The sequence below is a fragment of the Corynebacterium sp. KPL1986 genome (assembly GCF_000477975.1).
GTDB lineage: Bacteria > Actinomycetota > Actinomycetes > Mycobacteriales > Mycobacteriaceae > Corynebacterium > Corynebacterium accolens.
On the sequence record NZ_KI515719.1, the window covers coordinates 170,159 to 284,673 of the forward strand.

102 protein-coding genes and 1 tRNA gene (1 of these 103 cut by a window edge) are annotated in these 114,515 nt (G+C 59.8%); 59 read left to right on the forward strand and 44 right to left on the reverse strand.

Features of this window, described 5'->3' with window-relative positions:
• The first annotated feature begins 341 nt into the window (after positions 1-341).
• From HMPREF1287_RS00780 to HMPREF1287_RS00790, 3 genes are all read left to right on the forward strand, one after another.
• Entirely contained in the window at positions 342-1,115 is a 774-nt protein-coding gene (locus HMPREF1287_RS00780) for a Bax inhibitor-1/YccA family protein (protein ID WP_023017683.1), read from the forward strand.
• Positions 1,116-1,484: 369 nt separating this feature from the next.
• Positions 1,485-2,198, forward strand: coding sequence for a DUF3558 family protein (locus HMPREF1287_RS12385; protein WP_023017684.1), 714 nt, complete (start codon positions 1,485-1,487; stop codon positions 2,196-2,198).
• A gap of 308 nt (positions 2,199-2,506) precedes the next feature.
• Positions 2,507-4,171: a hypothetical protein gene (locus HMPREF1287_RS00790; protein ID WP_034653869.1), complete on the forward strand. Its 1,665-nt coding sequence runs from the start codon at positions 2,507-2,509 to the stop codon at positions 4,169-4,171.
• A gap of 63 nt (positions 4,172-4,234) precedes the next feature.
• Here the strand turns inward: HMPREF1287_RS00790 and HMPREF1287_RS00795 are convergent, their stop codons facing one another.
• The 3 genes from HMPREF1287_RS00795 to HMPREF1287_RS00805 form a co-directional block, all read right to left on the reverse strand.
• Positions 4,235-4,507 carry a hypothetical protein gene (locus HMPREF1287_RS00795; protein WP_005280024.1) on the reverse strand — a complete coding sequence of 91 codons (273 nt, stop codon included), beginning with the start codon at positions 4,505-4,507 and terminating at the stop codon, positions 4,235-4,237.
• A 56-nt stretch (positions 4,508-4,563) separates the two neighbouring features.
• Positions 4,564-5,085 carry a transcription elongation factor GreA gene (gene greA, locus HMPREF1287_RS00800; RefSeq protein ID WP_005280026.1) on the reverse strand — a complete coding sequence of 174 codons (522 nt, stop codon included), beginning with the start codon at positions 5,083-5,085 and terminating at the stop codon, positions 4,564-4,566.
• A gap of 120 nt (positions 5,086-5,205) precedes the next feature.
• Positions 5,206-5,676, reverse strand: coding sequence for a DUF4307 domain-containing protein (locus HMPREF1287_RS00805; protein WP_005280027.1), 471 nt, complete (start codon positions 5,674-5,676; stop codon positions 5,206-5,208).
• Positions 5,677-5,768: 92 nt separating this feature from the next.
• On the opposite strand from HMPREF1287_RS00805, the gene mca reads away from it, so the two are divergent.
• The 3 genes from mca to HMPREF1287_RS00820 are packed head-to-tail and all read left to right on the forward strand — an operon-like array spanning position 5,769 to position 7,763.
• Positions 5,769-6,659, forward strand: a complete 891-nt coding sequence (gene mca, locus HMPREF1287_RS00810; RefSeq protein ID WP_023017686.1) for a mycothiol conjugate amidase Mca — start codon at positions 5,769-5,771, stop codon at positions 6,657-6,659.
• A 3-nt stretch (positions 6,660-6,662) separates the two neighbouring features.
• On the forward strand, positions 6,663-6,974 hold the full coding sequence (locus HMPREF1287_RS00815) for a hypothetical protein (RefSeq protein WP_023017687.1): 312 nt from the start codon (positions 6,663-6,665) through the stop codon (positions 6,972-6,974).
• Positions 6,975-6,992: 18 nt separating this feature from the next.
• Positions 6,993-7,763: an isoprenyl transferase gene (locus tag HMPREF1287_RS00820; protein WP_005282106.1), complete on the forward strand. Its 771-nt coding sequence runs from the start codon at positions 6,993-6,995 to the stop codon at positions 7,761-7,763.
• A gap of 3 nt (positions 7,764-7,766) precedes the next feature.
• Here the strand turns inward: HMPREF1287_RS00820 and coaA are convergent, their stop codons facing one another.
• On the reverse strand, positions 7,767-8,693 hold the full coding sequence (coaA, locus tag HMPREF1287_RS00825) for a type I pantothenate kinase (protein WP_023017688.1): 927 nt from the start codon (positions 8,691-8,693) through the stop codon (positions 7,767-7,769).
• 119 nt (positions 8,694-8,812) lie between these two features.
• Between coaA and glyA the strand changes: the two genes are divergently transcribed.
• Positions 8,813-10,096, forward strand: a complete 1,284-nt coding sequence (gene glyA, locus HMPREF1287_RS00830) for a serine hydroxymethyltransferase (RefSeq protein WP_023017689.1) — start codon at positions 8,813-8,815, stop codon at positions 10,094-10,096.
• On the opposite strand, the gene HMPREF1287_RS00835 is transcribed toward glyA, so the two are convergent.
• Positions 10,093-10,455: a DUF5997 family protein gene (locus HMPREF1287_RS00835; protein ID WP_023017690.1), complete on the reverse strand. Its 363-nt coding sequence runs from the start codon at positions 10,453-10,455 to the stop codon at positions 10,093-10,095. The two genes, glyA and HMPREF1287_RS00835, sit on opposite strands and share 4 nt — an antisense overlap.
• Positions 10,456-10,532: 77 nt before the next feature.
• Between HMPREF1287_RS00835 and HMPREF1287_RS00840 the strand changes: the two genes are divergently transcribed.
• The 4 genes from HMPREF1287_RS00840 to HMPREF1287_RS00855 all read left to right on the forward strand — a co-directional run bounded on the left by HMPREF1287_RS00840 (position 10,533) and on the right by HMPREF1287_RS00855 (position 14,221).
• A complete protein-coding gene (locus HMPREF1287_RS00840) occupies positions 10,533-11,207 on the forward strand; it encodes a LysR family transcriptional regulator substrate-binding protein (protein WP_023017691.1) in 675 nt (224 codons plus the stop codon).
• A gap of 154 nt (positions 11,208-11,361) precedes the next feature.
• A complete protein-coding gene (locus tag HMPREF1287_RS00845; RefSeq protein WP_311197646.1) occupies positions 11,362-11,961 on the forward strand; it encodes a hypothetical protein in 600 nt (199 codons plus the stop codon).
• A 238-nt stretch (positions 11,962-12,199) separates the two neighbouring features.
• Positions 12,200-13,564: a PhoH family protein gene (locus HMPREF1287_RS00850; RefSeq protein WP_023017693.1), complete on the forward strand. Its 1,365-nt coding sequence runs from the start codon at positions 12,200-12,202 to the stop codon at positions 13,562-13,564.
• A 78-nt stretch (positions 13,565-13,642) separates the two neighbouring features.
• Positions 13,643-14,221 carry a GNAT family N-acetyltransferase gene (locus HMPREF1287_RS00855; RefSeq protein ID WP_005280037.1) on the forward strand — a complete coding sequence of 193 codons (579 nt, stop codon included), beginning with the start codon at positions 13,643-13,645 and terminating at the stop codon, positions 14,219-14,221.
• 176 nt (positions 14,222-14,397) lie between these two features.
• Here HMPREF1287_RS00855 and HMPREF1287_RS00860 read toward each other — a convergent pair whose 3' ends face one another.
• From HMPREF1287_RS00860 to glpX, 4 genes are all read right to left on the reverse strand, one after another.
• Positions 14,398-15,966, reverse strand: a complete 1,569-nt coding sequence (locus HMPREF1287_RS00860; RefSeq protein WP_023017695.1) for an MDR family MFS transporter — start codon at positions 15,964-15,966, stop codon at positions 14,398-14,400.
• On the reverse strand, positions 15,960-16,583 hold the full coding sequence (locus tag HMPREF1287_RS00865; RefSeq protein WP_023017696.1) for a TetR/AcrR family transcriptional regulator: 624 nt from the start codon (positions 16,581-16,583) through the stop codon (positions 15,960-15,962). The genes HMPREF1287_RS00860 and HMPREF1287_RS00865 overlap by 7 nt, the downstream gene beginning before the upstream one ends.
• Positions 16,584-16,802: 219 nt before the next feature.
• Positions 16,803-18,203: a class II fumarate hydratase gene (locus HMPREF1287_RS00870; RefSeq protein WP_023017697.1), complete on the reverse strand. Its 1,401-nt coding sequence runs from the start codon at positions 18,201-18,203 to the stop codon at positions 16,803-16,805.
• Between the two features lie 108 nt (positions 18,204-18,311).
• Positions 18,312-19,325, reverse strand: coding sequence for a class II fructose-bisphosphatase (glpX, locus tag HMPREF1287_RS00875; RefSeq protein ID WP_023017698.1), 1,014 nt, complete (start codon positions 19,323-19,325; stop codon positions 18,312-18,314).
• Between the two features lie 217 nt (positions 19,326-19,542).
• On the opposite strand from glpX, the gene HMPREF1287_RS00880 reads away from it, so the two are divergent.
• Positions 19,543-20,112 carry a DUF4245 domain-containing protein gene (locus HMPREF1287_RS00880; protein WP_034653581.1) on the forward strand — a complete coding sequence of 190 codons (570 nt, stop codon included), beginning with the start codon at positions 19,543-19,545 and terminating at the stop codon, positions 20,110-20,112.
• Here HMPREF1287_RS00880 and HMPREF1287_RS00885 read toward each other — a convergent pair.
• Genes HMPREF1287_RS00885 through xseA form a run of 3 tightly spaced genes read right to left on the reverse strand, consistent with a single transcriptional unit; the run spans position 20,096 to position 22,020 of the window.
• Positions 20,096-20,476, reverse strand: a complete 381-nt coding sequence (locus tag HMPREF1287_RS00885) for a hypothetical protein (RefSeq protein ID WP_005280051.1) — start codon at positions 20,474-20,476, stop codon at positions 20,096-20,098. The two genes, HMPREF1287_RS00880 and HMPREF1287_RS00885, sit on opposite strands and share 17 nt — an antisense overlap.
• Positions 20,476-20,754 (reverse strand): exodeoxyribonuclease VII small subunit, encoded by a 279-nt coding sequence (locus HMPREF1287_RS00890; RefSeq protein ID WP_005280052.1) that lies wholly within the window; start codon positions 20,752-20,754, stop codon positions 20,476-20,478. Before HMPREF1287_RS00890 ends, HMPREF1287_RS00885 begins: the two co-directional genes overlap by 1 nt.
• Before the next feature lie 24 nt (positions 20,755-20,778).
• Positions 20,779-22,020 carry an exodeoxyribonuclease VII large subunit gene (xseA, locus tag HMPREF1287_RS00895; protein WP_023017700.1) on the reverse strand — a complete coding sequence of 414 codons (1,242 nt, stop codon included), beginning with the start codon at positions 22,018-22,020 and terminating at the stop codon, positions 20,779-20,781.
• A gap of 153 nt (positions 22,021-22,173) precedes the next feature.
• Here xseA and HMPREF1287_RS00900 point away from each other — a divergent pair, with 153 nt between their 5' ends.
• Positions 22,174-23,124, forward strand: a complete 951-nt coding sequence (locus HMPREF1287_RS00900; protein WP_023017701.1) for a 4-hydroxy-3-methylbut-2-enyl diphosphate reductase — start codon at positions 22,174-22,176, stop codon at positions 23,122-23,124.
• A 77-nt stretch (positions 23,125-23,201) separates the two neighbouring features.
• On the opposite strand, the gene HMPREF1287_RS00905 is transcribed toward HMPREF1287_RS00900, so the two are convergent.
• The 3 genes from HMPREF1287_RS00905 to HMPREF1287_RS00915 all read right to left on the reverse strand — a co-directional run bounded on the left by HMPREF1287_RS00905 (position 23,202) and on the right by HMPREF1287_RS00915 (position 26,671).
• Positions 23,202-24,011, reverse strand: coding sequence for a DUF6542 domain-containing protein (locus HMPREF1287_RS00905; RefSeq protein ID WP_232218794.1), 810 nt, complete (start codon positions 24,009-24,011; stop codon positions 23,202-23,204).
• A gap of 65 nt (positions 24,012-24,076) precedes the next feature.
• Positions 24,077-25,147: a DNA recombination protein RmuC gene (locus tag HMPREF1287_RS00910; RefSeq protein WP_023017703.1), complete on the reverse strand. Its 1,071-nt coding sequence runs from the start codon at positions 25,145-25,147 to the stop codon at positions 24,077-24,079.
• Positions 25,148-25,183: 36 nt separating this feature from the next.
• A complete protein-coding gene (locus HMPREF1287_RS00915) occupies positions 25,184-26,671 on the reverse strand; it encodes an AI-2E family transporter (RefSeq protein WP_034653586.1) in 1,488 nt (495 codons plus the stop codon).
• A 29-nt stretch (positions 26,672-26,700) separates the two neighbouring features.
• Between HMPREF1287_RS00915 and ychF the strand changes: the two genes are divergently transcribed.
• The 3 genes from ychF to HMPREF1287_RS00930 all read left to right on the forward strand — a co-directional run bounded on the left by ychF (position 26,701) and on the right by HMPREF1287_RS00930 (position 29,637).
• A complete protein-coding gene (gene ychF / locus HMPREF1287_RS00920) occupies positions 26,701-27,786 on the forward strand; it encodes a redox-regulated ATPase YchF (RefSeq protein ID WP_005280062.1) in 1,086 nt (361 codons plus the stop codon).
• A 98-nt stretch (positions 27,787-27,884) separates the two neighbouring features.
• A complete protein-coding gene (locus tag HMPREF1287_RS00925; RefSeq protein WP_005282146.1) occupies positions 27,885-28,418 on the forward strand; it encodes a type 1 glutamine amidotransferase domain-containing protein in 534 nt (177 codons plus the stop codon).
• Positions 28,419-28,764: 346 nt separating this feature from the next.
• Positions 28,765-29,637, forward strand: coding sequence for a cation diffusion facilitator family transporter (locus HMPREF1287_RS00930; RefSeq protein ID WP_023017705.1), 873 nt, complete (start codon positions 28,765-28,767; stop codon positions 29,635-29,637).
• Positions 29,638-29,682: 45 nt separating this feature from the next.
• On the opposite strand, the gene HMPREF1287_RS00935 is transcribed toward HMPREF1287_RS00930, so the two are convergent.
• On the reverse strand, positions 29,683-31,044 hold the full coding sequence (locus HMPREF1287_RS00935) for a dicarboxylate/amino acid:cation symporter (RefSeq protein ID WP_005280065.1): 1,362 nt from the start codon (positions 31,042-31,044) through the stop codon (positions 29,683-29,685).
• Between the two features lie 455 nt (positions 31,045-31,499).
• On the opposite strand from HMPREF1287_RS00935, the gene HMPREF1287_RS00940 reads away from it, so the two are divergent.
• From HMPREF1287_RS00940 to nrfD, 5 genes are all read left to right on the forward strand, one after another.
• On the forward strand, positions 31,500-32,618 hold the full coding sequence (locus HMPREF1287_RS00940; protein ID WP_023017706.1) for a thermonuclease family protein: 1,119 nt from the start codon (positions 31,500-31,502) through the stop codon (positions 32,616-32,618).
• A 262-nt stretch (positions 32,619-32,880) separates the two neighbouring features.
• Positions 32,881-33,522 (forward strand): pyroglutamyl-peptidase I, encoded by a 642-nt coding sequence (pcp, locus tag HMPREF1287_RS00945; protein ID WP_023017707.1) that lies wholly within the window; start codon positions 32,881-32,883, stop codon positions 33,520-33,522.
• Positions 33,523-33,569: 47 nt separating this feature from the next.
• Positions 33,570-36,845, forward strand: a complete 3,276-nt coding sequence (gene fdnG / locus HMPREF1287_RS00955; RefSeq protein ID WP_232218796.1) for a formate dehydrogenase-N subunit alpha — start codon at positions 33,570-33,572, stop codon at positions 36,843-36,845.
• Positions 36,846-37,904: a 4Fe-4S dicluster domain-containing protein gene (locus HMPREF1287_RS00960; RefSeq protein WP_005280072.1), complete on the forward strand. Its 1,059-nt coding sequence runs from the start codon at positions 36,846-36,848 to the stop codon at positions 37,902-37,904.
• Positions 37,901-39,016, forward strand: a complete 1,116-nt coding sequence (gene nrfD, locus HMPREF1287_RS00965) for an NrfD/PsrC family molybdoenzyme membrane anchor subunit (protein ID WP_023017709.1) — start codon at positions 37,901-37,903, stop codon at positions 39,014-39,016. Before HMPREF1287_RS00960 ends, nrfD begins: the two co-directional genes overlap by 4 nt.
• Before the next feature lie 15 nt (positions 39,017-39,031).
• Here the strand turns inward: nrfD and HMPREF1287_RS00970 are convergent, their stop codons facing one another.
• Positions 39,032-39,613, reverse strand: a complete 582-nt coding sequence (locus tag HMPREF1287_RS00970; protein ID WP_023017710.1) for a hypothetical protein — start codon at positions 39,611-39,613, stop codon at positions 39,032-39,034.
• A 1-nt stretch (position 39,614) separates the two neighbouring features.
• Positions 39,615-40,601, reverse strand: coding sequence for a selenide, water dikinase SelD (gene selD, locus HMPREF1287_RS00975; protein WP_034653875.1), 987 nt, complete (start codon positions 40,599-40,601; stop codon positions 39,615-39,617).
• A 78-nt stretch (positions 40,602-40,679) separates the two neighbouring features.
• Between selD and HMPREF1287_RS00980 the strand changes: the two genes are divergently transcribed.
• The 3 genes from HMPREF1287_RS00980 to selB all read left to right on the forward strand — a co-directional run bounded on the left by HMPREF1287_RS00980 (position 40,680) and on the right by selB (position 43,911).
• A tRNA-Sec gene (locus HMPREF1287_RS00980) sits at positions 40,680-40,774 on the forward strand.
• A 23-nt stretch (positions 40,775-40,797) separates the two neighbouring features.
• A complete protein-coding gene (selA, locus tag HMPREF1287_RS00985; RefSeq protein WP_023017712.1) occupies positions 40,798-42,126 on the forward strand; it encodes an L-seryl-tRNA(Sec) selenium transferase in 1,329 nt (442 codons plus the stop codon).
• Positions 42,127-43,911, forward strand: a complete 1,785-nt coding sequence (gene selB, locus HMPREF1287_RS00990; protein WP_023017713.1) for a selenocysteine-specific translation elongation factor — start codon at positions 42,127-42,129, stop codon at positions 43,909-43,911.
• Positions 43,912-43,926: 15 nt separating this feature from the next.
• Here the strand turns inward: selB and HMPREF1287_RS00995 are convergent, their stop codons facing one another.
• Positions 43,927-45,066 carry a hypothetical protein gene (locus tag HMPREF1287_RS00995; RefSeq protein WP_023017714.1) on the reverse strand — a complete coding sequence of 380 codons (1,140 nt, stop codon included), beginning with the start codon at positions 45,064-45,066 and terminating at the stop codon, positions 43,927-43,929.
• 250 nt (positions 45,067-45,316) lie between these two features.
• On the opposite strand from HMPREF1287_RS00995, the gene HMPREF1287_RS01000 reads away from it, so the two are divergent.
• The gene (locus tag HMPREF1287_RS01000; RefSeq protein ID WP_369707510.1) at positions 45,317-47,233 is read left to right on the forward strand and encodes a BCCT family transporter; all 1,917 of its coding nucleotides are present in this window, start codon (positions 45,317-45,319) and stop codon (positions 47,231-47,233) included.
• A 35-nt stretch (positions 47,234-47,268) separates the two neighbouring features.
• On the forward strand, positions 47,269-48,066 hold the full coding sequence (zupT, locus tag HMPREF1287_RS01005; protein WP_023017716.1) for a zinc transporter ZupT: 798 nt from the start codon (positions 47,269-47,271) through the stop codon (positions 48,064-48,066).
• A 1-nt stretch (position 48,067) separates the two neighbouring features.
• Here the strand turns inward: zupT and HMPREF1287_RS01010 are convergent, their stop codons facing one another.
• The 3 genes from HMPREF1287_RS01010 to HMPREF1287_RS01020 are packed head-to-tail and all read right to left on the reverse strand — an operon-like array spanning position 48,068 to position 50,277.
• On the reverse strand, positions 48,068-49,009 hold the full coding sequence (locus tag HMPREF1287_RS01010) for a DUF808 domain-containing protein (RefSeq protein WP_023017717.1): 942 nt from the start codon (positions 49,007-49,009) through the stop codon (positions 48,068-48,070).
• 3 nt (positions 49,010-49,012) lie between these two features.
• Positions 49,013-49,549 (reverse strand): DUF402 domain-containing protein, encoded by a 537-nt coding sequence (locus HMPREF1287_RS01015; RefSeq protein ID WP_023017718.1) that lies wholly within the window; start codon positions 49,547-49,549, stop codon positions 49,013-49,015.
• The gene (locus HMPREF1287_RS01020) at positions 49,549-50,277 is read right to left on the reverse strand and encodes a hypothetical protein (RefSeq protein ID WP_023017719.1); all 729 of its coding nucleotides are present in this window, start codon (positions 50,275-50,277) and stop codon (positions 49,549-49,551) included. Before HMPREF1287_RS01020 ends, HMPREF1287_RS01015 begins: the two co-directional genes overlap by 1 nt.
• A gap of 271 nt (positions 50,278-50,548) precedes the next feature.
• Here HMPREF1287_RS01020 and typA point away from each other — a divergent pair, with 271 nt between their 5' ends.
• Positions 50,549-52,459 carry a translational GTPase TypA gene (gene typA / locus HMPREF1287_RS01025; protein ID WP_023017720.1) on the forward strand — a complete coding sequence of 637 codons (1,911 nt, stop codon included), beginning with the start codon at positions 50,549-50,551 and terminating at the stop codon, positions 52,457-52,459.
• Positions 52,460-52,468: 9 nt separating this feature from the next.
• On the opposite strand, the gene HMPREF1287_RS01030 is transcribed toward typA, so the two are convergent.
• The gene (locus HMPREF1287_RS01030) at positions 52,469-53,125 is read right to left on the reverse strand and encodes a GPP34 family phosphoprotein (protein WP_023017721.1); all 657 of its coding nucleotides are present in this window, start codon (positions 53,123-53,125) and stop codon (positions 52,469-52,471) included.
• An 88-nt stretch (positions 53,126-53,213) separates the two neighbouring features.
• On the opposite strand from HMPREF1287_RS01030, the gene HMPREF1287_RS01035 reads away from it, so the two are divergent.
• Genes HMPREF1287_RS01035 through HMPREF1287_RS01065 form a run of 7 tightly spaced genes read left to right on the forward strand, consistent with a single transcriptional unit; the run spans position 53,214 to position 58,962 of the window.
• Positions 53,214-54,833 (forward strand): ABC transporter family substrate-binding protein, encoded by a 1,620-nt coding sequence (locus HMPREF1287_RS01035; protein ID WP_023017722.1) that lies wholly within the window; start codon positions 53,214-53,216, stop codon positions 54,831-54,833.
• Positions 54,823-55,692: a PIG-L family deacetylase gene (locus HMPREF1287_RS01040; protein ID WP_023017723.1), complete on the forward strand. Its 870-nt coding sequence runs from the start codon at positions 54,823-54,825 to the stop codon at positions 55,690-55,692. Before HMPREF1287_RS01035 ends, HMPREF1287_RS01040 begins: the two co-directional genes overlap by 11 nt.
• Complete coding sequence (locus HMPREF1287_RS01045) at positions 55,692-56,069, forward strand: hypothetical protein (RefSeq protein WP_005280091.1); 378 nt, start codon at positions 55,692-55,694, stop codon at positions 56,067-56,069. The genes HMPREF1287_RS01040 and HMPREF1287_RS01045 overlap by 1 nt, the downstream gene beginning before the upstream one ends.
• Positions 56,070-56,124: 55 nt before the next feature.
• On the forward strand, positions 56,125-56,448 hold the full coding sequence (gene fdxA, locus HMPREF1287_RS01050) for a ferredoxin (RefSeq protein WP_023017724.1): 324 nt from the start codon (positions 56,125-56,127) through the stop codon (positions 56,446-56,448).
• Positions 56,449-56,451: 3 nt separating this feature from the next.
• Positions 56,452-57,540, forward strand: a complete 1,089-nt coding sequence (gene dapC / locus HMPREF1287_RS01055; RefSeq protein ID WP_023017725.1) for a succinyldiaminopimelate transaminase — start codon at positions 56,452-56,454, stop codon at positions 57,538-57,540.
• A gap of 43 nt (positions 57,541-57,583) precedes the next feature.
• Positions 57,584-58,372, forward strand: coding sequence for a pseudouridine synthase (locus tag HMPREF1287_RS01060; RefSeq protein ID WP_023017726.1), 789 nt, complete (start codon positions 57,584-57,586; stop codon positions 58,370-58,372).
• 29 nt (positions 58,373-58,401) lie between these two features.
• Complete coding sequence (locus HMPREF1287_RS01065) at positions 58,402-58,962, forward strand: GtrA family protein (RefSeq protein ID WP_005280100.1); 561 nt, start codon at positions 58,402-58,404, stop codon at positions 58,960-58,962.
• Between the two features lie 419 nt (positions 58,963-59,381).
• On the opposite strand, the gene HMPREF1287_RS01070 is transcribed toward HMPREF1287_RS01065, so the two are convergent.
• The 6 genes from HMPREF1287_RS01070 to HMPREF1287_RS01095 all read right to left on the reverse strand — a co-directional run bounded on the left by HMPREF1287_RS01070 (position 59,382) and on the right by HMPREF1287_RS01095 (position 65,148).
• Positions 59,382-59,843, reverse strand: coding sequence for a hypothetical protein (locus HMPREF1287_RS01070; RefSeq protein WP_023017727.1), 462 nt, complete (start codon positions 59,841-59,843; stop codon positions 59,382-59,384).
• Positions 59,836-60,045, reverse strand: coding sequence for a helix-turn-helix transcriptional regulator (locus tag HMPREF1287_RS01075; protein ID WP_023017728.1), 210 nt, complete (start codon positions 60,043-60,045; stop codon positions 59,836-59,838). Before HMPREF1287_RS01075 ends, HMPREF1287_RS01070 begins: the two co-directional genes overlap by 8 nt.
• Before the next feature lie 65 nt (positions 60,046-60,110).
• Entirely contained in the window at positions 60,111-60,956 is an 846-nt protein-coding gene (locus HMPREF1287_RS01080; protein ID WP_023017729.1) for a type IV toxin-antitoxin system AbiEi family antitoxin domain-containing protein, read from the reverse strand.
• A gap of 411 nt (positions 60,957-61,367) precedes the next feature.
• Positions 61,368-62,699: an amino acid permease gene (locus HMPREF1287_RS01085; protein ID WP_348650170.1), complete on the reverse strand. Its 1,332-nt coding sequence runs from the start codon at positions 62,697-62,699 to the stop codon at positions 61,368-61,370.
• A gap of 101 nt (positions 62,700-62,800) precedes the next feature.
• Positions 62,801-63,772 (reverse strand): 2,3,4,5-tetrahydropyridine-2,6-dicarboxylate N-succinyltransferase, encoded by a 972-nt coding sequence (gene dapD, locus HMPREF1287_RS01090; RefSeq protein ID WP_005280105.1) that lies wholly within the window; start codon positions 63,770-63,772, stop codon positions 62,801-62,803.
• Positions 63,773-63,789: 17 nt separating this feature from the next.
• The gene (locus HMPREF1287_RS01095) at positions 63,790-65,148 is read right to left on the reverse strand and encodes an amino acid permease (RefSeq protein ID WP_023017731.1); all 1,359 of its coding nucleotides are present in this window, start codon (positions 65,146-65,148) and stop codon (positions 63,790-63,792) included.
• 88 nt (positions 65,149-65,236) lie between these two features.
• On the opposite strand from HMPREF1287_RS01095, the gene dapE reads away from it, so the two are divergent.
• From dapE to HMPREF1287_RS01125, 7 genes are read left to right on the forward strand one after another with little or no spacing between them, the layout of a single operon-like run.
• A complete protein-coding gene (gene dapE, locus HMPREF1287_RS01100; RefSeq protein WP_023017732.1) occupies positions 65,237-66,325 on the forward strand; it encodes a succinyl-diaminopimelate desuccinylase in 1,089 nt (362 codons plus the stop codon).
• 2 nt (positions 66,326-66,327) lie between these two features.
• Entirely contained in the window at positions 66,328-67,092 is a 765-nt protein-coding gene (locus HMPREF1287_RS01105) for a TIGR00730 family Rossman fold protein (RefSeq protein WP_023017733.1), read from the forward strand.
• Positions 67,093-67,106: 14 nt separating this feature from the next.
• Positions 67,107-67,919: a dihydropteroate synthase gene (gene folP / locus HMPREF1287_RS01110; protein ID WP_023017734.1), complete on the forward strand. Its 813-nt coding sequence runs from the start codon at positions 67,107-67,109 to the stop codon at positions 67,917-67,919.
• Positions 67,916-68,638 carry a glucosyl-3-phosphoglycerate synthase gene (locus HMPREF1287_RS01115; RefSeq protein ID WP_005280111.1) on the forward strand — a complete coding sequence of 241 codons (723 nt, stop codon included), beginning with the start codon at positions 67,916-67,918 and terminating at the stop codon, positions 68,636-68,638. The genes folP and HMPREF1287_RS01115 overlap by 4 nt, the downstream gene beginning before the upstream one ends.
• Before the next feature lie 3 nt (positions 68,639-68,641).
• Positions 68,642-68,947 carry a DivIVA domain-containing protein gene (locus HMPREF1287_RS01120; protein ID WP_005280112.1) on the forward strand — a complete coding sequence of 102 codons (306 nt, stop codon included), beginning with the start codon at positions 68,642-68,644 and terminating at the stop codon, positions 68,945-68,947.
• An 11-nt stretch (positions 68,948-68,958) separates the two neighbouring features.
• Entirely contained in the window at positions 68,959-69,126 is a 168-nt protein-coding gene (locus tag HMPREF1287_RS11975; RefSeq protein ID WP_005280113.1) for a DUF3117 domain-containing protein, read from the forward strand.
• Between the two features lie 9 nt (positions 69,127-69,135).
• Positions 69,136-70,005 carry a methyltransferase domain-containing protein gene (locus tag HMPREF1287_RS01125; protein WP_023017735.1) on the forward strand — a complete coding sequence of 290 codons (870 nt, stop codon included), beginning with the start codon at positions 69,136-69,138 and terminating at the stop codon, positions 70,003-70,005.
• A gap of 378 nt (positions 70,006-70,383) precedes the next feature.
• Here the strand turns inward: HMPREF1287_RS01125 and HMPREF1287_RS01130 are convergent, their stop codons facing one another.
• Both HMPREF1287_RS01130 and HMPREF1287_RS01135 read right to left on the reverse strand, forming a co-directional pair.
• Positions 70,384-71,826, reverse strand: coding sequence for a GH32 C-terminal domain-containing protein (locus tag HMPREF1287_RS01130; protein ID WP_023017736.1), 1,443 nt, complete (start codon positions 71,824-71,826; stop codon positions 70,384-70,386).
• Positions 71,827-72,016: 190 nt separating this feature from the next.
• Positions 72,017-72,664: an O-methyltransferase gene (locus HMPREF1287_RS01135; RefSeq protein WP_023017737.1), complete on the reverse strand. Its 648-nt coding sequence runs from the start codon at positions 72,662-72,664 to the stop codon at positions 72,017-72,019.
• Between the two features lie 151 nt (positions 72,665-72,815).
• On the opposite strand from HMPREF1287_RS01135, the gene sigE reads away from it, so the two are divergent.
• The 3 genes from sigE to HMPREF1287_RS01150 all read left to right on the forward strand — a co-directional run bounded on the left by sigE (position 72,816) and on the right by HMPREF1287_RS01150 (position 74,533).
• A complete protein-coding gene (sigE, locus tag HMPREF1287_RS01140) occupies positions 72,816-73,445 on the forward strand; it encodes an RNA polymerase sigma factor SigE (protein WP_005280118.1) in 630 nt (209 codons plus the stop codon).
• 65 nt (positions 73,446-73,510) lie between these two features.
• Positions 73,511-73,987, forward strand: a complete 477-nt coding sequence (locus HMPREF1287_RS01145) for an anti-sigma factor (protein WP_042403649.1) — start codon at positions 73,511-73,513, stop codon at positions 73,985-73,987.
• A 21-nt stretch (positions 73,988-74,008) separates the two neighbouring features.
• Positions 74,009-74,533: a twin-arginine translocase TatA/TatE family subunit gene (locus tag HMPREF1287_RS01150; RefSeq protein WP_005280120.1), complete on the forward strand. Its 525-nt coding sequence runs from the start codon at positions 74,009-74,011 to the stop codon at positions 74,531-74,533.
• 12 nt (positions 74,534-74,545) lie between these two features.
• Here HMPREF1287_RS01150 and HMPREF1287_RS01155 read toward each other — a convergent pair whose 3' ends face one another.
• Positions 74,546-75,676: an Mrp/NBP35 family ATP-binding protein gene (locus HMPREF1287_RS01155; protein ID WP_005280121.1), complete on the reverse strand. Its 1,131-nt coding sequence runs from the start codon at positions 75,674-75,676 to the stop codon at positions 74,546-74,548.
• A 102-nt stretch (positions 75,677-75,778) separates the two neighbouring features.
• Here HMPREF1287_RS01155 and HMPREF1287_RS01160 point away from each other — a divergent pair, with 102 nt between their 5' ends.
• On the forward strand, positions 75,779-76,519 hold the full coding sequence (locus HMPREF1287_RS01160) for a hypothetical protein (RefSeq protein ID WP_023017741.1): 741 nt from the start codon (positions 75,779-75,781) through the stop codon (positions 76,517-76,519).
• A gap of 324 nt (positions 76,520-76,843) precedes the next feature.
• Here the strand turns inward: HMPREF1287_RS01160 and HMPREF1287_RS01165 are convergent, their stop codons facing one another.
• Together HMPREF1287_RS01165 and HMPREF1287_RS01170 are read right to left on the reverse strand one after the other, a co-directional pair.
• Positions 76,844-80,617 (reverse strand): multifunctional oxoglutarate decarboxylase/oxoglutarate dehydrogenase thiamine pyrophosphate-binding subunit/dihydrolipoyllysine-residue succinyltransferase subunit, encoded by a 3,774-nt coding sequence (locus HMPREF1287_RS01165; RefSeq protein WP_034653606.1) that lies wholly within the window; start codon positions 80,615-80,617, stop codon positions 76,844-76,846.
• 145 nt (positions 80,618-80,762) lie between these two features.
• Positions 80,763-81,500 carry a hypothetical protein gene (locus HMPREF1287_RS01170; protein ID WP_042403653.1) on the reverse strand — a complete coding sequence of 246 codons (738 nt, stop codon included), beginning with the start codon at positions 81,498-81,500 and terminating at the stop codon, positions 80,763-80,765.
• 146 nt (positions 81,501-81,646) lie between these two features.
• On the opposite strand from HMPREF1287_RS01170, the gene HMPREF1287_RS01175 reads away from it, so the two are divergent.
• The gene (locus HMPREF1287_RS01175) at positions 81,647-83,350 is read left to right on the forward strand and encodes a carboxylesterase/lipase family protein (protein WP_023017744.1); all 1,704 of its coding nucleotides are present in this window, start codon (positions 81,647-81,649) and stop codon (positions 83,348-83,350) included.
• Between the two features lie 81 nt (positions 83,351-83,431).
• A complete protein-coding gene (locus HMPREF1287_RS01185; RefSeq protein WP_005282289.1) occupies positions 83,432-84,277 on the forward strand; it encodes a hypothetical protein in 846 nt (281 codons plus the stop codon).
• 3 nt (positions 84,278-84,280) lie between these two features.
• On the opposite strand, the gene HMPREF1287_RS01190 is transcribed toward HMPREF1287_RS01185, so the two are convergent.
• Positions 84,281-84,793, reverse strand: a complete 513-nt coding sequence (locus HMPREF1287_RS01190; RefSeq protein WP_023017745.1) for a hypothetical protein — start codon at positions 84,791-84,793, stop codon at positions 84,281-84,283.
• A gap of 112 nt (positions 84,794-84,905) precedes the next feature.
• Here HMPREF1287_RS01190 and HMPREF1287_RS01195 point away from each other — a divergent pair, with 112 nt between their 5' ends.
• From HMPREF1287_RS01195 to HMPREF1287_RS01205, 4 genes are all read left to right on the forward strand, one after another.
• The gene (locus HMPREF1287_RS01195) at positions 84,906-86,141 is read left to right on the forward strand and encodes an MFS transporter (protein ID WP_005282292.1); all 1,236 of its coding nucleotides are present in this window, start codon (positions 84,906-84,908) and stop codon (positions 86,139-86,141) included.
• A 706-nt stretch (positions 86,142-86,847) separates the two neighbouring features.
• Entirely contained in the window at positions 86,848-88,197 is a 1,350-nt protein-coding gene (locus HMPREF1287_RS01200) for a TRAP transporter large permease subunit (RefSeq protein ID WP_005282295.1), read from the forward strand.
• 12 nt (positions 88,198-88,209) lie between these two features.
• Positions 88,210-88,443, forward strand: coding sequence for a hypothetical protein (locus HMPREF1287_RS11980; protein ID WP_005282297.1), 234 nt, complete (start codon positions 88,210-88,212; stop codon positions 88,441-88,443).
• A gap of 137 nt (positions 88,444-88,580) precedes the next feature.
• Positions 88,581-91,544 carry an FAD-binding and (Fe-S)-binding domain-containing protein gene (locus HMPREF1287_RS01205; protein WP_005282299.1) on the forward strand — a complete coding sequence of 988 codons (2,964 nt, stop codon included), beginning with the start codon at positions 88,581-88,583 and terminating at the stop codon, positions 91,542-91,544.
• 650 nt (positions 91,545-92,194) lie between these two features.
• Here the strand turns inward: HMPREF1287_RS01205 and HMPREF1287_RS01210 are convergent.
• From HMPREF1287_RS01210 to HMPREF1287_RS01225, 4 genes are all read right to left on the reverse strand, one after another.
• Positions 92,195-93,487, reverse strand: coding sequence for an Nramp family divalent metal transporter (locus HMPREF1287_RS01210; protein ID WP_023017746.1), 1,293 nt, complete (start codon positions 93,485-93,487; stop codon positions 92,195-92,197).
• 372 nt (positions 93,488-93,859) lie between these two features.
• Positions 93,860-94,780, reverse strand: a complete 921-nt coding sequence (locus HMPREF1287_RS01215) for a NaeI family type II restriction endonuclease (RefSeq protein WP_023017747.1) — start codon at positions 94,778-94,780, stop codon at positions 93,860-93,862.
• An 8-nt stretch (positions 94,781-94,788) separates the two neighbouring features.
• On the reverse strand, positions 94,789-95,826 hold the full coding sequence (locus HMPREF1287_RS01220) for a DNA cytosine methyltransferase (RefSeq protein WP_005282306.1): 1,038 nt from the start codon (positions 95,824-95,826) through the stop codon (positions 94,789-94,791).
• A 479-nt stretch (positions 95,827-96,305) separates the two neighbouring features.
• Positions 96,306-96,734: a (deoxy)nucleoside triphosphate pyrophosphohydrolase gene (locus HMPREF1287_RS01225; protein ID WP_023017748.1), complete on the reverse strand. Its 429-nt coding sequence runs from the start codon at positions 96,732-96,734 to the stop codon at positions 96,306-96,308.
• A 127-nt stretch (positions 96,735-96,861) separates the two neighbouring features.
• Between HMPREF1287_RS01225 and HMPREF1287_RS01230 the strand changes: the two genes are divergently transcribed.
• Positions 96,862-98,208, forward strand: a complete 1,347-nt coding sequence (locus HMPREF1287_RS01230; protein ID WP_023017749.1) for a YjiH family protein — start codon at positions 96,862-96,864, stop codon at positions 98,206-98,208.
• Between the two features lie 3 nt (positions 98,209-98,211).
• On the opposite strand, the gene hutG is transcribed toward HMPREF1287_RS01230, so the two are convergent.
• The gene (gene hutG / locus HMPREF1287_RS01235) at positions 98,212-99,150 is read right to left on the reverse strand and encodes a formimidoylglutamase (protein ID WP_023017750.1); all 939 of its coding nucleotides are present in this window, start codon (positions 99,148-99,150) and stop codon (positions 98,212-98,214) included.
• A 62-nt stretch (positions 99,151-99,212) separates the two neighbouring features.
• On the opposite strand from hutG, the gene HMPREF1287_RS01240 reads away from it, so the two are divergent.
• A complete protein-coding gene (locus HMPREF1287_RS01240; protein WP_023017751.1) occupies positions 99,213-99,956 on the forward strand; it encodes an IclR family transcriptional regulator in 744 nt (247 codons plus the stop codon).
• Positions 99,957-100,030: 74 nt separating this feature from the next.
• Positions 100,031-101,581, forward strand: coding sequence for a histidine ammonia-lyase (gene hutH / locus HMPREF1287_RS01245; RefSeq protein WP_005280141.1), 1,551 nt, complete (start codon positions 100,031-100,033; stop codon positions 101,579-101,581).
• On the opposite strand, the gene HMPREF1287_RS01250 is transcribed toward hutH, so the two are convergent.
• On the reverse strand, positions 101,562-102,371 hold the full coding sequence (locus tag HMPREF1287_RS01250) for an SGNH/GDSL hydrolase family protein (RefSeq protein ID WP_232208013.1): 810 nt from the start codon (positions 102,369-102,371) through the stop codon (positions 101,562-101,564). The genes hutH and HMPREF1287_RS01250 overlap by 20 nt on opposite strands.
• A gap of 182 nt (positions 102,372-102,553) precedes the next feature.
• Between HMPREF1287_RS01250 and HMPREF1287_RS01255 the strand changes: the two genes are divergently transcribed.
• The 4 genes from HMPREF1287_RS01255 to HMPREF1287_RS01270 all read left to right on the forward strand — a co-directional run bounded on the left by HMPREF1287_RS01255 (position 102,554) and on the right by HMPREF1287_RS01270 (position 108,704).
• The gene (locus HMPREF1287_RS01255; protein ID WP_034653614.1) at positions 102,554-104,230 is read left to right on the forward strand and encodes a urocanate hydratase; all 1,677 of its coding nucleotides are present in this window, start codon (positions 102,554-102,556) and stop codon (positions 104,228-104,230) included.
• Positions 104,231-105,400 carry an imidazolonepropionase gene (hutI, locus tag HMPREF1287_RS01260; RefSeq protein ID WP_023017754.1) on the forward strand — a complete coding sequence of 390 codons (1,170 nt, stop codon included), beginning with the start codon at positions 104,231-104,233 and terminating at the stop codon, positions 105,398-105,400. It abuts the gene before it with no gap.
• A gap of 46 nt (positions 105,401-105,446) precedes the next feature.
• The gene (locus tag HMPREF1287_RS01265; RefSeq protein ID WP_023017755.1) at positions 105,447-107,318 is read left to right on the forward strand and encodes a DEAD/DEAH box helicase; all 1,872 of its coding nucleotides are present in this window, start codon (positions 105,447-105,449) and stop codon (positions 107,316-107,318) included.
• 147 nt (positions 107,319-107,465) lie between these two features.
• Positions 107,466-108,704 carry an HNH endonuclease signature motif containing protein gene (locus tag HMPREF1287_RS01270; RefSeq protein ID WP_023017756.1) on the forward strand — a complete coding sequence of 413 codons (1,239 nt, stop codon included), beginning with the start codon at positions 107,466-107,468 and terminating at the stop codon, positions 108,702-108,704.
• Between the two features lie 8 nt (positions 108,705-108,712).
• Here HMPREF1287_RS01270 and HMPREF1287_RS01275 read toward each other — a convergent pair whose 3' ends face one another.
• From HMPREF1287_RS01275 to putP, 3 genes are read right to left on the reverse strand one after another with little or no spacing between them, the layout of a single operon-like run.
• Complete coding sequence (locus HMPREF1287_RS01275) at positions 108,713-109,156, reverse strand: hypothetical protein (RefSeq protein WP_005280147.1); 444 nt, start codon at positions 109,154-109,156, stop codon at positions 108,713-108,715.
• 56 nt (positions 109,157-109,212) lie between these two features.
• Positions 109,213-109,779, reverse strand: coding sequence for an HNH endonuclease family protein (locus tag HMPREF1287_RS01280; protein WP_023017757.1), 567 nt, complete (start codon positions 109,777-109,779; stop codon positions 109,213-109,215).
• A gap of 34 nt (positions 109,780-109,813) precedes the next feature.
• Positions 109,814-111,385: a sodium/proline symporter PutP gene (putP, locus tag HMPREF1287_RS01285; protein WP_005282330.1), complete on the reverse strand. Its 1,572-nt coding sequence runs from the start codon at positions 111,383-111,385 to the stop codon at positions 109,814-109,816.
• A gap of 168 nt (positions 111,386-111,553) precedes the next feature.
• Between putP and HMPREF1287_RS01290 the strand changes: the two genes are divergently transcribed.
• A protein-coding gene (locus tag HMPREF1287_RS01290) for a DEAD/DEAH box helicase (RefSeq protein ID WP_023017758.1) crosses the window boundary here: on the forward strand, positions 111,554-114,515 show its 5' portion. Its footprint extends 68 nt past the window's final position; only the first 2,962 of its 3,030 coding nucleotides appear in the window; the start codon lies at positions 111,554-111,556; its stop codon lies off the right edge, out of view.

The window sequence follows — 114,515 nt, forward strand, 5'->3', positions numbered from 1 at the left end:
ACCTGACAGGGTGTGATGGCTAGCGAAATATTGATAGCAGAGCGGCAGGAAATAGGGCCGCTAGAGCCCTGGAGGAGCTGTTCACCATAGTGGACCGCCTTGTAGTCAGAAAATCCTTGGCAATCAGCTGTGGTTCTACGCCGAGAACCTTTCCGGCGGCTCACCCGACACGAGAGCAAGTTCCTAGCAACAAAACTCGGGACAGGTCACAGGAGGGGCCGGTCCAGCAATAAATTTCTTGGAATCTTGAACAAATTATTCTAAATGAGGAACTTTGTGAGGCGTGATGACGTTGATCTACATGAGAAAGATGATTCGTACATCACTGAGAAAGGACAACCGTGCGTTCAAGCAATCCGGTTATGACCTCGCTGACTGAAACTAGCCAGCAGCAGAACCCCGGCTCCGGCTACGCGAGCGAAGCCCCTCGCCCCATGACCGTGGATGACGTCGTCACCAAGACGGGCATCACCCTCGGCATCATTATCGTGGCCGCTGCTATCAACTTCTACCTAGGCACCATGAACCCGGGCACCGCCATGATGCTTATGCTGGTCGGCGGTATCGGCGGATTCATCACCGTACTCGTGGCCTCCTTTGGCCGTAAGTGGGGTTCCCCGGCTGCGACCCTCATCTACGCAGTATTCGAAGGCTTTTTCGTTGGTGGCTTCTCCTTCGTCTTCGCCAACAGCACCATCGGTGGTTCTAATGGCATGGCACTGATTGGCCAGGCAATCGTCGGCACCATCGGCGTGTTCATCGGCATGCTGATCGTCTACAAGACTGGTGCAGTAAAGGTCACTCCAAAGTTCACTAAGATTTTGGTCGGCCTCATTGCAGGTGTCGCGGTGATGGCTCTCGCTAACTTCTTGGGTGCCATCTTCTTCGATTTCAACCCGCTGCGCGATGGTGGCCCCCTCGCCATCATCTTCTCCTTGGTCTGCATTGTCTTGGCCGCTCTGTCCTTCCTGACTGACTTTGACCAAGCAGACCGCCTTATCCGTGCCGGTGCTCCTGCCAAGCAGGCATGGGGCGTAGCCATTGGCTTGGCCGTGACCTTGGTCTGGCTCTACACCGAAATCCTTCGCCTGTTGAGCTACGTTCAGCGCAACTAAGCCTCTCCGCGCTTTCGGCCCGCACTTCGGTGCGGGCCATTTTTGTGTTTTCCTTTGGCTTACGGGCGTGTAATTATTGGGGTAATTCAGGGGGTATTAAGTCGTTCTTTAGGTTTTAAGCGGGTAGGAGCGGGGATTCAGGTTTAAGACAGCTAATGAGCAGCTAATTTCACCATTTGAAAAGATTTAAATGTGGCGAATGAGACTAATGAGATAGTTAAAAATTGACTAATTTGCGCTCTCAACGAGAAATTCTTGCACGATTGATGCATGCTATGTGGCGGGAACGGGAAACCGGAAGGTAGAGAGTTCTCTCCTCTATTTTCTTCTCGTTCCAGCTCGTCTAAAGGGAGTAACCGAAGGATTGTTGTGAAACGTCAGGCAACCGTAGCAGCGCTGGTAGTCAGCTCGGTCGCGCTGAGTGGCTGCGCTGCGGAAGTCGGCTCGAAGAGCGCATCAGAAGATGCCGCGATGACGGCAGAAACTGATGGCACTAGTTCAGTCGATGGCGCAGGTGATGCCAACGGGAGCCAGGGGGATGATGTGGAAGACAATCCGGGGGATTCGGAACACCCCGAAGGCGAGCATTCGAGGGCCGGCGCCGGTCTTCGGGGGGAGACCGGCGCCACGGGAGATGAGGATTCCGGGGCACTACCGCCACCGGGAGAATTTGATCCTGCTGATCCAGATTTCGAGCTATTCGATCCATGTACGGAGATTCCACCGGACAGGCTACAGGCGGCGGGGATCGGGACTCCTATTGGGAAGACTCGGAAAACCTCCGGTTCCGTCATATGCACCTTTGAGTTTCAAGATGACCAACGTCGAGGAGGAGTAGTTGGATTGTCTGGAATGATAAGTTCCACTCCATTTGATGATTCATCGAACTGGGAAGAAAGTTCAAATGAAAATTCTTCAAAGTTTGGAGGCATTGAAGAAAACGAACTTTTTGGAGATATGTTTTGTACCGTAATTCAAAAGACAGTCCGAGGAGTTATACGAGTCAATTACTCAGGATTTAGTTCTGATGAAAATTACGAAGAAAAGTGTTCAATAGCTAGCGGAGTACTAGCGAATCTTTAGGAAAGACAATCGGGGGAATTATGAAGATCAGTAGTGAAAGTCTACTAAACACTGCCATGGAAACAGAGTTTCTAGGAACGGAACTTATGGGGGCGGTTGGGAACGCTCAGTCGCCGTTGGATTCGGCGTTTTCACCTGTCAGTGGAATCGACCACGTGGGGGCGATCCACCAGCGAATCCTTGAAACAGATCCCGGTTCCGCAAGTAATTCTCTAAGAGCTTTCTCAGAGCAATTGAAATGGCTCTACGACAGTCTCGCCCGAGAAGCTCGAGGCTTTGAAGCCCAAGAAACTGCAAATAGTAGGGCGATGGATATCGCTGATGCGGGTGGTGAGATTGGCGTTGAATCGATGCCGATTATGGACCAGCCAGAGCCGGGATATAGCCCCTTCGCCTTTACTCCTCCGGTAGTTAACGTCGGCACTTCGATTACAAAGCTGGCGACGGACTTGATGTCAACGCAGATTTGGAGCGTTTCTGAAGCTAATGCGCGTTGGGCGTCGTTAGGTTCTGAGGTTCGGGAGATCGTGAGCGGGCTTGAAGAAGCCGCGGGGTCCTTGGAAAGTGAGAATGACAGCGAAACCACGTCGCGGGCGGCAGCGAAGATTAGGGAAGTCGCGGCCTCGGGAAAGCACTTTGTGGCCAATGCCGCAGCAATGGGGGAAAAGCTTACTGGTTTCCACTCGCGGTTGATGATGATTCAGCCTTCGGCGATGGCCATGGCGATGGATATTATGAAGATCCCGGACCCAGCGAAGCGAAGAATCGCAGAGAAGGCAGCGTTGGCAAAGCTGCAGCCGGACCTCCAGAGGTTTGCCATTGACGCAATGCCCAATCAACATCCGCTGATGGAACAGTCGCCGGCCTCTGGAGGCGGCGGCGTAGATGCTGGTTTGTCAGGCGTAGAGGGCGATGGCCAGAAATATAACACCGACAATGTCGTCTGGCCGCGTGCAATTCAGGAAGCTATTGCCCGCGGCGATGTGGGCCCGGGAAACTTTGACGTGGCTAATGGTACGGTCCACGATTTGGAATCCGTCGGCATGACTCCAGAGGAAACCGCCGCGTTCCAGGAGCAATTGCATGCAGATGGCAGAAGGGCGCTTTCTGAGCTAGGCGTGGGCGACGGAATAGATATTAATGGTCGCGATGTCGCAACCAGTGGGGCCTCACTTCCTGGGGCGACGGCATCGCATGGCCACTTAGGATCTATGCCAACCGCAGGTGCCGCTCCCGGTACCGCGGGTATTGGTGCTGGATCTGGCAGCGGTAGCGGTGGACTCGGTTCTACCGGGATGGGAGCACCGCTTGGTGCTGGACGTGGAACAGGTTCTGGTACTGGAGCCGGATCCGGGGTAGGCACAGGAACCGGTATTGCCGGTGCAGCGGGTGGTCCTGGACTCGGCGGGCGAACTGGACGCGGAAACGCTGGTGCGCTTCGTGGTGGTGGATTCAATTCGCTGGCCGGGCTCGGCAGCGGGGCCATCGGTACGGGCGGAAAGCCTGGTTCTGGAGCAGGAGGAAATATGGGCGCACTGGTAAATTCCGCCCCTGGATTGGGCGCTGGCGGAACCGCTGCGCGCGGCGGAGCAGGCTTACGCGGTGGTGCCGGTGAGGGGGTCGGCGCCCGCGGCGTGGGAGGCGCGCTTCCTCGGGCCGCAGGAGAAGCCGCTGGCAATAGCAGCGGCGGTAACGGTAGCCGCGGACACCTCGAAAGGGGCGCTGCGCGTGAAGCTGTGGTGCGCGGGGGAGGTGCAGCCAATAGCGCAGGTGCTAAATCCGGTGCCGGGAGACCGGCTGCTGGCATGCGGGCCTTTGCACCAATGATGGGAACCCGGGGTCAGGGAAATGACAAAAACCGGGTGAAGGCGGTAACCACGCAGGTTGAGCGCGATCCGAATAAGCGGGATCTGTTGGGCGAGCCGCCGGCGGTCGTGCCAGGGGTCATCGGCAATTGGGCGCGAGAATCCTAGGTAGTGAATTGGGGAAAGAAAAAGGGCTGAAGGAAAGTATCCTTCAGCCCAATTCTTTTGTTTTTATTGCGGCAGTTGCGTCGCGGTAGCGTTTGGCAGCTGCTCAGGTTCCTCGACCCCGTTCTGCAGGCCCTCCGGATCCACGCCAGGCTCGGTGGTAGCAGCAGAGGAAGACGTCTCAGCATTCTTCTGTGCCGGTGCCTCGCCGGTAAAGGTCGATGCGTTGTCGATCTTGCCGGATTCAGAATCCTGCTCGTTCGGCGGGTGGCAGGCGGCCAAGGAAAGGCCGGCGGTAAATACTAATCCAGCGGTGGCGAAACGGGAGAATTTCTTCATGGGGATGTGCTCTTTCTCCAGAGTAGTGAAGGCGGTAGTGGGGTGGACGGAGGAAATTAGGACTCGCGCGGGGTGGCAGCCTTGGCGGAATCGTATGGGGCAGCCGACTCGATGGTCACCGAGATGGTCTTACCGTTTGGCGCGGAATACTCGCGGGTTTCGCCCTCCTGTGCACCGATGATGGCGGCGCCCAGCGGGGACTGCTCGGAGTAGGTTTCCAGGTCCTTGTTATCGGTCGCAGCGGCGCGGGTACCGATGAGGAAGGTTTCCTTATCGTCCTTGTTGCCGTTGTAGTACACGTGAACGACGCTGCCGGTGTAGGCAACGCCTTCCTGCATGGTGCCACGCTCGGTGGTGGAGTTAGCCAGCAGCTCAGAAATCTGCTTGATGCGGGCCTCTTCCTGGTCCTGCATCTCGCGGGCGGCATCGTAGCCGGCGTTTTCTTTCAGGTCGCCCTCTTCGCGGCGCTCATTGATTTCCGCCGCAACCTCAGGGCGGTGATCGATGAGTTCCTGCAGCTCGGTCTCGAGCTTTGCCTTGGTTTCTGGGGTGATGTACTGCTTTTGCTGCTCAGCCATTCTAAAACCTTCCGTGCTGTGGAATAGTGGTCAAAGTCCCGCGATGATGGCGGGACCGAAGTTAAGTATGCAACCAGGCAAATGCCCAGTTCTAGGCTGTACAAATCCTAGCACATGGGGCTAGCGACTTTCCGCGTAGTCGGGATTGTCCATATCCAGGTAATCCGGGATATTGCCGGAGCAGCCGTAGGCGCCACCGGCGACGGCGCGGGCATTGGTGGGGACATCGACAGCAATGCGGTGGGTTTCATTTCCGCCGGCAGGAACGGCGAATTCGCGGCGGCCCACCTCGGATTTGGAGTAATCGTAGGCCTGCACGATGCAATAGGCGTCTTCATCGGTGTGATTGCGGGTCACATCGACCCAGACGCGCGTGGTGTCATCACTGAGAACCTCCTGGGTGACCATAGAGATCTGCGCATTGACGGATTCTTTTTCCCGAAAATACTGGAAACCGTAGTAAAGAAGGGTGACGAGCATGGCGGCGAAAATCAACACCAGCGCCTTATTGGTCCAGCTACCAGAGTTCTTTTGTGATTTATCGCGCGAGCCGTAGCGCGCGGCGGAGCGAGAATTTCCGGCGGAAGTCATAGCCCTACTTTAACCGAGGAGTACCATTTTCCCATTATCTACTAAGATAGTGATCTGTTCTAAAAGCTAGTTTTAAAGGGGATGGATTTTCAGTGAGCGACTTTCGCCTCCTAGCAATCCACGCACACCCGGACGATGAATCCTCCAAGGGTGCTGCGACTACGGCCCGTTACGCTGCAGAAGGTGCGGATGTAATGGTGCTGACCTGCACCGGTGGTGAACGCGGTGACATTATTAACCCGGCTATGGACCGTCCTGGTGTTAAGGAAAACATGGCTGAGGTACGCCGCGAGGAAATGGCTAAGGCAGCCCGCGCGCTTGGGGTCCAACACCAGTGGTTAGGCCACGTAGATTCCGGCCTGCCAGATCCTGAGGAAGGCAAGAGCATGGAAGACCTCTTGCCGGAAGGCTGCTTTGCCCTGATGGGCGATGATGCAGCGGCTCAGGAAATGGTGCGCGTTATTCGCTCGTTCCGCCCGCAGGTCATCATTACCTATGACGAAAATGGCGGCTATCCGCACCCGGATCACCTTATGGTTCACCGAGCATCCATGATTGCGTGGGACAAATCAGGCGACCCTGACTACCACCCAGAATTGGGAGAGCCCTGGGAGCCGCTGAAGCTGTATTACTCGCATGGCTTTGTGTACCAACGCATGAAGATGTTCCACGATCTCCTCCTTGAGGAGGGAAAGCCCAGCCCGTATGGCCCTATGCTGGCGCGTTGGGATACTGCTTTCGGCGATATTATGGCTCGCGTTACCACGCAGGTGGAGTGCGCCGATTACTTCCAAAACCGCGACGATGCGCTGCGGGCGCACGCGACGCAGATCGATCCGGCCGGTGCATTCTTGGCCACCTCCGTGGAGGTCCAGCAGCGTCTGTGGCCGACGGAGGAGTTTGAGCTAGCTAAGACTCGAGTATCGACCTCGCTGCCGGAAAATGATTTATTTGCGGGCATTGAAAAGAACGAGGAGACTTAAAATATGAGCGTCTATGACTCCCTTTTCCTTGCTGCGCACGATGTCACTGTTCGTGCGCAAGGCACAGAAGGTGCTGAGGGCGGACCAATGGGCCCTGAGTTTGGTAAGGCTTCGCCCATCGGGCTGCTTATCTTGGCCATCTTGGGCGTTGCCGTGCTGGTAGCGGGCTGGAACTTCCACCGCCGCTTTTCGCGCTTTCGCCGGCGTACCATGTTCGCTGAGGACCACGGAATCGATCCATTTGATGAGGAAGCTGTGGATGCTGCGCTCAAGGAAGCTGGCCTTTACGATAACCGCAAGAAGTCGATTTTCTAGCCGGCTGGAGTAAACAACGTGACATTTCTCAAGCGGCTGATGTACCCCTTGTATGAAGCGCGCCTCGTGCGGCTTATCAAGGGCAGGCCACAGCCGAAGCACGTGGCGATCATGGCTGACGGCAACCGCCGCTGGGCGCGGGAAGCCGGGTTTACTGATATTAGCCATGGCCACCGCCAGGGTGCGAAGAAAATCGGAGAGATGATCGCGTGGTGTCGCGATACCGATATTGAGGTAGTCACCATCTACCTCTTATCCACGGAGAACTTGAAGCGCAGCCAGCAGGAAGTGCAGCTGCTTTTTGACATCATCTCAGATGTGGTCACGCACCTGTCCCGGGGAGATTTGGATTGCCAGGTGCGCCTTGTAGGCAACTTGGATTTATTGCCCGCGCCGGTAACCCAGCGTATGGTCGATGCCGCCGAGGAAACCAAGGATAACCAGGGCGTCATCGTCAATGTGGCTGTGGGCTACGGTGGGCGCCAAGAAATCGTTGATGCCGTCCAAAAATTGGTGCGCAGCGAGGCCGAAAAGGGTACCAGCGCGGCCGAGATGGCGGAGCGAGTTACCGCAGACTCGATCACAGAACACCTGTATACCAAGGGCCTGCCGGATCCGGATTTGGTGATCCGCACCTCCGGTGAGCAGCGCCTTTCCGGGTTCCTGCTGTGGCAAGCGGCCTATTCAGAAATCTGGTTCACCGATACCTATTGGCCGGCGTTCCGGAAGGTAGACTTCCTGCGCGCGCTGCGTGATTATTCCCAGCGTTCGCGCCGCTTTGGCAAGTAGCGGCTAAATTTTTCGCATTCGTACCTTTTCAACGAGGTGATGCGAGCCCTTTTTCAATACCAACGAGGCGCGCACGCGGGTGGGCAGGATGTTTTCTACCAGGTTCGGCAGGTTAATGGATTGCCAAATTTCGCGGGCTTGGGCGCGCGCCTGCTCATCATCCATATCCGCATAGGCGGCGAAGTGCGCATTCGGCCGGCGGAATTCGGTATTGCGCAGCGTGAGGAAGCGATCGATGTACCACTGCTCAATATCGTCCGTGCGGGCATCGACGTAGACGGAGAAATCAAAGAGATCCGCAATGGTGAGGGTGGGGCTGGTCTGAAGGACGTTGAGGCCCTCCAAAATCAGAATATCGGGCTGGTTGACCTCTTGGTAGCGATCTTTGACGATGTCATAGGTGATATGCGAATACAGTGGCGCCTTGACCACGGGCTTTCCGGACTTGACGTCGGTGACAAAGCGCATGAGCGCGCGGCGGTCATAGGATTCGGGAAAACCCTTGCGCTTCATTAGACCGCGCTCTTTAAGCGTTTGGGTGGGAAAGAGGAATCCGTCCGTGGTAACCAGATCCACCTTCGGATGCGAGTCCCAGCGCTGCAAGAGCACCTGGAGGAGGCGGGCGGTGGTGGATTTACCCACGGCCACGGAACCGCCCACGCCAATGACGAAGGGCACGTGCGTGGGCGGGTTGCCCAAAAAGGCCTCGGTGGCGGCGGTGAGCTGCTGCCGGGCGGTGACCTGCATGTGGATAAGGCGGGAGAGGGGGAGATAGACGTCTGCGACCTCGTCCAAATCAATGCGGTCACCGATGCCGCGAAGTTCTTCAAGCTCGTTTTCTGTCAGCACCTGCGGCATCGATTTGCGTAGTTCACGCCAGGTTTCACGGTCAAAGTCGAGGTAGGGGCTCGAATCCAGGTTGCGCGCCATGGCTTAATTGTCGCACGCCGTAACAAGGGAATGAAAAATTTGCCCCCTGTAAGGTAGCCGAAAGGTTATGATATGTAATGGCTCATACTGCTTCCTACCGAGAAGAGGACTAGTCTTATATGGCTTCTTTCAATACTGACCTGCGCGATCTTGACCCAGATGTTTTCGGCGCTATCCAGGGAGAAATTTCCCGCCAGCGCGAGACCCTGGAAATGATCGCCTCTGAGAACTTCGTGCCGCGCGCTGTCTTGCAGGCACAGGGTTCTGTCTTGACTAATAAATACGCCGAGGGCTACCCGGGGCGTCGTTACTACGGCGGCTGTGAGCACGTCGACGTCATTGAGGATCTTGCCCGCGACCGTGCGAAGGCGCTCTTCAACGCGGAATTTGCCAACGTGCAGCCACACTCCGGCGCGCAGGCTAATGCCGCGGTCCTGGCCAGCATCGCGGAACCGGGCGATAAGATCCTCGGCCTGTCCTTGGCCCACGGTGGGCACCTGACCCACGGCATGAAGCTGAACTTCTCCGGCAAGCTTTACGATGTCGCAGCCTACGGCGTGGACCCAGAGACCATGCGCGTGGACATGGATAAGCTGCGCGAGCAGGCAATTAAGGAGAAGCCAAAGGTTATCATCGGCGGTTGGTCCGCCTACCCGCGCACCCTGGATTTCGCGGCCTTCCGCGAAATCGCCGATGAGGTGGGCGCTTACCTGTGGGTTGATATGGCTCACTTCGCGGGCTTGGTTGCCGCGGGCCTGCACCCGAACCCTGTCGAGCACGCCGATATCGTTTCCACCACCGTGCACAAGACCTTGGGCGGTCCGCGCTCCGGCATGATCTTGGCCAAGCAGGAATACGCAAAGAAACTGAACTCCAATGTCTTCCCCGGCCAGCAGGGTGGACCGCTGATGCACGCGGTGGCGGCAAAGGCCATTTCCATGAAGATTGCGGCCAGCGAGGAATTCAAGGAGCGCCAGGAGCGCACCCTCGAGGGTGCCCGCATTCTGGCTGATCGCCTCTTGGCGGAAGATACACAGGCAGCTGGCGTCGACGTCGTCTCCGGCGGCACCGATGTCCACCTCGTCCTGGCGGATCTGCGCAATTCGCAGCTCGATGGTCAGCAGGCAGAAGATCTCCTGCACCAGGTAGGAATCACCGTCAACCGCAATGCGGTCCCGAACGATCCTCGCCCGCCGATGGTCACCTCGGGCCTGCGCATCGGCACCTCCGCCTTGGCCACTCGTGGCCTCGATGCGGAAGCCTTCACCGAGGTTGCCGATGTCATCGGTACCGCCTTGGCGCAGGGCAATAATGCCGATGTCGAGGCACTTCGCCGGCGCGTCGATAAGATCGCCGAGGACTACCCGCTGTATGAGGGCCTCGAGGACTGGAAGCTGGTTTAGTCCTTATCTTCTAAAGAATCCTCTGCGGCGTCCTTGTGGACGTCGTGGCCGCGAGCCTGCGCCAGCGTGGCGCGGGCTTGCTGCAGCCACTCCGGCTGCTTTTCCAAAAGCTCGCTGATTTCCGCGGTGGTCAGCGGCTTATCCATGTCATTCTTCTTTAGCGCGGTAACGGAAATGCCCAGTTTGTGGGCAACTTCCTGCCGGGGGTGGGGGCCTTTGCGGCGCAGCGTTTGCAGCCACTGCGGGGGATTGTGCTGCAGCTCGCGCAGTTCCTCGTGGCTTACTGCACTATTTTGAAATTCCTCGGGGGCGGCGGGCAGATAGATATTTAGCTTCTTAGCGGCGGTCTGCGCGCGCATCGCGGTACCGGACGGTTGCTGTTGGTTATGTTGTTCACTCACGGTTTAACCGTAGCACTTTCAGTAGACTGTGCTCCATGCTGCGCTTAGCCTTTGTTACCGGTACGCAACCTGGAAAATGGTTTCAGAGATTTCAGGACAATACTGCCCACGGCGGTTTATCCACCGTCGATGCGGATGACGGCATGGCGGAATTGCTCGCCGGGCACGCGGATGTGGCGCTGACCCGCTTGCCAGATGCGCGCCTGGATGACTCCTTCCACGTGGTCCGCCTCTATGAGGAGGCCCCCGGCGTTGCGGTTCCAAAGGACTCCGTCTATGCGGAGGTGGGCGAGGCGCTGGCGCTTGCCGATGTCTCCGATGAACACCTCAACTACCGCCTCACCGATGCCGGTGAGGTCGATATCGCCGCCGTGCGCGAGGCCCTGCAGGTGGTCGCGGCCAATGTGGGCATCGCCATCGCACCGCTGCCGCTGCTAAAAATCCTCAGCAAGAAACAGGTGGTTCCGCTTGCGCTGAAGGGCAGCGAGGTGCCGGTCACCGAAATTGCCTTGGTCTGGCGAAAGGCGGAGGATAGCGAGGCAATTCAGGACTTTGTGGGCATCGCTAAGGGGCGTACCGCCCGCTCCTCTAGGCAGGAAAAGCCGAAGCGCACGGCCCGTGAAAAAGCTAAAGCCAAACAGTCTCGAAGGATTGTTAACAATCCGTTACAAAAACAAAAGAAACGCCCTAAGCAGCGCAAACGGCGATGAACTGAAGCCTGAACCGCGCAAACCTCGGTGCACAGAGTGGCGGCATAGTGCACTTGGGGTCTACGGTGGGCTGCGCTCGCCTCAACGGCGGCCTAAAACTACAGTGAACTAATTTTCGGCTGAAAATCGAAAGGTAGATCTAGAAATGCGCAAGATGACTCGTCGTATCGCAGGTGGCTTCGCGGCCGCAACCCTCTCCGTTGCTCTCGTTGCATGCTCGGATGCAGAGGACGCCGCCGATGACGCAAAGGATGCCGCTGGCTCCGTAGCCGCAGACGCCTCGGATGCTGCTGGTTCTGCCGCATCCGATGCCACCGATGCCGCTGGTTCCGCTGCCGCAGAGGCAACCGGCTCTAAGGACGATAATGCAGAGGGCGCCAAGGGCGATACCCAGACCATCACCACCGCAAATGGCGAGGAAGAAGTTCCGGCTGACCTCGCCGCCGCCATCGAGGAAAAGCAGGCTGAGTGGGGCGACGTGCAGAGCGTAGAGTCCTCCGATAAGGGCACCCTGGCTACCTTCGAGGGTGGCAAGTACTTGGTCTACTCTGAGGAGACTGGCGCACAGCCGGTCATCGGCAAGATTGCTGAGACCTGGGTCAACGAGGGCGGCCTCGACGCCTCCGTTGGCCTGCCTACCAACCCAGAGGCTGACGCAACCGACGCAAACGGCTGGACCCAAGAGTTTAGCAACGGCACCATCTCCTGGACCGAGGGTGAAGACGGCCAATTCAAGGCTGATATCGAGGCCTAAAGGCTAAAATTCGGCGCCTGCCCAAGCGGCACGCCGAACACTCTCGTCACTTTCCCTGCGGGTTTTCCCGCAGGGATTTGTCGTTTTCTTAAAGTTCATCTTCCACCCATGTGATTTCAACCTTGGGTGCTTAGGTTGGGTGGCAACCCCTAAAGGATCGCGATCATTAGCGGTCCTGGGGGAGATAGACAAGGAAGAACAGCTTTCTACCGTTTCGCAAAGGAAGATTCCTGCCACCATGACTCGCCCCTCTGTACTTTCTACTCCACTAGGCACCACGGAAAATGACGTCGCTACCAAGACCTACGTCCTTGATACCTCGGTCTTATTATCTGACCCGTGGGCGCTGCGAAAATTCGCCGAACACGAGGTCGTCCTTCCCGTCGTGGTTATCTCTGAATTGGAAGGAAAACGTCATCACCCGGAGCTTGGCTGGTTCGCCCGCCAAGCTCTTCGCTTTTTGGAAGAGCTGCGCGCTACCTATGAGGCGCTTGACCAACCCGTTCCGGTCAACGTGGCCGGCGGTACCTTGCGGGTAGAGCTCAACCACCAAGATCAGTCGCTCTTGCCGGCCGCATTCCGCGGTCCGGAAGGAGACCACCGCATCTTGGCCTGCGCCTTGAACCTCGCGCACGAGGGCAAGGACACGGTCCTAGTGACCAAGGACGTACCGCTGCGCGTTAAGGCCGGCGCCGTAGGCGTGCAGGCCGATGAATACCACGCCCAGGATGTCATTTTGACCGGGTACTCCGGTATGGCCACCGCCTATACCACCACGGATGTCATCGATGCCCTCTACAGCGATGGGGAAGTGCTGCTCGATGGGGCCGTCACGGACGATGACACCCCAGTGGAAGACCTGCCGGTGCACTGCGGCATCACCTTGGTTGCCGGAGCGCAATCTGCCCTGGGCCGCATCATGCCGGACGGGGCGATGCGCCTGGTACGCGGCGATCGAAATGCCTTTGGCCTGCAGGGTCGTTCGGCGGAACAGCGCATCGCCCTCGATCTCCTGTTGGACCCGGAGGTTGGCATCGTGTCCATCGGCGGTAGGGCAGGCACCGGCAAATCCGCGCTGGCCTTATGCGCCGGCTTGGAGGCGGTCTTAGAGCGCGGTGAGCACCGCCGCATCGTGGTCTTCCGGCCCATGTACGCCGTCGGCGGGCAATCGCTGGGGTACCTGCCGGGCTCCGAATCAGAGAAGATGAACCCGTGGGCCCAGGCGGTCTATGACACCTTGGAAGGTCTAGTCTCTGACAATGTCCTGGAGGAGATCCACGAGCGTGGGCTCATCGAGGTCCTGCCACTGACCCATATTCGCGGCCGTTCTTTGCACGATGCCTTCGTTATCGTGGACGAGGCGCAGTCGCTGGAGCGCAATGTTTTGCTTACCGTGCTCTCGCGCTTGGGGGAAGGCTCGCGAGTAGTACTCACCCATGACGTTGCCCAGCGCGATAACCTGCGGGTGGGCCGCCACGATGGGGTACAGGCGGTCATCGAAAAGCTCAAGGGCCATGAGCTCTTCTCACACATTACCCTTCAGCGTTCGGAGCGCTCTGCCATTGCGGAGCTGGTAACGGATCTGTTGGAGGGCAATGGCTAAGGGGAGGGATGAAAGCGTGTTCGCAGACAGCGAATTTAATCAAATTTATATGGCAAAAATCACCCAAGACCAGTAATAATGGTGCCTATGAGCGAGAACGCCAAGCAAACGTCTGCGGACGAAAAGAAAAAGGATTTCCGTATCCGGCCCTTCACGTCGGCCGATTACCCGCAGATGCGGGAGATCTACGAGCAGGGCCTGCAAACCGGCCATGCCACCTATGAGACCCGTTCCTTGACCTACGAGGAGTTTACGAATTCCAAGATCATGGCTTCGGTGCACGTAGCCGTTGAGGCGGACGATGATTCCAAGGTATTGGGGTGGGTTTCGGCCGCCCCGATTTCCTCGCGCACCGTCTTCCACGGCGTCGTGGAGGATTCCATCTACTTGGGATCTGATGCCCAAGGCCGTGGCATTGCCGGGGCCTTGCTCGATTGCCTCATTGAGGTGTGCAAGGACCTGCACAAGTGGGCCATTCACTCCTGGATCTTCCCAGAAAATGAAGGCTCTGCGGGCCTTCACAAGTCCCGCGGCTTTGAAAAGGTCGGCACCTACTCCCACATGGCCAAGATGACCTATGGCGAGTTGGCCGGTCAGTGGCGCGATACCGATGTCTACGAACTCCTGCTTCCCAAGCCGGAGGAAAAGAACCGCTAAATACAACCGTGCCTCGTAACCACGAAGGCCGTAGCGCTGCCGAGGGAATTAATAATCTCGGTCGCTACGGCCTTTGGTCGTTTTCTACTTCGCGAGGCCGCCGGTTGGGTAGGCGAGGGCGGACTCGATGGGAGCATCGGCAAGCGGCAGGCTTTCGCGCAGCGCATGCAGCTCCCCTAATCGATCGTCTCCTTCAGGCGCTCTTCGCGCAGGGGAAGCAGGACGAGTAGGGCGACGATGACGAGCGGAACCATCAGCGCGATGACCGGGGTGAGGCCATCGTTATAGGAATTGAGGATCGCTTGCTCGAGGGGCTCTGGCAGGGAAGAGACCATATCCGGGGTGAGGCTATTGGCATTGCCATTGGCGCTATTGAACTTCTCAGCATAGGCCGCGCCCTCGGGGCCCAGCTGCTGGATGGCCTGCGGCAGGCGGTTGGCCATCTCATCCTGCATGTTGTTGATGAACATGGAACCAACCAGGGAAGCGCCCAGGGCAGAACCGATCTGGCGGAAGAAGTTATTCGCCGCGGTAGCCGTGCCCACCTGGGACAGTGGGAAGGAGTTCTGAACAATGAGCACGAGCACCTGCATGACCATGCCCAGGCCAATGCCGAAGGCAAGGAATTCGAAGCCGAGCTGAATGAGGGACGTGTCTACCGATAGGCGGGACATCCAGAACAGGGCGCCTGCGGTAATGGCTAGGCCGACAAGCGGGTAAATCTTGTAGCGGCCGGTGCGGGCGATGATGAAGCCGACGCCGGTAGAGGTGCCGATAAGGCCAATCATCATCGGAATCATCATCAGGCCAGCGCTGGTGGGCGATAGGGTATGGACCATCTGCAAGTAGGTGGGCATATAGCCCAGCACCCCAAACATGGCCAGGCCCAAGATGACGCCGGATAGGGTGGTCAGGGCCATATTGCGATTCTTGAACAGGCGAACCGGGATGAGTGGTTCGGCAGCGCGCAATTCCACGATGATGGTAATGATCGCACCGACGAGGGTGATGGCGCCGAGGGTGAGGATCATGGAGGAATCCCAGTCATACTCGGTGCCGCCCCAGGTGGTCATGAGGATAAGGGAGGCGGTGGTAATGGCGATGAAGGTGGCGCCGAGCCAGTCAAAGCGCTTCATATCGGCCTGACCCACACGCAGGTTGAGTACCAGGATGCAGACCACCATGGCCAGCAGGCCGAGCGGGATATTCATCCACATGCCCCAGCGCCAGCCGGGGCCATCAGTAAACCAGCCGCCCAAGACGGGGCCAAGGACGGAGGACAGGCCGAAGACGCCGCCCATGATGCCCATGAACTTGCCACGCTCACGGGAGGAGGTGACCTCGGCGATGATGGACTGTGAGGAGATCATCATGAACCCAGCGCCAAAGCCTTGCACGGCGCGGGCGATGATGAGCACCGTCATGGAATCGGCGAAACCGCCGATGGCGGAGCCCACGACGAAGACGGCGATGCCGCCAATGTAGAGCCACTTGCGGCCCAGCATGTCACCCAGCTTGCCGGAAATCGGCATGGCGATGGTCATGGTGACAAGGAATGCGGAGATGACCCAGCTCATGTGGTCAACGCCGCCAAGCTCACCAACAATCGTTGGCAAAGCGGAAGAGAAAATCATCTGGCCCAGCGAGCTCATCAACATGGTGAGCACTAGCGCAGAGAAAATGAGCCCCAGGTTATCCGCCCGCGACTGGCCCTGCGCAGGAGCCTTTTCGGCTGTATCTACCATCGGATTCCTTTCATAACATCATTAATCAAAGTCAGTGAATCATTCAGACGCGAACTCAGGGCGTCGCTGCAATCGCTATCGGGGGCGGCGATGGAAAGCCAGAGGGCCTCGCGGACCACTCCGGCGATGACCATGGCCTCCGTTGCCGTGGAATGGTCCTCGAGGACGCGCAGTTCCGGTTCCCAGTCAAGGCGCTCCTCAATGAGCCCAATAAGCTCGATGGATTTCGCCCGCTTGCGGCTAATGGAGGCGGCGGCCGCCTCTGGGTCATTAGCAATGCGCTTGCGTCGCTCCCGAATCGTGGGATTAACGTGATGGCCCTCCATGTGCTGCTCAACCAGGTTAAGGACGAGCTCCATGATGTTGGTGGTGGGCTCGTGGAGGAAATACTCGCGCATTTCCGCGGTGAAGTCAGCGCTTGGCGCCCCAAGCACGGCGGATTCCTTCGAATCGAAATAATTAAAAAACGTGCGCCGAGAAATACCGGCTAGTTCGCAGATCTCTTCAATAGTGACCTCGCCAAAGGAATGCTTATCCACCAATTCGGTGGCGGCATCCTCAATGCGTAGCCGCGTTTCTAGGCGTTTCTGCTCGCGTAGTGATAGTTCTTCTTGCACAAAATGCAACTTTACACTCGGTGCAAACTTGCACCAAGTGCACAATGGGTGATTTTGTAGATGTGTACGCTGAATCTATGTTGTAGTTCACAGACTGCGCTTGCCGATGCCCCTTTCTTTACCCGCGCTTGCCATGCCTGGGAAGCGCGTCGAGGCATGCGAAAACCCCCGCTCAGAAGTGATTTCCGAGCGGGGTTACAGCGCTAAAAGCGGCTGAGATTAGATATTGTCGCGCTCGCGGTTGGTCATGCTCAATACATCCAAGCGCTTGTCCAGCTCTTCCTCGGTGAGGTTCTCGCCGTCAACAAAGCCCAAGTCGATAACGGCCTGGCGGACGGTGATCTTCTCATTGAGTGCGTGCTTTGCGGCCTTGGCGGCGTTCTCGTAGCCGATGGCGGAGTTCAGCGGGGTCACGATGGAGGTGGAGGACTCCGCGAAGTGCTTCATGCGCTCCTCGTTGGCCTCGATGTGGTCGACGCACTTCTCAGCAAAGACGCGGGCGGAGTTGGCCAGCAGGCGAGCGGACTCGAGCACGTTGCGCGCCATCATCGGGATGAAGACGTTGAGCTCGAACTGGCCCTGTGCGCCGCCGAAGGCAACGGCTGCGTCATTGCCCACGACCTGGCCGGCCACCATGGTAACCGCCTCAGGGATAACCGGGTTGACCTTGCCCGGCATGATGGAAGAACCAGGCTGCAGGTCCTTCAGGTGGATTTCTGCCAGGCCGGTCAGCGGGCCGGAGCCCAGCATGCGCAGGTCATTGGCAATCTTGTTGAAGGACACGGCCACCGAGCGCATGGCGCCGGAGAACTCTACGAGGCCATCGCGGTTAGCCTGTGCCTCGAAGTGGTTTTCTGCTTCCTTCAGCTTCTCAACGCCGGTGAGCTTCTTGAGCTCCTCGGTCACCTTGCCGCCGAACTCAGCGGAGGTATTCAGGCCGGTACCGGTTGCGGTACCGCCGATGGCGAGCTCGCCCAAGCGCGGGAGGGTAGCCTCAATGCGCTCGATGCCGAGCTCCACCTGGCGGGCGTAGCCGCTGAACTCCTGGCCCAAGGTGATTGGGGTGGCGTCCATGAGGTGGGTGCGGCCGGCCTTGACGACGTCCGCGAATTCCTTCGCCTTCTTGGTCAGGGACTCGTGCAGGACCTTCAGGCCCGGGATGAGGTCATTGACGGCTGCTTCCGTGGCCGCTACGTGGGTAGCGGTGGGGAAGGTGTCATTGGAGGACTGGCCCATGTTGACGTCATCGTTCGGGTGAACCTCGACGCCCTGCTTATGTGCCAGGGAAGCGATGACCTCGTTGGTGTTCATATTGGACGAGGTGCCGGAACCGGTCTGGAAGACGTCAATGGGGAAGGCATCGTTGTGCTTGCCTTCTGCGATTTCCTTCGCAGCGGCGATAATGGCGTCTGCCTTTTCCGCATCCAGGCTGCCGGAATCCTTATTGACCTGTGCGCATGCAGCCTTGAGCAGGCCGAGCGCGCGGATCTGCGCATCTTCCAGGCCGCGGCCGGAGATGGGGAAGTTGTCTACCGCGCGCTGAGTTTGTGCGCGCCACAGGGCATCGGCGGGAACTTTAACCTCGCCCATAGTGTCATGTTCGGTACGGTATTCGGTCATGAAAATCACCTCGGTTAATTGAATGTGTGCGTCTACCCCCAGTATGGCGAAAAGCTAAAAACTAGAGCGCGAAAAGCCCGAGCCCGCCCCGCCATTTGGGGGTGAGGTTTAGTTCTTGGTGGGGTCCGAGTAGTCCACGACGGAGTATTCCTGCAGCTTAGCCAGCTTGTGGAAGGAATCGACGTAGCGAATGGTGCCGGACTTGGAGCGCATGACCAGCGAACGGGTGGAGGCACCATTATTGCGGTAGGAGACACCGCGCAGCATGTCACCGTTGGTCACGCCGGTGGCGGCGAAGTAGCAGTTCTTGGAGGAGACCAAGTCATTGGTGCCCAAGACCTTATCCAGGTCGTGTCCGGCGGCGCGGGCCTTTTCCGCTTCCTCTTCATCCTTTGGCCACAGCTTGCCTTGGATTTCGCCGCCCATGCACCGCATGGCGCAGGCAGTGATGATGCCCTCAGGGGTGCCGCCAATGCCCATCATCATGTCGATGGAGTTGGAATCCTGGCAGGTAGCGATGGCGCCTGCCACATCGCCGTCCATGATGAGGCGCACCTTGGCGCCAGCCTCGCGGATCTCCTGGATGAGCTTTTCGTGGCGCGGGCGGTCCAAAACCACCACGGTGACATCCGCGGTGCGCAGGCCCTTCGCCTTGGCCACGGACTCGATATTCCACTGCACGGACTGGTTGATATCGATGGAACCGACGGCTTCTGGGCCCACGGCGATCTTTTCCATGTAGAAGACCGCGGACGGGTCATACATGGTGCCGCGCTCAGCGGCGGCGATCACGGAAATGGCATTGGGGCGGCCCTCAGCCATCAACCGCGTGCCGTCCACGGGATCCACGGCGATGTCCATCGCCGCACCCTCACCGGTGCCGACCTCTTCGCCGTTGAAGAGCATCGGGGCCTCATCCTTTTCGCCCTCACCAATGACGACGACACCCTTCATCGCCACGGAGTTAATCAGCTTGCGCATGGCATCGACTGCCGCGCCATCGCCCTCATTCTTCATGCCACGACCAACCCAGCGGCCAGAGGCCAAGGCGGCGGCTTCGGTCACGCGCACCAGCTCCATGGCCAAGTTACGGTCGGGCAAATAAGAAGTATTTTCGGACATGTGTAGTGGTTGCCTTCCATGTGTTCTCACCGTGGGGGTAATTCCCACGCGCTTAGTGTTCTACTTTTCCTATTCTGGCACTTTTTGGCGCCAATAGGTCCGATTTGGGGCCCCTTTTGTGGGGATTTTCCTTGTTATTGGCGGCATTAACGGCGCGAATGTGCGCACGCGGGAGGCATGTGGCACTTTCACGGCGGCTCATGCGATACTAAGGCGCGTGGCAGCAGAACAAAGACCGAAGATTTTCGAAGGCGCTCGCGACATCATTTTGTCCCTTTCCGTAGTGGTCGTCATGATGTTGCTCGTGGTGGGCGCGACCGGGCTCTGCTCGGTCAATCCGGAAACAGCGCAAGGCCCAGTCCAAGAGGTAGACGAGGAGACCTTCCTGGATACGCAGGCCCGCGCCGGTATTGGCGCCATCCGAGATCCCCAGATGCCTGAAGGCTGGCAGGCCAATGCGGCCCGCCGCTCGCAGCTAGGCGGCGAGACAGCCACCGTCGTCAGCTGGCTGACTGCGGACGGAAACTACGTGGAATCCACCCAAACGCAGGTTTCTGCAGAAGACGCGGGCGAAAAATACGATGCGAACTACCGCGGGCTGAACTCTACGCGCGAGGTAGCCGGCCACCAGGTGCGCGTGCTGGCAAGCGATGACGATTCGGTGCGCTGCTTGTGGATTGTTGACCTGGGCGATGCCCGCCTCATCATCTCTGGCGCGGCCCCCGATGAAGAATTCGCCGCCGCCACCGAGGCCTTTATCAAGGCCAAGCCTATAAGCGGAAAGTAACCTCGCTGAGCCCCTCAGAGTCCGCTTCCACCGTGATTCCTTCAGTATTACCGGTGGCTTCTTCTAAGCCAGCGGCATCCAGGCCGCTCAGCCGCGTCTTTTCTAGGTAGACATCCACGCGCTCGCGCTGAGAACGCTGCGGGTAGATGGAGACTTGGACCACGTGGGCATCGGCAAGCAGCAGCACGATGGACCGGGAAAAGTAGCTGAGTTCCTCCTCGGTGCCCGAAACCTGGGTGCTGGTATGCGCCGGCCCGAAGAACTCCTCTACCAGCGCGCGGGAATCGCCGCCCATGATGGAGCCTGCCGATGCCGATTTGGATACGAAATCAATCCGCTTTCCCGGGTAACCATAAATCTGCACTACTCTTCACCCTCCTCGGCCTGCTGCTCGTTGTTTTCTGCCTTCTCTAGGGCATCTTCCACGCGCTTGGAGGCGCCATCCAGGTGGGACTCGCACGTGCGGGCAAGCGCCTCGCCGCGCTCCCAGTACTTCAGGGACTCGTCCAGGCCCATCTGGCCGAGCTCTAAAATCTTGACGGTCTCAATGAGCTCATCGCGCGCCTGCTCGTAGCTCAACTCCTCTACGGGAGTAAAGGCATCCTGGCCCGGCTGGCCGGAACCAATGGTTTCATCTGACATCAGCAATTCTCCTACTATTTCTGGCTAATCGGCGGCCTGGGAGGCCATGGACACGGCGGTGATGGAACCATCGCCCACGCGAATTCGCAATTGCGCGCCGGGCGGTGATTGCTCATAAGAGCTGACGACCTCCGGATCGCTGCCATTTTTGGGCAAGACCTGGACAATAGAATACCCACGGGCAAGCGTGGCGGAAGGCCCCAAAGCAGAAACCCGCGCGCGCAGGGACTCCACGTGCCGGGTCTCGCGATCCAGCAGCACCCGCAGCTCGCGGCGCATACTCGTGCGCATGCGCTCGACCTCCTCGCGGCGGGCGCGGATGGGCGTCATCGGATCGGCCAGCACCGGGCGCGAGCGGATATTATTCAATCCACGGCGCTCACGTTCCACCCAGCCGCGCAAGGCCGCCGCCATGCGGGATCGCGCCTCAGCGATGACCGCGCGTTCCTCTGCTACCGACGGGACCACGCGCTTGGCGGCGTCCGTCGGGGTAGCCGCGCGCAGATCCGCCACGTTATCGAGCACCGGGCTATCCGGCTCGTGGCCAATCGCGGAGACCACCGGGGTACTTGCGGCCACGACGGCGCGTTGCAGGGCTTCTTCAGAAAAGGGCAGGAGGTCTTCGACGGAACCGCCACCGCGGGCGATGATGATGACATCGATCTGCGCATCGGCGTCGAGCTCCTGCAGGGCGGAAATCACCTCGGGGACGGTATTCGCCCCCTGGACCGCAGTATTAATGACGCGGAATTGCACGGCCGGCCACCGGTCGCGGGCAACCGCCATGACATCGCGCTCGGCGGCAGAACCGCGGCCTGTAATCAGGCCGATTTTCTGCGGGAGGTAGGGAAGCGGGCGCTTGCGCGCGGGATCAAAGAGGCCTTCTGCGGCAAGCTGCGCGCGTAGCTTTTCGATGCGCGCCAACAAATCGCCGATGCCTACGTGCCGGATCTCCGTGGTCCACAGGGAAAAGGATCCGCGGCCGGCATAAAAGGCGGGCTTGCCGTGCACGATGACGCGGTCGCCATCTTTTAGCGGCGTGGGCAAGTTGTGCAGCATTGAGGACGAGCAAGTCAATTGCACCGACTTTTCCTGCTGGACATCGCGCAGGGTGAGATAGGACAGCTTCCAGGTGGGCTTGTAATTAATCTGCGTTAACTGGCCTTCCACCCACAGGTATCCTAGGCGCTCGATCCATCCCTTCACCTGGTCATTGACCTGGCCCACGGGCCACGGGGTCTCTGGAGTATTTGCCGGTTGGTTCACGCAGCCACCCTTTCCTTGTACAGCGCCATACAGTGCCTTTTAGTGTAGGTGCTCAGGGCCCGTGGCGCCCCGCTTGGGTGGCCTAGATGGGCGCTTTCCCTGCTGGATAGGCCTTACTATTGTTTTGCTTTACCTTTCGATACTCTGGGAGGCATGACTGATGGTAAAAATGTTCTCCTCGCGGCACCGCGCGGTTACTGCGCTGGAGTGGACCGCGCCGTCGAGACCGTAGAAAAGGCGCTAGAAAAATACGGCGCACCCATTTATGTGCGCAAGCAAATCGTCCACAACCGTTATGTCGTTGAATCTTTGGCCAAGCGCGGAGTCATCTTCGTTGAAGAGGCCGCCGAGGCCCCAGAGGGTGCCCACCTCGTCTTTTCCGCCCACGGCATTTCCCCGGCGGTGCGCAATCAGGCGCAAGAGCGCAAGCAACTGACCCTGGATGCCACCTGCCCCTTGGTGACCAAGGTGCACAAGGAGGCCCAGCGTTTTGAGCGCGATGGCTACCACATCCTCCTCGTGGGCCACGAAGGCCACGAAGAGGTAGAAGGCACCGCGGGCGAGGCCCCCGATGTTACGCACCTGGTCGATGGTATCGACGGCGTGGACAAGCTGCCGGATTACCTGCAGGATGAAAAGCTCATTTGGCTTTCGCAGACCACGCTCTCGGTGGATGAGACCGTAGTCATCGTCAATAAGCTGCGCGAGCGTTTTCCGCACCTGCAAAACCCGCCGTCAGATGATATTTGCTACGCCACCCAAAACCGGCAAGAATCCGTCAAGGCCATCGCGCCGAAGTGCGATCTGATGATCGTGGTGGGTTCTAAGAACTCGTCCAACTCGGTGCGCCTGGTAGAGGTAGCACTCGAGGCGGGTTCGCGCGACTCCCACTTGGTGGATTTTGCCGAAGAAATCGATGAAGCATGGCTTGACGGCGTAGCGACCGTTGGCGTGACCTGTGGCGCCTCCGTGCCAGAGCTTTTGGTGCGCGAGGTGCTCGAGTACTTGGATGATCGCGGCTTTAATGATGTGGAGCAAGTAACCACCTCCACCGAATCCATCACCTTCGCGCTGCCGCGCGACCTGCGCCCCGCGCGCACCTAGCGCGTAACCGCCTAGAGGCAACGAAAAACCGTGAGCCCCGCGGCCTCGTAAAGAGAGCCGGGAGCTCACGGTTTTATTTACTCATAGAGGTTATCGTCCCACCGCTGCTTCTTGGCGGTGTCTTGCGGCGAAGAAGAGGAATCTCGTTCGGGGGCCGGTGGTATCATGTCCCCCGCGCGCCGGTTCGGATCCGGCTGCAAGCGATTTTCGCGTTCTGCCTGTTGCTCGCGGCGGCGCTCTTCTCGGTCGCGTCCGCGGATGCGATCCTGCGGCTTCTGCGGCGGTTGCGTCTGTGCATGCGATCTGCGGCGGGAGGCGCGTGGGGACTGAACCTGTCCGTTTTCGGTTCTATCGCGCGCCATGAGCTCCGCCACGGAGAGCCGCTCAGCGCGGTTTTGGCGGTCCCGCTTCATGTCCGCGCGCCGCGATACCTTTTGCTGGTTGACGGCGCGCTGGGCGGTCTTGCGGAACCGCATCCAACGAATGATGCCGATTGCAGCCGCGCCGAGGACCGCGATAAGCAACCACAGGAAGTTCTGGACCATCGGGTACACGGAGGTCAGCAGCGACGTCTTAGAAAAACTGGTGCCTTCCGGGGCATTGGACTTGGTGATGACGATTCCCGCCGTCACCACGGTTACCGCGTAGAAGATGGGGATGGACGCGATGGACAGGAATAAGCCCCGCTCCTCAACGATGAGCGCTATGAGTAGCGAGCTGATGATGAGGAAGGCAAAGTACATCCAGCCTATGGAGCCGGCAAGAATGGAAATCAATGCGCCGGTGATCAAAAGTGCCGCCAATAGCCCAAGGCCTTTCAGTAGCGAGATGCTCGGCATGCTTAGGCGTTGCGCGGCGGTAGGCTTTCGTTGTTTGGCTAGTGACACGTCGCAAAATCCTACCGCCTGGCGCGGGCCAATGGCTATATCCACGCAGTGAAACCGCCTAGAATTTAGGAATAATTTGTCCCGCGCGGCCACGTATCAATGGGGGAGGGCTCGCGAGGCGCCCGGTTTGTGCGGCCGGGAATCTCCATTTCGTGGAGCTTGCGGGCGGTCACGCCCACCCGCGAATCCAGCGAAGAGAGCGTGGAATTATAGGCCTCCACTGCCTTTTCGAGGCTCTGGCCCACCTTGCCGTAGTGCTCCGAGAGCGTATTGAGCCGCGAATAGAGCTCGCGGCCTAGGCGCTGGACTTCTTTTGCTTTGGCGGAAATATCTTCCTGGTGCCATCCCATGGCCACCGTGCGCAAGAGCGCGAAGAGCGAGCTCGGGGTGGCGATGACGACGTTGCGTTCAAAACCAAACTCGATGAGCTCAGGATCGACCGACAGCGCCGCATCGAGGAAGGGATCCGCGGGCACAAAAAGCACCACGAATTCCGGGGTGGGCTGGAAGGCCTCAATATAGTCCTTGTGGGACAGCGCCTGGATGTGGCTGCGCAGCTGGTGCGCGTGGCGGCGCAGGTAGCCAGCGTGTTCTTCTGGATCCTCGGTTTCTAGCGCGTCGAGGTAGGAAGAAAACGGGACCTTGGCGTCGACGATGATATGCCTGCCGCCGGCCAAGTTGATGAGCATATCCGGGCGCACGATGCGGCCGTTTAGGGGAGCTGAAACTTGGGAATCGAAGTCCACGTGCCTTGTCATGCCGCCGAGTTCGACGACGCGCTCTAGCTGAATCTCGCCCCACCGGCCGCGCACATTGGGCGAGCGCAACGCGGTAACGAGCTGATCCGTGCGCTCCGTGAGCTGGGACGAGGTGCGGGTCACCGCCTGCACTTGGCTGGATAGTGAGGCCAAGTGGGCGGTGCGGTCTTCTTCCAGTTCTTGTAACTGGAATCCCAGCCTATCCATGGCCTTTTCTAGCGGTTGCAGCTCGGCCTGGCGGCGCTGCGATTCCTGCAGCGCCCGGTGCTCCTCGCTCGGCGTGGAGCGAGACGCCGAATGGGAGTGGGCCAACCACCCCAGCACGGCGCCCAATAAGAGACCGATGAACAGCAGCAGCACGGGCAAAGTGGAAGTCATGGGATCCACTATGGCACGCGGCGCGGACACGCCTGACTATTTATTCGAATCTCCGTTCAAAAGATTTTCGAAGGCATCCCGCGCCCGGCGCAGGTTGGAGCGCATGCTCGGATCGTCATAGTCTTCCGGGGTGGAATCGACGTCGACGGAATCATCCAGGGTGTTAGACGCGCCATCGGATGCGGCGTCGGCGCCTGCGATATCGGGGTTGGCGTGTTCTGGGACCTTGCGCCACTGCTCGCGCTTGTATTGTGCCTGCTCTTCGGTATAGCGGCCGATGAGATAGCCCGCGACGGTGGAGTAGTTGAGCTCGGAGGAGTGCTTTTCCCCGGATTGCAGCTTCATCATGTCCTGCACGTAGCGATAAGCCACCGCGATCATGGCGGCGGTCGGCACGGCCAGGAATCCACCGATGAGCCCAAAGAGCGCGGAACCGACGATGACGGAGACCAAAACAATAACCGGGTGCAGGTTCATGGCCTTTGCCTGCAGCCACGGCGAGAGTACATTGCCTTCAAGCTGCTGGACCAAAAGGACAAGGCCCAGGACCAACAGGGCTTGGGTAAAGCCCAAAGACACCAAGGCGATAACGACCGCGAGCGCGCCAGAGACGATGGCGCCGACAAACGGGATGAAGCCGGCGATGAAGGTGATGATTGCCAGGGCCATCGCCAAGGGCACGCCGATGAGAACGAGGCCGAGGCCGATAAAGATGGCATCGATAAGCGAGACCACCGCCTGTGCCCGAATGAATCCGCCCAGGGTATTCCAAGCGCGCGTGAGCAATTCAGTAAGGTGCCAGCCCGCGCGCCGGCCGGTGGCATCGCGCAGCCACGGCAGGAACTTGGCGCCGTCTTTCAGGAAGAAGAAGGTGAGCACCAAGACGATGAATACCGTGATGAAAAATGAGGTGGCATTACCGATGCCCGTAAATACCGACCCTGCAATTACGCCGGCGCGCTCCTGCAGCCAGCCCGCGGCCTCGTCGATATAGGTGCTCATATCGTCGCTATCGAGGTTCAGGGGCGGGCCCTGGGCCCATAGCTGCAGCTGCTGAATGCCGGAGACCGTTTGCAGGTAGAGCGACTGGGATTGCCGCATAAAGTCCGGCGCCACTGAGGCGATGAGCCCGCCGACCGCGGCCGAGGAGATAAGGATCGTCGTAATCGCCGCCAAGCCCGCGGGTAGGCCCTTTGTGCGCATCCACCGCGCGATGGGGTTTAAGACGGTACAGATAATAAGGGCCAAGAGCACCGGGAGGATGCCTTGCCAGAAGCTGCCTAGGACGTGATAGATCGCAAAAAGGAACACGCCGATGATCAACAGGCGTACGGCCCACAGGGAGGTCGACTTCACCATTTCGCCCGCGATGACGGAGCGATCGACCTGATTGCCCGGGGGATGTGGCGATACATCGTCCAATTGGCTGGTGTCGAAGTCACCGTCCAATTTATCGCCCGGGCTTGCCTGCGGCTTTTCGGGTTTTGGTTGCTTATCAGAACTCACCCCACCATCTTGCCTCATAACGTGGTAGGTGCGTTAGGATTAGCCCCGTGAGTCTTACACTAGGAATCGTCGGCTTGCCCAATGTGGGCAAGTCCACTTTGTTTAATGCCCTGACCCGTTCCGAAATCCTGGCGGCCAACTACCCATTCGCCACCATCGAGCCCAATGTCGGCTTGGTGGAGCTGCCGGATCCCCGTTTGGACACCCTCGCCAAGATGTTCAATTCCGAGCGCATCTTGCCGGCGACCGTGTCCTTCGTGGATATCGCCGGCATCGTCGCAGGCGCCTCGCAGGGCGAGGGCATGGGTAACGCCTTCCTAGCTAATATCCGCGAGGCCGACGCCATCTGCCAGGTGGTCCGCGCCTTTTCTGATGACAATGTCATCCACGTCGATGGCCAGGTAGATCCCGGCAACGACATTTCCGTTATTAATACGGAGTTGATTCTGGCGGATCTGCAGACCATCGAGAAGGCCCTGCCGCGCCTGGAAAAGGATGCCCGGAAGAATAAGGACTTGGCACCCGTGGTGGAGGCAACCAAGAAGGCGCAGGAAATCCTGGAGGATGACCGTACCCTCTTCGCCGCCGCCAAGACCGGCGAGATCGATCTCTCCCTCGTGCGCGAGCTGCACCTGATGACGGCTAAGCCCTTCCTCTATGTCTTTAACTCGGATGAGGCTGTGCTTACCGATGCCGCCAAGAAGGACGAACTGCGCCAGCTCGTCGCCCCAGCAGATTGCGTCTTCCTCGATGCACAAACCGAGTCCGAGCTCTTGGAGCTGGATGAGGACGAGGCAAGCGAGCTGCTCGAGGCAGTAGGCCAAGAAGAGCCCGGCTTGGCTACCTTGGCCAAGGCCGGTTTTTCCACCTTGGGCCTGCAGACCTACCTCACCGCCGGTGAAAAGGAAACCCGCGCGTGGACCATTAAGCAAGGCGCCGCCGCACCCCAGGCCGCTGGCGTTATCCACACCGACTTTGAAAAGAAGTTCATCAAGGCTGAAATCGTCTCCTTCGACGATCTCGTTGCCGCCGGCTCCATGGCCGAAGCGCGCGCCAACGGCAAGGTCCGTCAAGAAGGCAAGGACTACATCATGCACGATGGCGACGTGTGTGACTTCAAGATCGGTGGCTAAATCCTAGCTTGTTGCAGGTCGCGGGAGTAGACGTGGCGAGTGCGCGAATTTAGAGTTATCCTATTTGCGTACTTAACAACAATAAGGAGGTCATAATAATGGCTGAGCTAGAAAACAAGACGATCGCAATCATTGCTACCAATGACTTTGAAGACTCCGAGCTGACCTCTCCGCTGGAGGCCGTGCAGAAGGCTGGTGCCACCGTAAAGGTATTGGCACCTAAGGCCGGCACCATTACGGGCAAGAACGGTACCGAAATTAACGTTGATGCTACGACCAAGGACTCCGAGGGTGAGACCTTCGACGGCATCATCTTGCCTGGCGGCACCAATAACGCCGACCTCATCCGCTTGGACGAGGCAGCCGTTAGCATTGTGCGCAAGCACATGGGCGAGGACCGCCCCTTGGGCGCCATCTGCCACGGCGGTTGGATCCTAGCCGATGCAGAAGCACTCAAGGGCCGTACCTTGACGTCCTTCCCGTCCCTGCAGACCGATCTCCGCAACGCAGGTGCTACCTGGGTTGATGAAGAGGTCCACTGCGACCAGGGCTTGGTCTCCTCCCGTACCCCTGATGACCTGCCTGCATTCAACGCGAAGTTGGTTGAAGAGTTCGCAGAGGGCCAGCACTAAATTAGGCTAGAGCCTTAATTACTCCCTACGAGCCAGAGCGTGAGAATCCTTCTGGTTCGTAGGGAGTTTTTCGTCTCTAGCGGCTGCAGGGCCCATGGGAAGATTCAGGCTTTGGCTGTATTTTTCCCCTTCCCTCTGTCTGCTAACCTATGAAGCCAGAAGGGGAGTAGTTCCTACGGCGCTTATTGCGCCGCGATGACTGGTCGACACACTGGCCTAAAAGCCCGGCCACTCAGCATCGATGCCTTTGATGCGAACGAGACCTTCGGACTGATTTTGGTTGCCGAAGGGAGAGTAGTAGGCCTTGTCTTCTTTAAGTTCTGAACAGCGCATTTTAGAGCGCTTTATGAAGTTGTCCATCGCCGCGGCGGTGGCGACGATTATCTTGAAATCCCTGGCGGCCTGGCTAACGGGCTCGGTAGGTTTCTTCTCTGACGCCCTTGAGTCCCTCGTGAACCTCGCAGCCGCCATCGCGGGCTATTGCGCCTTGCGCATTTCCGCCAAGCCTGCCGACCACAATCACCACTTTGGCCACGGCAAGGCCGAGTATGTGTCCGCGTTGGTAGAAGGCGCGATGATCTTCCTTGCCGCTGGTGCCATCATCTACACCGCGATCCAGCGCCTCATTACTCCCCAGCCCGTTGAAGAAGGCGGCTGGGGCTTAGCGCTGTCGCTCTTGTCCTCGTTGCTCAATCTGGGCGTCGGCTTGGCCTTGATTAAGGCGGGAAAGCGCTATCGTTCAGCGACGCTGAATGCCGATGGGCACCACCTGATTACTGACGTGTGGACCTCTGCCGGCGTTCTCGTCGGCATGGCTGCGGTGTATCTGACGGGCTGGTTGTGGCTCGATGCGCTTGTAGCCTTGGCGGTTGGCATCAATATCTTGTGGACGGGATTTAAGATTTTGCGCGAGTCCGTCAGTAGCCTGCTTTCTGAGGCCCTGCCTCAAGAAGAGCAGGATCAAATTTGGGATCTCTTGGCTGACTTAGAAAAAGAAAAGTCCGTGACCTTCACGGATCGGCGCACGGTAGCCTCCGGCAGGCAAAGGATGGTCTACCTGACCATGGAGGTGCCGGCGAGCTGGAGCGTTTTATACTCGCACGAGATTGCCGATGACGTCGAAGTCGCCCTCGACCAGCTTTTCCCCGGATGCAGCGTGTTTATCCACGTGGAGCCGGCCGGCGTCGCGCATCGCCGCCCACTTCCATTCCAGCAATAAATTAAGGCCCAAGGCGTACTGCCCTGGGCCTTCGTTCGCGATTTATTAAGCCTTGACGCTTACTTCCTCGTCGGAGTCTTCCTCCATGATGTGCTTGACGCCATTTTCGGCTTCATCCCACACCTCTTGGTTCTGGATGCCTGCGCGCTTGGCGACGACCGTCGCGCACAATGCCTGACCCGTGACGTTCAGCGCCGTACGGCCCATGTCAATGATGGGCTCAACGGCCAGCAGCAAACCGACGCCAGCCAACGGCAGTCCCAGCGTGGACAGGGTCAGCGTGAGCATTACCGTTGCGCCAGTGGTACCTGCGGTAGCAGCAGAACCAATGACGGAGACGAAGATGATGAGCAGGTACTGCGTGAAGTCCAGGTCTACGCCGTAGAACTGCGCAACGAAGATCGCAGCAACAGCAGGGTAGACGGAGGCGCAGCCATCCATCTTCGTGGTAGCGCCGAGTGGTACTGCAAAGGAAGCGTACTCGGTGGGAACGCCCAATGCCCGTTCGCTAAAGCGTTGCGTTGCAGGCATAACACCCATGGAGGAACGGGTGACAAAGCCCAAGGAGGTTACCGGCCAGATGCGCTTGTAGAAGCCCTTGACCGGAATATTGTTGAACTTCAGCACTGCAGGGTAGACCACGGCGAAGACGATGGCCAGACCCACATACATTGCCAAGACGAACTTGCCCAGCGAGCCAAGTGCGTCCCAACCGTAGGTAGCAACGGCCTTACCGATAAGCGCTGCGGTACCAATCGGTGCTAGGCGGATGATCCACCACAGGACTTTCTGGATGACCTTGAGGAAGGACTCCGTAAAGTGCAAGAACGGATCGGCTGCCTTACCGGTCTGTACGGCGGCAATGCCAATGGCCAAGGAAATAACCAGCAGCTGAAGCGCACCGAAGTTGAGGGTAACTTCGCCATCGCTAGCAGAGGCCGTAAGCCCGATGAAGTTTTGAGGGAGCAGCTGCTCGAAGAAGGCAGTCCACGAACCGACGCTCGATGGATCCTTTGCAGCGGATGCATCGACGCTCGCGCCAGCACCGGGCTTCATGACCAATGCCACGACGATGCCCACGATGACGGAGAAGAACGCCGTAATGGCGAACCACATCAACGTAGAAACGGCCAAGGATGCGGCATTGGCAACCTTGCGCAGGTTAGCCACAGAGGTGACCACCGCGGCGAAGATGAGCGGTGGAACCATGACCTTCAATAGCTGGACATAGGCGCCACCGACACCGCTGAGCAGATTGGTCAGCCACCCTGGATTATCAGGATCGGTATCCATGCCAGATGCGATCAGTCCCAGGATAAGGCCGATGATAAGGCCCGCAATGACTTGCGCGCCAAACCCTGTTGCCCAGCTAGGGAGCTTGGAGCGAGAGGAAACTTTTTGTGTCATAGAACGTCCTTTAGAAATCAACTGAACAGGTCTGACTATTTTCTTAGTACGGTTCTGTTCAACTTCAACCCGTCTTACTTTATTCCATGCGTCAAACCACAAGGAAAAGGGTCTCGTTTCCAGCTGCGATGCCGTTAAGACTGCTTTGTAGACTAAGCAGTTCAGCGCCGGTGTACCCTCTTACCCACACCGAGCCATTCAATCTGCGCCCCTCAATCCTCATCCGCCGATCCCGCGCTTCATCCCTTGTCCTGCAACCCCACCCTTCAATCCTCATCCTGTAACCCGCCCTTCGCGCTCACCGCGAGCCTCATTTCGGTTAGCGCTCCTATCCCCCGTAAGCGCGAAGGGTGGGGAGAGGGGGATGGCGCAAACAAGATGCTGGGTGTACCCAATAGGTAGCCCGTGAACCTCCTGGTACCTTTACTCTTATTTCTTTTACAGGAGGTAGAGGCATGGGCTGGATAAAGCCATTAATTGGCGTTGCCGTACTCGGTGGCGTGGTGTCGATGGGAGTCGGTGCAGCGAATAGTGATGAGCGCGCAGTGGTTAATCGCGTCATCGATGGCGACACCATAGACGTCATGCTTGATGGCGAAAAGACAAGGGTTCGACTCCTCAATATCGATACTCCCGAAATTGGGCGCAATGGGAAGCCCAGCGAGTGCTTAGCGGAAGAAGCCAAGGAGTACCTCGAAGGTCGATTGCCACAAGGAACCGAGGTGACACTGGAATACGACGAGGAGAAGACTGATAAGTATGGGCGCACGTTAGCCGGTGTCTTTCTTGGTGGCGATCTCGTAAATGCAGACATTGCTGCTGAGGGGCTTGCAGTTGCCAAAAAGATTGGCGCTAATGGCAAGTTCTATAACGAGGTAAAAGAAGCAGAAAGCGGGCCGCGGACTAAGGGCACGGGAGTCTTCGGGGTTTCCGATGAATGCCAAGTATCCAGCGATAAAGAGATGGCAGAGTCACTTCAGCAAGCTAAAAGTGCTACGGCTGCTGCCGCTGGGATCGGAATTATTGCTGCCAACATCGACAGCGACGACGACGGTGGGGCCGCAAAGGCTCTGGCCCAGATCGACGCTGCCCGGAAGGGGTTGGACGCCTTGCGTGGACGTAGCGATGATCGCAGTGAGTTCCAAAAAGCCGCATATCCAGAAGCTCCAGAGCGCTTGGCAAAACAGATGGAGAAGGAACTATCTGAACATGAAGAAGAAATTGAGGAACAGGTAGAGACCGCCGAGCGGGAAAAGGCGAAAGAAGAGGAGCGAAGGGAACGGGAGCGCGAGAGCCAGGAGGCGGCTGAGCGAGAAGCGGCGGAGCGAGAGGCCGAGCGCGAGAGGCGACTGGCAGAAGAAGCTGCACATGTAGACGCCACAGCGCCCGCCGCAGGGTCTAATTCAAACACGGCCGGAAGCCAGTACGTGGCCCCGCAACCGCAGAAGGCACCGAGCGTGGATACCTACACCGGGTGTCGCGCATACGGCGGCAACTACGCCTTTACCTCCGTGGATAAGAAGGGCCGTGCCTACGCAAAGATTGATTGCACGACCAAGCAACAAATCGGCTAACTGCTCAGTTTTAGAACTCCGCCCTTCGCGCTCACCGCGAGCGCAACGCGTCGGTGAAACCCCAATGCCCGTGAGCGCGAAGGGCGGTGGGACGGGGGACGGGGCGCGATGCATCTTAGGCCTCAACGTAACGCACTGCCCGTCCGTTCGAATCCGTCCACCTCACCCTTCGCGCTCACCGTGAGCACAGTGCCCCGGTGAAACCCCAACGCCCGTGAGCGCGAAGGGCGATGGGGCACTACGAGGAAACTAAGAGGACCGCGTGAAATCAAAGCAGCGGGCCACCGTCAGCTGCCATACTGGAATGATGAAGATTTTGGTAACTGCTTTTGATGCCTTTGGTGGCGAAGAAATTAACCCTACGGAACGCGCGCTGGATCGCTTGCCGGATGAAATCGGTGGCGCGCAGATTATTAAGCATCCTGTGCCAACAGTGTTCGGTGAAGCACTGAAGCAGGCCATTGCTGTGGCCGAGGAAGAAAACGTGGACGCGGTGGTCTGCCTGGGACAAGCCGGCGGGCGGGGCCATATCACTCCGGAGCGGGTGGGCATCAACTTGGCGGATGCTTCCATTCCGGATAATGCGGGTAACCAGCCCAGCGATGAACCAGTGGTTGAAGGCGGCCCGGCCGCGTACTTTTCCACCCTGCCAGTCAAGGCAATGGTTGCAGCGATTCAGGAGGCCGAGATTCCAGCGCAAGTCTCGACCACGGCGGGAACATTCGTCTGCAACCACCTGCTCTATGGCCTGCTGCATCATTTCAAAGATACGCAGGTAAAAGCAGGCTTTATCCACGTGCCGTTTATTAAGGAACAGGCTAAAGAAAACAGCCCGATGCTGGAGCTTACGGACGTCGTGCAGGGCGTGGAGCGCGCGATTAGTGCCGTGGCGAAAAGCGCTTAGGGTCACCTTGCTAGAGAAATTTTCCGCCCAAATATAGATTTAAAGTCATGTCTCGCTTAAGTCCTCTCAACTGGCCGGTGGTGCGCCAGCTGCGTAGCGGCGATCCCTTTGGCAGGGATATCAATACGCAATCAACCAAGAGTAAGGAAAAGCACGGGCGCACGGTGGAAGCTGACCGCGTGGTGCAATCCGTGTGCCCATATTGCGCGGTAGGTTGTGCCCAGCGCGTATACGTTAAAGATGACCGGGTCATCCAGATTGAGGGCGATCCGGATTCGCCGATTTCGCGCGGGCGTTTGTGCCCCAAGGGCTCGGCATCGGAGCAGTTGGTCAACTCCGCAACGCGTTTGACCAAGATTAAGTACCGCGCACCGCACTCCACCGAGTGGCAGGAGCTGGATGAAGACACCGCGATGGACATGATCGCGGATCGTTTCTTGGAAGCGCGCCGGAAGGGCTGGCAAGACACCGATGATTCGGGGCGGACGCTCAACCGCACGATGGGTATCGCTGGCCTTGGTGGCGCGACCTTGGATAATGAGGAAAACTACCTCATTAAGAAGCTTTTTACCGCTGCCGGTGCGGTGCAGCTCGAAAACCAGGCGCGCATATGACACTCCGCCACAGTTCCTAGTTTAGGAACTTCGTTTGGCCGCGGCGGCGCAACCCAACCGCTGCAGGATATGGCGAATGCTGATTGCATCGTTATCGAGGGTTCGAATATGGCCGAGTGCCACCCGGTGGGATTCCAGTGGGTCGTAGAAGCCAAAAAGCGTGGTGCCCGCATTATTCACGTGGATCCGCGGTATACGCGTACCTCTGCGTTCTCTAACCGCCACATTGGCATTCGCGGCGGTACCGACGTGGTGCTGCTGGGTGCGGTCATTAACTACATGCTCCAGAATGAGCTGTACTTCCGCGATTATGTCGTCGCATATACCAATGCGCCGATGATCATCTCGGAGGACTACCAGGACACCGAGGAACTGGACGGACTGTTTTCTGGATATGACCCAGAAACCGGCACGTACGTGACCGATTCGTGGCAGTACGTGCAAAAGCCAGAAGGTTCCGCCTGGAATGTCGAGCGCGATGACACTCTGGAGCACCCGAATTCGGTCTTCCAGATTCTCAAGCGCCATTATGCGCGCTATACACCTGAGCTGGTAGAAGAAACCTGCGGCATCGCGCAGGAGGACTTCTACTACCTGGCGGATTCCATTGCGCAGAATTCCGATCCGGAACACACCACGTGTTTCGCCTATGCTTTGGGCTTTACCCAGCACACCTTGGGCGCGCAGTTCATCCGTACCGCTGCCATTTTGCAGCTCTTGATGGGCAATGTGGGCCGACCAGGCTCGGGAATCATGGCCCTGCGCGGGCATGCCTCCATTCAGGGCTCCACCGATATTCCGACGCTCTTCCACTCCCTGCCTGGTTACTTGCCCATGCCGAGCGTGGAAAAGCAGACGTGGCCGGAATTTGTGGATGAGATCCGGGATGAGTCCCAAAAGGGCTTCTGGCAGATTGGCGAGAATTACGCCGTGTCCTTGATGAAGTCCTACTGGGGAGATGCGGCTACCAAGGAAAATAACTGGGGCTATGACCTCATGCCGCGCATTTCCGGCGCGCATTCTACCTATGAAACCCTGCAGGCCATGCTCAATGGTCGGGTAGATGGCTACTTCGTCTTCGGCCAAAACCCGGCGGTGGCGCAGTCCAATGGCGGCATGCAGCGCCGCGGTTTGGCGTCGCTGAAGTGGCTGGTCGTACGCGATTTCCAGGAAATCGAAACCGCATCGTTCTGGAAGGATGCGCCGGAGATTAAAAACGGCGAGCTGAAGACCGAAGACATCGAAACCGAGGTCTTCTTGATGCCCGCTGCCACCCACGTGGAAAAGGCCGGTACCTTTACTCAGACGCAGCGCATGCTGCAGTGGCGCTTCCAAGCGGCACCGCCGCCAGGCGATGCCAAGAGCGATCTGTGGTTCTTCTACCAGCTGGGTAAGAAGCTGAAGGAACGCCTGCGCGATTCCACCGATCCGCGCGATCTCCCGCTCCAGAAGGTGACGTGGGATTACGTGGAAAATGAGGAAGGCGAGCCGAACTCGGAGGACGTCCTCAAAGAGATCAACGGCTACTACCTGGATGGTCCCAAGAAGGGCGAGCTTTTGCCCACCTTCGTGGAGATGAAGAATGACGGCACGACCTCCGGCGGCTGCTGGATCTACACCGGCGTGTACAAGGATGGCGTCAACCAGTCCGCACGCAAGGTCCCGGGCTCGGAGCAGAACGAGGTCGCGCCCGAGTGGGGCTGGGTCTGGCCTGCTAACCGCCGCATTTTGTACAACCGCGCTTCGGCGAAGCCGGATGGCACCCCGTGGTCCGAGCGCAAGAAGTACGTGTGGTGGGACGAGGCCCAGGGCAAGTGGGTAGGCGATGACGTCCCTGACTTCCCGGTGACGAAGTCGCCGGAGTACAAGGCTCCTGCCGATGCCGTCGGTCCCGACGCCCTCGATGGCACGGACGCCTTCATCATGCAGGCGGACGGTCGCGGTTGGCTCTTTGCGCCTTCCGGGCTTTCCGATGGCCCTTTGCCCACCCACTATGAGCCGCAGGAGTCCCCGGTGACCAATGTGCTGTATAAGCAGCAGCAATCGCCGACGCGCTTGACCATCAAGCGCCCGGATAACCTGCAGCGTCCAGAACCGGGCATGCCCGGTGCGGAGGTTTTCCCGTTCGTATTTTCTACCTACCGCCTCACGGAGATGTACACCTCGGGTGCGATGTCGCGCCGCCTGCCTTATTTGGCGGAGCTGCAACCTGGCCTATTCTGCGAGGTGGATAAGGACTTGGCCGCAAAACGTGGTCTGGAAAATGGCGAGTGGGCGACGATCATCTCGCCGCGCGGTGTGATTGAGGCGCAGGTCTTGGTCACCGATCGCATGCAGATGCTGAAGATCAATGGGGAAGAATTCCACCAGATTGGCCTGCCCTTCCACTACGGCGAGTCCGAGACCACCGCTGTGGCAGGCGACGGCGCTAACGATCTCTTGGGCCTTACGCTCGAGCCGAATGTGTTCATTCAGAACTCAAAGATTGGTGCCTGCGATATCCAACCGGGCCGCCGGCCAAGGGGAGAAGGTCGCTTGAAGCTGCTCAAGCAGTACCAGGAGAGGGCGCAGTTAAGTGTGGATTCCGGCAATGATTTGTTGTCGGTTCCTGACTCGTTTACCTATAACCCGGAACCCGAAAAGCATGGCCAGCCTGGGGCGGAAAGTAGTGACGGCGAGACGGCAAGTAAAGGCGAAGAAGGTAAGTAAATGACTAATCTACTGACCGAGGACGCGGGCCGGCACGGCTATGATTCCTACCGCCGCATGGCCTTTTTCACCGATACGTCCGTGTGCATCGGCTGCAAGGCCTGCGAGGTGGCGTGCAAGGAATGGAACCGCAACCCGGTAGAGGGATATGACGTCACCGGTGATTCCTATGACAACACCGGTGCCTTGGGCGCTAATACGTGGCGGCATGTGGCCTTCGTGGAACAAAACAACGACCGCATTGAGAAGGCACGCGAAGAGGGAAAACAGCTTATTTCCCTGGGCATGCCCACCATCGGTGGAAAGCCTGACGAGGTCGATACCACTCCGCCGGATACGGATACGTTCCGGTGGTTGATGTCCTCGGACGTCTGCAAGCACTGCACGCATGCAGGGTGTTTGGATGTCTGCCCCACAGGCGCGCTCTTCCGCACCGAGTTTGGCACCGTGGTCGTCCAAGATGATGTGTGTAATGGCTGCGGAACCTGCGTGGCGGGGTGCCCCTTCGGCGTCATCGAACGCCGCGATGACGGCGGGGTGTCGTTGAAATACGATAAGACCGCGACGGTGGATTATCAGGATAATTCGCACGCCGGTATTAATGTGCTGAAAAAGCTCAAGCAGCGCAAACCCCAAGGCACGGATCACACGCCGGGCGAGGCGATGCCGATTAAGAATGTGGGCGTCGCCCAGAAGTGCACCATGTGCTATGACCGCCTGAAACAGGGCGAGCAACCGGCGTGCTCCAAGACGTGTCCCACCGATTCCATTCAGTTCGGTACCTATGAGGACATGCTGGCCGCGGCGAAGGATCGCGTGCGCGTCCTGCACGAACAGGGCATAACGGAGGCGCGGCTCTACGGCGCCAATGACAACGATGGCGTGGGCGGAACCGGCTCTATCTTCTTATTGCTAGATTCGCCAGAGGTCTATGGCCTGCCGCCGGATCCGCGCGTGCCCACTGCGGATTTGCCGAGCATGTATAAGACCGCGGCCAAGGCCATCGGCGGGATGGCGCTGGCCGTGGCGGGTTCCTTTTTGATTGGAGGGCGCAAATGAGCGGTTTTGATGAGTACCGGCCACCGCAGCCGGAGCGGCCGAATCGCTACCGCAACTTCGATGGGCCGAAGCGCAAGAAGAAGCGCAAGCGCCCGGGTGCGGGTGCGCAGGATGGCTCCAAAGAGGAGCGGATGGCAGAAGACTTCGAGTTTTCTTCCTATTACGGCAGGCCGGTAGTTAAGGCCCCGCCGTGGGAGTGGCCCATCGGTGGGTATTTCTTCTTGGGCGGTATTGCCGGCGGTTCGGGTCTTCTCGCCACCGGTGCACAGGCCGCAGGCAACGCACCTTTGCGCCGGACCACGCGGGTAGCGGCCTTTGGCGCGGCGGCCGCCGGTTCGGTCTTTTTGATTTTAGATCTGGGCCGGCCGGAGCGCGCGTTGAATATGTTCCGCGTCTTCAAGGTGACCTCACCGATGTCGCTCGGATCGTGGCTGCTCGCGGGCTTTTCCACCGCGGCGGCCATTCCGGCAGCGGTAGAGGTGGATAATGCGACCAAGCGGAAGCTGCCGCTTCCGAAGTGGCTGCGCGCGAGCCTAGGCAAGGCCGCGACTCCGGCCGGGGTGATAACCGGTGTGCTCGGCGGCCCGTTGGCCGGATATACGGCGGTGTTGCTGTCCAATACGTCCAACCCGGTATGGAATGACATGAAGCGGCACCTGCCCTATGTCTTTGTATCCTCTGCCTCGGCAGCGGCCTCCGGCCTGGCGATGGTGACCACTCCGGTAAAGCACGCCGGGCCCGCCCGGGCCTTGGGCATGGCAGCTGCGGCCAGCGATATCGCGGCGACGAAGGTGCTAGAAAGCAATATGGAGCCGGAGCCGCGCGAGGAATTGCACCACGGCGCACCGGGGAAGCTCATGCGCGCCTCGGAGTACCTGATTGCCGCTGGCGGCGTGGGCAGCGCGGTGGCGGCGGCAACGAAGTCCCGCGCCGTGTCTGTGGCTTCGGGCCTGGCCTTGCTTGCTGGTTCTGCGTGCACGCGCTTTGGTGTGCTCAACGCTGGCTTGGAGGCGGTGAAGAACCCGGCCACCACGATGGGGCCGCAAAAACGCCGTGCGGAGCGGCGCCGGCGCGAGCAAGGGCTTGCCACCGACGTGCTCAGCGCAGGCTAGCGAGGGCTAGCTAGTTTAGTCGAGGTTGGCGAAGGAATCGGCAAGCTCTTCGCCGATCTCCTGCATGCGCGATTGCTCCGCCTCCAAGGACTCGGAATCGCGGTGGAGATAGTAGTTCACCGCAGCGTCATGGACCGTGGTCACGCAGGTGGTCGAGACGGCATCCTCGACCTCCCAGGCCGAGCAATAAAAATGCCGGTCCGCTGCGGTGAAATCGAATGGCTTGTACTCATTTCCCGCGCGGCCTTGGGCGGCATTTTGCTTATCGATGTCCTCATTGACCAGCTCCAAGTAGCGCTCCGCCGCCGCATCTGGGTCATCGGGGCATACGGCCTCATTATCGGACTCGTATTTCGTGCCCAGCACGCTAATCTTTTCCGGCGAATCACCGCCATAGAGCACGGAAAAGGAGTCATCCTCATCGCTGGTGGAATCGGGATCCTGGTTAGCGCCGATCAGGGTGTCTGGCAATGACGTGCGCAGTTCCGATAATTCGATGGGCGAGCAACCGCGGTTGGTGCTCTCGTCAGCGCAGGCGACAAGGCTCGCACCGAGGGCGAGGGTGGCAAGGGGCAGGCTAAAAATGCGGTGATTCATCTTAGGAAATGGTGATATAGGAATCGTCAGAAAGCGGTGTCGTGCGACCAATAACGGGGTAGCCCGGGACCTCGCCGATGATGAGGAGGCCGCCGGAGGTTTGGGCATCGGCAAGCAGCACTAGCTCTTCCTCCGTAAGGGAGGAGGGCTGCAGGTGCGGGCGCACCCAATCCAGGTTGCGGCGCGAACCGCCCGGGATAAAGCCTTCCGCGAGGGCATCGGTGGCGCCGTCCACGGTGGGGACCGCGGAAAAGTCCAGCTCAGCCGATACGCCAGAGGCGCGGCACATCTTGTACAGGTGGCCCAGTAACCCGAAGCCGGTGACATCGGTGGCCGCGCGCGCACCTGCGGCGACCGCATCCTGGGCGGCCTGGCGGTTGAGCGCGGTCATGGAATCGATGGCGGCCTGGGATACCTCGCCGGTGGCCTTGTGCTTATTATTCAAAATGCCCACGCCGATGGGCTTGGTCAGCGTAATGGGCAGGCCGGCCTCCGCGGCATCGTTGCGCATGAGCTTTTCGGGATCGACGATGCCCGTCGCCGCCATGCCGTACAAAGGCTCCGGGGCGGTAATGGAGTGGCCGCCGGTAATGGAAATGCCTGCCTCGGTGGCCTTATCCATGCCGCCGCGCAGCACCTCGCGCAGGACGTCCAGACCGAGCTTCTCATTGGGCCAGCCCACGAGGTTGATGGCGGTAATGGGGGTGCCACCCATGGCGTAGACATCAGATAGCGCATTGGCCGCGGCAATCTGGCCCCAGGTATAGGGATCATTGACCATGGGGGTGAAAAAGTCCGCGGTAGAAATCACGGCGACGCCGTTGTCGATCTTGACCGCTGCGGCATCATCGCCATCGTCGAGGCCGACCAAGACATTGGGATCGGCCTTGCCGATGAGCCCTTCTACCGCCGATTCCAATTGCCCGGCGGGAATCTTGCAGGCGCAGCCGCCACCTGCGGCGAAAGAGGTTAAATTAATCTGCTCCATCATGTTGGTCATTTTACCCGCCGGAAGTGGTGGGGCGGCGGCGGTGGGGTGCGCGCGGGATCTGTAAAGTAGCCAGGCGGAGGCGTACGTGTCCTGGTGGGCGCCCCGGTCTTCAAAACCGGTGAGGCCGAGCATCTCGGTCTGGCAGGTTCGATTCCTGTCCGTCTCCGCCAAAAGCGCGCAAGGAGGAAAACGAGTGCCGAGTCATAACGCTGGTCGCCCCGCGAATAATGCCCGTGATCCCCGCCGGAATTTACCCCGCATGGATGAGCTATTGCGGCTCCCCGCGGTAGAGCGCGCACGGGAGATATTCGCTGAACACGCCATCCGCGCCACGATTAGGGCCGTGCTCTCTGCCGCCCGCCGCGGGGACGTGCCCGTTGCCAGCGTGGAGGAAGAAATAGCGCTAAGGCTGGCTGACCACAGCACCCATTCCTTGCAGCCGGTCATCAATGCCACCGGCGTCATCATCCATACAAACTTGGGCCGCGCCCCGCTGCCTGCGGCCGCGATCGACGCGCTGCAGGACGCGGCCGGATATACCGACGTGGAAATGGACTTAGACACCGGGCGGCGCTCGTCCCGGCGCGGTGCCGGTGCCACCCAGGCCCTATTGGCGGCGTGCCCCGGCGCGGAGGATGCGCTGGTGGTCAATAACGGTGCGGCGGCCTTATTGCTGGCCACGGCCGCGCTGGCCCCGGGCAAGGAGGTCATCATCTCGCGCGGCGAGCTCATTGAAATTGGCGCGGGGTTTCGCCTGCCGGAACTTATTGAATCCACCGCGACGCGCCTGCGCGAGGTGGGCGCGACCAACCGGACGCACCTCCACGATTATGAAGCCGCGCTGGGGGAGGAGACCGGCGCGATTTTGAAGGTGCACCCGTCCAATTTTCGGATTGAGGGGTTTAGCTCCTCTGTGGGCGTGGGCGAGCTGGCGCAGCTGGCGAAGAAACAAGGCACGAACCTTATTGTGGATCTCGGCTCGGGCTTGCTTACCCACGATCCGGTGCTGCCAGATGAGCCCGATATTCACGCGCAGCTGAAAGCCGGGGCGGATATTGTCATCGCCTCGGGCGATAAGCTTTTGGGCGGGCCGCAGGCCGGCATCTTATTGGGCACTAAGGACGCGATTGCGGCGGTGAAAAAGCACCCGCTGGCGCGGGCGGTGCGCATAGATAAGCTGCGGCTCAATGCCTTAGAGGCAGCGATCACGACGCCTGCCAATGCGGTGAATCAGGCCCTCCACCTTGACCCGGCGCGCCACCGCGAGCGCACCGAGGCCATCGCCGCGGCGGTGGGTGGCGAGGTTGTTGAGCATGCTGGCCGCGTGGGCGGGGGAGGCGCCCCCGAGTACCCGCTGCCCGGCGTAGCGGTATCCCTGCCGGAGGAACTTGCGCCAAAGCTACGCCAGCACACCCCGCCGGTGGTGGCGCGCCAGCACCAAGGCCGCTGCCTCATTGATGTGCGCTGCGTACCCGAGTCCCAGGACGAGGTGCTCATCGCGGCCATTCGGGCGGTGATGTAGGTGTATGTTACCGCGACCGCCGGACACGTGGATCACGGCAAGTCCAGCCTGGTGCGCGCCCTCACAGACATGGATCCGGATAGGTGGGCCGAGGAAAAACGCCGCGGGCTGACCATTGACTTAGGCTTTGTCTGGACGGCGCTGCCCTCCGGCGCGGACGTGGCGTTTGTGGATGTTCCCGGCCACGAAAAGTTCTTTGGCAATATGCTCGCCGGGGTGGGCCCGGCCTCCGTGGTGCTTTTCGTGGTTGCCGCGGACGAGGGCTGGCAGGCCCAATCCACCGACCATCGCGACGCGCTGCACGCGCTGGGCATCGAGCACGGGATTATCGCCTTGACCCGCAGCGACCGCGCCGATGATAAGCGCCGCGCGGAGGTCACCGCCCAGGTACGCACGCAGTTTTCTGCCACCCCGCTTGCCGATGCCCCCATTATCCCCGTTTCCTCCCACACCGGCGAGGGCCTGGCGGACCTGGGCGCGGCGCTCGATGACTTGGTGGCCCGCGTGCCCGCACCCGACACAGACGCCCCGGTGCGGCTGTGGATCGATCGCGCTTTTAGCGTCAAGGGCGCGGGAACCGTGGTGACCGGGACGCTGAGTGCTGGCACGCTGCGCACCGGCGATGCCCTGGTGCTTTCCACCGTGGCAGGGGACAAGCGCGTGGAGATTCGCGGCTTGCATAGCGAAAATACCGCGCAGGAATCCTTGGGCCCCGTAACACGTGCCGCGGTCAACCTGCGCGGGGTCGATGCCGCCGATATCCACCGCGGTGATCTGCTGCTTACCCCAGGTGCGTGGCGCGGTGTCGATATCGTGGACGTCCACCGCACTTTTGGCACCGCGCTTGATGAACTACCCGATAACCTCGTGGTCCACTGCGGCACGGCCGGGATAGAAGCGCACCTGCGGCCGTTGTCAGCGGATTTTGCCCACCTGCGCCTATCGCGCGCTATGCCGCTGGTCATCCTGGATCGCCTAGTCGTCCGCAGCCCCGGCGGCCGACATGTTAGCGCCGGCGTGGAGGTCATCGACGTGCGCCCGCCGGAGCTAGACCGCCGCGGCGCCGCCCGCAAGCGTGCCGAGGCATTGGCGGAGCACACCTCTTTCCGCAATCCTTCCTCCTACCTGCAGCGTGTGGGCTATGCCCGGCGCGCGGACCTGGAACTCGATGGTTATGACACCGATGCCACGCCGCCGGGCATCATTAACTTCCAACAGTGGTGGATTGCCGCCCGCCAGGTAACGCGCTGGAAAGAAGCGCTGACTACCGCGCTGCAGGAACACGCCGCGGCCAACCCGCTCGCACCCGGCATGCCGCGCACGGCGGCACTCGATGCCTTGGGACTGAAGGAAGAGGGGCTGCTGCGCCTAGCGGTGGCCGCCGCCCATGCGGAAGAATCCGAAGGGCTTATCCGCCTGCCCGGCCACAGCGTGGATCTCGGCGCCGCCGAGCCCGACGTGGCCGAATTGGAGAGCAGGCTAGAAAAGGAACCCTTTGCCGCACCAGAGGCCCACGAACTTAAAGATCTGGGGCTGAGCGAAAAAGAACTGGCCGCCGCCGAGCGCGCTGGGCGCCTGCTACGTCTGAAAGATGGCATCATCCTCCTGCCGGACGCCCCAGACAAGGCACGGGAGCACCTCTCACAACTCGAACAGCCCTTTACCTTGTCCGCCGCGCGGCAAGCGCTGGGGACCACCCGCCGGGTGGCCGTCCCGCTGCTGGAATACCTCGATGCCCACGGCATTACCCGCCGCGGCGAGGGCGGCAAGCGCACGCTGCGCTAAGCAAACGCGGCCGACTTATTTGCGGTGGTTTCCGCCGCGCGGGCGGGACTGTTCGCGCGCCACGCGCCGGGCGCGCACGCGGGCGGATTCGGAAGAAAAGCGGCCCGGTTCCTCCGCGACGGGAAGTGCGCGCCAGCTCAGGTTCTGTGAGCCCGGCATGGACGAGACCAAGTCGGCCAAGCCGCTGCTAGCGGGCGGTGCCGCAGCCTGGTCGCCCTCGTGGGCACGAGGCGTGGTCGGGGCAGCGTCGTTCTCTGGAGCAGCGCTGGGCATTGCGGGCGACGCTTCGGCCGAGCCCAGATCCTTGTTGGCACTCGGGCTGACTGGGCACCGGAAGCCGGCGGGAAGATCGCCTGCAATGTCGGCGGACTCCAGCGCGAACTCCCACCCCTCGGGCTGGGCTGGGGTGGTAGGGCGGGATGTGGTGGTGCTGGGAAGCGCGGTGCGGCCAGACGGCACCCGCAGGGGTGGTACCGCCGGGGAGAATAATTCGGTATCTGTGGCATCCTCTGCGGGGATATCGACCGCGATCATCCCGCCGCCGCTATAGGCACGGGCTGCCAACACAGTACCGGCTTCTTGTGCCGCCGCATACGCTGCGCGCAGACCCGGCAACTGGCTTAACACGCCGCACGGGCCGACCACAGTATCGCCACACGAGGCCACGACGGCGTCATCGATGACCTTGAGCGTGACAAAGAATTGCTGCGTTTCAAGGTGAGATAGCTGCTCATCGGTCAGATCGCCTGCCGCAGAATCGATGACCGCACCGTGACCGCCGGCAAGAAGCGCCGATTCGGCCGGCTGGTCATTGACCGGTACCATCCACGGCCACAGCCCGAGGGAGACGGCGACCTCGAGTTCGCCGTCAACGATGCCGACCGTGGCTACCGTCTGCGGAGTGGCCTGCGATGCCTTCAATCGGTGTAGGTCCGGGTATTCGGCTGCCTCTACCTCATCGAGGAACCCGATGAAACCAAATTCCGAACGCACCCGCCAGCCGTTGGAGTAGGTATCGGGCTCTAGAGAGACATCGATAAGAGCAGGCTGACTACCCACGCCAGGAATGCTCAGCACCGTGCCGGAGATGACATGTTCCAGGATGGCGACGTGTTCGACGCCGAAGTAGCTGGTCGCAAGCGGGTAGGGCACCATAGGAAAAGTAACTCCAAAGCGTTAAAGCGGGGCGTAACGTACGGATCTCATTTTACGCATGTGGGGGTAAAACAGCGCTTAGTCGGTGGTTTTAGCCAATGTTCGTTAACGTATTAATGATCCCCTCAAGTTGAAAAGTGCATAACGAAATAGGAGTAGGGCTTTGTCGTCTAATTCATCGCCCCGGCCCGATAACGGAACCACCAGTGGGCTGGAAAACGTTAATAATACGGAAGAAAGCCAAAAGCGCGTGCGCGGCGCCAAGCGCATCCTGCACGACATCATCTACCCGCACAATATTCACCCCGCCTTGGTCCCTGGCGTATCCATTGAGGACCAAAAGGTTAAATACAGCGTGGATAAGACCATCTTGAGCGTTGTCGGTGGGCTCGTCATCGCCTTCGTGGTGTGGGGAGTGCTCGCCCCCGAACAGGTTTTTAATACCTCCTCTACGGCCCTGGACTGGGTTATGCGCAACCTAGGCTGGATCTTTACGGCCCTGGCCACCTTCCTGATGTTCCTGCTGTTGATCCTGGCCTTTTCCAAGTACGGGAAAATCCCACTCGGCGTGGATGGCGAAAAGCCGGAGTTTTCCACGATCAGTTGGGCCGCCATGCTCTTTGGCGCGGGCATCGGCATCGGGCTTATTTTCTTCGGCCCCTACGAACCGCTTACGCATTATCTCTCGCCGCGCCCTGGTGCCTATGAGGCCGCCAGCGATGAAGCGGTGCTCGGCGCGCTGGCCCAATCGGCCATGCACTGGGGCCTTAATGCGTGGGCTATCTATGCCATCGTCGGGCTGTGCGTGGCCTATGTGTCCTTCCGCCGCGGGCGCGTACCCCTGATGAGCTCTATCTTGATGCCGCTTTTTGGCAACCGCTCCACCGATTCCACACCGGCGCGCATTATCGATGGCCTGGCTATCATCGCCACCCTCTTTGGTACCGCGGCCACTTTGGGCATTGGCGCGCTGCAGATCGGCCGCGGCGTGGAAATCGTCAGTGGCTGGTCCACCGCCGGCAATACCGCGGCGTTGGTCATCATCATTGTGCTGTCCATCGGCACCATCTTTTCCGCCGTGTCTGGTGTGGCTAAGGGCGTGCGGTGGCTATCCAATATCAACCTGGCATTGGCGCTAGGCATCGCCATCTTCTTCTTCGTCATCGGACCGACTGCCTTGCTGGCCAATATGATGCCCGCAGTCATCATCGAGTACCTCGATAACACCCCTGAAATGTTGTCCGCCAACATGGGCGAAGGCGAAGATATGGTCTCCTTCCTATCCTCGTGGACCACGTTCTACTGGGCGTGGTGGGTATCCTGGTCGCCGTTTGTCGGCGTATTCGTGGCCAAGATTTCCCGCGGTCGCACCATCCGCCAATTCGTCCTTGGCGTGCTGTTTATTCCTTCTGCCATCATCATCGCCGCATTCACCATCTTGGGCGGCACCACCATTTGGCTGCAGCGCCGCGATGGCGATATCGCCCCCGATGGCACCATCGATTCCATGCCGGCGGCCGAAGACATCTTCTTCAACGTCTTGGACCATTTCCCCGGATCCAATTGGATGGCCCCACTGGTCATCGTCATGCTCGTGGTATTTTTCATCACCACTGCGGACTCAGCCTCGCTGGTCAATTCCCAGCTCACCCAGCGCGGCAACCCACAGCCGAAGCCCTTGGTCACCGTCTTTTGGGTGATCTGCATGGCGGGCATCGCCGTGGTCATCCTCATGTCCGGCGGCAAAAACGCGCTGCAAGGCCTGCAAAACCTCATCACCATTACGGCGCTTCCCTTTGCCGTCATCATCGTGCTGATGTGCATTGCCCTGATTAGGGAACTGCGCCACGATCCGGCCTCCATCCGCCACTATTACGAGCACCAGGCCGTGTCCAATGCGGTCATCCACGGCGTGCGCGAATACGGCGATAACTTTGCCCTGTCGATCGAGCCCACTGCGGGAGACTCCGATTACGCCACCGGCGGCGAATTTGATTCCACCGCCGCAGAGGTCACTGAGTGGTACGCGCGCACCGATGAGGAGGGCCATGCTATCGGTTACGACTACGAGGCTGGCCGCTACGTGGATGATGATCCTTCGGTGGCTAATGGCGAGTTCGTCTCTGGCTCGACCGATGACGATGCACAGACCCCGCCCGCTCATTAAGGCTCGATAATTTTAGTTAGGTACAGTCACAGACCATGACCTTGTCCACGTTCGCCTTCGCCTTTGGATTGGTCCTGCTCTCGGGCCTGTCCACCTCCATCGGCGGGGCATTGGCGGTGGGAAAGCGCCAGCCAGGGTCCGCGTTTATGGCCGCGGCCCTGGGCCTTTCGGCGGGTGTGATGCTTTATGTCTCCTTCATGGAAATCCTGCCGGAGGGCATAGATCAGCTTAGCGATGCCCTCGGGGGCGAAAAACCCGGCACCTGGGCCGCGGTAGGGGCCTTCTTCGCAGGCATTGCGGTCATCGCGATTATTGACCGGATGGTGCCAGAAGAAATTAACCCGCACGAACCGGGCACGACGGAAGAAGACGCCCGCCGGGGCAGGTTGATGAAGACGGGCGTATTTACCGCAGTAGCGCTGGGCTTACACAATTTCCCGGAGGGCTTTGCCACCTTCTTATCCGGCCTGGAGTCCAAGGAGATTGCGGTGCCGGTGGCCGTGGCGATTGCCATTCACAATATCCCGGAAGGCATCGCCGTCGCAGTGCCGCTGCGGGAGGCGACCGGCTCGCGCAAGAAGGCCTTCTGGTGGGCCACGCTTTCCGGACTGGCTGAACCACTCGGCGCGCTCATCGGTTTTGGCCTGCTCATGCCGGTATTGGGGCCGGCCACCATGGGCATTAGCTTTGCCGCCGTGGCAGGAGTCATGGTGTTTATTTCCCTCGATGAGCTGCTTCCCACCGCGGAAGAAACTGGCGAGCACCACTACGCCATCTACGGCCTTATCGCCGGCATGGCCATTATGGCCGTATCGCTCATGCTGTTTATGTAATTTAGTGCTGCGCTACCGAGGTGGCAGACGGCGAGCCGGTCGAGGCCTTCACGGCCATGACGATGCTGGCGATGACAAGGCCGAGGATGAGCCCGCACACCATGGACAGGCCGGTTTCGGCGAGCCAGCTCAGCGCACCATTGTGGATGTGTTCAGTGGCGGACTCGATAAGCCCATGCGGCTGGTCCACCCCGAATTCATGCAGGCCCGTGGTGACGATATGCCCGCCTACCCACAACATGGCGGCGGTACCGATAATGCCGATGATATCGAGCACGATGGGCATGCCCTTGACCAGGGCATTGCCGAGAAGGGAGTTGCCATCGCGGCGCTGGGTTAAGGCAAGTCCGATGTCATCCATCTTGACCAGCAGCCCCACGGCGCCGTAGACGCCCAGGGTCAAGATGATGCCGACGGCAATGAGCGCGCCGAGGCGCAGCCAGAAGGGCTGATCGATGACCTCATTTAAGGAAATCACCATGATTTCAGCGGACAGGATGAGATCGGTGGTGATGGCGGATTTCACCAGGCTATCTTCGGCCTCGGGGCCCTTGTGCTGGACGGTATCGGTGGCATCGCTTGGGCTGGAGTGGAAGAAGGAGAGGATCTTTTCCGCGCCTTCGAAACACAAATAGGTACCGCCGCACATCAAGATGGGTGTCAGCGCCCACGGCGCGATCCAGGACAGGATCATCGCAATAGGCAAGATGATGACGAGCTTATTGATGAGCGAGCCCTTGGTGATGCGCCAGATCATCGGCAGCTCACGCTGCGGTTTGATGCCCTCGACGTATTGCGGGGTTACCGCGGCATCATCGACGACGACGCCGATGGCCTTCATGGAGGTCTTGCCGCCTAGGGCGGCCACATCGTCGACGCTGGAGGCGGCGGCGCGGGCGATTAAGGAGACATCGTCAAGCAGGGCGAAAAGGCCACCGGCCATGGCTTATCCTTCGGGGGCTAAAGTTACGTTGCCTGACCAGGACAAGTTTATGCCGTGGTGGGCAAGCCAGGCCATTGCATCGTCGCCGTGGCGGGTAATTCCCTCGACCGCGTTCAGGGTGGTATCGATGGCGAGCTCGGCGTCCTCGGCGGAAATGAGGCCCGCAGACGTCGCCGCGGAGAGCTCGTCGATGTCGAGGACGGTGATGGGCTCGCCGGTGGTGGTCACCAGGTCAACGTAGAGATCGCGGGTGGTCCACTCGTTGCCGTGGCGCTGGATTTCGGCGACGTCGATATAAAAGTCCTGCTCTACCTCAACGCCGGGGCGGAAGTGGAAGATATTCGCGCGCAGGTTGAGGCTTGGCAGGAGCCAGGATTCGAGGTAGCCAAAGCGCGGGTGATCGGCGCCGCGGGCCATGTACAGGCCGAACTCGGTTTCGGTGTAGGTATCGACTTGGCGGAGGTAACCTTTGGGATCGGTATTGGTAAAATCCGCGGTATTAAAGGTCTCGCGCTTGACTGGGTGGAGATCAACGGCCATTACTTCACCTCCAGGAAGGCGGCGGTGGGGGCGAAATCGCAGCGCGCCTCGGTGGTATTAACGGAGCCGGAAAGCAGCGCGATGACCAGGCCCTTGCCCGTGTGCGCGGTGCCGGAGAGCGTCGTGGGCCCATCCTGGTTGATGCCGTTATTGTGCAGCGGGGTAATGCCGCTTTGCAGGGTATTGATATTGAACCACTGCACATGCATGCCGCCTTGATCCGGTGCTGCCGGTGGGGTGCCCAGGGCGGTAAAGAGGAAGGCGGTCTCGCCCTCGCCGGCGCCCGGGGCGGGAATCTCTGTGGGTCCGGGGACCGCGATGGCAGAGCCGGTGGCGGCGTTGGTGCCGCCGATGCAGTGCGCGGAGACGGTGGGCCAGTAGAACTGCCGGAAGTGCGGGTTATCGCCTTGTGGTAAGGCGACGCCGCCATCGCCGTCGCCGTTGCCGGCAAAGAAGGCCAGGCCTGACAGGATTGCATTGCGGGCCTCTTCGGGGATCCACGGCTGTGCGGCAAAGGCGCGCACGCGGTCCTGGGTCTCCGGGGTGGGGCGGCCGAGCTCATCTAAGGGGCTGGCGGGCAAGTGCTGCTGGGCCAGCGAGGAGAGATCCGGGGCGAAGGCCTGCGCGGGCGCAACCAGGGGAGAGGCAAGGCCAATTAGTGCGGCGGTGGCAGCGGCGATATAGCCGGTGCGCCCGCTTAGGCGCCAAGAGGTTCGGGCGTGGCTCACGGTATCAGGTCCTTGTTATCTCGCGGAGGGAAAGCAATACAGCCCCATTAATCACATCAGTAACAATAATAACTCTAGTAACGATAGTGATCCGCTGGGAAGTGTCAAGTACTAGGTCGTTTCGAGCGCGCGAGACGTTACGGGGTGGCATAGGTCGCGTCTTGGCTCCCCGATGCTGCACTATGCCCTGTTAGGGGGTATCGTAGGACGTCGTTCAAGAACATTTCTCGCGCACCAGCGCTTGTAGATCCTCCGAAGGAGAACCCAACTAGTGAGTAATACCGAGTTCCGTAATGTTGCCATTGTCGCGCACGTTGACCATGGCAAGACCACGTTGGTCAACGGCATGCTGGAGCAGTCCGGTGCCTTTGGCGAACACGGTGAGCACACGGACCGCGTCATGGACTCCAACGATCAGGAGCGCGAGCGCGGCATTACCATTTTGGCCAAGAACACGGCCATCCGCCGCCAGGGTCTGGGCAAGGACGGCGCAGACCTCATCATCAACGTCATCGACACCCCGGGCCACGCCGACTTCGGCGGCGAGGTCGAGCGCGGCATTTCCATGGTGGACGGCGTCGTGCTGCTTGTCGATGCCTCTGAGGGCCCCCTCCCACAGACCCGCTTCGTCCTGACCAAGGCGCTAGAGGCCAAGCTGCCGGTTATCGTCTGCGTGAATAAGACCGACCGCCCCGATGCCCGCATCGACGAGGTTGTCACCGAGTCCCAGGACCTGCTGCTGGAAATCGCCGCCGGCCTCGAGGATGAGGAAGCCGCAGCCGCCGCCGAAGAACTGCTCGATCTCCCGGTCCTGTACGCCTCTGGCCGCGCCGGCGTTGCCTCCACCGAGAACCCGGGCGATGGCAACGTCCCCGATAGCGAGGACCTGCAGGCGCTTTTCGATGTCATCTACAACGTCCTGCCCGAGCCTTCCGCTACCGTCGATGCCCCGCTGCAGGCGCACGTGACCAACCTGGACGCCTCCGACTTCCTCGGCCGTATCGCGCTGCTGCGTATCTACGCCGGCCGCATCAAGAAGGGCCAGCAGGTGGCTTGGATCCACTACGACGATGAGGGCAACCAGCACACCAAGACCGTCAAGGTCGCCGAGCTGCTGCGCACCGTCGGCTTCGAGCGTCAGCCGGCCGAAGAGGCCATCGCCGGCGATATCGTCGCCATCTCTGGTATCTCCGATGTCATGATTGGTGACACCATCGCCGATCCAGAAAACCCCGAGGCCCTGCCACGCATCACCGTTGATGAGCCGGCCATCTCCATGACCATCGGCGTCAACACCTCGCCGATGGCAGGCCGCGGCGGCGGCACCAAGCTGACCGCCCGCATGGTCAAGGCCCGCCTGGAGCAGGAGCTTATCGGTAACGTCTCCCTGCGCGTGCTGCCCACCGAGCGCCCCGATACCTGGGAGGTTCAGGGCCGCGGCGAGATGGCTCTGTCCGTGCTCATCGAGTCCATGCGTCGCGAGGGCTTCGAGCTGACCATCGGTAAGCCGCAGGTTGTGACCCAGCAGATCGATGGCAAGACCTACGAGCCTTATGAGATCCTCACCATCGACTCCCCGTCGGAGCACCAGGGTGCCATCACCCAGCTGCTGGCCTCCCGCAAGGGCCAGATGCAGTCCATGGACGTGCGCGAGGGTGACTGGGTGCGCATGATCTTCCGCGTTCCCTCCCGCGGACTCATCGGTTTCCGCACCCAGTTCATGACCGAGACCCGCGGTGCCGGCATCGCCAACTCCATTTCCGATGGCCTCGATGTCTGGGCCGACGAAATCAAGTCCCGCGCCACCGGCTCTTTGGTGGCTGACCGCACCGGCCAGATCACCCAGTACGCACTGATGCAGCTGGCTGACCGCGGCAACTTCTTCGTCGAGCCAGGCGCCGAGGCCTACGAAGGCATGGTGGTAGGTGCCAATAACCGCGATGAGGATATTGACATCAATATCACCAAGGAAAAGAAGCTGACCAATATGCGCTCTGCCACCGCAGACGCCACGGTCACCCTGGCCAAGGCCCACACGCTCTCGCTGGAGGAAGCGCTGGAATTTTGTGGCAACGACGAGTGCGTCGAGGTCGCCCCAGACGTGCTGCGCGTGCGCAAGCTGGAGCTTTCCGCCACCGACCGCAAGCGCGCCGCTTCCCGCGCTAAGCAGATGAAGAAGTAACCTGCCGGCCTAAGTAGTGCCTGCGGTTGATACCGCAACCGCCGCGATAATCGCCGTCGTCTCCTGCAAAATGGTTTTTACCGCAGAGGCGGCGGCATCGTCGTATTCCACCTGTTGTTTTAATTCTTTGATGCGGTTGCGCATCTCCCGGCGTTTCATTTCGGGCGCATCCTCCTTGAGTAGGGGATAGGCCCCATTAACCTCGCGCAGAATATCCAAGATAATCATGTCTTTGGTGCTTGGGTTTTGGGTGCCGTCAAGCACCGCGGCGAGCCTCTCGCGCACCTCATCTTCTAGCGCCGTATCCGTCATGATGTAACGGTCACCGCCCAGCTGCCACCACGCGGAATCCTCGATCTCCAATTGGCCGCGGTCCTGAAAATCCTGGGCAATCTTCTCGCGTGGGGAGAACCACCGCGCCTGCAGCAGCGTTTTTACCGAGCCGGTCCGGTGCTCGTGCAGGCTATCCCACGCCCAGGCAAGCACCGGGTGCTCTGGCTTTTTATCAGTGGCGTGCACCTTATTCTTTGCAGTTATGGCAACCGCCTCGTGCAGGAGCAAATCGCTAAAAAGGCCCGCGCGCAGGGCGGTTTCATTATTTGATAGCACCTCCTTTTTACCGTTGTCCTTGGTAAGCAGGAGGAACATTTCTTGGCAGATAAGCATGGTGGGGAATCCCTTCAACAGTGATTTTGCTCGAGTTTAGCCCGCAGAATCTTCGTGTGGCGGGAAGAAGGTATTAAAGTAGTCCGCGATGAAAAATAGTCTCAAGGCCCGTGCACTTGCTGCCACTGCCGCCATCGGCCTCGCATTTGTCAGCGGGTGCTCGGCCAATCCTGGCCCACCGCCGGTGGTAGAAGACTCGGATGACCAGGAATCTACCGCCCAGGAAACGGAATCCTTCACGACCACGACGGATAACGAGCCGCCGCGCGCGGAGGAAGAAAAGTCGCGGCCTACCATTTCCATCGGTGTCGATCCGCTGCGCGCCGGACTTAACCCACACCTGGTGGCCAATAACTCCGAGCTCGTGGATCAAATCGCCGAGCTGGTCTTGCCGTCGACGTTCCACTGGGGACGCATGGATACAGACGTCCTAGAATCCGCCGCGGAGGTCACCGCGCCGGAGGGCGTAGCCCAGCGGGTGCGCTACGTCATCGCCACTCCCGCGCAGTGGTCCGATGGCACCCCGATTTCCGGGGCGGATTTCAACTACCTGTGGAAGAAGATGATCACCACCGCAGGCGTCAAGGACCCGGCGGGCTACCGCGCCATTTCCGCGGTGACCACCTCCGATGGCGGGCGCGTGGTGACGGTGGATTTTGCGGAGCGGGTTAAAGATTGGAAGCAGCTATTCAACCAACTCCTGCCCTCGCACCTGTTGCAAAATTCCGATTTCGATTCGGCGCTGGCCAATGACATCCCAGCCTCCGCCGGCCGCTTCTCGGTCGATAGCGTGGACCGCAGCCGCGGGGTCATCACCCTCAACCGCAACGATCGTTTTTGGGGTGCCGACCCCGCCCATATCGACGTCGTCCAGCTGCGCGAGGTGCGCGATAGCACCCAGGCGCTGAATATGCTGCGCTCCGGCCAGATTGGGTTCGCGGACTTCACCCCGGATCAGACCTCGCAGGAGGCGCTTGGCTTGCTCGGGCACGTGAGCGATAAGACGGTCACCCGCCCGCGCCAGCTGCGCTTGCACATGTCCACCGAGCAAGGAGCCTTGGAGGACGCCGCCGCGCGACGCGGTCTGGCCTCGCTTATCGATACCGGGCAGGTCGCCCGTCTCGCCACCGGCCGCGCCTCCAACCTGAAGGCCGGGCATAACCCGGTCTCCGGCGAGGCGAACCTGACCGCCCTGCGCGAGCGCGCCAGCAAGAAACCCATCCGCTTCGCCGTCGATCCGACCAGCCCCACGGCTTTGGCTGCGGCAAATACGCTTTACGATGTCCTCGAGGCTCACGGCATCCCCGCCGAGGTCACCACCGATAGGCTTACCACCATTACCACTAAGCTGCTTCCTGAAGGCAAGGTTGATGCGGTGGTGACCTGGGAGGATATCACCTTAACCTCGCTGTCGGCCGCGAACATCTTCAACTGCGCCGAAAACGAACCGCTCGCAGGCGATCTCTCCGGGTTCTGCCCCGACAACGCCGCCGCAACGCGCATGGACATCCTTTCCGGAAAGATAAGCCCCTCCACCGCGCTGGGGCGAATCCGCGAGATCAACGCCCAGGACGTGTTATACGTCCCGCTCTTAGATGAAACGCGTGTGCACGCGCTGGGGGAGGGTATTGTAGGCCCCGGCCAAAGTATTGATGACTGGGATAAAGGTCTGGTCACAGCGCCGGTTTGGAGGATAGATGAGGACTAAGGACTTGGTGGGCTACCGCGTTGTTGCCGTACACGCGCACCCCGATGATGAAACGCTTTTTACCGGCGGCACCCTTGCCACCCTGGCCGCGTGCGGGGCACAGGTCACGGTCATCACCCTTACCCTTGGCGAGGACGGCGAGGTCATCGGCGCGCCCTATCAAGGTCTTGCCGAGCACCATCAGCTCGGCGGCTTCCGCGCCCGCGAATTGGCCTGCGCCCTCACTGCCTTAGGCGTAGAGGGCATACAGCTGGGTGGATTCGGCCACTTCCACGATTCTGGCATGGTGGGATCTCCCTCTCACGACAACCCCCGCGCGCTGGTCAATCGCCTGGATGAGGCGGCAGATTTGCTCCGCGCGGAATTAGAGGTGCTCCAGCCGCACGCCATCCTGACCTATGGGCCAGACGGCGGCTATAACCACCCGGACCACGTGGCGGTGCATAGGGTGGTGGAAAAGGCGGCATCGGCAAGCACGCGTATCTGGTGGGCGATCTTTGACCGCGACGCCAATTACGCCGGCCTGGACACCCTCGATGCGCCGGCGGGCTGGCGCAAACCCGATGCCGCGTACCTGGATAATTTCACCACCGCCGGCGCGGATCTGACCTTCGCGCTTGACGATGCCGCCCTGCACGCCAAACGCGCCGCCATGCGCGCCCACGCCACGCAAATCTGGCTGGCCGATGGCAGCACCACCGCCACCAACCCCGAGGCCGCCGTGGCCGCCGTCCACGACCCCGCCGCGGTGCCAGGGGCCTACTGCCTGTCCAATAGATTGCTCATGCCGTTGCTGCGTGCCGAATACTTCCAACTCGGCAGGGGCGAGCCCGCACGCGACCTCCTAGGGGATCTGTAATGCGCACTGATTTTAGCCGCGGCGAGCAGGTTACCGGGCTTATCTGGCTCTCCCTCGGCGCCCTGCTATCGCTGTTTCTGGAAGTCATTTACCTCACTGCCCGGATTCCGCTGGCTGATGGCGCGAGCATCGCGTTTCCCATCACCATCCTCATCGCCGCCGCATTCAATGTGGTGTTAACCCGCACCGCGCGGCTGTGGAGTGATAGTACTTACATCGCGGCCATCCCGCTCATCGTCTGGGGCCTGGGCTTTTTCGGGCTTATGCTCCTGGTTCCGATTACCGGCGATGTCATAGTGGGCAATAATATTCTCAGCTTGCTCCTGCTTTTGGCTGGGATTGGCGGCGGCGTTTGGCCTTTCCTAAAGCAGAAGTGACATACTATATTTCATCCCCCAACCCCATGAAATCAGGAAGATTCAAGGATTCTCCATGACTTATACAATCGCTCAACCTTGCGTTGATGTAATGGACCGCGGCTGTGTTGAGGAATGCCCCGTCGATTGCATCTACGAAGGCAAGCGCATGCTCTACATCCACCCAGATGAGTGCGTGGATTGCGGCGCCTGCGAGCCCGCATGCCCGGTAGAAGCCATCTTCTACGAGGACGACGTTCCCGATGAGTGGATCGATTACAACGATGCCAACGCAGCATTCTTCGATGACTTGGGCTCACCCGGTGGAGCGGCAGCCCTTGGCCCGCAAGATTTCGATGCGTCAATGGTAGCCGCGCTGCCCCCACAGAATCAGGAGTAATTCATGGCCCGCACACCGCTAGGACAATCGCTTCCGGATTTCCCCTGGAACTCGCTGGCTGGCGCCAAGAAGAAGGCCCAGGCGCACCCAGATGGAATCGTTGACCTTTCGGTGGGCAACCCCGTAGATCCGGTCGCCCCCGGCGTGCAGCTGGCGCTGTCCTCTGCCGCCGAGGCCCCCGGCTACCCGCAAACGCAGGGCACGCCCGAGCTGCGCGAAGCCATCGCCTCAGCCCTCCGCCGCCGCTACCACATGGACGTGGACCGCGTCCTGCCCGTGGTGGGCACGAAGGAGGCCATCGCGTGGCTGCCCACCCTGTTGGGCATGCGCGGCGAGACCGTCGCCTTCCCCTCGGTGGCCTATCCCACCTACGAGGTCGGCGCCCTCCTCGCTGGGGCCACGCCCCTGCGCGCTGACGAGGACTTTCAGGACGCCTCCCTGGTATTCATTAATTCCCCATCCAACCCTACTGGCCGAGTCGCTGGGGTAGAGGAGCTGCGCCGCATCGTGGCCTGGGCCCGCTCGACGGGCGCCATCATCGCCTCCGACGAGTGCTATATGGGCTTGGGCTGGAACGACGACAACCCGCCGGTATCCATCCTGGATCCCCGCGTGACCGACGGCGATAATACCGGGCTTATCGCCATGCATTCGCTGTCTAAGTCCGCGAATATGGCCTCCTACCGCGCCGGATTCTTCGCCGGCGATAATGACCTCATCGCGGAGCTCCTAGAGCTGCGCAAGCACGCCGGCCTCATCGTGCCAGGCCCGATTCAGGCGGCGATGGTTGCCGCGCTTGACGATGACCCCACCGAAGCCCTCCAACGCCAGCGCTACGCCGCGCGCCGCGCCGAATTGATGCAGGCGCTCATCAAGGCGGGCTTTACCATTGACCACTCGGACGCCGGCCTGTACCTCTGGGCCACCCGCGGCGAAGACTGCCGCGAGACCATCGACTGGTTGGCTTCTTTGGGCATCCTCGCTGCCCCCGGTGATTTCTACGGTCCCTCGGGCGCACAACACGTGCGCATTGGCTTAAACGGCACCGACGAGCGGGTGCGCGCCGCCGTCGAACGCCTCGCCAGTGCCTAACTCGCCTCGTCCTCCTGCGCGGGAGGGGATTTCTCCTCGCAGGGTGGTCTTGCGCGATCGCGTTCCTTTAGAAGGCGAGTACTGGGCCGCCCGTGCCGGGGACTCGCCCTTTCCGGAGGGAACCCTCCTTCCCGCGGGTGCGGTTCTTTCGCGCCCCATCCCCGTGTGGCACCATCCCGTCGTCCCGCCGGAGGATCCGATCCCTTTTGGATACACCGTCGTCCACGCGGATGAAGACATCATCGTTGCCGATAAACCGCACTTTCTTCCCACCACCACGAATGGTCGCTTGCAGCGCGAGACCCTGCAAACCCGGCTGCGCGTGGACTTCGGCGAAGACGAAATCGTGCCGCTTCACCGCCTCGACCGTCTGACCGCCGGTCTCGTCATCTGCTCGCGCAATCCTGCGACCCGCGCGGACTACCAGCGCATCTTCCTGGAGGGGAGGGCGGTGAAGAGGTATAGAGGCATCGTCAAGCAGCCGCTTTTCTGCGATGAGGAAATCAGGCTGCCGATGCACAAGCCGCGGGGCAGCAGGCAGGTGCTCGTGGCTGATAATGGCACGCCGACTTCGACGTATGTGCGCGCTGCGGGGCGGGAGGTGACCATGTGGCCGCGGACCGGGCATACGCACCAGCTGCGGGTGCTGCTGAACCACCTTGGGAGCCCGCTCATTGGCGATGACACCTATCCCACGCCGCGTCCGCTCGACCTCTACGATTTCTCGTGTCCGCTTTCCTTGCTGCACGAAACTATATCTTTTATAGATCCTTTATCACATTCGGAGCGTCAGTTTTTCAGTTCGCGGGGCTTAGGAACTACAATCAGGTAATTACTAACCTCCGGCAAGAAAGGCGGCCCATGGCAGACCTCAGCGTTGCGCGCTTTGCGTCCAATTTTGGGCAATTCCTTAAGTTCGGTCTTGTCGGCGGCTCGGGTACCGCGGTTAACCTCTTCGTGTATTTTCTCGCGCAGAAGCTCTTTGGCGCGGCGGATATCTTTGCCGAGGATCCCTTCATGAACCTCTTCGGTTCTGCATTCCACATTCGCTGGTACCACGTCTTTGCCACCATTTCCTTCCTCGTGGCCAATACCTGGAACTACCAGCTCAACCGTATGTGGACCTTCCGTACCGTGTCCAAGGTGTCCTGGATTCGCGGTTTCTTCCCGTTCCTTTTGGCGGGAATCGGGGCGTTTATCGTCAGTCAGGTCATCCTGACGCTGCTCATGAACCCCAACTCGCCCGTGGGTCTGCCCACCGATGTCTTCGATAACTCCACCGGATTGCGCACCAAGTCCTATTGGGCGCAGGCCATTTCCATCGTGGTGGCGATGCCCATCAACTTCATCATCAACAAGCTCTGGACGTTCCGCTCCAAGCCCAATAAGCCCGTCGTCGTCGACGAGGTCGCGCCGGTTTAACTACCTGCTCCTAGCTCTGCCTAGCCCGGCTCGTTTCGCCACCCCGGCCCCGCCCTTCGCGCTCACCAGCGGGGGCTGCTGGGGTCTTTTTGTACCCGCCGGTGAGCGGCAAGGGCGGGGAGGGGCATCGCCAAGCGAGTGCGTGCGGGGCACTCATCTCTTCGCGCTCACGGGAAGGTGGTTGTCGTGCGCAGCGCTCGCCCCCGGTGAGCGGCACGGGAGGCCTCGCCCTTCGCGCTCACCGACAACAGTTGCCGGCGGTGAAACCTACTCCCTGTGAGCGGCAAGGGCGGGAAGGCCGGGCGCCGCTGACGCTAGCCCCTTCGCGCTCACGGGGCGTAGCAAACGGAAACCACCCGCTGTCCGCGGTGAGCGCGAAGGGCGGGTGGTGGAGTGCGTGATGGCGGTGGGAGTGAGCATTAGTCCTCGAGCTCGGCGTCGAGGCGGGACTGGTCGCGGCGGTTTTGCTTCCGTCGGAGTGCGGGCGAGATGAGGACGGACGTGATGGCACCTACGGTGGCGCCGATGAGGTAGGGGGCGGCATCGGAAAGCGCGAAGGCGTGGTAGGCGATGCCGGCGAAGCAGATAAACATCGGGATGAGGTAAAGGGCGGTTAAGGTCCAATTGGAGCGGACCGTTGGGGTGGCGATGTAGGCGGTGCTGAGGGAGGTGCCGGCGATGGAGGGGATGATGGCGAGCAAGGCGAAGAGGCTGAGGCGGCCGGGGAGGGACCACGCGAGGATGGCGGCGACGATGAGCTCGAGGAATGTGATTGGGGTCAGGGTGATGGCGGAGGCCTTGGTGAGGATGTCGCGTTCGAACTCGTCGGTGGAGGCGCGCTCGATGTGGTTGAGGGATATGTTTGCGATGGCGTTAATCATGTTGTTCAGCTCCAAAGATTTCTTCGACTGTTTTGTTTAGTTCGTGGCAGATGTCCAATGCGAGGTGCACGGACGGGGAGTAGTTGCCGCGTTCGATATTTGCGATAGTTTGCCGGGAGACGCCGACGCGCTCTGCTAGTTCGCCTTGCGACCATTCGCGCCAGCGCCGCCACTTGCGGACCATGTTGGGTTGTCCGGCCACATCATCACCTCTCTTGTCGTGTTTACATGACTTAATGTAAAGTAAAATTGACATTATGGCAAGGGTTAGACGCATAGATGCCAGCGCCAATATGGCTGGGTGGCGGACATGGGAAGCTGTGGCTTGCGGCCTTTGAGCAGGTCACGGGTGGCTTTGATAAGCAGGATGACTTGGTCAAGGTGGTGCGTGACGTCATCGGCAGTAAAGCGCAGGACCGTGTACCCGTGTGCGGTTGCGGCGTTCTGTTTGGAACGGTCGGCCTGGAACGCGATGCTGTGGCTGCGGTAGGTCCAACCATCGATTTCCACGATGAGCTTGCCCATCAGTAGGTCGAAGCGGTAGCCACACACTAGGGCGTTGTGAACAGGGATAATGCCTTCTGCGCGCAGCGCGCGGCTGACTTTCCGCTCCGGCGGGCTATCCGCGCCGATGGCGGAGCGCCGAATCGTCTCCTTCAACGCGCGCGGTGTCCGGCCCATTCGTTTGCGGTCCCGGTCCAGCCGGCCGGGCCCCTTTTCACCGCGGTAAAACTCTTCCAGCAGCGGGCCACAGGCCCTAGCAATCTTGCGAGCAGCCCACAGAACCTGCACCACCGGCAGCCCTTTGACTAGGCTCGTTGCCTTGAGGCGAGAATGCGAAACCCGGAAATTCTTACCCCGCAGCGTGCGCGGGCCCTCCGCCTCCAGCGGAAACGTCAGCGGCCGGTCGAGGTGAATTTCTTGCGCGGTCTTCCCCGTAAAATGAATGCGGCTCAGCCCATGCACCAGCGCCTTCGCCACCGCCAGCGGCGACCACTCGTCGGTATAAATCCCCCGGTGCACGCGGAATAGCTTCCCCGCGCGCACCCGTCGCCGAATCGTGTCCTTGCCTAGCCCCTGCTCGCGCAACTGCGCAGTCGTCCATGCCCCCATGGCTTCAACCTAAAGAAGCGGCCGCCTCCCCGTCCATACGGATTTCGCTAGCCTGTGGATAACCGTCCCATTTTGCGTTCCCGCGCGCTATTCTCGCCGCTGCCCTGTGGATAACTTCCCCGCAACCCTCCCTCCATGCCACCCTTCGCGCTCACCGGCGGCCACTTGGGTGCGCTGGAACGTCCCCTGGTGAGCGCGAGAGGCGAGTGTGGTCCCAGCCCGCCCTTTGTGCTCACGCCCACGCTTTCCGATGCCCATTTCCTCCTCCCCGTGACCGCGAGGGGCGGCCCCACACCCGTCGCGCTCACCGGGAGGTGAAAACGCCGTACCCCGCCCAGCGCTGGTGAGCGCGAAGGGCGGGGTAATGGGGCGTGAGGGCAGTGATGGTGGGCTGGAGGCGGGGAGTGGCCGCTAGATCAGAGGGAGCGTGGAGGTCGGGTCGATGCCGCGAGCCTTGGAATTGAGCACGCCCGCGATGGCGAGCACCGCGAACATGGCGGCGGCGGAGAGGAGTTGGGTGCGGGCGGTGGCATCGGTAAGCATGAGCACCGCGATGGCCGCGAAGAGGCCGAGGGCGAACCAGGTGAGATAGGGGAAGGCCCACATGCGGATGGGGAGGGGATGCAGGGCCTCGAGTTGGCGGCGCAGGCGCAGCTGGCTGACGGCAATGAAGACCCAGACGATGAGCAGGGAAGCGCCGGCGGCGTTGAGCATGAAGGTGAGCAACCAGCCGGTATCGGCGTAATTGAGGACGACCATGAGCGCGGACAGTGCGACGGACAGGGCGATGGCGGTGGTGGGAACGCCCTCGGTATTGGTGGCGGCGAAGATGCGCGGGGCCTCGCCGCGGGCGGCGAGCGAGTGCATCATGCGGGAGGAGGCGAAGATTTGCGCGTTGAAGGCGGATAGCAGCGCGAGGACGATGATGACCTCCATGATGCCGGCGGCACCGGGGATGCCGGCGCGGTCGAGGACCATGGTAAAGGGCGATTCGGCGGCGGTGGAGGCGGCATCCAGGCTGGAATAGGGAAGCAGGAACGTGATGACGAGGACGGAGCCCAGGTAGAACACGGAGATGCGCAGGATGGTGGATCGCACGGCGTTGACCAGGGATTTTTCGGGATCCTCGGATTCGGCGGAGGCGATGGCGACGACCTCGATGCCGCCGAAGGCGAAGGCTACGGCTAGCAGTCCGGCGGCGACGCCGCCGAGGCCGTTGGGCATGAAGCCATCGGCAAGGAAGACGGATGTGCCCACGAAGGTGTGGCCGGGCAGGAGGCCGAAGATGAGGAGGACGCCGATGATGAGGAAAGCGATGATGACGGCGACCTTGATGAGCGCGAACCAGTACTCGAACTCGCCGAAGGTGCGCACGCGCAGCAAGTTGACGAGGCCGAAGACGGCGACGCAGATGGCGGCGGGGATCCAGGGCGGGACGTCGAACCACGAGCCGATGAAGCCTGCGGCGCCGGTGATTTCGGCGCCAAGGACGGCGACGGTGGCACACCAGTAGATCCACCCTTGGGTAAAGCCCGCCCAGCGGCCGATGCCGTGCTCGGCGTATTCGGAAAAGGAGCCGGAGGCAGGGATGACCGTTCCCATCTCTCCGAGCATTTGCATCACGAGGATGGCGAGGAAGCCGGCGATCGCGTAGGCGATGATCACCGCTGGGCCGGCGGCGGAAATGCCGACGCCCGTGCCAAGGAAGAGACCGGCGCCAATGGTGGAGCCAAGCCCCATCATGGTCAGGTGGCGGACCTTCAGGCCAGAACCAAGGGTAGAAGAGTTATCAGACACTTCTCCATGGTATTTCTCGGCCGCAGGGCACCGGAATTGGGGTGGCGTTAATTCTTGTGGAGGTCCTCGTTCAGTGCGACGGCCTCAGCATTCCACTCCACGGCCTCGACGGCACCGGAGACGGAATTGCGGCGCAGCAGTAGGCCGGAGGCACCGGAGAGTTGGGAGCCCTTGACGGCCTCGCCATTGCCGACGCCCAGGGCCTCAGCCACCTTGCCAAAGACGGCGACCTTGGTGCCGGCGGTGACGTAGAGGCCGGCTTCGACAACGGCGTCATCGCCAAGCGAAATGCCAATACCCGAGTTAGCGCCGAGTAGGCAGCGCTCGCCGATGGAAATAACTTCCTTGCCGCCGCCGGACAGGGTGCCCATGATGGAGGCGCCGCCGCCGATATCGGAGCCATCGCCCACGACGACGCCCGCGGAAATGCGACCTTCCACCATGGAAGCGCCCAGGGTGCCGGCGTTGAAGTTGACGAAGCCCTCGTGCATGACCGTGGTGCCCTCTGCCAGGTGGGCGCCCAAGCGAACGCGATCGGCGTCACCGATGCGCACGCCGGAGGGGACAACGTAGTCCACCATGCGGGGGAACTTGTCCACGGAGTAGACCACGACGGGGCCGCGGGAGGCGAGGCGGCCGCGCACCATCTGGAAATCGGAGACGGCGCAGGGGCCGTAGTTGGTCCAGACCACGTTATTGAGGTGGCGGAAGATGCCGTCCATGTTGAGGCCATGCGGCTTTACCTCGCGGTGGGAGAGCAGGTGGAGGCGTAGGTAGGCGTCGTAAGTATCGGTGGGGGCCTCGTCGAGGTCAGCGATGGAGGTTTCCACCGCCACGCGGGCCACGCCACGTTCTTCATCGGGGCCGACGAGGGCGGAGAACTGCTGCGGAGTCTCCTCCAAACGCGTCGTGCCGGTGGTCTCTACTTGCTTATCGGTATGAACTGCTGGGAACCAAACGTCCAAGACGGTGCCGTCGTGGGTAATGGTTGCCAGGCCACGTGCGGATGCAGAAGTCATGGTGGCTAGCTTAGCAATTACTGCCGTACTTGCTCGCGCTTGCCCGCGGGAACCACGAAGGACAAGGCAACGAGCGCGGCAAAGAGGATGATGACGGCGATGACTTGGTTGCGGGCGGAGGGATCAAAGAGCATGAAAATGGTCAGCGCGGCCAGCGCGGCGGCGGTTGCCCAAGGCAACCAGGGGTAGCCGGGCACGCGGATGTCCGTTAGTTCGCCATTCGCCTTCAACTGCGGGTGCAGCTTGAGGAAGGAGGCGACGATAAACGCCCAGACCACCAAGAGGCAGCCGCCGACGGCGTTGAAGAGGAAGGCCAGCAGTCCCGGCGGGTTCCAGAATTGGAGGCCCACTGAGGCGAAGGCGAAGATCATGGACAAGATGACGGCGTTGATGGGGGAGCCGGAGTGGTTGGTCTTGAGGAAGAACTTGGGCGCGCAGTGGTCCTTGGCCATATCAAAGACTAGGCGGGAGGTGGCGTAAATCTGCGCGTTGAAGGCGGACAGGAGGGCCAGCGCGATGATGGCCTCCATGAAACCTGCGGCGAAAGGAATCTTGGCAGCCTCAAGCACCAGGGTGAAGGGCGAATCGGCGGCGGCATCGGCGTCTTGGATCTGGCTAAACGGCAAGGCCATGGTGATGACCACGATGGAGCCGATGTAGAAGATCATGATGCGCACGATGATGGCGCGCACTGCAGTTGCCACGTTGCGGGCTGGATCCTCGGACTCGGCGGCGGCGATGGTCACCAGCTCGATTCCACCGAAGGCGAAGGCAACGGCGAGCAGCCCCGCGGCGAAGCCCGGCATGCCATTGGGCAGGAAGTTATCGGTGAAGTTGGTGCCGGCGCGGGAGAGATCCATGCCGGGCAGGATGCCCAGTGCCATGAGGATGCCGACGGCGAGGAAGGCAATGATGACGGCGACCTTGATGATGGCGAACCAGAACTCGAATTCACCGAAACCGCGCACGGCGGCGAAATTCACTATGGCGAAGAAGGCCACCGCGATAAGCGCGGGAATCCACGGGGCAATATCGAACCAGCTGCCGATGATCGCGGCGGCGCCGGTGATTTCGGCGCCCATGACCATGATGAGCATGAACCAGTAGATCCAGCCCATCGTAAAGCGCGCCCAGTGGCCGAAGGCCTGGCCGGCGTAGGTGGAAAAGGAACCCAGGGAGGGGCGGGCCGCGGCGATTTCCCCGAGCATCCACATGATGAGCGCGATGAGGACGCCGGCGACGGCATAAGAGATGAGCACCGAGGTGCCGGATATTTGGATTCCCAATCCGACGCCCAAGAAGAGACCGGCACCCACCGCGGAGCCAAGGCCCATCATGGTGAGGTGTCGCGATTTCAATTGTGTGGCTTCGGCCATAATTACCACCTTGTGAGAGGTTATTTTTTGCAGTGAAGTGAACATTACACAATGCAACGGACCCAGCGGGGCGCTACCATGGCGGCTTGTGACTTTAGATCTATATGCCGACCCCATTGAAGTGACCAAGGCGCTCGTCGATATCCCGAGCCCCTCCCACCACGAGGAGGCCATCGCGGATGCGGTGGAAGAAGCCCTGCGTGGTCTAGACGTGGAGGTCGCCCGCTTTGGCAATACCGTGTGTGCGCGCACGAACCGCGGGATGGATTCTCGCGTGGTTCTTGCAGGCCACATCGATACCGTTCCATTGGCAGATAACGTACCGCATCGCATGGACACCGCCGAAGATGGCGCCGAGATCATGTTCGGCTGCGGCACTGTGGACATGAAATCCGGCATGGCGGTCTACCTCAACGCCTTTGCTCACCTGCATGAATCGGAAGAGCTCCAGCACGATCTGACCGTCATTGCCTATGAGGGCGAAGAGGTATCCACTGAATTTAATGGGCTAGGCCACTTGCAAAAGGACCACCCCGAGTGGTTGCAGGGCGATTTCGCGCTCCTGGGTGAGCCCTCCGGTGCCCTGGTCGAGGCCGGCTGCCAGGGCACGATTCGCCTGCGCGTGACGGCGCATGGCACCCGCGCGCACTCGGCCCGTGCCTGGCTGGGTTCCAACGCCGCACACAAGCTCGCCCCCGTCATGACGCGCATTGCGGACTACGAGCCGCGCGAGGTCACCATCGATGGCTGTACCTACCGCGAGGGCCTGAACATCGTCCACCTGGAGGCCGGCGTGGCCACCAATACCTTGCCGGACGAGGCCTGGATGTTCGTCAACTTCCGCTTCGCCCCGGACCGCAGCACGGAGGAGGCGCTGGAGTACATGAAGGGGGTCATCGGCAAGCATGAGGGCGTCACCATCGAGATCGATGATATCGCCGGTGCCGCCCTGCCTGGCTTGGGGCAGCCTGCGGCACGTGCGCTTGTCGATGCCGTCGGTGGCAACGTCCGCGCCAAGTTCGGCTGGACCGATGTCTCGCGCTTTGCTGAGATGGGCATTCCGGCCGTGAATTTTGGCGCCGGCGATCCGGGCTTTGCGCATAAGAAGGACGAGCAGGTGCCCACGGCGCAAATCACCGAAGTTTCTACCGCTCTGCTTAATTATTTGAAGGGATAAAAATGACCCCTGACCACATGCGTACCCTGCGCGGCCCGCTCTTGCTGCGCAGCGAGGGAGAACAAGGCTCCACCTTTGACCAGCGCCTGCTGGAATCCGGCGCGGACCACGAGTGGCAGCATGCCGATCCGTGGCGCGTGCTGCGCATCCAAGGCGAATTCGTCGCTGGCTTCGATGCGCTTGCCAAACTGCCTAAGGCAGTGACGGTCTTTGGTTCCGCGCGCACCAAGCCTGAGGATGCGAGCTATCAGATGGCCGAAGAACTCGGCCGCAAGCTCGCCGAGTGCGCCTACGCCGTCATCACCGGCGGCGGCCCCGGCATCATGGAGGCGGCGAATAAGGGCGCGCACGAGGGCGATGGTCTCTCGGTGGGACTCGGCATCGAATTGCCGCACGAGCAGGGCCTCAATAAGTACGTGGACTTGGGCCTGAACTTCCGCTACTTCTTCGCCCGCAAGACCATGTTCTTGAAGTACTCCCAGGCCTTCGTCTGCCTGCCCGGCGGCATGGGCACGATGGACGAGTTCTTCGAGGTTCTCTGCATGGTTCAGACGGGTAAGGTCACCAACTATCCCATCGTGCTCATAGGTACCGAGTACTGGTCGGGCCTGCTGGAGTGGATGAAAAATACCCTCGCCGCCGGCGGGTACATCAACGAAGATGACCAAGAGCTTTTCCTGCTTACCGATGACCCCGATGAGGCCGTCGCCCACATCATCGAGCGCCACAAGGTCATGAGCGATAAACGCATTAGGGAGCCGCGTTGAGCCTCGCGCGCGTGATGGCGATAGTCAATCGCACCCCGGATTCCTTTTATGACAAGGGGGCCACCTTTGACATGGACCCCGCCCTTAAGCGCTGCGATGAAGCCATTGCGGCAGGGGCCTCCATCATCGATATTGGCGGAGTCAAGGCTGGGCCGGGCGAGGAGGTGGATAGCGCGGAGGAAATCGACCGCGTCGTGCCCACCATCGCCCGCGTGCACGAGCGGCACCCAGAGGTACTTATTTCCGTAGACACCTGGCGCAGCGAGGTGGCCGAGGCCGCCATCGCCGCCGGGGCCGGGCTAGTCAATGACACGTGGGCCGGCTGGGATCCGCAGCTTATCGAGGTCGCCGGCCACCACCGCGTGGGCTACGTGTGCTCGCATACCGGCGGGATTACCCCGCGCACCCGCCCACACCGCGTGCACTTCGACGACGTCGTCGCCGATGTCATTGCAGAGACCACCGCCCTGGCAGAAAAGGCCGCGGGGCTCGGCTGCCCGGAAGAACTCACCTTCATCGATCCCACACACGACTTTGGTAAAAACACCTATCACGGACTCGAACTCCTGCGACGCATCGACGAGATCGTCGCTACCGGCTGGCCCGTGCTCATGGCGCTTTCCAATAAGGACTTCGTGGGCGAGACCCTCGCGCGCGGGGTAGGAGACCGCGTTGCCGGAACGCTCGCCGCCACCGCCTGGGCCGCAGCGCACGGGGTGGCCGCCTTCCGCGTCCACGAGGTTGCTGAGACGGTCGACGTCATCCGCATGACCGCCGCCATCCAGGGCACGGCCGCACCCCTTGACACCACGCGCGGGCTCGCATGAGCGTTTCCGTCATCATCCCGGCGCTCAATGAGGAATCCACCGTGGCCGGCGTTATCCGCGCCTGCCTTGCCGATGACCCACTCGAAGTGCTCGTCATCGACGCCGACTCCACCGACGACACCGCCGCAGTGGCGCGCGCCGCCGGTGCCGATGTGCGCAATTGGCGCCATATCCTACCCGAACCGCCGCGCCCCGGCAAGGGCGAATCCCTCTGGCGCGGGGTCGCCGCCGCGCGCGGGGACATCGTCGTATTCATCGACGCCGACCTAGAATCCGCCGCGCCCGGCATGGTCACAGCGCTCGCGGCGCCCTTTGCGGATCCGAGTGTGAACATGGTCAAGGCCCGCTATCGCCGCAGCCTGAACGGCCAACCCACCGGCGGCGGACGCGTGACCGAATTGACCGCAAAGCCGCTCATCCGGCAATTCTTCCCAGAGCTAGCCCACATCGATCAGCCCCTAGGCGGCGAGTACGCGCTTCGCCGCTCTGCCGCGCTAGAGGTGCCCTTCGTGGAGGGCTATGGGGTGGAAGCGGGGCTGCTGGTGGACATCGGTAAGCGCGGCGGGCTGACACAAGTCGACCTAGGCACTCGAGTCCACCGCAACCGGCCGCTTCATGAGCTCGCGCCGATGGCGGATATCGTGGCACGCACGCTGCTTTCGCGCGCTGGGGTGAGTGCGCCGATTGCTCAGCGCCCGCCACTGCTAGGTAGGATTTAAGCCATGCTGTCCTGGATTGTGCTCATTGTGGTGCTCATTGCGTTCATTGTGATCGGAACGTGGCTGTGGGGTTCGATTTTTGGGCCCGGGACCGTGATGGACCCGCCCGATGAGCCGCAGAAGGTACTGGAAAATAACCGCGTCGCCGCAGCTCAAGGCCGTTTTGAGGATGTGCAATTTGAGGTCGTCCCGCGTGGGTATCGCCAGGATCAGGTTGATGATCTGCTCGCGCAGCTGGAGCAGGAATTGGAGGCCGCGCGGAAAAGCGGGCAAAAAGGGACTAAGCTGGAAAGAAACGAAGAAAGTTAAGGAGCCCTACTATGGCAGCAATGAAGCCACGTACCACTGGCGGCGAAATGGAAGCGGTGGTGGAATCCCGCAAGATCGTCATGCGCATCCCATCTGACGGCGGCGGGCGCATCGTTATCGAGCTGAACAAAGAAGAGGCCGCGGAGCTCGGTTCTTTGTTGACCGAGGTTTCTAGCTAGTCTGGGTACATGCTTTCTCATATCGTCGACATTCTGGCCGATCCAAACGACGGCACGGCGCTTTCCGGCGCCGATGATTTTTCCCGCCTCGTTTCGGAGTCTGGCCATTCCTTTGATGTGGCCAAGCAAGGGTATGTGACCTTAGCGGCCGGTGCTGGCCTCAAGCACAAGGGCGATGACATGGACATGGTCAACGCCCGCGAAGCCTACCTTGCCACCGGCCATTTCGCGCCCTTCGTCGAGTCTGTGACCGGCGCGGTGCAAGACGCGCTCGATGCCAGCTCGCTGTCTGCCTCTACGCCCGCCTCGCTCCTCGAGGTCGGCGCCGGAACCGGCTACTATCTGGCCCACACGCTTGATTCCATCGACGGCGCGCGCGGCGTTGGCCTCGATATTTCCCCGCATGCGGCCAAGCACCTGGCCAAGTGTCACCCGCGCGTGGGCGCCGTGGTTGCCGATGTCTGGCAGCAACTTCCCATCCGCGATGAATCCATCGATGCCATTTCCGTGGTCTTCGCCCCGCGCAACCCATCCGAATTCCAGCGCGTCCTCGCCCCCGGCGGCCAGGTCATCGTCCTGACCCCGGGTGCGGGGCACCTCGATGAGCTGCGCGAACCCCTCGGCATCCTTGGCGTGGAAGAGGGCAAGGTCGAGCGCATGTATGAGCAGGCGGAAGGCTACCTCGAGCAAGCCGCCGATCCGGTTGATATTTCCTTCCCCATCCAGTTGGACAAAGCGGCCATCGCCGCACAGGTAGGAATGAGCCCGTCCGCTCGCCACATCAGCGCCGACGAGCTCGCCGAGCGCATGGCCGCCCTTCCACCCACGCTGACGGTCACCGCCCGCGCCCGCCTAGACCGCCTCCGCGCGGTTTCTTAATCGCAGGTCTGCCTCGCGGCACCTCGCCTTCGGCATACATACCGCCCTTCGCGCTCACCAGCAGCGCGCGGGGCGGTTCTTTTTCGCTTCCGGTGAGCGCGAAGGACGGGTGTGGAATCGGCCAGTCACCGTTGCCTCCCTTGGCGCTCACGGGGCGCTGCTTGCCGATGCCCCTCCACCTTTCCCGTGAGCGCGAAGGGCGGGTGAGTGCTCAGCCGGCTACCGTACCCTCCTTTGGCGCTCACGGGGAGCTGCTTGCCGATGTCGCGACGCCTCGCCGGTGAGCGCAAAGGGCGGGTGGCGAGGGTCGGGGGCAGAAAGGCGGGTGGCGAGGGTCGGGGGCCGAGAGGCGGGTGGCCGGGTAGGAGGGCTGCAGTATTAGAGCTTGGAGCCGGAGCGCTGCCAGTCTTGTTCGATGACTGCTTCGCCGGTGGTTTCGACATCCATGCCGGAGCAGCCGCCGTCGAAGTACACGCGGGAGGCCATGGCGATGAGGCCGCCGTCGACGAAGACCTCCACCGTGGAGCCGTCTTGGATGATGGTGAGGGTGTCGGAGTCGCCATCGGCAAGCGTGGCGGTGGCGGGAGCGGAATCGGCGAAGAAGTGATCGAAGGCCTTGTTCATGGAACGATCGAGGCTGATTTCCTCGCCGGAGTGGCAGATGGAGGCGGCGGGGTCGCCGTTGCTATCGCGAAGGGTGATGGTGACGCTGGAGCCGGTGGGAACCTCCATGACGCCGGTCCAGGAGCGCGCGTAATCCGAAAGCTTGACCGCTTCGGGCAGGCCGGTGGCCGGTGCCTGGTACAGGACGCCGCCCTCGAGCGTGACCTGGCGCGGCAGGGAGAGGGCATTCGACCAGCCCTCGGCATCCCAGGAGGCGTGCTGGGTGGCGTCGTCGCCGCGGCCGTTGCCGTTGAGCAGGCCGAGGATGACGGCGCGCTCGTAGCGGCTTTCTTCAGGAATCGTGCCTGCGGTGGCATTCGTATTGCGCGGGCGGGAGAAATCGTGGCCGAAGTCCACGCGGCGGAAACCGGAGACCACCGTGAAGGTGGTGTCTTCCAGCTGGCCCACGAGGTAGCCGGAGACATCGCGGCCGTCGCGCTCGAGGGTGACAAAGAGTACGTCGTAGATCTCTTCGTCGACTTCATCGCGCAGGCGCACGATGCGCGGGGAAACCACCGGAGGAATAGGGGAATTGGCAGGCACTTCGCCGTCGAGGAAGCCCGGGTCACCTTCGAAGGTAACGCCGCCGCGCAGGGACCACGAGATGCCGTCGTGGCTTTCTAGAATGACTGGCTGCGGGGTGTCGGTGCGGCCAGAAAGTGCCAGCATGAGCCAGCCCTTGTGGCCGTCCTCGCGGTCATCGGTGGCCCAATCGGGAACAACGGAAGGCGAGCGGAACCGGGTGTGGTCGGTGGTATTGCCAGCCACCTCGCCAAACCGCACGACGTTGGGGTCGAGGGTCGAGGAGTCATCGGAGACCTCGCAGACATCGTCGATGCCGGAATAGCGCGCGAGGCGAATGGAGGTGCCCGTCGCGGTCACGGAGGTGAAATAGAGGTTGATAGCGTCCTCACCCTGGGCCACGGACCCAGCGCGGAGGGCGAGCTCGCCGCCGACGGGCGCGAGGACGTCATCGCAGTCCAGCCAGTTAAACGGCGCTTCCTCCGAGTACGTGTGTCCCCAGCGAGCCGGGGCATCGGGAGTGGGGCGGTACTGGTAGAACATGTGCCACGTATCGCCATCGCGAAGGACGCCGGCGGGCGCGTCTAGGATGCCGGCATCGGGGATGAAGTGGAGTTCGGGGCGGTGAGTCGTCACGGCATTCCTCTCTTAAATCAGGTGCGGGTTACAAGCTTGGGTTGGGGTGGCAGCCACGCCGGGGAGGAAACTCGTTGACCTGCCACGCGGTGCTTTCGCGAACTTTATGGGGCAGTGTCCGGCTGTCATGTACACCCAGAATACGGATATCTTTTAGCGCGTGCAGGGGCCCTTGCTTGCCGATGCCCCCTTAAAGTTTTGTCACCAGCGTCAGCCCCGAACCCAGTGGGAGCCGGGTCACGGTGGCGCCCTCGAGCTCGCGGAGGTATTCATCGGCCTCGCGCGCGGCGGCGGTATCGCGGTCGGTGCGGGAGGTGTCGGCGACGGTGCCATCGAGAAGCGCATTGGCAAGCACCAGCGTGCCGTGTTGGTGCAGCAGGGGCCAGGCCGCCTTGATGAGGGCGGGGAGGTCGAGGACGGCGACGTCCGCGTAAATGACCTGGTAGGCCTCAGTAGCCAGGCGCTCGAGCACGTCGAGGGGGCGCGAGGGAAGGAAGCGGCCGCGGGTGGGGGCGTAGCCGGCCTCGCGGAAGGCGGCCTTGGCGCTGCGCTGGTGCTCGGCTTCTGGGTCGATGCACGTGAGGATGCCGTTATCCGGCATGCCCGCGAACAGGTAGAGGCCCACGACGGAGGCGGCGGGGGTAATCGCCACGGCCTGGGGGCGGTCTACCACACCGGAAGACGTCGCCGTCAGCGTGGTGAGAAGCTGGCCGGTGGATTCATCCGGGACGGGCAGGCCGTATTCCTCGGCGTGGTTGCGGGCGCCGCGGAGAGCCGCCGAAGGCTCACTGGTGGAATCGATATAGGAGCGCAGTGCGTCATATGCGGTAGTAGTCACGAATAAAACAATAGGTAAAGTTGCGCGCAAGGGTGGCAAAAACGCGCCTAGCCAGCGAAATTGTGGTCTGTGGGAAGTATGTGACGGACTCACAGGATATTATCAGCGCAGTGGCTGGAGTTTCCGCGCCGAGTATAGAAAAATGACACCCATGACAGAAACGAAGCGCGATGCCGAGTCCGTTGCCTCCACCGATCCGAACGTGGAGTTGACCGGTACCGCGGCGTTCGATGCTGGGGAAGCCACGATGCCTTCGTGGGCCGAATTGGTGGCAGAGCACGCCGATGGCGTGTACCGCTTGGCCTACCGTTTATCCGGTGACCAGCAGGATGCCGAGGATCTCACCCAAGAGACCTTCATGCGTGTCTTCCGCTCCTTGGATAAGTACCAACCGGGTACCTTCGGCGGCTGGCTGCACCGCATCACTACGAACCTCTTTTTGGATATGGTGCGCCACCGCTCCAAGATCCGCATGGAGTCCCTGCCTGAGGATTACGAGCGGGTGCCGGGGACGGATATGACCCCGGAGCAGGCCTATACCGTGGCCAACTTGGACCCCGTGCTGCAGTCCGCGCTGGATAGCTTGGCGCCGGATTTCCGCGTCGCCGTGGTTCTGTGTGATATCGAAGGCATGAGCTATGACGAAATCGCCGAAACCCTTGGCGTGAAAATGGGTACGGTGCGCTCTCGCATCCACCGCGGCCGCTCCCAACTGCGCGCGGCGCTGGAAAAAGAGGCACAGACCAATGCGGAGGCGCGCATCTTGCTGCGCACGCGCTAGAATCGAATCATTACCTCCCCTGCCACGCGGCAGGGGGACTTAAGTGTGAGTAATCCGTCTGTGGAATGAACGTGAGGAGGGTGTCGATGGACTCAGTGCGAGGACGCCGCACCCTCTCCACGCTCAGCGTGCGGGGCGAGTTCACTCCCGCGCAGGCGAAAGCCCGGGATAAGGCAAAGGCGCGGGCGCGGCGCAGCGATTCCATCGGTCACCTTGGCCCAGAGGCCGTCGTTGCCTTCGTGGACGGGGAGATGGAGCCCAAAGCCATGCACCGCGTGCGCATCCACCTAGTCCACTGCGCGGAGTGCCGCGCCGACGTGCACCACCAGCGTCACGCCTCCGAGTGGGTGCGTCACTGCAGCGATGATTCCGCGGTGAAGGCCCCGCAGTCCTTATTGGCCAAGCTGGCGGGAATGGCTACGGAGGGTGTGGCCCCGGGCCCCGATGCGTCGACCCCGGCGCACCGGCCGGAGCAGGATTTCCTGGATAAAGTCGAGACGGTGGTACGCGCGATTAAACACAATCAGCGCGGGCAGAACTAAACGGAGGGCGAGGATTTAACCGTGTTTTCTTCCATTGGCTGGCCCGAGATTATTGTCATTGTCCTCCTCGGCATCGTCATCATCGGCCCGGAGCGCATGCCGGAGGTCATCAAGGACGTGCGCGCGGCCATCTACGCCGCCCGCAAGGCCATCAATAACGCGAAGGCCGAGCTCAACGGCGAGATGGGGTCCATCTCCGCGGAATTTGACGATATTCGCGGCCCGCTCAACCAGGCGGCGCAGTGGACGCGGCTAGGCCCCAAAGGCGCTATTACCAAGGCGCTTTTCGATGGCGATGATGCCGCCTGGGACGACTTCAACCCCAAGAAGATGGCCGAAGACATCAAATCCGGCACCGCGCCGAAAGAGCCCGAACAGCGCGCGCAGGACAACAATGGCCCCGCCCGGCCCACCTTTAACTATGCCGAGGTATACGGCGAAACTACACAGCAGCCGGCGCAGCAGCCGCCCCAGCAACAACAAAAGCCGCAGCGTGGTGGGGAGGATTCCACCGGCGGCGGCTCTGAGTGGAGCGACGTTACCTAATACAATGCGCCCTTAGTTCACGCCTAGGTTGAGGCTCTTGCCCACGAGGGAATCGGAACGGATGGCGAGCTTATCAGCCACCGCCCTAATTTCCTTCGCGGCAGGGGAGTCGGGTGCCTCGAGCACGATGGGCGTGCCGGCATCGCTATTCGAGCGCAGGGCCGGATCCAGCGGCACGGAGGCCAGCAGCGGAACCTCGTGGCCCAGGATGACGCCGAGGCGGTCTGCGACGATCTGGCCGCCGCCTTCACCAAAGACGTCCATGGTGGAGCCATCCGGCATGACCATGGCGCTCATGTTCTCAATCACGCCGGCCACGCGTTGGCGCGTTTGTTGGGAGATGGATCCGGCGCGCTCGGCCACCTCGGCTGCGGCGGCCTGCGGCGTGGTGACGATGAGCAGCTCCGCATTCGGGATGAGCTGCGCAACGGACAGCGCCACATCGCCGGTACCCGGGGGCAGGTCGAGGAGGAGGACATCGAGATCGCCCCAGAAGACGTCCGCCAAGAACTGCTGCAGCGCGCGGTGGAGCATGGGCCCGCGCCAGACGACGGGCGCGTTACCCTCCACAAACTGCCCAATCGAGATGTGCTTAATGCCGTGAGAGATGGGCGGCAGCAGCATTTCATCATCAAGCACGGTGGGGCCATCGGTCGAGCCGAGCAGGCTGGGCACGGAGTGGCCGTAAATATCGGCATCGACAATGCCCACCTTCAGGCCCTTATCCGCCAGCGCTGCGGCCAGGTTGACGGTCATCGAGGACTTGCCGACGCCACCCTTACCCGACGCCACCGCAAAGACACGGGTCGTCGAATCCGGCTTGGCAAAAGGAATCTCGGGCTCGGCCTGGCCGCCGCGCAGCTTCTGCTTGAGCGCGCGGCGCTGCTCATCGCTCATCGCGTCCATGGTCACGGTAACCTTGCCAACGCCGTCGATATCCTCGACCGCGGCGCGGGTATTGGTCTCGATGGTGGACTTCATGGGGCAGCCTGCGATGGTCAGGTAAATACCAACGGTGACGTCGTTTCCTTCGATATCGACCGATTTCACCATATTCAGTTCGGTGATGGGGCGGCCGATTTCTGGATCCTGTACGTGGGAAAGAGCCTCGCGTACGGCTGATTCGGTAATAGAGCTAGACATAACTCTTGCCATCTTAGTCACGGCGCTACCTCAGGTAAACACGCCCGCGCGGTAGACTCAGCGAGAAGCCACTGCATTTAGTGAAGGAGAACGTCTAACACCATGCGCATGTTCGCCCGTCCTGCCCTTGCCTGTGCAGGCGCTGTACTCAGCGCCACCTTGCTGGCAGGGTGCGCTGACCACGTTGTTACCGAGCCCTCCGCAGAGGCTAGTGACCGCAAGTCCGTAGACATCGTGGTCGACCCAGATGACACCGACCAAGTGGTGCTGGGCGAGATTTACCGCCAAACGCTCGCGCGGGCAGGGCGCGAGGCCACCGTGCTCAAAGAGGACAAATACCAGTCCCACGGAGACAAAGGCCGCAGCCTCAATCCAGAAGGCAACTTCTATGTTGGCTGTACGGGCGATTTCCTTAACTTTCTAAACCCCAGCGAGGCCCGCGACATCTCGCAAGATTATAAGAAGGCCGAACAAGACACTCAGCCTGGCGGGGAAGACTTCCTCGCCCGCACTCATATTGCGTTGATGTCCTCTCTGCCCACGGATCTAGCCACCGTAGAGCCCTCCGGAGCCTACGGTTGCGAGGACGCGGAGCCGGAACTGCCCGAAAACTTCGTGGTGGTTTATCAGAAGGGGCTTTTCGACCGTGAGGAAGAAATCGCCTTTGCTTCCCTCACCAAGTTCATCACGCAAAAAGACCTCTCCGACTTAGCCGAAGACGCCGAGGAAAAGGGCAGCGTGGAAAAGGCCGTCCGCGAATGGATGCAATCCTCAGGCGGCGACATCGTTGACAGCGAAGGCGATTCCGCGTCCACCGGCGGTTCGGGCCTGACGAGCTCCTAGCCTGCGCTTCAATCACGCCTCACCCCGGCGCGCCCCTTGGCACCTCCACCCGCCCTTCGCGCTCACCGGCAGCCGACCTTTAGCGTGCGATCGCCCTCCCCGTGAGCGGCAAGGGCGGGTGGCTTCGCGCCTAGCTGCCGTACTCTCCCTTGGCGCTTACGGGCGTTGCTCGCCGACGCCCCAACTCTTTCCCGGTGAGCGCGAGGGGCGGGTAGGTGGCTGGCGGGAGGTAAAGACGCATGAAAATGCCCCAGTGAGGAAATAACCTCACTGGGGCATTTAGCGCCGCAGCGCGCTAGGCGCCATTTCGGCGGTTACACGTGGTTAAACGTCGAAGGCCTCTTCGAGCAGGTTCTTTTGCTCAATCTGGTGCACCTTGGCGTTACCCGTAGCCGTAGAGGACTGGGCGCGGCGGGAGACGCGGACCATTTCCGGCATATCCGGAATGAGGTCGCGCAGGTGCTCGTTGTAGAACGGCCATGGGCCCTGGTTGGCGGGCTCGTCCTGTACGAACCGGACCTGGGTGGCGTTCGGGTACATCTCGAATGCCTCGCTCAGGCGGTTGAACGGAATCGGGTGGAGCATTTCCACGCGGACGATGGCGATGTCATCGCGGCCGTCGGCCTCACGCTTCTTCTCCAGGTCCCAGTAGAGCTTGCCGGAGACCAGCATGATGGTCTTGACCTTGTTCGTGTCGCCGACCTTCTTGTTATTGACGTCCACGAAGTGGGGGTCATTGATAACGGAGCGGAACTTCTTGACCTCGGTGAACTCCTCAACGGAGGAGGTGGCGGCCTTGTTACGCAGCATGGACTTCGGGGTGAAGACGACCAGCGGGCGCTTCATCTCGCCCAAAGCCTGACGGCGCAGCAGGTGGAAGTGGTTAGCCGGGGTGGACGGCTGAGCCACGGTCATGGAACCTTCCGCACACAGCTGCAGGTAGCGCTCGATGCGGGCGGAGGAGTGGTCCGGGCCCTGGCCTTCGTAGCCGTGCGGCAGGAGGAGAACCAGGCTGGACAACTGGCCCCACTTGGCCTCACCGGAAGAGAGGTACTCATCGATGATGGTCTGGGCACCGTTGGCGAAGTCACCGAACTGAGCCTCCCATGCCACAAGGGCGTCGGGGTTACCCACGGTGTAGCCGTATTCGAAGCCCATGCCGGCGAACTCGGTCAGCGCGGAGTTATAGACCATGAACTTGCCGCCATTGTCCTTGGACACTGCCAGGGAGTTGAGCGGGTTGTATTCGTTGCTATTGCGGGGGTCGAAGGTCACGGCGTGGCGCTGGGTAAAGGTACCGCGGCGGGAATCCTCGCCGGCCAGGCGCACGACTTTGCCCTGGTTAGCCAGGGAACCGAAGGCGAGCAGCTCGCCCCAGCCCCAGTCGATGCCGCCTTCGCGGACAGACTTCGCACGGTCCTTGGCCACCTTGGCCACGCGCTTGTGGTACTCGAAGTCCTCGGGTGGGTTGCCGTAGGCATCGCCAAGCTCGGCCATCTCTTCTGCGGTGATGGAGGTATCCAGGCCGCGGGTGAGCTCCTGCGAAGAGGTAATACCGGTCTGTTCCTTCGGGCCGGCCTTCTCGGCTTCCTTGTGCTCGGTGAACACGGACTCCATCTGGTCGTGGAAGTCGCGTGCGGCTGCCTCGGCGTCCTCGGCAGACAGGTCGCCACGGCCGATGAGCTCGTTGGTGTAGTGCTCGCGCACCGGCTCGTGGTTCTCGATGACCGAGTACAGCTGCGGCTGGGTCATGGATGGGTCATCGGCCTCGTTGTGGCCGCGCAGGCGGTAGACCACGAGGTCAATGAAGACGTCCTTGCCAAACTGGCGGCGGTATTCGGCGGCCATCTGGCCTACCCAGACAACGGCCTCTGGGTCATCACCGTTGACGTGGAAGACCGGGCAGTCAAAGCCCTTGGCCAAGTCGGTGACGTAGTGGGTGGAACGGCCGGAATCCGGGGTGGTGGTAAAGCCCACCTGGTTGTTGACCACGATGTGGACGGTGCCTCCGTTGGTAAAGCCGCGCAGCTGGGACAGGTTGATGGTCTCCTGCACAACGCCGAGGCCGGTGAAGGACGCATCGCCGTGGAGCATGACGGGAACGACGGAGTAGCCGTCCTTGCCCTTGTCCAAGATGTCCTGCTTGGCGCGGGCGATGCCCTCCATGACTGGGTCGACGGCCTCGAGGTGGGACGGGTTGGCGGCAAGGGTGACCTTGATTTCGCCATCGCCGAACATCTGCAGGTGCTCGCCCTCGGAGCCCAAGTGGTACTTCACGTCACCGGAGCCGCCGAGCTGGCCGCCCTTGTAGTTGCCGTCGAACTCACCGAAGATATCTGCCAGCGGCTTGCCGACGATATTAAACAGCACGTTCAAGCGGCCGCGGTGCGGCATGCCCATGACGACCTCGTCGAGGCCCTGGCCCGCAGCGGTGTCGATGATGGAATCCAGCAGCGGGATGAGAGTCTCGGCACCCTCGAGGGAGAAGCGCTTTTGGCCCACGTACTTGGTCTGCAGGAAGTTCTCGAATGCCTCGGCGGCGTTGACCTTCTGCAGGATGTACTTCTGCTCGGCGTTGGTCGGCTTTGGCATGCCGGCCTCGAGGCGGTCCTGCATCCAGCTGCGCTCGTCGCGGTCCAGGATGTGGGTGTATTCGGAACCGACCTTCAGGGTATAAGCAGCGCGCAGGCGGGAGAGTACCTCGCGCAAGGTCATCTGTTCCTTGCCGCCAAAGCCGCCGACGTTGAAGACGCGGTCTAGATCCCAGATGGTCAGGCCGTGCGTAGCGATGTCGAGGTCGCGGTGATCCGGGCTAGGCAGGCCAGGCTGGGACCAGCCGAGGGGGTTGACATCGGCAAGCAAGTGCCCGCGGGAGCGGTAGGACTCGATGAGCTGCATGACGCGGGTGTTCTTGTCCACGCCGGAGTTGGGGATGTCCTGTGCCCAACGGAAGGGCTCATAAGGAACGCCCATGGACTCGAAGAGCTCGTCCCAGAAGGCATCATCAACAATGAGCTGGCCGATGGTGCGCAGGAACTCGCCAGACTCTGCACCCTGGATAACGCGGTGGTCATAGGTGGAGGTCAGCGTAACCAGACGGCCGACGCCCAAGTCAGCCAGGCGGTCAGCGGAGGCGCCAGCGAATTCTGCCGGGTAATCCATGGAACCAACGCCGATAATGGAGCCTGCGCCCTTGGTCAGGCGGGCAATGGAGTGGCGGGTGCCGATGCCGCCCGGGTTGGTCAGGTTAATGGTGACCCCGGAGAAGTCATCCATAGTGAGCTTGTTCTTACGGGAACGGGTAACGATGTCCTCGTAAGCCTCAATGAACTCAGCGAAGGACTTGGTCTCGCACTCCTTGATGGCGGCGACCACGAGGGCGCGGGAGCCGTCCTTCTGCGGGAGGTCAATGGCCAGGCCCAAGTTGATGTGCTCAGGCTGGACGACGAAGGGCTTGCCGTCCTTTTCCTCGTAGCGCACGTTCATACCAGGGTGCAGCTGCACGGCCTTGACCATGGCGTAGCCAATAATATGGGTAAAGGAGATCTTGCCACCGCGGGTGCGCTTCAGGTGGTCATTGATCATGGAACGGTTTTCCCACATGAGCTTGACCGGCATATCGCGCACGGTGGTAGCGGTAGGAATCTCGAGGGATTCTTCCATGTTCTTAGCAATCGCCTTGAACATGCCCTTGAGCTGGCGCTCGTCGCCGCCCTTATAATCTTCTAGGTTATCCAGCGGAGACTGCGCATTCTTGCCCGCAGAATGCTTAGCCTTCGCGGACTTTTCCTTGGCCTTAGATACAGACTCTTTCACGTTGGTATCGCGCGCCTCTTGCTTGCGGGCGGTGGTAGTGCCTTCGGTCTTCTTGGCCGAGGACTTAGACTCTGCCTGCGCCTTCTGTGGCTGTGGCTTAGATGCTTGAGAAGGAGCCTCAGCTTCTGGCTGCGCCTTGGGCGCGCCGTTTGCTTCGAAATAGTCGCGCCACTCCTTGTCTACGGAGCTAGGATCCTTGGAGTACTGCTGGAACTGCTCGTCTATCAGCCACGCATTCGGGCCGAAGATGCTCGATGTGCTCACGGCAGGTATTCGCCTCATTTCTCTGCTTTAAAATGGTCGTTTATTCGACTTTAGTTCGGACTTTGCACGAGCGCATATCTCACCCGCCAAAGTGTCTGCCTATATGATACGGGCCAATCCCTCACCTTCACTATGTTAGGGGTAGCGAATTCGCTCTAAACGATCATCGAATCCCCGCCTTTGTGTGGGAAAGAGGGGAGAGCTGCTGGCGGGCGTGTTCGATGACCTGATTGGCCAGCTTGCGATTGGCCTTCGTGCCAATGACCGCCCCGATACCCATGGGCATGAGTTTGCCCACCCAGGCCCACTTCATGCGCTTGGTGATCTGCTTGGTAAATACCTTGGTCAACCGGCCATTGATGCCAGATAGCGTGGGCCCGGAAAAGCGGGAGAGGGAGGCCACGGAACGCGCCCCCGTGACCGTGCCGAGGTCACCGACAAAGGTATCGACCACCGCAGAGCCCTTCGAGCCCGTCAATACCACCAGCACTAGGGCGCGGCGGCGCTCGGGCGAGGAGATGTCATCGCCGCGCAAGTACGCTGACGCCAGGATGTACCACGCGGCGGCTTCAAGAAAGACCACGGATTCCGCACCGATGGTGGCCGCACCCGTAAAGAGCCCGATGCCGGGCACGGATGCGGAGGCACCGGCGGCCGCGCCCGTGCCAGTAGTGATATTGATGAAGTGCTTGTTAATAAAGCCCTGCAACTCCTGGGCAGTGGCATCCGGGTGGTGCTTCTTTAGGTTCTTGACGTATTTGGAAATAACACCAGATTGCACGGATACCGCGCGGTCCAGGGAGCTCAGCAGCGCCCTAGTAAACCGCCCGCTGTGCTCCGGATCGATGTCATACGTGTCGCTAGCTGCTTTATCCGGGGTGGACTTTTTAAATATGGACATGCCTTTTCCCACACCAATCCTTAAGTTCGTTGGGGCAGTGGTATTAATTGAATTTTTACCTAGCATAGCCCTGACCTTGAAATAAGGTGGGCGCGCATGTGCGATTCGGATCGCCACCGGCGTGCAACCTACCTAAGGTAGGGAGTATGCCTTACCCGCAGGAAAATCAACGTGACACTGGGGACTTTTATTCCGAAGAGTCCACCGCTGCCGCGCGCTTGCGGGCCATGCGCGCACACGAGCGCGCCCGTAAGGCCCACGAACAGGCACAGAACGCCTACGCGGATGAGCTCACCGTGCGCACGACCTCCGGCTGGGTGCGCGGGGTCATCGAAGAAGACCTGCGAGTAGATCGCCCCATCAGCGCCGGTCCGGTGCGCACATGGCGCGGCATTCCCTTCGGCGCCTCTACGGCCGGCGACAACCGCTTCCGCGCCCCGCGCCCAGCACCGCGGTGGGACGGGGTGCGCGATTGCAGTCAGTTCGGGCCAATCGCCCCACAGCCCACGTACTCCTGGACCGACCGCATCGTCGGCTCCGAGGATTGCCTGTACCTCGACATCGTGCGTCCCCGCACGGAGGAAAAGCTGCCCGTCGTGGTGTACCTGCACGGCGGCAGCTTCATTATGGGCTCGTCCCACATGCTCATGCTGCGCGGGTTTGAGCTCGCCACCCGCATGAACGTGGTCTACGTATCCATCAACTTCCGCCTCAACGCCTTGGGGTATCTGGACCTGCGCAGCCTCGGCGGCGAGTGCAGCGCCAACCCCGCCGTGGCGGATCAGATTCTGGCCCTTAACTGGGTCCGCGACAATATCGCTGCCTTTGGCGGCGACCCAGACTCGGTCACCCTCATGGGCGAATCCGCCGGCGGTGCCGCGGTGCTGGCGCTCATGACCAGCCCGACGGCCGAGGGGCTCTTCCACCGCGCCATTGCCCAATCCCCACCGATTGCGCTGGTGCATTCCCGCGCCCAATCCACCTTGTGGGCCCGCGAACTTGCGCGCCGGGTGGGCCTGCCGCGCCGGGTGAGCGTGGATGACCTGCGCCAGGAGGACTGCGCGGATGTGGTGCGCTCCGGCCAATCCATGATGTGGCGCGCCGGCGAGCTACTGCACTTAAACTCCTGCTACGCGCCCACGGTGGACGGCGAACTTTTGCCCGAGCACCCCATCACCGCCTTTGAGCAGGGCCATCAACACAAAATTCCGTTGCTGATTGGCACGAATTCGGATGAAGCCAGCTTTGGCAAATTCCTTTTTCAGCGCCAAAGCGCCCGGGAGCGTGCAGCCCTCCGGCTCTTGGCCTCCTACGATCCCCACCACGCCCCCGAGGTCGTCGCCGCCTACCGCGGTGCGGTCCGCAGGGAGGATTTTGCGCACTTGCTTGCCGATGCCCTCTTCTGGGCACCCTCCACCCGCATCGCCAGCGCCCACTCTGAAGTGGCCGATACCTGGATGTACCGCTTCGACTTCGCCTCTGCCGTCTTGAAGTGGCTGGGTTTAGGTGCCATGCACTCGATGGAGTTGGGCAATGTCTTTGGCGATCCCCAATCCTCGCGCGCCTCCCTGTTAACCGGCTGGGGCTCGCGCGCTGAGATGGAGGAATTGACTTCCACCATGCAGGATCACTGGGCCGCGTTCATCCACGGCGGCAGCCCGAAGCTGCAGTGGCCGCGCTATGACGGCGGCGATCGCGCGACCATGATCTTTGATGAACAGGCCTATATCGTGCACGCCCCCAATGACGGTCGCCGCAAGGCGTGGGAGGATTACCACATGGTGGAGTGGGGAAGTGGGCGCCCAGAGCTGGTGCGCTCCCTTGGTTTCCAACCACACCGGAGGGATTAGCGGTAGAATCCAGAGTGACCGCGGCCGGCGTCTTGCCTACCGCGGGGACCTCTGCTTCCGAAGGATGGATTTTTCACCACCATGAGCTTTTTCGAAGATATCGCTTCCGCATTGGACGCCGAGGGCATTGAGTCCCGCGTCAACGAAGACGTCATGTTCGTTCCAATCACCTCTGATTTGGAAATCCAGTTTGTTGAAATCGATCCTCTCTTGCCGGCGGCCAATGTGTACATCGCTGCCGCGGATGTGGATGAAGACGATGAAGAATTCGAGGCCGTCCTGGTCTCCGTCGCCTTTTCCGTCGAAGACGCCGTAGAAGCCGTCTCCCGCCACATCGCCACCGACCAGGTTGTTACCGTCCTGCGTGACCTCCTGGAAGGTACCGATGAGCGCATCGCGGAATTGGAGTTCGACCAGGATGAACTCAACCCGCACCTGGTGGTTGCAGAAGTAGGCAACGATTCTGAGCTGCGTGTATTAGTAGAAACCATCGACGGCGTGCCCTCTGCCATCGTGCGCTTCTTGGCCTTCGACTTCGATGAAGAAGACATGGAAGAGCTCGAAGATGAGGCCGTCACAGAGCTATGGCAGGTGGACGAGGAAGACGAGGACCTCGATGAGAACGAGCGCCTTGCCCTCTTTGGCAACACCGATTCTGATGACATCCCCATCGTGGAAGTCCCCGCTGAGGCCCTGGAACTGGGCACCTACACCGATTTCGACCGCCTCTTTGACGTGCTCGGATTGGTCTCGGAACAGGCCCTTGATTGGGAGGCCCAGCTCGTAAACTTTGATGAGGATGACTTCGAGGAACCAGATGTCTACGACATCTTCTGCGAAGATGCCGATGATGACGAGGAGGACCTAGAGTTCTTCGACAACTTCACCGAAGCCGACGCTGCCGATGATGAGGGCGACAACAACTAAGCCCTAAGCCGCTTGCTGGAATCCCGCGAAAAGGGATTCCGGCGAGTGCACGGGCTGGAAGGCACCATCCACGAGCCATACGTAGGTGGCATTCGGTCCGCGGGAGATCTCGTGGACGGCGCCAGCTAATTCGGCAGGAACAAGCGTGCGGACCCACCCTTCCGCCGTGGCGGGATCGACAACCTGCCCAAAGTTATCGGTGATGCGAATGGTGATGAGGTAGGCGGGGATGCGGTTTTCACCAAACCCGCGGATCCGCGCCTTCACTCGTGCTCCCACGCGGTGGCGGGTAATGCTCATGCTGTAGTCCGCGCCGCCTGGTGTGGGTGGCAGTTGCTTTATGGGCGGGCGCCACGTCGGGGTGGGACGAGCCAAGGACCGCGGGTGGTGCATGATGGCGGAAATTGAGCTGACCGTCTCATAGTGGTGATAGGCCAAGTTGGCGGCGATTTCCGTCGCCGTGGCGCTGGGTTGGCTGGGTACTGTGTGCGAAAAGTTCTTATCTACGTTGTGCATGGCGCTCACTCTAAACCGCAGGGCCGACACGAGTTCGAACAATACAAACACATGTTCGAAAAAGTAGCTTAAATAGCTTTCAGACCTTCAAAGGCATAAGGTTGCACGTGCTATGAAGAGTGCTAATGCCGAACCGGCGCCCTACGAAAAGCCCAAGGTGCCGCGGGAAATCTGGGTAATGGTAACGGCGGCGTTCATTATCGCCTTAGGTTATGGCCTTATCGCACCGCTTTTGCCGCAGTTCGTGGTCAGCTTCGATGTTTCGATGGCCGCCGCCGGCCTGGTGGTCTCCATCTTCGCCGCCTCCCGGCTGATCTTCGCGCCCGTGTCTGGTTCGTTGGTGGACCGCGTCGGCTCGCGCCGCGTCTACCTGGTGGGCCTGATGACCGTGGCCGTGACCACGGGTTTGGTTGCCATTGCCCAAGAGTATTGGCACATTGTGGTGTTGCGCGCATTGGCGGGGCTGGGCTCGACCATGTTTACCGTCTCCGCGATGGGCCTTATCGTGCGCCTGTCTCCACCGTCGATTCGCGGTAAGTGCTCTGCCACCTACGCCACGGCATTCCTACTGGGCAATGTCGCCGGCCCTGTCCTCGGCGCCAGCCTGTCCTTCCTGGGCTTCCGCTGGCCATTTTTCATCTACGGCATCGGCGTGATGCTCGCTGCTTTCGTTGTCTGGTGGCAGATGCCGCGGGTCAACCACTCCCAAACCACCACCTCGGAACTGCCGCCCATGCGCCTGCAGGAAGCTTGGAGCGATACTGCCTTCCGCGCGGTGCTGACCTCCAACTTCGCCCACGGGTGGATCAATATGGGCGTGCGCGTGTCCGTCCTGCCGCTTTTCGCCGCCGCGATTTTCCATAATGGCGCCGCAGCCTCGGGCTTGGCTCTCGCGGCCTTCGCCGCAGGCAATGCGATTATTCTCCAGTTCTCCGGCCGGTGGTCCGATCTCCATGGCCGCAAGCCGCTTATCTTGATTGGCTTGGTCGGCTCCGCCATCTTCATGGTGCTCATGGGACTGGCCACCAGTGTGTGGTTCCTATTGCTCGTATCCGCCCTTGCGGGTGCAGCATCGGGCCTAATCAATCCTTCCCAGACCGCCGCGGTGGCAGACATCGTGGGCAACGAGCGCTCTGGCGGCAAGGTATTGTCCACCTTCCAGATGGCAGGAGACTTCGGCCAGATCGTGGGCCCCATGCTCATCGGGCTGCTTGCAGATGTCTATGGCTTCCCCACAGCCTTCACCGTCTGCGGTGCCATTGCCATTTTCGGCATCATTGCCTGGCTCTTCGGGCGCGAGCCCCGCCAGGAGTCCACAGTGGAAGTAGAGCGGATGCCGAAGGGCTAAGTGTCTTCAACTCGATTCTCAGGGCAAATCGCTGTTTATGTAGAAGATTATTGCCAAGTATTTTTCCCTCAGCTTTGATCGGATTCGGTGAAGCATCAATCACTCTTTTGCCACGGCGCATGTGGGTAGATTCCATTACCCAGCGCCTTGATCGATGTCGACGCCTATGGGGCTTCAACGTCCAGGGGTGAACCATCTCTGGTGTGAGGCTTTCCGAACCTCCAGATCTGTTTAAACGAAGGATGCCGCTTTAACTGAATTTTCGATTCAAATTTTATTCGATTGGTTGCCCCTTTTACAGAGATAACGAAAGGGCTCATCAAGTAAAATCCATTGGCGCCGTATATAGCTGGTTCGCGGTAGTAATTCAGTCATGTCTGGGAGGGTAAATTTTATACACCGAAGGACGTTCATACCTCTCTAAAATTCTTCATTTAAAAGTATCAAGCTGGGGAGAATCTGCGACCGCCCAAGGCCCTAGAAGATATTACCAGGATCAACCCTTTAAAGGGTCTGGTGTTCCTGGATCAACAATTTCAGGTCTTCCCGTGCGGGTTCCTAACTTCAATGCAATCTATACACAGTCGTCGGGCTGAAGTTTTGGGGAGTATATAAACTGCCAATATCCCGATCCGATATGTGCTACGGTGATCCTAATCACTCATATTCGTATGAGTAGTTGAAATTACTCATCAAGGGACGGCGTATGGGCATTATAGCGTTAGGCTTATTTATTGCAGTTACGGTTATTTTGAACACGCTTGCAAAACGTGACATTGCTGAGTCGCTGCTAATTGCGTTGGTTTGTATCGCATTCCTAGGCGGCACCCAGGGGCCGTCTATGTTCTGGCAGGCGATTCGCGATGCTTCGCAATCCGAGGTTACTTTCGCCGGTATGGCGTTCGTCTTTATGGGGATCATCGTGCAAGCCACCGGATTGGTCGACCGGCTTATTGAAATTCTGAATTCGATATTCGGAAGAGTGCGTGGTGGAGCTGCATATGTTTCAACCCTGAGCTCAGGGTTAATCGGATTAATGGCTGGATCTACCGCTGGCAACTCGGCGACTGTTGGATCTGTAACAATCCCGTGGATGAAGAAATCGGGATGGTCTAGCGAACGTGCCGCGACGGTTGTTGCGGGAAATTCTGGTTTAGGTGTGGCCTTACCTCCAAACTCCACAATGTTCATTATTTTGGCATTACCTGCGGCAGCAGGCGCGAGTGCCTCCAGTGTTTATGTTGCATTGGCATGTGGTGGAGCTTACGCGGTTATTTATAGGTTGATTGTGATCTTTTGGTTGACGCGCAGAGAAGGGATTAAGGCTGCTTCGAGAGATGAACGTACTTCCTTAGGGCATGCGGTAAAACACGGATGGTCATCACCATCAATATTTATTGGCATTATCATCCCCGTCATTTTAACTGTAGGTCCAGTTGCTGGCTATCTCGCCAAGGAATCGGCGATTGGTGAAAATGGAGTGAAGGCCATCTCCATCATTGTTTGGGTTCCTATATTAATCACTTTGATTGCTTTGATCGAAGGAGCATGGCGGATCCGGCAAAATAACATCAACTTAGCGGTACAGTTCCGGCAAGATTTGCCTCAGTTCGCAACCGTAGGAATTTCTCTATTCTCTGCGCTAGCTGCAGCAAATATTATGGAGCAGTTGGGAGTAGGAGAGCAGCTTTCAGGGCTACTTAATGGGATGAACTTACCCGGTTGGTTGATGGTTCTTATTGTGGGGATCCTTGCTGTACTCGTGGCGACTCCGCTTTCGTCGACTGCAACCGCCGCCGCCATTGGCGCTCCTGCTGTCGCGGCGCTTTCCTCAGTCGGAATTGACCCAACTACGGCGATTGTTGTGATTCTGCTGTGTACATCTACCGAGGGGGCTTCGCCTCCAGTTGGAGCACCAATCTATCTGTCTGCTGCGCTTGCGGAAGCAGATCCCCCTAAAATGTTCGTCCCTTTAATAGTGTATTTCGTGTTGCCGATGATTCTATTGGCTTGGCTGATTGGGATGGGGCTACTACCGATTTACGTTCCTAGCTGAGAGAATTATATTATGAAACTCGTTTTTAAGATAGTGGAAGTGCTCTTTTTCCTATTTTTGGCACTGTTTTTACTGGGTGGTGTAGCAATTATTTTTACCCAATCCCTCGGGATTGTCACTCTTAACTCCTCATTGGTTGTAGGAGTTGATGACTGGTTGGCTCCAGTTACGTATGCATGTGCAACTTTATGTGCTATTTGTGCATTCGTTTTAAAATATCGGCCAAAGAAGAGTAAGTATAAATGAGGCTATTTTAAAAAGAATCCTCTTAAAGAAGTAGTACTCCTAAGAATAAATTGGACGCAATTTTGACAGTCAGATATCCCGTGAACATTCAAACTGGTTCTTTAATGTTTCTCAGTTACCTAGAAAGGTAAATGCTAATGACAGATACAACTCGATTTAATCGGTTAGATCCCAGCGTCTTCTCGCGCGTTGCGAAAACCGGACTACGGACTGACATGATGACTCGAGCAGCATATTCTTCCGATGCGTCCATTTTTCGGAGGGTGCCCGCTGCGATACTTGAGCCCAAGACTGTCTCCGATATTAGAGACGGATTGGAAATTGCTAAAGCTCGCCAGTGGAAGGTGGTTGGTCGTGGCGGAGGCACCTCTGTTGCAGGAAATGCAATCGGAGAAGGGCTTATTATAGATACGTCTCGGTATTTTAACCGAATCATTGAAATTGACGCGGAGTCCCGTACCGCCATCGTTGAGCCTGGGGTAGTTGCGGATGCTTTACGCGATGCAGCAGCACCATACGGTTTGACTTACGGCCCCGACCCGTCAACACACTCTCGTTGCACGATCGGGGGAATGGTTGCAAACAATGCCTGTGGCTCGCATTCTGTCGCATATGGGACGGCGGCGGATTCCGTGGTTGACGTTACTTTAATGCTATCGGATGGCCGTGAGGTTACATTTTCAGAGGGGGGCTGTGACGATCCAGACATTGATCGGCGCCTCCACGAATTGGTAGACCAAAACGCCGACCTGATCGATAATGAACTCGGGCGATTTCCTCGCCAAGTTTCAGGATATGGACTTCATTACCTCTTGGCTTCAAATGGATTTAATACGGCAAAAATGGTGGCCGGCACGGAAGGAACAATAGGGATCATAACTAGACTTACTGTCAAGCTGGTCTCAGTTCCAAAGCATAAGGCGTTAGCTGTACTTGCTTTTGATTCCGTTTTCGAAGCGGCTGCAGCAGCTGCAGAGCTCCGTAAACCAGGAGTCTTCACGATCGAAGGTATGGGCGGCGATTTGTTAAATGCCTTACGGTCTAAGGTTGGTCAAGAAAACGCTGGTGAAAACCTTCCCGGAATAAGAAATGGCAAAGGTGCAGGTGGGTGGCTTTATTGCGAAACAGGAGAGGAGACCCTCTCGGGAGCGCTGTCCGTAGCTGAAGATCTTTTAAACTCGGTGTCGGTAGTTGACTCGACCATCGTTCACGATACAAAGGAGATGCGTGAGCTCTGGAAAATTCGGGAAGCTTCGGCTGGAGTTGTCACTCGGCTGCCAGACGGTGGGGAAGCGTGGCCGAATTGGGAGGACTCAGCAGTTCCTCCAGAAAATCTGGCTGACTATTTGCGCAGCCTTTACGACTTGATGGATAAATATGATTTACGAGGGATTCCGTTCGGCCATTTTGGAGAAGGCTGCGTCCATGTCCGGATTTCCTTTGATTTTAACTCTCCAGAGGGAATTCAAAAATTTAAGAGTTTTATGAATGAAGCTGCCGAGTTAGTTTCTTCCTTCGATGGTTCACTTTCTGGCGAACACGGAGATGGTCGGGCGCGATCTAGTTTGCTCCGGTATATGTATTCTGAAGAGATGCTCGACCTTTTCGATCAGTTCAAAAAAATATTTGACCCTGCTTCATTTTTTAATCCTGGGGTCTTAGTTTGTGCTGATCCGATAGATGAGGGTATCCGTATATCGACCGCGCAACGGGTTAATGAGAAAGCACCGGTCCATAAATTGAGTCAAGATAATTCTTCTCTGGTTGATGCCGTAAATCGGTGCGTAGGTGTCTCTGCTTGTCGTAGTGACTCAGGGTCAATGTGCCCCTCATTTCAAATAACCGGTGATGAAGTCCATTCGACGCGAGGTCGTGCCCGCTTACTGAGTGAAATGTTTCGCGGCGAATCGATCTCCAAAGGTTTTAAGTCAAAAGAGGTTAATGAGGCTCTTGATCTATGTCTATCTTGTAAAGCCTGCGCTTCGGAGTGTCCAGTAAACGTAGATATGGCTACGTACAAAGCAGAGTTCCTCAATAAACACTTCCAAGGCCGGATTCGGCCGCGAGCTCATTACACTATGGGCTGGTTACCGCTTCTCGGATACATCGCACATAGGCTGCCTATCATTCCGAGCTTAATTGATCGGGTAATGTCTGCTGACAAACTTAGTAAAGTTGTCGCGGACCTTGCTGGGCTCGACAATAAGAGGCCGTTAATCAATTTCGCTCATACGTCATTGAGGTCTTGGTTTAAGAGACATCAACCATTGGATGAAATATCAGCGTGTGAGGGGCTAGAATCTTGGAGCAGTGGACAAGACAAAAAGCCTAACGGCAATTGGGAAACTGACTCATGGGCTGATGAAGAACGAACGGTCGTCCTGTGGCCTGACTCGTTTAACTCTAATCTAGGTACTGAGCCAGCCGAGGCAGCTATTGAAGTCTTAGAAATGCTTGGGTACAACGTGCAAATCCCCTCGGAATTTGTATGCTGTGGACTTACTTGGCATTCTACAGGTCAGTTGCAGACCAGTAAGCGTGTCCTTCATCAAACGGCGAAGGTAATGAAGCCGTTTGTTGATAATCATATTCCTGTAGTGGCAATAGAACCTTCTTGTACCACTATGCTTCAGAAGGAAGCTGCGGAGCTAGTCTCAGACCCAACCATTCAACGTCTAGCGGAGGCCACCTATTCTTTTAGTGAATTTGTCTCTCCTCGCATTCAAGCTCTGCGCGATGTAGGGGTTGTGGGCTCGGTTGATAGATCGGCATTGACCCAGATTCATTGCCATGAACAGTCGTTAGGCGATCCGGAAATGTCAGAAAAGCTATTAAGCGCACTTGGGGTCGAGCAAGACACCATAGATACTGGTTGCTGTGGTCTCGCAGGAAATTGGGGCTTCGAAAAGGGACACGCGGAGATGTCGATGGCTCTCGGCGAACGTGAACTGTTTCCTAAAGTTCGCAGGGCTCAAGAAGATGAAGATATAGTTATTGCTGATGGCTTTTCTTGTAGGACTCATATCAAACAAGGAACTAACGTTCGTGCGCGCCATATAGCCGAAGTGCTACGTGATGTACTTAAAGAAAATTTGAATTAAAGGAGTCAGCCCAGTTTCGGCATATTAGTATCTTTGAAGCCGTATTCAATATGAAACGATGTAAAATTTTGCTGATTGAAAACGCCGAGGAGAATGGCGGTGATTTTTGCGGTCAATTGGTGGTACTCTTTCATTAGTCCTAGGTGTTTGTTTTTAAATCCGATCCCTAATGTTGAATCCATTTGCTTGTCAAAAAGGAGGGAAATGTCTTTATGTGTTGGTCCCGAGCTTTGAATAATTAACTTTTTCTGGTTAAAGTTCGAGTGGAAATTTTAAATCGATTACTGAAATTAATTGGAATTAAATGTTGCGGCCTCTCTTTATTGGAGAGGTAGCGACGTGGAATGTAACAATCGGCAAGGGTGCTGTCATTGAGGGGCGTCGTTCAAGCGCAGGATTTGTGAGGAACGCAAGTGTCGGAGCCCTATTTGACGTACTAGATTATGGAGAGGTTATCTACCGCTTGGGTGAAGAGCGAAAGACGTATCTAGACTATTCGTGCTTCGCAAAGGCGTCTCTTCAGCGGACTTTTTAAATCAGTGCTTACTTTGGAGGCGCACTGCAGCAGGGTGCTGACATGAAGTCTGCTATTGCGATTCACAGTGCCCGCACACAAACAACCTCGAGCTGCAGTACACGCGGAACTCCAATTAAAAGAACCCGGCGACCTGGGAAACACACAGGTAGACAAAGGCCGCGGAAATGATGCCCATCAGGGTATTCACGAACCAACCATTGCGCCATTCCTTCGGGGTGTGCTTGGTATTAAGCAGTACCAAGAGCGTAAGTCCCAGGAAGGGCATGAAGAATGCGCCCAGAACGCCGTAGCCAATGATCAACCCGGTGGGCTTGCCCAGCAGCAGGAGCAGCATCGGCGGGAAGGTCAACCAGATGAGGTAAGCGCGGTAGTACTTACCGCCCGTGCTGGTGCTGGGGTGGCCTTGTGGGAGGTTCTTCAGGTGGCCAACGTAGTCTGCAAACATGAGGGACACACCGTTCCACACGCCCAAGCAGGAAGAGAATGCGGCAGAGAAGAAGCCCACGATGAACCACTTAGAAATAAAGGTTCCGTAGCGAGCCTCCAGCACGTCCGCCATGTCCACCAAGCCCTGGTCGTTATCGGAGACAGCAACATTGGCGCTGTACAAAAGCTCGGCACCAAGGATTAGCGTAGCCAGCACGAAGATACCGGTGACGGCATAGGCCACCGAGTTATCCATGCGCATGACCTTCATCCACTTGGGAGTGAACCACTTTTTCTCGCGCAGCCAGTAACCATAGGCCGCAAGGGTGATGGTGCCGCCGACACCGCCGGCAATGGACAGGACGTAGACAAAGGATCCATCCGGGATGGTGGGCACAAGGCCGCGAAGAATCTCTGGCAGATTAGGTGCGGTAATTGCTGCGATGCCCACCACGGTGACAAACATGATGCCAACCAAGACGGCGGCAAGCTTTTCAAAGAGTTGGTATTGACCCAACCATGTAAGGGCAAAGCACAACACGCCGGTCAGGATGGCCCACATGGTTAAGTTGGTACCGGGGAAGAGTGCGCTTAATGCCAAGCCCGTGCCAGACATGGCCGCTGCGCCATATACCAATCCCCAGATGACGATGTAGGGCGCGAAGTACCAGGAGGTCCAGCGTCCTAGCTCCCGCCAGCCGTGGAACATCGTGTTTCCGGTGGCTAAGCTATAGCGTCCGACGCCTTCCACCAGCACGATTTTCATAATCGTACCGACGATGACGGCCCACAGCAGCGCGTAGCCATAGCGCTGGCCGGCAATCATGGTGGCAACGAGGTCTGCGGCACCAACGCCGGTGGCTGCGGCAACCAAACCCGGACCGACGAGGGTCCACTTTACTTTGGCTTGTGGCTCAGAGTCGTGTGTCTGTTGGCCTTGGGCGGATGTTGCGCCGGTGTGGTTTTCTGATTGGCTCATGACACTTCCTTAAGTGGCTGTGGTGTGAATCACTTAAAGGGAATGTATCACTTTCGCAAGTAAATCGCTCCTTGAGTTAAGCAATTACTAACCTCCTGGACAATGCCTGGTTGAGCACCGGGAGCGACTGGAGTGAAAAGTTTGAGGTTGAAGACGGCTCTATCCTCAGTGTTCTGCTGATTCTCTGGTGTCTTGAGCTGTGGTGGAGGGTACTAGCTAAAACTTTGTTTATCGACTGATATTAAAACCAAGATTTACGGTCAAATTATTTAATTCCGTCTATCTCATATTGAAATTTGATTGAACAAATTTCATCAAGGCAGAGGTAATTCAAAATTCAGCAGTATCGGCTATGTACTCGATGCTATTCCGCTATTTAAATGGGATTTGGGGTGCTGCGACGATTGGGTCCGATACACGGGCTTTTCGCCAGTTGACCCCGTCGATAGTCACAAACTTTTCATCTTCATCTGGTTGCAGAGGAAAAAGTCGAACAGACAGGGATTCTCCTTCACCTGGAATAGGGAGTTGAAGCGCATCAGCAATTTTGCGATGAGCGTTGTAATCGCCCAAAATAACGATCCCTTCGGGCTGAAGTGCTGAGCGTGAACCTCCGTTGTAGCGTATCCGCTTCATATAGTCTTTCTGTTGCGCGACGGTAGCTACGATGCCACGTGGGATTCTCATTTCCTGGGCTGTTCGAAATAATTCGTTCAAGCGTGCGGCACCCGATTTGAGCGAAAGTATTCTGTCTTTGTCGTCCGGGTCCAGTTGCAGCAGGGTATTTGGGGGAAATGGTTCATCAAAGTACAGCCAGGTTATGTATTTCCTGCCCGCAGCTGAAACTGTCCGTTTTCCATCACGGTTTCCACCGTTGGTGAGTACAGAGTTATCAAACTTGATGAAGCCAACTCGGAAGAGGGAATTTGCGTCGTCTGCGTGGCAAAGCATGCCATGATGTCCGAGTGCTTCATTAGGTATCATCCAGCCAAAGCGAGACTTCGAATATTTACAATCAACTTCGTAATCTTGGATTTCGAAGTCCATTACTTCGCCGTCATTAATTATGTCGTCAAACTCGCGTCGAATATTGATTTCTACGATTGACCCGAGATGGGCTGATTCAGTTTTGGAAAGCTGTTCAATCGAATAGCGTCCAGTGTGTTGGCCATCGTAGATTTGGTCAAAAGAATCACGAAAAACTTTGGCGAGCCGTTTTCCATCGGGATCAACAGACTGAAATGCCTCGATGAAAAGGGAGATTGCTTTCTCGGGGTGGTGCGGGGTGGTCACAATACTTCCTAAGCCAAGGTTGGTTGCAATATTTGAGCTGGTTCGGCGGGCTGTTCCGATTTAGTTAGTGGGCGCTTACGCAATGCTTTTTTGATCTGTTCCCCTATAGCTTTGGCGACAGGGGGTGGGAATGCATTGCCAACTTGTCGCCATTGAGCAGTTTTCCCTCCTGCCCAGTTCCAGTCATCTGGGAATCCCTGGATCACGCCACCCATGCGCACTGTGAGGCGCGGTAATTCTTCTTCGGAGTTTAACGTGAAGTCTGAGGAAGGCGCTTCCTCTGCGATGGAAGTGCCCTTAACACCGAGTGCCTTCCAAGCTTGTTTTGCCCGTGTGGGGCCTACATCGGGGCCACCGTGTTTCTTGCTTCCGCCTACGAGAGTCGGTGCAACTGTGTTTGCGTTTGTAGCCCATTTCTCTGCGCCTTTCCAGCCATTTTCGGCCATTAGATCTTTAAGAGCTTCTCCAACCGTTACTTGGTGAGGAACTTTGTTTGGCCACGCGAAAAACTCGGAGAACTCCTTCTTTAGAGCTACAAGGATGAAGCGAGGACGTAGCTGCGGAACTCCGTAATTGGCAGCTTGGAGGAGCTCCCAGAATACCTGGTATCCCAACTCTTCAAGCTTGATAATTATATTTCGGCGGTAGTCATCGAAGCGCTTTTGGCCGAGTCCTTTTACGTTTTCCAAAAGGACAGCAGGTGGATCTATCTCATCGATCAGGCGGAGTGCCTCTGGGAAAAGGTCACGGTCATCATCGGCCCCTAACTGTTTGCCAGCTATGGAAAATGGCGGGCAAGGAACCCCTCCGGCAAAGAGGTCTATTTTGTGACGCCATGGCTTGCCATCGAAGTCGTGAACATCCATTTCTAAAACGTTCCACTTTCCATGGGGTCCTGAATCTCCACGGTTGAGGCGTAGAGTCTGTGCAGCCCATTGGTCGACTTCGATGACAGCTTTGTGCGTGAATCCCGCAGTCTCTAGCCCTAGAGCTTGACCACCGGCCCCAGCACAAATTTCTAGTGAAGTTAGTTTCTTATAGGTCACTGGGAAATCCTTTCTAGAAATTTCGTGATGTGGACGCGCGAGGCCTAGAGGTTCAACTATTTTACCTTTAGGAGCATATGCAGAGTGTGGACATATTACTAAGCGTGTGTGGAATGTATGTTCGAAATGATTGGAGAAATCTTGAGAAGTCCGAAATGGTTGCGAGACGAGATTCTTCTCGTTGCTGAGGTTGGAATCAAGCTTGGGTGGCCTTCATCTTGTCCGGAGCGAGAACTGAGTCGTGTCGCCGAACTCCTGGCTGGGGGGATTAATGCACGGAGACGGAGTTGAACTTGGGTCTAAGTTTAGAAACGTAAATGGGGTCGGGCGAAAATACGCTGACCTAAATAGTGCCAGGCCTTCCTATGCGGGAAAGCCCACTAACGGAGGTAAAGCTACGGCTGGAATTGCAGCCCTAGCGGAGGAAGACCCTCAACTTGTCAGCTACTTAGCGAAGGATGTGCGGAGGATGCTAGCGACTAGATCTTATCGAAGAAAAGACTTGAGCTACCTACCTTTCGATTAGGAGTGAGTTTTTCCACGGCTGGAATATCCGCCGGCGCCCAGGTCAGCTCCATAGCTTCTGCGGGGGTAACCCATTTGGTTGCGTCGTGATCGCTCAGGCGAAGCTCGCCGCTGATGAGCGTGCAATAAAAGGTGGTTAGTTCGATGGTGGCGAAGTCGTATTCGTAGGTCGTTGTCGTGAGTTTGTTGCCAACGCGGGCGGTGAGGTTGAGTTCCTCGCGAATTTCGCGGGCTAAAGCCTGTTCGGGTGATTCTCCCGGTTCGATTTTTCCGCCTGGAAATTCCCAATGTCCTTCTAGGGGTTTTCCGGGCTTCTTGCGGCAGGCGAGGAATCGGTTGCCATCGTGAAAGACGGCACCGACGACGCGGATGGGGTTAGACATAGTTCCATTGTGCCTTGAGCCAGGAAACGCTAGACAACAAGATGTAATTTAGCTAACATATTCCCAATGTTCGCGTCAGGCTGTCGCGCGGGCTTGATCATCATGCAAGCTTGAGGGGCGGTCTATCGTGACATCTACTAATTCAGTTAATTCCTCCATCCAGAGCCATGACGGGGAAGTCCCGCGGCCTGAGGGACGGTGGAAACTCTTTGTTTATAGCGCCATTGGCGCGTTCGTGTTCTTCTTTCCTGTGACATATAAGGAAAAGAACTCCATTCCTTTGGACCACATGGTCACCATCGTGCGCGATAGCATTCCGGCGGTGGTGCCGTGGCTTATCTTTGCGCTCGCCGTGTATGGAACGGTGCGTAGCTTTAGTACGGGGGCGTTTAAGGAAAGCGCGCTGCAGGCGGTCTTTGCGGTCCTCAATATCGCCGGTGCCATCATTTCCTTCCTCATGGTTATTGACGCGCTGCCGTGGGTATTAGGTGATGAAGATTTGGTTCCCTTCTTGTGGAACTCCATTGCCACGCCGGTGGGGCTTATCGTGCCCATCGGCGGTACCTTCCTGGCATTTCTTATTGGATTTGGCCTCTTGGAATTTGTTGGGGTGCTGATGCAACCCATCATGCGCCCGCTGTGGACGACACCGGGGCGCTCCGCCATCGATGCGGTGGCATCCTTTGTCGGTTCATATTCGCTAGGCATTTTGGTCACGGATCGCGTTTATCAAAAGGGTGGTTATACCGGTCGAGAGGCTGCCGTTATCGCTACAGGGTTCTCCACAGTATCGGCGGCGTTTATGGTCATCGTGGCCAAGCAGCTGGATCTGATGAATATCTGGGGCACGTACTTCGCCGTCACGCTGGTGGTGACATTCCTGGTTACGGCCATTACCGTGCGCATCCCGCCGCTGCGGACGATCCCGGACGAATACTACGCGGATGCAGAACCAGACCCGGAAAAGCCGGTGGAAGGATCGCGTTTCAAGAATGCGTGGCGGGAGGCGATGCTGGCTTTGCAGCGCGCGCCGTCGCTGCCACAAGCCATTTGGGATAATCTGCGCGATGGTGTGCGCATGGCCGCGGCCATCGTGCCGTCCATTATGTCGGTGGGCCTTATTGGCTTGCTGCTTGCGCGGTTTACCCCGATCTTTGAATGGATTGGGTACCTGTTTTACCCCTTTGCTTGGATTGTGCAGCTGCCGGAGCCGGAACTCGGCGGCAAGGCCGCGGCGATGGGCATCGCGGAGATGTTCCTACCCGCCACCGCTGTAGCAGGCAGCGATTCCATGGTGCTGAAATTCGTCATCGGGGTCGTGGCGGTGTCTGCCATCATCTTCTTCTCCGCCCTGGTGCCGTGCATTTTGGCCACCAAGATTCCGGTGAAGCTATCCCACCTGGTCATCATCTGGTTTGAGCGCGTTGCTCTCACCATCGTGATTGCGACCCCGATTGCGCACCTCCTGTTCTGAGTCTTACTGCCCGCTTACCGCAGTGAGGTGAGCGTTAACGATGTCATCGATAAGCCGCGCCGCTGCCTTGGCGGTGCGGTTGTCTATGTCGAAGGTGGGGTTGAGCTCGACGACATCGACAAGCGCGAGCTTGCCCGTCGCCGCGATCGCGACCGCCAGGGCGCGGATGCGCTCGTAGGCAACGCCGAGGCTAGCCGGGGCGGATACACCCGGCGCGGTGGAGGCGGGAAGCACGTCCAAGTCGATGGAGAGGTGGACCTTGTCCGCAGCGGCGGTGGCCTGGGTGGCGAGCGCGCCGCATTCGGCCGGGGTGAGGTTCACCAGCTCCTCATCCAGGGTGTAGTTAACGCCGAGCTTATCGGCATCGTTGAAGAGCACCGCGGTGTTATTGGGGCGGGAAATACCGAAGACGGTGTAGTCAAAGTCATCGGTGAGCTGGGAAATCTGGGTAAAGGGCGTGCCGGAGGTGGCGTGGTCCGCGTGGCGGAGATCGAAGTGGGCGTCCAAGTTGATGATCGGGGTGGCACCGCGCGCGCGGAACAGGCCACGGTGGGAGCCGAAGGCGGTTTCGTGCCCGCCGCCCAAGATAATCGGCAGGGTAGCGCTGCGGACGAGTTCTTCGACCTTGTCAGATAGGGCCTCGTGTGCGCCGTCGAGATCATCGCCTTGGGTGGTGATGGTTCCGGCATCGGCAAGCGCGTGGCCGTGGTGAACCGCGAGGGAGCCAAGGGCTGTGCGCAGGGCGGCGGGGCCGGCGGCGGCACCTTGGCGGCCGCCGTTGCGCAGCACGCCCTCATCGGAGGCAAAGCCCAGCAGGGTCACGGGCGCGGATTCGGCCTGGTTGATGACGCTATGCCAGCGCGCGTGCTCGGCGCCGGGGCCATCGGAGCGGCCGGACCACTCGGGGGCGGGAGTAAAAAGTGGGGCTGATTCGGTATTCATAGTGCCGATACTAGAAGCGTGCGGTGAATTTGTCTGTCAATGGCGGAATATAATTGGACGTTGTGAGTGCTAACCGAGTCCCCGCCGCGCGCCATGCCCTAGACATCCTCAAGCTGCTATCTACTATCGATGTCCCGATTTCCGCCGCCCGCATCCAAGGCGAGCTCGGCCTGCCGCGCTCGACCACGTACCACCTGCTCGCGGAAATGGTCGATGCCGGGTTCGTTGCCCACCTGCCGGAGCACAAGACCTACGGCCTGGGGCTGGCCGCGTACTCGATGGCCTCTGCGTATGTAACCCAGCAACCGCTGGTACGCATGGCTACGCGCGATCTGGAGGAATGCGCACGGCTCGTTGGTGGATCCGGGCACCTTTCGCGCATGGCAGGCTCGGAGATTTTATACCTGCAGGAGGTCCGCGCGCCGGGCGCGACCTCGTTGGTTACGGAAGTGGGGGTGCGCCTGCAGGCGCATAAGACGGCCTCGGGCAGGGTGATGCTGGCACACCTGCCGGAATGGGAGGTCAAGGCCGCCTTCGATACCGCGGGCGGGGAGAATTTTGGTCTCCTGAAAAATCAGCTGGACCGGGCCCGTGCGCGCGGGTGGGATCAGGAGGTGGAAGAAATCTCGCGGGGGCAGGCCTCGGTGGCGGTGCCCATCCTGGACCACCTGGAGCGGCCTGCGGCGGCCATTGCGGTGACCTATCCCGTGTCCACGCCGGGCGATAGGGTGGAGGCGCTCATCGCGGCGCTGGGCCAGGCCGCGGAGAAAGTCGCGGGAAAAATGTATCGCCAGCGCGAAAAGTGAGGTAGCATGCGGGCTAGCGCGTTAGGCTGTGACGTGAGCTATATTTTGCTGCCCTAAAGACACTAGGAGTCATCATGCCTAATGCATACCCATCCACCGTTACCGTCGGCGTCGGAGCGCTGACCATTGAGGAAGTCGTGGCCGTTGCCCGTTACGGCGCCACGGTAGAAATCTCCGCCGAGGCCCTGGACGAGGTCGCCTCCACGCGCGACCGAGTCGAAGAACTGGCCCAGGATCCCACGCCGGTCTACGGAATCTCCACCGGTTTCGGCGCGCTAGCCCGCCGTCACATTCCAGAAGAGATGCGCGCGCAGCTGCAGCTATCCTTGGTACGCTCCCACGCGGCCGGCACCGGCCCTGAGGTGGAAGAAGAAGTCATTCGCGCGCTCATGCTGCTGCGCCTATCTACCCTGTGCACCGGCCGTACCGGCGTGCGCCCAGTGGTGGTAGAGACCTACGCCAAGGCACTTAACGCCGGCATCGTGCCGGTGGTGCGCGAATACGGTTCCTTGGGCTGTTCCGGCGACTTGGCTCCGCTGGCCCACTGCGCCCTAGCGCTCTTGGGCGAGGGCGAGGTGCGCGTGGGCGGCGAGCTCAAGGACGCCGGCGAGGCCCTTGCCGCCGCCGGCATCGAGCCGCTGGAGCTGCGCGAAAAGGAGGGCCTTGCCCTTATCAACGGCACCGATGGCATGCTTGGCCAGCTCTGCCTGGCCATCACTGACCTGCGCGCGGCCGCCAAGACCGCCGATATCGCCACCGCCATGACGGTAGAAGGTCTGCTTGGCACGCTCGTTGTCTTTGCCGATGACCTCCAGCAGCTGCGCCCGCACCCGGGCCAGGCTGATTCTGCCGCCAATATCCGCCAGGTGGCGGACGGCTCCGAGATCCTCGCCGCGGCGCTGGAGGAGTTCAAGAAGAACCAGGTCCAGGACGCCTACTCGGTGCGTTGCGCGCCGCAGGTGGCCGGCGGTTTCCGCGATACCTTGGCGCACACCGCGCAGGTAGCAGAGCGCGAGCTCGCCGCCGCCGTGGATAACCCGGTGGTGGCCAAGGACGGCCGCGTGGTCTCCAACGGCAACTTCCACGGCGCCCCGGTGGCCTATGCGCTCGATTTCCTCTCCATCGTCACCGCGGATCTGGCGTCCATCTCTGAGCGCCGCACCGACCGCTTCCTGGATCCGGCCCGCAACCGCGGCTTGAATGCCTTTCTTGCCGATGACCCCGGTGTCGACTCCGGCCACATGATCGCCCAATACGCACAGGCAGGCATCGTCAGCGAATTAAAGCGCCTGGCCACCCCGGCCTCGGCCGATTCCATTCCTTCTTCTGCCATGCAGGAAGACCACGTGTCCATGGGCTGGTCCGCCGCCCGCAAGCTGCGCAAGGCCGTTGATGGCCTGCAGCGCGTGCTCGCCGTGGAGATCCTCACCGCGGCGCGCGCCATCGACATGCGCGAAGGAACGCCCGCTGGCGGCACCGGCGCGGTCATTGCCGCCCTGCGCGAGACCGTTCCTGGTCCCGGCACCGACCGCTACCTATCGCCGGAAATCGAGGAGACCGTGCGCTTGGTCAAGTCTGGCGCGCTGATCGATGCCGTCGAGGCCGCTACGAGCGAGCTGCGCTAACCGCCTGCGCCATCGCCGCTTGGCCCGCGTGGGTGGGATGCATGGGGAAGGAGTCAGTGTCCTGCCCCGTAAAGTCCACCCATGGCTCATCTGAGCAGGCGGAATGTTGCGCGGCATCGTCTGGCAGCACATAGGTGGCGCCGTTGCGCTCGGCGGCCTCGCGCACTGTTTGATTGATGCGCTGGATGGTATCTGCCAACCACTCCCGGTCTGTGGCCGGGATTTTTTCTATGAAGGGGCAAGTCTCGCCGGGATTGATGAGGGGGATATAGCCGGTGGCAATGACCTTCGCATCAGGCGAGCGGTGGGCGATTTCCCCGTAGACCTTGTCCAGGCGTTGGGGCAGATCGTGTAGCTCCAGTTCTATCTGCGGGCCCGATTCGTCTTGGCATATATCGTCCGTTGCGCATTGGGTTAGGCGCACAAAGCTGGCATCGTTGCCGCCGATGCTCAAGGAGACAAGGGACGTATCCGGGGCAAGCGCGTCCACCTGGGCGGGGTGCTCGCCCGCGGAGGATAAAACATCCAGCGTGCTCGCGCCCTGGCAGGCGACGTTGCGGAAAGAGCTCGTGGTGATCTCCTGAGCGGCGAGTTCTGGATAGGAATCTTGTGCGCGTGCGCAGGAATCGGGCGGATCGAGCGGGAGCGTCGTCGAGCCCATCGCCGCGTAGGAATCCCCGAGGGCCACATAGTTTTCTGGGTCTTCTGTGGCTTCTTGGACTTCTTGTGGCTGCGAGGAGCATCCTGCCAGCAGGCAGGCGGCGGCAAGGGCGGGCAATACGTGGCGCATGACTGCCATCGTAGCCGCAGAGTCTGAAATGCCAGACAGTTGGTGACTGTGCAAGCTCTAAATACGTTGTGCATCACACTAAATTGATATCTGTGACGCTCGCCAAGCCCCCCGGGAGACAGCCCCGGGAAACCGGCCTTGGGGTAGGGCACGGCGTCGATAAGCACAAGCGAAAGGAAGCCATGTCTGAACCACGCGAAGTCCGCGCACCCCGCGGCACCGAACTCAACGCAAAATCCTGGCAAACCGAAGCGCCACTGCGCATGCTGATGAATAACCTCGACCCAGAGGTGGCAGAGCGCCCCGAGGACCTCGTGGTCTACGGCGGCACCGGCCGCGCAGCACGTAGCTGGGAGGCCTTCGATGCCATTGTGGAATCGCTGAAAGACCTGGAAAGCGATGAAACCCTCCTCGTCCAATCCGGCAAGCCGGTGGGCATTTGGAAGACCAATGAATGGGCACCGCGCGTGCTCATCGCCAACTCCAACCTGGTGGGCGACTGGGCTAACTGGGAGCACTTCCGCAAGCTCGAGGACGAGGGCCTGATGATGTACGGCCAGATGACGGCCGGTTCCTGGATCTACATCGCCACCCAGGGCATCCTCCAAGGCACCTACGAGACCTTCGCGGCCGTGGCCAAGAAGCGCTTCGAGGGCAGCCTGGCCGGCACCCTGACCCTGACCGGTGGGTGCGGCGGCATGGGCGGTGCCCAACCGCTCGCCGTGACGCTCAACGGGGGAGCGGTGCTCATCGTGGACGTGGACGAGCACCGCCTCCGCCGCCGCCAGCACAAGCGCTACCTCGATGAAGTGGTCACCGACCTGGACGAGGCCCTGCGCTTGGTCCTCGATGCCAAGGAAAATAAGAAGGCCCTCTCCGTGGGCTTGGTAGGCAATGCCGCCGAGGTCTTCCCCGAGGTGCTGCGCCGCCAGCGCGCCGGGGAGTTCAAGGTAGACATCGTCACCGACCAGACCTCCGCGCACGACCCACTGTCCTACCTGCCTACCGAAATCACCGTGGATGACTGGCAGTCCGAGGCCAAGGCCGATCCCACGACCTTTACCAAAAAGGCTCGCGAATCCATGGCCGCACAGGTCCAGGCGATGGTGGAATTCCAGGACGAGGGCGCTGAGGTCTTTGACTACGGCAACTCCATCCGCGATGAGGCCCGCCACGCCGGCTACCAGCGCGCATTCGAGTTCCCCGGCTTCGTTCCCGCCTATATCCGCCCGCTCTTCTGCGAGGGAATGGGCCCGTTCCGCTGGGCAGCGCTGTCTGGCGACCCAGAAGACATCAAGGTCACCGACCAAGCCCTAAAGGAGCTCTTCCCAGAAAACGAGCACCTGCACAACTGGCTGGACGCCGCCGAGGAATACGTCGAGTTCGAGGGCCTGCCCGCCCGCATCTGCTGGCTCGGCTACAACGAGCGCCACAGGGCCGGCCTGCTCTTCAATGACCTCGTGCGCGAGGGCAAGATCAAGGCCCCCATCGTTATCGGCCGCGACCACCTCGACTCCGGCTCGGTTGCCTCCCCGTACCGCGAGACCGAAGCCATGCTCGATGGCACCGACGCCGTCGCTGACTGGCCGCTGCTTAATGCCATGACCGCCGTATCTTCCGGCGCCACCTGGGTCTCCCTCCACCACGGTGGCGGAGTGGGAATGGGCCGCTCCATCCACGCCGGCCAGGTCACGGTTGCCGATGGCACCGATCTCGCCGCCGCCAAGCTGCGCGCCGTGCTGACCAATGACCCAGGCATGGGCGTTATCCGCCACGTCGATGCCGGGTACTCTCGCGCAGAGGAAGTAGCCAAAGAACGCGGCGTTCGCGTACCCATGGAATTTAAGGCAAGGGATTAAATGAGCACACTTTTTACCGGAATTTCTGAACTCCGCACGGTCAGCGAGCACGGCACCCTTAACGATGCCGCCCTCATCGCCGACCACGGCACCATCGCCTGGATCGGCCCCGCCTCTCAGGCGCCTGCCGCCGATGACCAGGTGGATCTGGGCGGGCGCGCCGTCTTGCCCGGTTGGGTGGATTCGCACACCCACATGGTCTTCGACGGCGACCGCTCCGCCGAGTTTGAGGCCCGCATGTCCGGCGGTTCCTACGAAGCAGGCGGCATCGCGGTGACCATGGACGCCACCCGGGAGGCGGGCGCGGAGCGCTTGGATAAGCTCGTCGCCGAGCGCGTGGCCGCCGGCCGCCGCGGTGGCACCACCACCTTCGAGACCAAGACCGGCTACGGCCTCAACACGGACTCCGAGGTGGAAGCCGCGCGCGTGGCATCCCAGCACGTCGACGACGTGACCTTCCTGGGCGCCCACCTCGTGCCGCCGGGAGCGGATGCGGAAGACTACCTCGATGAGGTCGTCGGCCCGATGCTGGACGGCGTTGCCGAATACGTCCAGTGGATCGACGTCTTCTGCGAGCGCGGCGCGTTCAATGAAGAGCAGTCGCGCCGCGTTCTCGAAGCCGGTAAAAAGTTGGGCCTTGGCCTGCGCGTGCACGGCAACCAGCTTGGCGAGGGCCCGGGGGTTAGCCTCGCGGTCGATCTCGGCGCCGCCTCGGTGGACCATGTGAATTACCTGAGCGATAGTGACATCGAAAAGCTCGCCGCATCCGAGACCGTGGCCACCATGCTCCCGGCCTGCGATCTCTCCACGCGCGAGCCCTTAGCGCCTGGCCGTGCGCTTCTCGATGCCGGCGCCACCCTCGCCATCGCCTCCAACCTCAACCCAGGTACCTCCTATACCTCGTCGATGAACTACTGCGTGACCACGGCCGTCCTGCAGCAGCACCTATCCGTCGACGAGGCCATCCACGCCGCCACTACCGGCGGTGCCACGGCGTTGCGCCGCCATAATGTGGGCAACGGACTCGACCCGCAGGGCCGCCCCGCGAAGGGCACCTTGGTGGAAGGAGCTGCCGCTGACCTGCACGTACTCGATGCTCCCAGCGCGGTGCACTTGGCCTACCGGCCGGGCATGCCGCTGAGCTACCGCACGTTCGTGGCGGGGGTATAGCGAGGAATGGAGTTTGCCGCCGGTATCGCGTAGGGTTGGACGAGCAATGAGCATTACCGATAACGCCACCGGCGGCGTAAACGAGCCGGAAGATTTTAATAAGTCGGAATCTCAGGACAACTCGCAAGGTGTCAACCAGGACACCAGGGCTGCGAATACTTCTGAGGGCACCGGCGCTGAGTCCAAAGATTCGGCCAACGACAACTCCCAGGGGTTCGAGCACCTCGGCTTGCCAGATAAAATTCTGCAAGCCGTTGCGAAAGTAGGCTTCACCACGCCGTCCCCCATCCAAGCAGAAACCATCCCGATCCTGATGGAAGGCCGCGACGTCGTGGGCCTTGCACAGACCGGTACCGGCAAGACCGCAGCCTTTGCGCTGCCGGTCTTGTCCCAGCTTGATCCGCAGGCGCGCCACCCGCAGGCGCTCGTTCTCGCGCCTACCCGCGAGCTCGCCCTGCAGGTTGCAGACGCCTTCCAATCCTTCGCGGAAACCCTCAAAGGCATCGAGGTTCTTCCCATCTACGGTGGCCAGGCCTACGGCATCCAGCTGTCTGGTCTGCGCCGCGGTGCCCAGGTCATCGTGGGTACTCCGGGTCGCGTTATCGACCACCTGGAAAAGGGCTCGCTTGACCTGTCCCAGCTGCAGTTCCTCGTCCTCGATGAGGCCGATGAGATGCTGAACATGGGCTTCCAGGAAGACGTCGAGCGCATCCTGGAAAGCACCCCGGACCGCAAGCAGGTGGCGCTTTTCTCCGCCACCATGCCTAACGCCATCCGCCGTCTGTCCAAGCAGTACCTGCACAACCCGGCGGAAGTAACCGTTAAGTCCGAGCGTCGCACCAACGACAACATCAAGCAGCGCTTCTTGCTGATTCCGCACCGCGCAAAGATGGATGCCTTTACCCGCATCCTCGAAGTCATTACCTATGACGCCATCATCGTCTTCTGCCGCACCAAGCACGAAACCGAAGAGGTGGCCGAGGCCCTGCGCGATCGCGGCTACAGCGCTGCTGCTATTAACGGCGACATCGCCCAGGCGCAGCGCGAGCGCACCGTTGACCAGCTCAAGGATGGTCGCCTAGACATCCTCGTCGCTACCGACGTCGCCGCGCGTGGTCTCGACGTGGAGCGCATCACCCACGTGGTGAACTTCGACATCCCGAACGACACCGAGTCCTACGTGCACCGCATCGGCCGCACCGGCCGTGCCGGTCGCTCCGGTGAGGCAATCCTGTTTGTCACCCCACGCGAGCGCCGCATGCTGCGCTCCATCGAGCGCGTGACCAACGCTCGTCTCGAAGAGATGGATCTGCCGTCCGTCGATGAGGTCAATGAGAAGCGCAAGGAAAAGTTTGCGCAGGCCATTACCCAGTCCATGGACAACAAGCAGGCCGATTTCTTCCGCAACTTGGTGCGCAAGTACTCGGAAGACAATGACGTCGCGATGGATGACATCGCCGCGGCCTTGGCCGTCATGCACCAGGGTGGCAAGAACTTCCTATTGGAAGACAAGCCTTTGCCCAAGCCAAAGAAGGACCGCCGCGATCGCGATGACCGCAAGCGCGACCGCGACTTCAAGGGTGGCGGCAAGAACCGCGGCGGCTCCAAGCGGCCGGATGGTGACTTTGAGACGTACCGGTTGGACGTCGGCAAGCGCCAGAATGTCCGCCCGGGTGCCATCGTCGGTGCAATCGCCAACGAAGGTGGCCTGTCTGCCAAGGACTTCGGGCGCATCACCATTGCGGTGGGGCACACGCTCGTGGACCTGCCGAAGAACATGGACCCGGCTGTGCTGGACCGCCTGAAGGATACCCGGATTTCTGGCCAGCTCATCAAGATTCAGAAGGATACCGGTCGCCCGCCTCGCCGTGATGGCGGCGGCGGTGGCCGCAAGCACGGTGGTCGCTTCCGCGACTAATTAAACCTCCAAAGGGCCTCTTTTTAGAGGCCCTTTTTTCATGCCCTGTGACCTGCGCTTTTACTATAAACGGGGGTAGCGTGTCGGGGCGGTTTTGTATGGTGTATGGCGAAAGCATGTTCTAGTAAATCTCTCGAAAGAAAGTCCATGAATGCGCCATATTATGCCAATACCAATCCAGAAAATTCTACCTCCCGTGCAGCTACGGAGATTAGGAAGGCGGAATACCAGTTCTGGGAGAAGCTTCATCCTGGCTCAGATGACGATATCGAAATTATTAGCCAATCCCTGTCTAACTTAACTGGGGCGCGTCAGTCCCGAATTAGGAATATTATTTTCGCCTTCGAGCGATTAAAAGAGCTGCCGCGGCTGCGCGCTCGGCAAGAACAGCATTTCCATTTAGATTTAGACCGACTCATTACGATTGACCAAACCCTAGCCAAACTCGGCGCCATTGATGCGGAGAAGAAATTCACTATCGATGACGCCCTGACCAACTACTTGACCCCAACCCGTCCCAATCAAAAGCTGCCCTCGCACCGCAATCTCCGCCGAAAGCTGCGCGAGCTCATCGTGCGCCTCGATCCCTCTATTGCCGCGCGGGATCCGCGCCGCAAGCAAGCCTATAGCGTTGAACCTACAGGCGGGGAGTGGGCTGCGGTTTGCCTGGACGTCGGGTTAGAAACCGCGGAGATAATCGACCGCAATATTCGGGATATCGCTACGGACAAGGACCTCACGATGGCTGAGGCCGCAGTGGAACTGTTGACTGGAAAAGCACAGGCTAAGGCCAAGGTCGTGTTGAATATGTATCGCTGCGACCTGCCGGATGCACCCGCGTTTGTACAGAACTTAGGCTGGGTATCCCCGGAGACCGCGGATGACCTACAGGCTCGCGCGTCAACGACAAGGGATATGGAGAAGGCCGGTCAGGCGGAGAGCCCTAACTATGTGACGCCGCCAGATATCCGGGCGTTTGTAGAGGGCTTGGATGGCACGTGCCGGTGGCCAGGCTGTACGCGGCCGGCGGTGGCGTCCCAGATGGACCATCGGCACGACTTTGCAGATGGTGGGCCGACCTCGGCAGCAAACCTCACCTGCTTATGCCAGCACCATCACAATATTAAGACCGATGGGAGGGCGTTTTATATCAAGGACCCGATAAGCGGGGACATCGTCTGGCTTTTTGATGACTCTACGTGGGTCTACGACTCCGCGAGCGGACCGCTGGCGCCGAAGAACCGCAGGTGGGCGCAGACGGTAGCGCAGGCCACGCAGAAGCGGCGGGAGAATGCGCACGCAGATGCGCAGCAACTAAAAGAAGAGCTCAGAGAGGAGTCCACGCATGAAAAAGGGGACAGCGATGACACTGTCCCCGGAGAGTAAATGGCTTCCTAGATGTACATCAGGATAAGGCAGATGATCCACAGGAGGTTGAAGACGCCGCCGAAAGCGGACAGGGACTTCTTGATGGAGCCCAGGTTGGCGGTATCGCCGGATTCTAGGGCTGCCTGCGCCGTGCGCTGCTTAGGGAGGATGAGGAAGAAGAGCAGGCACCACGCGATGATGGCCACGAGGATGGCGATGTGGAAGTTGACCTGGCTCTTGAAGGTTTCAATATCAGACAGGAACACTGCAAGGCCAAGGACCGGCACGAGGGCGGAAATGTAGCCGTAAGTATTGGTGATGTTGTGCAAGTTGCGGGCGGCGCCGAGGGCCGTCTTATCGCCCTGCGCTGCGCCCTGCAGCTGGGTCTGGTAGATGGAGGTGGAAATGCACACGGGGCCGAGCAAAACGATGGCCGCTGCCACGTGCAGGAAGATGAACAAAGTAGTCATGGAGGATGCCCTTCAGTTAAGAAAAGTTGCCTTGTTCACCCTAATCAATTTAACTGCTAGAAATCGAACCGACATTGCCTTCTCATTGCACGGACATCCGCGCGGGGCAACGGTAACTCGTACTTGCGCGCGATTTTTGCGAGGCGCCGCGAGTAATCGCAGCGGTTAGCGGGCGGTAACCACTCAGAGGGGAGGGAATCAGACTTTTCCTGATTGAGCTTCCGGCTGGTCGCCACCAAGTTGAGGGGATCGTTGGCAAAGCGGATCTTGGTGTCTTGGTCCCACTGTGCGGCACCCATGTCAAAGGCGGCAGAAAGTGGGAAGATGTGGTCGACCTCAATAGAGGAGGTGGCTGAAATCATCTCGCCCGCGTAGGGGTCATAGAGCGTGCCGGATTGCGGCCGGCAGTCTGCGAACGCCTCGCTGGCTTGGTTCTCCATGATGGCCTCACGCGTGGTGCATGCACCGTTGGGCTGCCAACCGCCGAACTCGTCGCGGTCGTAGCCCTGCAATTCCGCGCGGGATGGAACGGTGGAGACATCAAAACGCGGAAAAGGCCACGCATACCATGCGATAACGAGAGCGGTTATGCATGATAGCGCGGCCAGGTAATAGGACTTCATGTCCTATTGGACTCCGCGAGGTGCGGGAAGGTTCCTACTTGTTATCGGAAACCTTTTCTGCTGCTTCCTCGAAGTCCAGGGAGTCGTCCTTCTCAACGAGCTTGGCAAGCTTCTCGGCTTCCTCGAACTCGTCCAAGACCTCCTGGTCTGGCTGCTTGGTAGCCAAGGTGACCAGAACGGTGACGATGAGTGCGGAGAAGAAGCCCGGAACCATCTCGTAGAGGGAATCGCCGAGCGGGGACATGCCCCAACCGATGGCGACGACTGCACCGGTAACCATACCGGCGATTGCACCGGTTGCGTTGAGGCGCTTCCAGTACAGAGCCAGGATGACCAGCGGACCGAATGCGGAACCGAAACCAGCCCATGCGAAGCCGACCAGGCCAAGAATGGAGTCGGACGGGTTGATAGCCAGGAGTGCGGCGATAACCGCGATGGCCACAACGGCGGTACGGGACAGGTTAATCAGAACGCCCTCGGAAGGCTTGCGCTTTGCGATGATGAGGTAGAGGTCCTCAATCAGGGAAGAGGACACCACGAGCATCTGGGAAGACATGGTGGACATGATCGCTGCCAGAACTGCGGTCAAGACGAAACCTGCAGGCAATGGGTGCATCATGGCCTGAGCCATATCCAAGAAGATGGTCTCGAAGTTTTCTTGGTCAGTGATGGTTTCACCGAACTGGGTGAAGTACACGGTACCGGTAAGCGCAACGAAGATAGCGCCGATGACGGAAAGACCCATCCAGGTGATGCCGTAGAAACGGCCCTGCTTGGCGTCGGAAGGCTTACGCAGCGCCATGAAGCGCACGATAATGTGCGGCTGACCAAAGTAGCCAAGGCCCCAAGCGGCGTTACCAACGATAACACCAGCGGAAACACCGGCGAAGAGAGAGAAGTAGTTATCGTTTGGCTCGAGAGCCCCGTCGGTAGCGTAGCTGTTTTCGGTAGCGAAGGAGAAGATCGCGCCGGCATCGTCAAGAGCGAAAAGCGCCATGATTGGCACGATCAGCAGGGCGACGAACATCAGCATGCCCTGCATAGCGTCGGTGTAGGACACTGCCAGGAAGCCACCGATGAAGGTGTAGAAAATGGTCACTGCGGCGATGACCAACATACCGGTGATGTAGTCGCCACCGAAGGTGGACTCGAAGTAACGACCACCGGAGACCATGCCGGAAGAGACGTAGAAGGTAAAGAAGAAGATAATGATAACTGCGGAGATAATACGCAGCATGCGCGACTTATCGCGCAGACGGTTCTCGAAGAAGGAGGGGACCGTAATGGAATCGCCCGCAACCTCCGAGTAAGCGCGCAGACGCGGCGCAATCCACTTCCAGTTTGCCCATGCACCGATAAGGAGGCCGATAGGCATCCACAGCTCGGAAAAACCGGAAAGGAAGAGCGCGCCAGGCAGACCCATAAGCAGCCAGCCGGACATATCGGATGCGCCGGCGGAGAGAGCAGCTACGAATGGGTGCAGGCCACGGCCGCCCAAAACATAATCGTCATATTCGTCGGTTTGTTTGTAGCTCCAGTAGCCAATGGCTGCCATTACGAGGAAGTACACAATCATCGCAATGACGTACCAAGTTGATTCTTGCACGTTTCACTCCTTGTAGTGATTTGTCGGACATTCTTACGTTAACGGTGACTTCAGGTTCACCCAAGCTAAAATTCAGCTGTGGCATAGATCTCTGGTGATGTTTTTCACCGTTTAACTGCGTAAAGACGTGAATATAACGAGCTTGTAACAAAACTATACGGGGCTGCTATGCTGGCCGTTATGGCTTCTTACCTTGTGCATGGCCTTTGGCTGCCGGTCTCGGGGCTTGGTCTATGGATTGAGCAGGTAGAAGGACACAAGATTGTTATGCCTTCGGCCGTGCCGGAGGGGACGTTTCCGCAGGCAGTCGATGCCATCTTGGCTAAGAAATCCTTCCGGAACCGGGCGCGAGTATCACTGCGGACCCCAAAGGGTAAGGACGTCTCGCTCATGGTGCCCATGGCCATGTTTGCCCCGGAAGAAGCGGTAGAAGCCCTAGCCCAGCTGGAATACCTGGAGCATCACCCGCCGGAATCGATTGCACCGGATTTGCACTGGCTCATTCACGCATATAGCGGCCTGAGCAAGTTTGTCCGCGCGGGCAGGGTGACGTTCCGGCTGGCGTACCAGGCTAACGAGTGGTTCCCCATGTGGCAGTTGGCCTCAGGCTTGGGCGAGCGCGGTTGGCTCGCAGAAATGATGGCCGCGGCACCCGGGATTCTCCATATAAATAATAGGGCCCTTTCAGATGACCTAGCGGATGAACTAACGCATTGGATTGCCAACCGGGAATTGCAGCCGCTGCTCAATGAACCCCGGCCCATGCCGTGGCACGACTTCGCCCGTGCACTTTTGACGACGTCTCCCATTCGCCGCGGCCGCGCGCAACTACTGCGCGGGCTTAATGAATGGAAGAATTCCATTTACCAGGTGGAACTCCAGCTCGTCTACATCGTGGAGGAGCCGGAAGAACAGGATCCAGAAGACGCAGCGTGGCCGATTCGGGTGCGGGTGCGCTCTGGAACGGATTCGCCGCGGCCGGTGTTGGCGGATGAGTTGGATAGGGCGAGCATCGAGAAGCTGCGCGAAAACCACCGCAAGGCCGTGCACGCGGCGCCGAGCCTAGGCCAGAGTACGCAAATGCCCCAGCCTGGCGACGGCGATTGGGATGTTTATCTGGATACGGAGCAGCTCACGCAGTTTATTGCGCACGAGGTACCCGAGCTGAAGAAGCGGGGCATTACCGTCATGCTGCCCAAATCGTGGGCGCAGATGGATACGAAGGCCAAGCTGGAAACTCGCGAGGCGCGGGATCCGGCGGAAGCCGCCACGAAGAAGCACATCGGCATGAATCAGCTCGTGGACTATAACTGGCGCATGTCCGTGGGCGATGTGGAGCTTACCGAGTCCGAGATGGACGAGTTGGTCAATTCCAAGTCCGGGCTCATCCAGCTGCGCGGCAAGTGGGTGATGGCCGATACCCAGGTCGTATCCAAGGTTTCCTCTTATATGGAGGAGCTGGCGGATAAGTCCCGCGAACGCGCCAAGAAGGAGCTCGAGCAGCTGGCGGCCTCGGCGGAGATGGCCAAGAAGCTAGGTGAGCCGGGCTGGCAGCAGCTCATGGCGGAGGTTGAGCGTCGCCGAGCGGAGTTCAACGAGAAGAGCGAGCACCAGGTCACGGTGGCGGAGCTGCGGGAGCTGGCGCTCGAGTCGATGGCTCAGGAGCCCATCGAATTTACCGGCAGCACGTGGCATACCGCGTTGCTCGGCGGCATGGATACGGTCGCACCTAAGCGCGTGGACATCCCGGAGACCGTCCACGCGGAGCTGCGCGAGTATCAGCGCACGGGCGTGGACTGGCTGTATTGGATGTCGCGCAATAATATTGGCGCCGTGCTTGCCGATGACATGGGGCTCGGCAAAACACTCCAACTACTGTCCCTTTTGGCAGTGGAGAAAGAGCGCGGTGAACAGACCGGGCCCACCTTGGTCGTTGCACCCACCTCCGTGGTGGGCAACTGGGCTCGCGAGGCCCGCCGCTTCGTGCCGGATTTTAAGGTCATGGTGCAACACGGCGCGGGGCGTCCGGGCGGGGAGAGGTTCCTCGAGGCCGCCGCGAAAGCCGATCTGGTCATTACGACGTACGGCACCGTCAGCCGGGATTTCAACCTCTTGGGTGAGGTGTCCTGGCAGCGCGTGGTCCTCGATGAGGCGCAGGCCATTAAGAACTCGGCCACACGTTCCTCCAAGGCGGTGCGGTCGCTGCCGTCTGAACACCGCGTGGCGCTGACCGGTACGCCGGTGGAAAACCGCTTGTCCGAGATGCGGTCCATCTTGGACTTTTGCAACCCAGGAATTTTGGGTACGTCGTCCTTCTTCCGCAATCACTTTGCCAAGGCCATCGAGCGCAATAATGATGAGGAGATGTCCGAGCGCCTGCGCGCGCTGACCGCGCCTCTCATCCTGCGCCGCGTCAAGACCGATCCCAATATCATCGATGACCTGCCGGAAAAGTCCGAGCAGATTCTTACCGTATCCATGACCACCGAACAGGCCGCGCTGTACAAAGCGCTGGTCAATGAGGTGAAGAAGAGCTTGGAGGATGCTACGGGCATCAGCAAGCGCGGCATCGTCTTGGCCTCCCTGACCCGCATTAAGCAGATCTGCAATCACCCGGCGCATTACCTGGGGGATGATTCGCCGGTGGTCATCAAGGGCAAGCACCGCTCGGGCAAGGTGAAGGAGCTGATGCGGATTGTCGATGCCGCCACCGAATCCGGCCAGCGCCTGCTGATCTTTACGCAGTACAAGGCCTTCGGGGCTATCCTGCAGCCCTACCTGAGCGGGCAGCTGGGCCATGAGATTCCCTTCCTGCACGGCGGGGTGACCAAAAATAAACGCGACCAGATGGTGGAGGACTTCCAGGCCGATGATGGCCCACAGGCGATGATCCTTTCGCTGAAGGCGGGTGGCACGGGCCTCAACCTCACCGCGGCATCGATCGTGGTGCACATGGACCGTTGGTGGAACCCCGCAGTGGAAAACCAAGCCACGGACCGTGCCTTCCGCATCGGTCAGCGCCGCAACGTGCAGGTGTATAAGATGATTACCGCTGGCACGTTGGAAGAATCCATTCAAGACATTTTGGATGGAAAGACGCAGCTGGCTGGGGCCGTCGTCGGTGAAGGCG

Excerpts from the sequence above, each read along its gene's own strand:
- HMPREF1287_RS01115 (WP_005280111.1), top strand. The coding sequence starts at position 67,916 with ATGAGCGTTTCCGTCATCATCCCGGCGCTCAATGAGGAATCCACCGTG.
- hutG (WP_023017750.1), bottom strand. The coding sequence starts at position 99,150 with ATGAATACCGAATCAGCCCCACTTTTTACTCCCGCCCCCGAGTGGTCC.
- HMPREF1287_RS00890 (WP_005280052.1), bottom strand. The coding sequence starts at position 20,754 with ATGTCAGATGAAACCATTGGTTCCGGCCAGCCGGGCCAGGATGCCTTT.
- HMPREF1287_RS00910 (WP_023017703.1), bottom strand. The coding sequence starts at position 25,147 with ATGACTTCCACTTTGCCCGTGCTGCTGCTGTTCATCGGTCTCTTATTG.
- HMPREF1287_RS00925 (WP_005282146.1), top strand. The coding sequence starts at position 27,885 with ATGGCTGAGCTAGAAAACAAGACGATCGCAATCATTGCTACCAATGAC.
- HMPREF1287_RS00935 (WP_005280065.1), bottom strand. The coding sequence starts at position 31,044 with ATGACACAAAAAGTTTCCTCTCGCTCCAAGCTCCCTAGCTGGGCAACA.
- HMPREF1287_RS01070 (WP_023017727.1), bottom strand. The coding sequence starts at position 59,843 with ATGATTAACGCCATCGCAAACATATCCCTCAACCACATCGAGCGCGCC.
- HMPREF1287_RS01250 (WP_232208013.1), bottom strand. The coding sequence starts at position 102,371 with ATGCGCCACGTATTGCCCGCCCTTGCCGCCGCCTGCCTGCTGGCAGGA.
- HMPREF1287_RS01275 (WP_005280147.1), bottom strand. The coding sequence starts at position 109,156 with ATGACTACTTTGTTCATCTTCCTGCACGTGGCAGCGGCCATCGTTTTG.
- HMPREF1287_RS01175 (WP_023017744.1), top strand. The coding sequence starts at position 81,647 with ATGCCTTACCCGCAGGAAAATCAACGTGACACTGGGGACTTTTATTCC.
- HMPREF1287_RS00860 (WP_023017695.1), bottom strand. The coding sequence starts at position 15,966 with ATGGTAGATACAGCCGAAAAGGCTCCTGCGCAGGGCCAGTCGCGGGCG.
- HMPREF1287_RS01280 (WP_023017757.1), bottom strand. The coding sequence starts at position 109,779 with ATGAAGTCCTATTACCTGGCCGCGCTATCATGCATAACCGCTCTCGTT.
- HMPREF1287_RS00915 (WP_034653586.1), bottom strand. The coding sequence starts at position 26,671 with ATGAGGCAAGATGGTGGGGTGAGTTCTGATAAGCAACCAAAACCCGAA.
- HMPREF1287_RS01185 (WP_005282289.1), top strand. The coding sequence starts at position 83,432 with ATGAGCTTTTTCGAAGATATCGCTTCCGCATTGGACGCCGAGGGCATT.
- folP (WP_023017734.1), top strand. The coding sequence starts at position 67,107 with ATGGCGATAGTCAATCGCACCCCGGATTCCTTTTATGACAAGGGGGCC.
- HMPREF1287_RS01030 (WP_023017721.1), bottom strand. The coding sequence starts at position 53,125 with ATGCTTATCTGCCAAGAAATGTTCCTCCTGCTTACCAAGGACAACGGT.
- selD (WP_034653875.1), bottom strand. The coding sequence starts at position 40,601 with ATGGAGCAGATTAATTTAACCTCTTTCGCCGCAGGTGGCGGCTGCGCC.
- HMPREF1287_RS00795 (WP_005280024.1), bottom strand. The coding sequence starts at position 4,507 with ATGAAGAAATTCTCCCGTTTCGCCACCGCTGGATTAGTATTTACCGCC.
- HMPREF1287_RS00855 (WP_005280037.1), top strand. The coding sequence starts at position 13,643 with ATGGTGCCTATGAGCGAGAACGCCAAGCAAACGTCTGCGGACGAAAAG.
- HMPREF1287_RS01035 (WP_023017722.1), top strand. The coding sequence starts at position 53,214 with ATGAAAAATAGTCTCAAGGCCCGTGCACTTGCTGCCACTGCCGCCATC.
- HMPREF1287_RS01265 (WP_023017755.1), top strand. The coding sequence starts at position 105,447 with ATGAGCATTACCGATAACGCCACCGGCGGCGTAAACGAGCCGGAAGAT.
- HMPREF1287_RS01155 (WP_005280121.1), bottom strand. The coding sequence starts at position 75,676 with ATGTCTAGCTCTATTACCGAATCAGCCGTACGCGAGGCTCTTTCCCAC.
- HMPREF1287_RS01210 (WP_023017746.1), bottom strand. The coding sequence starts at position 93,487 with ATGAGCCAATCAGAAAACCACACCGGCGCAACATCCGCCCAAGGCCAA.
- zupT (WP_023017716.1), top strand. The coding sequence starts at position 47,269 with ATGACCTTGTCCACGTTCGCCTTCGCCTTTGGATTGGTCCTGCTCTCG.
- HMPREF1287_RS11980 (WP_005282297.1), top strand. The coding sequence starts at position 88,210 with ATGAAACTCGTTTTTAAGATAGTGGAAGTGCTCTTTTTCCTATTTTTG.
- hutI (WP_023017754.1), top strand. The coding sequence starts at position 104,231 with ATGAGCACACTTTTTACCGGAATTTCTGAACTCCGCACGGTCAGCGAG.
- HMPREF1287_RS01120 (WP_005280112.1), top strand. The coding sequence starts at position 68,642 with ATGCTGTCCTGGATTGTGCTCATTGTGGTGCTCATTGCGTTCATTGTG.
- coaA (WP_023017688.1), bottom strand. The coding sequence starts at position 8,693 with ATGGCGCGCAACCTGGATTCGAGCCCCTACCTCGACTTTGACCGTGAA.
- HMPREF1287_RS01255 (WP_034653614.1), top strand. The coding sequence starts at position 102,554 with ATGTCTGAACCACGCGAAGTCCGCGCACCCCGCGGCACCGAACTCAAC.
- dapD (WP_005280105.1), bottom strand. The coding sequence starts at position 63,772 with ATGACTTCTGCATCCGCACGTGGCCTGGCAACCATTACCCACGACGGC.
- HMPREF1287_RS01190 (WP_023017745.1), bottom strand. The coding sequence starts at position 84,793 with ATGCACAACGTAGATAAGAACTTTTCGCACACAGTACCCAGCCAACCC.
- fdxA (WP_023017724.1), top strand. The coding sequence starts at position 56,125 with ATGACTTATACAATCGCTCAACCTTGCGTTGATGTAATGGACCGCGGC.
- HMPREF1287_RS01205 (WP_005282299.1), top strand. The coding sequence starts at position 88,581 with ATGACAGATACAACTCGATTTAATCGGTTAGATCCCAGCGTCTTCTCG.
- HMPREF1287_RS01145 (WP_042403649.1), top strand. The coding sequence starts at position 73,511 with ATGAACGTGAGGAGGGTGTCGATGGACTCAGTGCGAGGACGCCGCACC.
- HMPREF1287_RS01080 (WP_023017729.1), bottom strand. The coding sequence starts at position 60,956 with ATGGGGGCATGGACGACTGCGCAGTTGCGCGAGCAGGGGCTAGGCAAG.
- glyA (WP_023017689.1), top strand. The coding sequence starts at position 8,813 with ATGGCTTCTTTCAATACTGACCTGCGCGATCTTGACCCAGATGTTTTC.
- HMPREF1287_RS01095 (WP_023017731.1), bottom strand. The coding sequence starts at position 65,148 with ATGGCCGAAGCCACACAATTGAAATCGCGACACCTCACCATGATGGGC.
- HMPREF1287_RS01105 (WP_023017733.1), top strand. The coding sequence starts at position 66,328 with ATGACCCCTGACCACATGCGTACCCTGCGCGGCCCGCTCTTGCTGCGC.
- HMPREF1287_RS01170 (WP_042403653.1), bottom strand. The coding sequence starts at position 81,500 with ATGTCCATATTTAAAAAGTCCACCCCGGATAAAGCAGCTAGCGACACG.
- HMPREF1287_RS00960 (WP_005280072.1), top strand. The coding sequence starts at position 36,846 with ATGACTAATCTACTGACCGAGGACGCGGGCCGGCACGGCTATGATTCC.
- HMPREF1287_RS01165 (WP_034653606.1), bottom strand. The coding sequence starts at position 80,617 with ATGAGGCGAATACCTGCCGTGAGCACATCGAGCATCTTCGGCCCGAAT.
- HMPREF1287_RS00840 (WP_023017691.1), top strand. The coding sequence starts at position 10,533 with ATGCTGCGCTTAGCCTTTGTTACCGGTACGCAACCTGGAAAATGGTTT.
- HMPREF1287_RS01225 (WP_023017748.1), bottom strand. The coding sequence starts at position 96,734 with ATGTCTAACCCCATCCGCGTCGTCGGTGCCGTCTTTCACGATGGCAAC.
- HMPREF1287_RS00900 (WP_023017701.1), top strand. The coding sequence starts at position 22,174 with ATGACTGATGGTAAAAATGTTCTCCTCGCGGCACCGCGCGGTTACTGC.
- greA (WP_005280026.1), bottom strand. The coding sequence starts at position 5,085 with ATGGCTGAGCAGCAAAAGCAGTACATCACCCCAGAAACCAAGGCAAAG.
- sigE (WP_005280118.1), top strand. The coding sequence starts at position 72,816 with ATGACAGAAACGAAGCGCGATGCCGAGTCCGTTGCCTCCACCGATCCG.
- HMPREF1287_RS00845 (WP_311197646.1), top strand. The coding sequence starts at position 11,362 with ATGACTCGTCGTATCGCAGGTGGCTTCGCGGCCGCAACCCTCTCCGTT.
- HMPREF1287_RS01125 (WP_023017735.1), top strand. The coding sequence starts at position 69,136 with ATGCTTTCTCATATCGTCGACATTCTGGCCGATCCAAACGACGGCACG.
- HMPREF1287_RS00940 (WP_023017706.1), top strand. The coding sequence starts at position 31,500 with ATGGGCTGGATAAAGCCATTAATTGGCGTTGCCGTACTCGGTGGCGTG.
- HMPREF1287_RS01065 (WP_005280100.1), top strand. The coding sequence starts at position 58,402 with ATGGCAGACCTCAGCGTTGCGCGCTTTGCGTCCAATTTTGGGCAATTC.
- HMPREF1287_RS01160 (WP_023017741.1), top strand. The coding sequence starts at position 75,779 with ATGCGCATGTTCGCCCGTCCTGCCCTTGCCTGTGCAGGCGCTGTACTC.
- HMPREF1287_RS00970 (WP_023017710.1), bottom strand. The coding sequence starts at position 39,613 with ATGAATCACCGCATTTTTAGCCTGCCCCTTGCCACCCTCGCCCTCGGT.
- HMPREF1287_RS00835 (WP_023017690.1), bottom strand. The coding sequence starts at position 10,455 with ATGCGCGCGCAGACCGCCGCTAAGAAGCTAAATATCTATCTGCCCGCC.
- HMPREF1287_RS01040 (WP_023017723.1), top strand. The coding sequence starts at position 54,823 with ATGAGGACTAAGGACTTGGTGGGCTACCGCGTTGTTGCCGTACACGCG.
- HMPREF1287_RS01010 (WP_023017717.1), bottom strand. The coding sequence starts at position 49,009 with ATGGCCGGTGGCCTTTTCGCCCTGCTTGACGATGTCTCCTTAATCGCC.
- glpX (WP_023017698.1), bottom strand. The coding sequence starts at position 19,325 with ATGTCCGAAAATACTTCTTATTTGCCCGACCGTAACTTGGCCATGGAG.
- hutH (WP_005280141.1), top strand. The coding sequence starts at position 100,031 with ATGCCTAATGCATACCCATCCACCGTTACCGTCGGCGTCGGAGCGCTG.
- HMPREF1287_RS01200 (WP_005282295.1), top strand. The coding sequence starts at position 86,848 with ATGGGCATTATAGCGTTAGGCTTATTTATTGCAGTTACGGTTATTTTG.
- HMPREF1287_RS00850 (WP_023017693.1), top strand. The coding sequence starts at position 12,200 with ATGACTCGCCCCTCTGTACTTTCTACTCCACTAGGCACCACGGAAAAT.
- HMPREF1287_RS00790 (WP_034653869.1), top strand. The coding sequence starts at position 2,507 with ATGGATATCGCTGATGCGGGTGGTGAGATTGGCGTTGAATCGATGCCG.
- HMPREF1287_RS01015 (WP_023017718.1), bottom strand. The coding sequence starts at position 49,549 with ATGGCCGTTGATCTCCACCCAGTCAAGCGCGAGACCTTTAATACCGCG.
- HMPREF1287_RS00805 (WP_005280027.1), bottom strand. The coding sequence starts at position 5,676 with ATGACTTCCGCCGGAAATTCTCGCTCCGCCGCGCGCTACGGCTCGCGC.
- nrfD (WP_023017709.1), top strand. The coding sequence starts at position 37,901 with ATGAGCGGTTTTGATGAGTACCGGCCACCGCAGCCGGAGCGGCCGAAT.
- HMPREF1287_RS00815 (WP_023017687.1), top strand. The coding sequence starts at position 6,663 with ATGAGCGTCTATGACTCCCTTTTCCTTGCTGCGCACGATGTCACTGTT.
- HMPREF1287_RS11975 (WP_005280113.1), top strand. The coding sequence starts at position 68,959 with ATGGCAGCAATGAAGCCACGTACCACTGGCGGCGAAATGGAAGCGGTG.
- HMPREF1287_RS01195 (WP_005282292.1), top strand. The coding sequence starts at position 84,906 with ATGAAGAGTGCTAATGCCGAACCGGCGCCCTACGAAAAGCCCAAGGTG.
- HMPREF1287_RS00995 (WP_023017714.1), bottom strand. The coding sequence starts at position 45,066 with ATGGTGCCCTACCCGCTTGCGACCAGCTACTTCGGCGTCGAACACGTC.
- HMPREF1287_RS01270 (WP_023017756.1), top strand. The coding sequence starts at position 107,466 with ATGAATGCGCCATATTATGCCAATACCAATCCAGAAAATTCTACCTCC.
- HMPREF1287_RS01045 (WP_005280091.1), top strand. The coding sequence starts at position 55,692 with ATGCGCACTGATTTTAGCCGCGGCGAGCAGGTTACCGGGCTTATCTGG.
- HMPREF1287_RS01085 (WP_348650170.1), bottom strand. The coding sequence starts at position 62,699 with ATGATGGGGCTTGGCTCCACCATTGGCGCCGGTCTCTTCCTTGGCACG.
- dapC (WP_023017725.1), top strand. The coding sequence starts at position 56,452 with ATGGCCCGCACACCGCTAGGACAATCGCTTCCGGATTTCCCCTGGAAC.
- HMPREF1287_RS00930 (WP_023017705.1), top strand. The coding sequence starts at position 28,765 with ATGAAGTTGTCCATCGCCGCGGCGGTGGCGACGATTATCTTGAAATCC.
- HMPREF1287_RS00870 (WP_023017697.1), bottom strand. The coding sequence starts at position 18,203 with ATGACCGAATACCGTACCGAACATGACACTATGGGCGAGGTTAAAGTT.